Annotated in this window: 76 protein-coding genes and 1 pseudogene; 39 read left to right on the top strand and 38 right to left on the bottom strand. The window is 65.0% G+C overall.

The window, feature by feature from the left end; translation table 11 throughout:
* The coding region (locus tag QTI24_RS25450) for a DUF5666 domain-containing protein (protein WP_286604171.1) at positions 1 to 714 on the top strand (714 nt) is incomplete at its 5' end.
* 146 nt (positions 715 to 860) lie between these two features.
* Here the strand turns inward: QTI24_RS25450 and QTI24_RS25445 are convergent.
* Together QTI24_RS25445 and QTI24_RS25440 are read right to left on the bottom strand one after the other, a co-directional pair.
* Positions 861 to 1115, bottom strand: a complete 255-nt coding sequence (locus QTI24_RS25445) for a DUF3606 domain-containing protein (RefSeq protein ID WP_286604170.1) — start codon at positions 1113 to 1115, stop codon at positions 861 to 863.
* Between the two features lie 5 nt (positions 1116 to 1120).
* On the bottom strand, positions 1121 to 2038 hold the full coding sequence (locus tag QTI24_RS25440) for a DUF6502 family protein (protein ID WP_353506113.1): 918 nt from the start codon (positions 2036 to 2038) through the stop codon (positions 1121 to 1123).
* A 575-nt stretch (positions 2039 to 2613) separates the two neighbouring features.
* Between QTI24_RS25440 and QTI24_RS25435 the strand changes: the two genes are divergently transcribed.
* Entirely contained in the window at positions 2614 to 2952 is a 339-nt protein-coding gene (locus tag QTI24_RS25435; protein WP_286604169.1) for a hypothetical protein, read from the top strand.
* On the opposite strand, the gene QTI24_RS25430 is transcribed toward QTI24_RS25435, so the two are convergent.
* Positions 2927 to 3442, bottom strand: coding sequence for a hypothetical protein (locus tag QTI24_RS25430; protein WP_286604168.1), 516 nt, complete (start codon positions 3440 to 3442; stop codon positions 2927 to 2929). The genes QTI24_RS25435 and QTI24_RS25430 overlap by 26 nt on opposite strands.
* Positions 3443 to 4158: 716 nt before the next feature.
* On the opposite strand from QTI24_RS25430, the gene QTI24_RS25425 reads away from it, so the two are divergent.
* Both QTI24_RS25425 and QTI24_RS25420 read left to right on the top strand, forming a co-directional pair.
* The gene (locus QTI24_RS25425; RefSeq protein WP_286604167.1) at positions 4159 to 4362 is read left to right on the top strand and encodes a hypothetical protein; all 204 of its coding nucleotides are present in this window, start codon (positions 4159 to 4161) and stop codon (positions 4360 to 4362) included.
* Positions 4363 to 4364: 2 nt separating this feature from the next.
* The gene (locus QTI24_RS25420) at positions 4365 to 5081 is read left to right on the top strand and encodes a sugar transferase (RefSeq protein WP_503011308.1); all 717 of its coding nucleotides are present in this window, start codon (positions 4365 to 4367) and stop codon (positions 5079 to 5081) included.
* Positions 5082 to 6026: 945 nt separating this feature from the next.
* On the opposite strand, the gene QTI24_RS25415 is transcribed toward QTI24_RS25420, so the two are convergent.
* The 3 genes from QTI24_RS25415 to QTI24_RS25405 all read right to left on the bottom strand — a co-directional run bounded on the left by QTI24_RS25415 (position 6027) and on the right by QTI24_RS25405 (position 9176).
* On the bottom strand, positions 6027 to 6563 hold the full coding sequence (locus QTI24_RS25415) for a hypothetical protein (protein WP_286604164.1): 537 nt from the start codon (positions 6561 to 6563) through the stop codon (positions 6027 to 6029).
* A 785-nt stretch (positions 6564 to 7348) separates the two neighbouring features.
* A complete protein-coding gene (locus tag QTI24_RS25410) occupies positions 7349 to 8605 on the bottom strand; it encodes an MFS transporter (protein WP_286604162.1) in 1257 nt (418 codons plus the stop codon).
* Positions 8606 to 8903: 298 nt separating this feature from the next.
* On the bottom strand, positions 8904 to 9176 hold the full coding sequence (locus QTI24_RS25405; RefSeq protein ID WP_286604161.1) for a DUF4242 domain-containing protein: 273 nt from the start codon (positions 9174 to 9176) through the stop codon (positions 8904 to 8906).
* 226 nt (positions 9177 to 9402) lie between these two features.
* Between QTI24_RS25405 and QTI24_RS25400 the strand changes: the two genes are divergently transcribed.
* Entirely contained in the window at positions 9403 to 10299 is an 897-nt protein-coding gene (locus QTI24_RS25400) for a LysR substrate-binding domain-containing protein (RefSeq protein WP_286604159.1), read from the top strand.
* A gap of 271 nt (positions 10300 to 10570) precedes the next feature.
* Here QTI24_RS25400 and QTI24_RS25395 read toward each other — a convergent pair whose 3' ends face one another.
* The 3 genes from QTI24_RS25395 to QTI24_RS25385 form a co-directional block, all read right to left on the bottom strand.
* Positions 10571 to 10861, bottom strand: a complete 291-nt coding sequence (locus QTI24_RS25395; protein WP_286604158.1) for a hypothetical protein — start codon at positions 10859 to 10861, stop codon at positions 10571 to 10573.
* A 65-nt stretch (positions 10862 to 10926) separates the two neighbouring features.
* Entirely contained in the window at positions 10927 to 11694 is a 768-nt protein-coding gene (locus QTI24_RS25390; protein WP_286604156.1) for a bestrophin-like domain, read from the bottom strand.
* A gap of 45 nt (positions 11695 to 11739) precedes the next feature.
* Entirely contained in the window at positions 11740 to 12039 is a 300-nt protein-coding gene (locus tag QTI24_RS25385; protein WP_286604155.1) for a hypothetical protein, read from the bottom strand.
* A gap of 612 nt (positions 12040 to 12651) precedes the next feature.
* Between QTI24_RS25385 and QTI24_RS25380 the strand changes: the two genes are divergently transcribed.
* Positions 12652 to 17481 (top strand): NAD-glutamate dehydrogenase, encoded by a 4830-nt coding sequence (locus QTI24_RS25380; protein WP_286604154.1) that lies wholly within the window; start codon positions 12652 to 12654, stop codon positions 17479 to 17481.
* A 700-nt stretch (positions 17482 to 18181) separates the two neighbouring features.
* Here the strand turns inward: QTI24_RS25380 and QTI24_RS25375 are convergent.
* A complete protein-coding gene (locus QTI24_RS25375) occupies positions 18182 to 18463 on the bottom strand; it encodes a DUF1161 domain-containing protein (protein WP_286604153.1) in 282 nt (93 codons plus the stop codon).
* A gap of 118 nt (positions 18464 to 18581) precedes the next feature.
* Between QTI24_RS25375 and QTI24_RS25370 the strand changes: the two genes are divergently transcribed.
* Positions 18582 to 18872, top strand: a complete 291-nt coding sequence (locus QTI24_RS25370; RefSeq protein WP_503011307.1) for a DNA-3-methyladenine glycosylase I — start codon at positions 18582 to 18584, stop codon at positions 18870 to 18872.
* 39 nt (positions 18873 to 18911) lie between these two features.
* Here the strand turns inward: QTI24_RS25370 and QTI24_RS25365 are convergent, their stop codons facing one another.
* From QTI24_RS25365 to QTI24_RS25355, 3 genes are all read right to left on the bottom strand, one after another.
* Positions 18912 to 20243, bottom strand: coding sequence for an MFS transporter (locus QTI24_RS25365; protein WP_286604152.1), 1332 nt, complete (start codon positions 20241 to 20243; stop codon positions 18912 to 18914).
* Between the two features lie 62 nt (positions 20244 to 20305).
* Complete coding sequence (locus QTI24_RS25360; RefSeq protein ID WP_503011309.1) at positions 20306 to 21403, bottom strand: M14 family metallopeptidase; 1098 nt, start codon at positions 21401 to 21403, stop codon at positions 20306 to 20308.
* Between the two features lie 108 nt (positions 21404 to 21511).
* Positions 21512 to 22294: a gamma-glutamyl-gamma-aminobutyrate hydrolase family protein gene (locus tag QTI24_RS25355; RefSeq protein ID WP_286604149.1), complete on the bottom strand. Its 783-nt coding sequence runs from the start codon at positions 22292 to 22294 to the stop codon at positions 21512 to 21514.
* Between the two features lie 138 nt (positions 22295 to 22432).
* On the opposite strand from QTI24_RS25355, the gene QTI24_RS25350 reads away from it, so the two are divergent.
* The 3 genes from QTI24_RS25350 to QTI24_RS25340 all read left to right on the top strand — a co-directional run bounded on the left by QTI24_RS25350 (position 22433) and on the right by QTI24_RS25340 (position 26124).
* Positions 22433 to 23374 carry a LysR family transcriptional regulator gene (locus tag QTI24_RS25350; RefSeq protein WP_286604148.1) on the top strand — a complete coding sequence of 314 codons (942 nt, stop codon included), beginning with the start codon at positions 22433 to 22435 and terminating at the stop codon, positions 23372 to 23374.
* A gap of 782 nt (positions 23375 to 24156) precedes the next feature.
* A complete protein-coding gene (locus QTI24_RS25345) occupies positions 24157 to 24462 on the top strand; it encodes a DUF1330 domain-containing protein (protein ID WP_286604147.1) in 306 nt (101 codons plus the stop codon).
* Positions 24463 to 24723: 261 nt separating this feature from the next.
* Entirely contained in the window at positions 24724 to 26124 is a 1401-nt protein-coding gene (locus QTI24_RS25340; RefSeq protein ID WP_286604146.1) for a carotenoid oxygenase family protein, read from the top strand.
* Between the two features lie 31 nt (positions 26125 to 26155).
* On the opposite strand, the gene QTI24_RS25335 is transcribed toward QTI24_RS25340, so the two are convergent.
* A complete protein-coding gene (locus QTI24_RS25335; RefSeq protein ID WP_286604145.1) occupies positions 26156 to 26875 on the bottom strand; it encodes a TetR/AcrR family transcriptional regulator in 720 nt (239 codons plus the stop codon).
* A 344-nt stretch (positions 26876 to 27219) separates the two neighbouring features.
* On the opposite strand from QTI24_RS25335, the gene QTI24_RS25330 reads away from it, so the two are divergent.
* Positions 27220 to 27396: a hypothetical protein gene (locus QTI24_RS25330; RefSeq protein ID WP_286604144.1), complete on the top strand. Its 177-nt coding sequence runs from the start codon at positions 27220 to 27222 to the stop codon at positions 27394 to 27396.
* A 62-nt stretch (positions 27397 to 27458) separates the two neighbouring features.
* Here the strand turns inward: QTI24_RS25330 and QTI24_RS25325 are convergent, their stop codons facing one another.
* The 5 genes from QTI24_RS25325 to QTI24_RS25305 form a co-directional block, all read right to left on the bottom strand.
* On the bottom strand, positions 27459 to 28517 hold the full coding sequence (locus QTI24_RS25325) for a beta-keto acid cleavage family enzyme (protein ID WP_286604143.1): 1059 nt from the start codon (positions 28515 to 28517) through the stop codon (positions 27459 to 27461).
* 51 nt (positions 28518 to 28568) lie between these two features.
* On the bottom strand, positions 28569 to 29537 hold the full coding sequence (locus QTI24_RS25320; RefSeq protein ID WP_286604141.1) for a Bug family tripartite tricarboxylate transporter substrate binding protein: 969 nt from the start codon (positions 29535 to 29537) through the stop codon (positions 28569 to 28571).
* 3 nt (positions 29538 to 29540) lie between these two features.
* The gene (locus QTI24_RS25315; RefSeq protein WP_286604140.1) at positions 29541 to 30614 is read right to left on the bottom strand and encodes a beta-keto acid cleavage family enzyme; all 1074 of its coding nucleotides are present in this window, start codon (positions 30612 to 30614) and stop codon (positions 29541 to 29543) included.
* Positions 30615 to 30682: 68 nt separating this feature from the next.
* Positions 30683 to 31525: a TauD/TfdA dioxygenase family protein gene (locus QTI24_RS25310; RefSeq protein WP_286604139.1), complete on the bottom strand. Its 843-nt coding sequence runs from the start codon at positions 31523 to 31525 to the stop codon at positions 30683 to 30685.
* A 32-nt stretch (positions 31526 to 31557) separates the two neighbouring features.
* The gene (locus QTI24_RS25305) at positions 31558 to 32529 is read right to left on the bottom strand and encodes a tripartite tricarboxylate transporter substrate binding protein (protein ID WP_286604138.1); all 972 of its coding nucleotides are present in this window, start codon (positions 32527 to 32529) and stop codon (positions 31558 to 31560) included.
* 195 nt (positions 32530 to 32724) lie between these two features.
* Between QTI24_RS25305 and QTI24_RS25300 the strand changes: the two genes are divergently transcribed.
* From QTI24_RS25300 to QTI24_RS25275, 6 genes are all read left to right on the top strand, one after another.
* The gene (locus tag QTI24_RS25300) at positions 32725 to 33696 is read left to right on the top strand and encodes a quinone oxidoreductase family protein (RefSeq protein WP_286604136.1); all 972 of its coding nucleotides are present in this window, start codon (positions 32725 to 32727) and stop codon (positions 33694 to 33696) included.
* 51 nt (positions 33697 to 33747) lie between these two features.
* The gene (locus tag QTI24_RS25295; RefSeq protein WP_286604175.1) at positions 33748 to 34788 is read left to right on the top strand and encodes an AraC family transcriptional regulator; all 1041 of its coding nucleotides are present in this window, start codon (positions 33748 to 33750) and stop codon (positions 34786 to 34788) included.
* A 189-nt stretch (positions 34789 to 34977) separates the two neighbouring features.
* On the top strand, positions 34978 to 35913 hold the full coding sequence (gene kce / locus QTI24_RS25290) for a 3,5-dioxohexanoate:acetyl-CoA acetone transferase (protein WP_286604135.1): 936 nt from the start codon (positions 34978 to 34980) through the stop codon (positions 35911 to 35913).
* A 3-nt stretch (positions 35914 to 35916) separates the two neighbouring features.
* Positions 35917 to 36705: an SDR family NAD(P)-dependent oxidoreductase gene (locus QTI24_RS25285; protein WP_286604133.1), complete on the top strand. Its 789-nt coding sequence runs from the start codon at positions 35917 to 35919 to the stop codon at positions 36703 to 36705.
* A 12-nt stretch (positions 36706 to 36717) separates the two neighbouring features.
* On the top strand, positions 36718 to 37944 hold the full coding sequence (locus tag QTI24_RS25280; RefSeq protein ID WP_286604131.1) for a porin: 1227 nt from the start codon (positions 36718 to 36720) through the stop codon (positions 37942 to 37944).
* A 33-nt stretch (positions 37945 to 37977) separates the two neighbouring features.
* The gene (locus QTI24_RS25275; protein ID WP_286604130.1) at positions 37978 to 39003 is read left to right on the top strand and encodes a YeiH family protein; all 1026 of its coding nucleotides are present in this window, start codon (positions 37978 to 37980) and stop codon (positions 39001 to 39003) included.
* Between the two features lie 429 nt (positions 39004 to 39432).
* Here QTI24_RS25275 and QTI24_RS25270 read toward each other — a convergent pair whose 3' ends face one another.
* Together QTI24_RS25270 and QTI24_RS25265 are read right to left on the bottom strand one after the other, a co-directional pair.
* Complete coding sequence (locus QTI24_RS25270; protein WP_286604129.1) at positions 39433 to 40389, bottom strand: aldose 1-epimerase family protein; 957 nt, start codon at positions 40387 to 40389, stop codon at positions 39433 to 39435.
* Complete coding sequence (locus QTI24_RS25265) at positions 40386 to 42182, bottom strand: glycoside hydrolase family 15 protein (RefSeq protein WP_286604127.1); 1797 nt, start codon at positions 42180 to 42182, stop codon at positions 40386 to 40388. Before QTI24_RS25265 ends, QTI24_RS25270 begins: the two co-directional genes overlap by 4 nt.
* 238 nt (positions 42183 to 42420) lie before the next feature.
* Between QTI24_RS25265 and QTI24_RS25260 the strand changes: the two genes are divergently transcribed.
* From QTI24_RS25260 to QTI24_RS25240, 5 genes are all read left to right on the top strand, one after another.
* The gene (locus tag QTI24_RS25260; protein ID WP_286604126.1) at positions 42421 to 43968 is read left to right on the top strand and encodes a GMC oxidoreductase; all 1548 of its coding nucleotides are present in this window, start codon (positions 42421 to 42423) and stop codon (positions 43966 to 43968) included.
* Entirely contained in the window at positions 43965 to 45242 is a 1278-nt protein-coding gene (locus QTI24_RS25255) for an MFS transporter (protein ID WP_286604125.1), read from the top strand. Before QTI24_RS25260 ends, QTI24_RS25255 begins: the two co-directional genes overlap by 4 nt.
* On the top strand, positions 45239 to 46006 hold the full coding sequence (locus QTI24_RS25250; RefSeq protein WP_286604124.1) for an SDR family NAD(P)-dependent oxidoreductase: 768 nt from the start codon (positions 45239 to 45241) through the stop codon (positions 46004 to 46006). Before QTI24_RS25255 ends, QTI24_RS25250 begins: the two co-directional genes overlap by 4 nt.
* Before the next feature lie 527 nt (positions 46007 to 46533).
* Positions 46534 to 47178, top strand: a complete 645-nt coding sequence (locus QTI24_RS25245; protein ID WP_286604123.1) for a DUF938 domain-containing protein — start codon at positions 46534 to 46536, stop codon at positions 47176 to 47178.
* 173 nt (positions 47179 to 47351) lie between these two features.
* Complete coding sequence (locus QTI24_RS25240) at positions 47352 to 47747, top strand: tautomerase family protein (protein ID WP_286604122.1); 396 nt, start codon at positions 47352 to 47354, stop codon at positions 47745 to 47747.
* A 170-nt stretch (positions 47748 to 47917) separates the two neighbouring features.
* On the opposite strand, the gene QTI24_RS25235 is transcribed toward QTI24_RS25240, so the two are convergent.
* Positions 47918 to 48427, bottom strand: coding sequence for a methyltransferase family protein (locus QTI24_RS25235; RefSeq protein WP_286604121.1), 510 nt, complete (start codon positions 48425 to 48427; stop codon positions 47918 to 47920).
* A 222-nt stretch (positions 48428 to 48649) separates the two neighbouring features.
* On the opposite strand from QTI24_RS25235, the gene QTI24_RS25230 reads away from it, so the two are divergent.
* Positions 48650 to 48919: a hypothetical protein gene (locus QTI24_RS25230; RefSeq protein WP_286604120.1), complete on the top strand. Its 270-nt coding sequence runs from the start codon at positions 48650 to 48652 to the stop codon at positions 48917 to 48919.
* Positions 48920 to 49447: 528 nt separating this feature from the next.
* Here QTI24_RS25230 and QTI24_RS25220 read toward each other — a convergent pair.
* Together QTI24_RS25220 and QTI24_RS25215 are read right to left on the bottom strand one after the other, a co-directional pair.
* Positions 49448 to 50464, bottom strand: a complete 1017-nt coding sequence (locus QTI24_RS25220) for a Bug family tripartite tricarboxylate transporter substrate binding protein (RefSeq protein ID WP_286604119.1) — start codon at positions 50462 to 50464, stop codon at positions 49448 to 49450.
* An 8-nt stretch (positions 50465 to 50472) separates the two neighbouring features.
* The gene (locus QTI24_RS25215; RefSeq protein ID WP_286604118.1) at positions 50473 to 52434 is read right to left on the bottom strand and encodes an aconitase family protein; all 1962 of its coding nucleotides are present in this window, start codon (positions 52432 to 52434) and stop codon (positions 50473 to 50475) included.
* Positions 52435 to 52561: 127 nt separating this feature from the next.
* On the opposite strand from QTI24_RS25215, the gene QTI24_RS25210 reads away from it, so the two are divergent.
* Positions 52562 to 53434, top strand: a complete 873-nt coding sequence (locus tag QTI24_RS25210; RefSeq protein WP_286604117.1) for a LysR substrate-binding domain-containing protein — start codon at positions 52562 to 52564, stop codon at positions 53432 to 53434.
* A 447-nt stretch (positions 53435 to 53881) separates the two neighbouring features.
* Positions 53882 to 54157, top strand: coding sequence for a hypothetical protein (locus QTI24_RS25205; protein WP_286604116.1), 276 nt, complete (start codon positions 53882 to 53884; stop codon positions 54155 to 54157).
* Positions 54158 to 54378: 221 nt separating this feature from the next.
* On the opposite strand, the gene pdxR is transcribed toward QTI24_RS25205, so the two are convergent.
* Positions 54379 to 55821, bottom strand: coding sequence for a MocR-like pyridoxine biosynthesis transcription factor PdxR (gene pdxR, locus QTI24_RS25200; RefSeq protein WP_286604115.1), 1443 nt, complete (start codon positions 55819 to 55821; stop codon positions 54379 to 54381).
* Positions 55822 to 56027: 206 nt separating this feature from the next.
* Between pdxR and QTI24_RS25195 the strand changes: the two genes are divergently transcribed.
* Both QTI24_RS25195 and QTI24_RS31535 read left to right on the top strand, forming a co-directional pair.
* Positions 56028 to 56477: a VOC family protein gene (locus QTI24_RS25195; protein ID WP_286604114.1), complete on the top strand. Its 450-nt coding sequence runs from the start codon at positions 56028 to 56030 to the stop codon at positions 56475 to 56477.
* 62 nt (positions 56478 to 56539) lie between these two features.
* Positions 56540 to 56746 (top strand): annotated as a pseudogene (locus tag QTI24_RS31535) (DUF4287 domain-containing protein); the annotation flags it as partial.
* 232 nt (positions 56747 to 56978) lie between these two features.
* Here the strand turns inward: QTI24_RS31535 and QTI24_RS25190 are convergent.
* The 3 genes from QTI24_RS25190 to QTI24_RS25180 form a co-directional block, all read right to left on the bottom strand.
* Positions 56979 to 59444 carry a DUF6351 family protein gene (locus QTI24_RS25190; RefSeq protein WP_286604113.1) on the bottom strand — a complete coding sequence of 822 codons (2466 nt, stop codon included), beginning with the start codon at positions 59442 to 59444 and terminating at the stop codon, positions 56979 to 56981.
* A gap of 771 nt (positions 59445 to 60215) precedes the next feature.
* Positions 60216 to 60425, bottom strand: coding sequence for a hypothetical protein (locus QTI24_RS25185; protein ID WP_286604112.1), 210 nt, complete (start codon positions 60423 to 60425; stop codon positions 60216 to 60218).
* Complete coding sequence (locus tag QTI24_RS25180) at positions 60422 to 60688, bottom strand: 4Fe-4S binding protein (RefSeq protein ID WP_286604111.1); 267 nt, start codon at positions 60686 to 60688, stop codon at positions 60422 to 60424. The genes QTI24_RS25185 and QTI24_RS25180 overlap by 4 nt, the downstream gene beginning before the upstream one ends.
* A gap of 80 nt (positions 60689 to 60768) precedes the next feature.
* Here QTI24_RS25180 and QTI24_RS25175 point away from each other — a divergent pair, with 80 nt between their 5' ends.
* Positions 60769 to 61479 (top strand): YebC/PmpR family DNA-binding transcriptional regulator, encoded by a 711-nt coding sequence (locus QTI24_RS25175; RefSeq protein WP_286604110.1) that lies wholly within the window; start codon positions 60769 to 60771, stop codon positions 61477 to 61479.
* A gap of 272 nt (positions 61480 to 61751) precedes the next feature.
* On the opposite strand, the gene QTI24_RS25170 is transcribed toward QTI24_RS25175, so the two are convergent.
* From QTI24_RS25170 to QTI24_RS25160, 3 genes are all read right to left on the bottom strand, one after another.
* A complete protein-coding gene (locus QTI24_RS25170; RefSeq protein ID WP_286604109.1) occupies positions 61752 to 62318 on the bottom strand; it encodes a methyltransferase family protein in 567 nt (188 codons plus the stop codon).
* A gap of 207 nt (positions 62319 to 62525) precedes the next feature.
* On the bottom strand, positions 62526 to 64928 hold the full coding sequence (locus QTI24_RS25165) for an arylsulfatase (RefSeq protein WP_286604108.1): 2403 nt from the start codon (positions 64926 to 64928) through the stop codon (positions 62526 to 62528).
* A gap of 228 nt (positions 64929 to 65156) precedes the next feature.
* Positions 65157 to 65687 carry a hypothetical protein gene (locus QTI24_RS25160; RefSeq protein ID WP_286604107.1) on the bottom strand — a complete coding sequence of 177 codons (531 nt, stop codon included), beginning with the start codon at positions 65685 to 65687 and terminating at the stop codon, positions 65157 to 65159.
* Between the two features lie 252 nt (positions 65688 to 65939).
* On the opposite strand from QTI24_RS25160, the gene QTI24_RS25155 reads away from it, so the two are divergent.
* The 4 genes from QTI24_RS25155 to QTI24_RS25140 are packed head-to-tail and all read left to right on the top strand — an operon-like array spanning position 65940 to position 69455.
* Positions 65940 to 67121, top strand: coding sequence for a sensor histidine kinase (locus QTI24_RS25155; RefSeq protein WP_286604106.1), 1182 nt, complete (start codon positions 65940 to 65942; stop codon positions 67119 to 67121).
* 10 nt (positions 67122 to 67131) lie between these two features.
* On the top strand, positions 67132 to 68217 hold the full coding sequence (locus tag QTI24_RS25150; RefSeq protein ID WP_286604105.1) for a sensor histidine kinase: 1086 nt from the start codon (positions 67132 to 67134) through the stop codon (positions 68215 to 68217).
* Entirely contained in the window at positions 68204 to 69010 is an 807-nt protein-coding gene (locus tag QTI24_RS25145; RefSeq protein WP_286604104.1) for a LytR/AlgR family response regulator transcription factor, read from the top strand. The genes QTI24_RS25150 and QTI24_RS25145 overlap by 14 nt, the downstream gene beginning before the upstream one ends.
* Positions 69011 to 69035: 25 nt before the next feature.
* On the top strand, positions 69036 to 69455 hold the full coding sequence (locus QTI24_RS25140) for a hypothetical protein (RefSeq protein ID WP_286604103.1): 420 nt from the start codon (positions 69036 to 69038) through the stop codon (positions 69453 to 69455).
* 308 nt (positions 69456 to 69763) lie between these two features.
* Here QTI24_RS25140 and QTI24_RS25135 read toward each other — a convergent pair whose 3' ends face one another.
* The 3 genes from QTI24_RS25135 to QTI24_RS25125 all read right to left on the bottom strand — a co-directional run bounded on the left by QTI24_RS25135 (position 69764) and on the right by QTI24_RS25125 (position 78926).
* Positions 69764 to 76279 carry a non-ribosomal peptide synthetase gene (locus QTI24_RS25135; protein ID WP_286604102.1) on the bottom strand — a complete coding sequence of 2172 codons (6516 nt, stop codon included), beginning with the start codon at positions 76277 to 76279 and terminating at the stop codon, positions 69764 to 69766.
* A gap of 49 nt (positions 76280 to 76328) precedes the next feature.
* Positions 76329 to 78203 (bottom strand): non-ribosomal peptide synthetase, encoded by a 1875-nt coding sequence (locus QTI24_RS25130; protein WP_286604101.1) that lies wholly within the window; start codon positions 78201 to 78203, stop codon positions 76329 to 76331.
* Between the two features lie 453 nt (positions 78204 to 78656).
* Positions 78657 to 78926, bottom strand: a complete 270-nt coding sequence (locus QTI24_RS25125; protein ID WP_286604100.1) for a hypothetical protein — start codon at positions 78924 to 78926, stop codon at positions 78657 to 78659.
* Between the two features lie 1073 nt (positions 78927 to 79999).
* On the opposite strand from QTI24_RS25125, the gene QTI24_RS25120 reads away from it, so the two are divergent.
* The 4 genes from QTI24_RS25120 (at position 80000) to QTI24_RS25105 (ending at position 84590) form a co-directional block, all read left to right on the top strand.
* Positions 80000 to 80983, top strand: a complete 984-nt coding sequence (locus QTI24_RS25120) for an ABC transporter substrate-binding protein (RefSeq protein ID WP_286604099.1) — start codon at positions 80000 to 80002, stop codon at positions 80981 to 80983.
* Between the two features lie 24 nt (positions 80984 to 81007).
* Positions 81008 to 81967 carry a TauD/TfdA dioxygenase family protein gene (locus QTI24_RS25115; RefSeq protein ID WP_286604098.1) on the top strand — a complete coding sequence of 320 codons (960 nt, stop codon included), beginning with the start codon at positions 81008 to 81010 and terminating at the stop codon, positions 81965 to 81967.
* Positions 81968 to 82183: 216 nt separating this feature from the next.
* Positions 82184 to 83182, top strand: a complete 999-nt coding sequence (locus QTI24_RS25110; RefSeq protein WP_503011306.1) for a sulfonate ABC transporter substrate-binding protein — start codon at positions 82184 to 82186, stop codon at positions 83180 to 83182.
* A 52-nt stretch (positions 83183 to 83234) separates the two neighbouring features.
* Entirely contained in the window at positions 83235 to 84590 is a 1356-nt protein-coding gene (locus tag QTI24_RS25105) for an LLM class flavin-dependent oxidoreductase (RefSeq protein ID WP_286604097.1), read from the top strand.
* A 38-nt stretch (positions 84591 to 84628) separates the two neighbouring features.
* Here the strand turns inward: QTI24_RS25105 and QTI24_RS25100 are convergent, their stop codons facing one another.
* The 3 genes from QTI24_RS25100 to modA are packed head-to-tail and all read right to left on the bottom strand — an operon-like array spanning position 84629 to position 86763.
* Positions 84629 to 85324, bottom strand: a complete 696-nt coding sequence (locus QTI24_RS25100) for an ATP-binding cassette domain-containing protein (protein WP_286604096.1) — start codon at positions 85322 to 85324, stop codon at positions 84629 to 84631.
* Position 85325: 1 nt separating this feature from the next.
* Positions 85326 to 85979 (bottom strand): molybdate ABC transporter permease subunit, encoded by a 654-nt coding sequence (gene modB, locus QTI24_RS25095; protein ID WP_503011305.1) that lies wholly within the window; start codon positions 85977 to 85979, stop codon positions 85326 to 85328.
* A 28-nt stretch (positions 85980 to 86007) separates the two neighbouring features.
* Complete coding sequence (modA, locus tag QTI24_RS25090) at positions 86008 to 86763, bottom strand: molybdate ABC transporter substrate-binding protein (RefSeq protein ID WP_286604094.1); 756 nt, start codon at positions 86761 to 86763, stop codon at positions 86008 to 86010.
* Between the two features lie 113 nt (positions 86764 to 86876).
* Between modA and QTI24_RS25085 the strand changes: the two genes are divergently transcribed.
* Complete coding sequence (locus tag QTI24_RS25085) at positions 86877 to 87647, top strand: TOBE domain-containing protein (RefSeq protein WP_286604093.1); 771 nt, start codon at positions 86877 to 86879, stop codon at positions 87645 to 87647.
* Positions 87648 to 87649: 2 nt separating this feature from the next.
* Here QTI24_RS25085 and QTI24_RS25080 read toward each other — a convergent pair whose 3' ends face one another.
* On the bottom strand, positions 87650 to 88666 hold the full coding sequence (locus tag QTI24_RS25080) for a 1-aminocyclopropane-1-carboxylate deaminase (RefSeq protein ID WP_286604091.1): 1017 nt from the start codon (positions 88664 to 88666) through the stop codon (positions 87650 to 87652).
* 139 nt (positions 88667 to 88805) lie between these two features.
* Between QTI24_RS25080 and QTI24_RS25075 the strand changes: the two genes are divergently transcribed.
* Together QTI24_RS25075 and QTI24_RS25070 are read left to right on the top strand one after the other, a co-directional pair.
* Positions 88806 to 89297, top strand: coding sequence for an Lrp/AsnC family transcriptional regulator (locus tag QTI24_RS25075; protein WP_286604090.1), 492 nt, complete (start codon positions 88806 to 88808; stop codon positions 89295 to 89297).
* A gap of 132 nt (positions 89298 to 89429) precedes the next feature.
* Entirely contained in the window at positions 89430 to 90302 is an 873-nt protein-coding gene (locus QTI24_RS25070) for a hypothetical protein (protein ID WP_286604088.1), read from the top strand.
* Positions 90303 to 90526: the final 224 nt, after the last annotated feature.

Raw genomic sequence — 90526 nt, 5'->3', positions numbered from 1 at the left:
GGCGTCGCTGTGAAGGTCTGGGGTCTGCCAGCAGGGCTGGGTGTGCTGCGTGCGACACGCGTGGAGCAACACTCCCTCGAAACGCCAATCCTTTCCGGCACGGTGCAAAACGTGGCGCCCGGGAGATTCACGATCGGGGGACTGACCATCGACACCAGGGCAGCGACAACCGAAGCGGGCGCTCTGACCTCGGGTGTCAATGTGCGAGTTCGCGCAGACTCGCAGCCTTCGTCTGGGCTGCTAAAAGCCAAGTTGGTTGAGCTTTGGTACCCGTTGTCGCTCACCAACGGCGCGCGACGGCAACTCGGCGGGGTGGTGACGGACTATGCGGGGGCAAACTTCTTCCGCGTCCTCGGCATTCCGGTGGATGCTTCTTCGGCCAAGGTCTCGGGTGGAGCGTTGTCCTCGCTTGGCAATGGTGTGGAGGTTGACGTTGCGGGGACCGTTTCCAACGGAATCCTGCTGGTCACCAAGATCAAGGTCAAGAAGGCACCGGGGAGCGGCGGCAACAGCGACGCGTTCCAGGTGATCGGTTCCATTGGCGCATTCAAGTCGTCTTCGGACTTCAAGGTGAAGGGACAGGCCGTGGACGCAACTCAGGCAGAGTTCACCAATGGGACCGAAGCGAACCTGCGCAACGGAACTAAGGTGACGATCACAGGCGCTCGAATCGCCAACGATGTCTTGGCGGCGACGCACGTCGTCTTCGATTGAGGGGCATCGTCGCTTGGGTGTCGGCCATGACGGGCGCTGCCGCATTCAGGAGGCTGTGCCGCCCATAGGCGTCCGAAACGACTCTTCGCCGATTAGCAGTTCATTTGTGGCGAACGGGTTTTGCGCCGCGCCCGGAGCGTGCCGTGTCATAGCTTTCGAAGGTACTCTCGCACCTTCTCCGCCGAGTCGCCCACCGCGGCCACAGCCTCCTTCAACTGCTGTTCGGCCACGTCTGCCATCGTTCTCGCCACGAGAGATTGGCTGACGCGGCTGATCCAGCCCAGGGCCTGAAGATGCTCAACCCATGGCAGACGATTCGCATAAGGCACATCGGCGCGACACAGGGCCGCTTCGTCAAGCTCGGTACGACCGTGGACATTTCGAAGCAGTCGTCTGGTCATGCCTTCTATCCCGATGATTTGGAGGGTGCTGCTGGCGGGGCCGCGTTCTCGACCGCGGCGTCTTCGAAGTAGGTGTAGATCCCGACCCGGATGCGCCCCGAAGCCGTCTTGTCCGCGGCCTCGTACGCGCGTCTCATCTCGCGCGTGAGCTCGTCATGAAGGCCGCCCCAGCGTTCGCGAGCGAGTTGATGAATGCGCTCGCATTCCTCGAGCGAGATGCCGGCCGCGAACACCGATCGCTCGAGCAGGGGAGGCCTCTCGCCAATGGTGTTCGCCACGCCCGCCAACAGGTGATCACGCGAGTTGTCGCCGAGGAACGAGAGCATCCCTTTCAGGTCGCTCGCCGGCACGAAGCCGGCGACGGCGAGTTGGGTCGTGCCATTGCGCTCTGTCGCCATGTGGAGACGCACCAGTTCATCAAGAATGACCCGGTGGTGCACGTTGCCTCGGCTGGCGCGCCGCGCGACGCTCTCGAAGGACGGCACCGATTCGTCCTCGGACACGATGGGCAGCGAGCGGTGGGCTGGGTTGTCCGAGAACATCTGAAGCCACAACGTCAAGGTTTTGGCCTCCGCCGACATCTCCGTTTGGGGCAATGAAGCCACCTCTTCACGCACCATCGTCGTCACGGCCTTGCGGTTCAGGCCGGTGGTCACCGACAACTGGCTGATATTGGGCGCGGTGCCTTTGTCGACCCACGCGCGACGTGCTTCGTCGACCAGGATGTCGCGGAGCACTTCCTCCAGCTGCGCATGCTTGACGCCAAAGGCAAGGGCGAGCCGGACCAATGGACGCAGCACGCGCGCGCAGGCCTCGGTGACCCACGCGAGCTGCCCTTCTCTGCCCCGCGCCATGCGTTGCCGCACTGCGCCGAGGGCCGGATCATGCTTGGCGTTCTTCGATCCAGTGTGTTTCGGGGCCATGGAGTCTGTTGGCGAACTCTGTGGCCTGGGCCAGCTTCGCGCGGTTGTGTGGAAGGTCCGGAATCCACAAGCTGAGTCGATCGTCCGATGTTGAATCATGAACGATTTCTGAACGGCGCAACCGGATCTCGATAAGTACTCGCAAGGCCTTGCTCACCGCGAAGCTCCTGACTTGATGGCGGCGATGTTAACCACCGGTTACCAGTGGGACAGCCACATCAGACGCTGTCTTACATCCCGTTGGCGATCACTATAAGACAAGAGTACTACCGATGTGAAAGTTTCACATTTATCTTCTCTTGGGAGACTTCGATGGCAATACCCGCGCTGCAGAGCACGAACGCAGTTATTCGACGAGCGAGGTCTTTTGGGATTCTCGGACTCCGGCGGAGGTACACGGCGCCGCGAGTGCCGCTTCCCCCGCGGTCAATGAGCGCCCGAAACGCTTGGGTTGCAGCAGTGCATGCGAGATGTGTGAACACGCGGGCCGTCGGCAGGGCTCGGGTCCTGTGGCCTTGCATCGGCGTGCCGACTTCGTTGAATCGTACGGCTCTGCTCATTCAGGCAGAGCGTCTATGAACGCCGCCATCCGCGAAGCCGGGGGCACGCAGCGGGCTGTCGCTTTCGGAAGCCTCGTCGATCTGGCGAGGCTGCAGGTGGGTAGACCTTCCGCGCAAATCTGCGATGCCTGCAACACCATCAACATGGGGTCGGCGCACTCTTGCAAGTGCTGCTCGTACAAGCTGCCGGCGTTCTGTGCGCCCACCAAGGACAACACGAAAGGCGAGCGCGGCACGCTGCTGCCCTGGCACTCGCTGGTCAAGCCGGACCGGGCGTCCGCGATGGACTTCGTGGCCTTCGCGGTGGTGATCAATTTGCTGGTGCTGATCACCGCATCCATACCGATCCACTGAGTTGCCGCCCGCGGGGAATCGCCATGACGAAGTTCTGCGAGTCATGCCACACAGCCAACAGGGACCGAGCACGGTACTGCCGGGGCTGCGCAGGCAGGTTCAGTGGAATTCGCACGGCAGCGAATGTCCCCGCGGGGTCCTTTTCTGAAGAAAGGGCACCGAGAGCCGCCGCGAGGGTGCCCAGGGTTGCGCTGCCCGTTGCGTTGGCGGCGGCCGCGCACATGCCGGCGCCGGTGGCGAACAATCTGTTCGTCGTATCGCGCAGCACCGAGAGGGGGGAGCTCGCCAGGCAGCAGGTCTTCCCTGGCGGCCTCGACGTGCCGGTCGTGCTGTTGCTGATGGCCGTCTTCCTGTCGATTGCCGCCTTCGTGTTCTGGTACTGGAACCGCACGGTCGAGCGCAGCCCGGCTCCAACTCGCGAGGCGGCAGCGATCCATTGGCGACAGGCTGATTCGCCGGGGGCGTCGCGTCCGGAGCCGGTGCCGGACACACGGCCACCGGTCGCCTCAGTCGCGCCAGTCGCGGTCGCACCGATCGTCAAACAGCCCGTGGAGCCGGCATCTCCGCCGCAGGAGCCGCGGCCTCAAGCGCAGGCCGTAGCGTCTTCGCCCGCCGATCCGGCGGTCGCGGCGTCGGAAACGAAAGCCCCCCAGGCCGAACAGCTGTTGAATGCACCACAAGCCGAGGCGTCACGAATTCCGGATGCACAGCCTCCGCAAGCACCGACCCGGCAAGCGATGGCAGAACCCCATCGGGCTCGCGCCGCGACGCGTGACAGGATCGCGGCGAGGACCGTCGCCGTGCCACGCGCCATCTCGCTCAGCCGCCAAAAGGCAATGCAGCCCGTCGTCGCCGATGTCCGGTCCGCCATCCGGACGGAACAGCCGCGCGTCGAGAGCTCTGCACCGGTAGTGCGCTCGACCGCGCCGGTCCAGCGCGGCGCAACTCGCACGGCGGCCAGTATGACGCGCTGTGATCGGGACAACCCCTTCGGCGAAGCGATCTGTGTCAGTGCTCCGGTGGCCGGGCCACAAGCGGCGAATCCGTCTACCGCTGCAGTTTCGAGTGCACCCAGCCGAGCCGTGAGTGGAAGTGCGGCGTCCAAGGGCTCGATCCCGGTCGGCGCGTTCGCATTTGCCAACAGCGCAGCCGATCCAGGCGGTAGCGGCTCCGGCGCCGGGTCGAGCGGCGGTGCAGGCGTAGTCGGTGCTAGTGCTAGTGGCGCTGCTGGAGCTGGAGCTGGTGCTGGTGCCGGTGCCGGTGGTGGTGCCGGCGGGGGCGGTGGACCTGGTGGTGGCCCAGGAGGTGGCCCAGGAGGTGGTGGTCCCGGCGGTGGTGGGCCTGGCGGTGGGCCCGGCCGTTGAGGCCGTGCGATTTCTTTGCCTCCTCTGCGATCTCTTCAAGGGCTGATCATGCTGCATCCACTTCAACCCGACACGCGAGGCGATGGGCCAAGCAGGGTGTATCTACTCGGCTTTCACGCGGAAACCCTCCCTGAGCCTTTTTGTCTGACAGCTTCACAACGCGCGTTCAAACGCTGCGTGGACATCGTCGGAGCGTTGAGCTTCTTCGTGTTCCTTGGGCCGCTCTACCTGCTCGTTGGCGCCGCTGTGCTCGTTGGAACGGGTGGGCAAGTGCACTATTGGCAGACCCGCCTGGGTCAGGGCGGCCGCCCCTTTCGTTGCTACAAGTTTCGGTCGATGGTGAAGGGAGCGGACCAAGTCCTCGAGCGTCATTTGGAGAATGACCCGGCGGCGCGAGTTCGGTGGGACAAGTTCCAAAAGTTGGACAACGATCCACGCATCACGCGTGTCGGCCGCGTGATCAGAAGATTGAGCCTCGATGAACTGCCGCAGTTCTTCAACGTACTGAAGGGCGACATGAGCCTGGTCGGTCCTCGTCCTTGCATGGTCCGCCAGCGCAACCTTTACGGTCGCGGTTGGAGCTACTACTGCCACATGCGACCGGGCATCACCGGCCTGTGGCAGGTTAGCGGCCGCAATCGCCTCTCCTACGCTGATCGCGTTGCCCTCGACACTCTTTATGTGGCGGAGTGGTCATTGCGATTAGACGCAGAAATTCTCGCGCGCACTCTCTGGGTGGTCCTGAGCGGCGATGGGTCGTCCTGACTCAAATAGTCAAAGAGTCGTCTTTCGTCTCCAAAGGGCAGTAGGTAGTCTCAGCGGCTCGCCTGGATTCTTGAAAGGCCGGGCTCGAGCCGCTGTTCAAGACCCTTCGAGATCGCTCTCTGGTGTCGGCGTATTCAACAAAGCGCGCAGGCTTCAGGCGCCGTGAACCCTTCGCCGATGCCAATCAGATGATGGAGGCAAAAGAATAAATTAGCGCCGCCCATCCTAGGCCGGCGAGGCAGCACAACACGCAGATTGCTGTGTCGAGACTTTTCATAGCCGCTACAGGATACTGCCGCGTCCCATGGGGCGTCCCAAGCCGCACTACGGGCATAAGCCAGGCCCAAGGACCGGCGTTGCCCGACATCGGCGGTCAGAGCAGCTTTCGCCAGGTTCGACCAACAGAGAGATCCCATCGCGATGACGTTGACGCCACGATGCGTCGCAGACGCCGATGCCGCCTCGGCTCAGGTGCCGACTTTCGCCCGCACGTCGATGACAACCTGATGCATAGGTATTTGGAGTCTTGAAACACCGACGCCTGCACCGGCCCTGTTGGTTCGTAGATTGCACGGCAATAGTTGCGGGACGCTGAGGCCGTTCAGAAAATCGAGACCGGGTCTGGCCTGGGCCAAGGCATCGACCGACGAGCACTAGTACCGAGCAATCGGAGGAAGAGGTGAATCTCGACAAGGCCAGTGCTGCCTTGAGTGTGGCACCGCTCGCACCGCCGGATTGGAGGATGGTGGTGCAATTGGAAGGTGGCCAGTTCACATCTGTGGTGAAACGGTCTGGAACGGTCATGTGCAGGCTGTCCGTGGTGCGTCCCGACGGCGACGCGAACGCCTGGGATGTCCAAGACTTGCAGAAGGAGAGAGGCCAGGCATCACATAGCCCCACGACACTTCCCTCTTAGATCTTGGTCTTCGTGCGCGAGGAAGCCCACTAGTTCAACGTGACCATGACGTGAGTTTCCGGTCCGCCGCGCATGACGTAGTTGACCGGATGCAGCGCCTCGCCTGGACCGCATGCGACTACTGAGTTCAACACGGGCGCGAGCGTTCCTGGCACCTTCTTCTCGAATGGCCCGACAGGCATGCACGCCGTGACGTTGACCACTCCGGAGTTCATCTCGTTTCTGTCTGTGTAGAACCGGTTGTGGACTGGGAAGGTTTCTGGCTTGTACGGGCCGTCCGCCGTGTCCTTGACGAAGATCGACAGATAGGATTCCCATCGATTTCCCACGTCGACGTTCATGCAGGCTCCCGGTCTCATGGTGTACCAGCCCTGGAGCTTCACATAGCACTGCGATCGCTGAAGCTCGCATCTCGCATCCGAATCGTCCGAATGCTCGTGGATTACGGCAAAGACGACGTCGGTCTGTCTTCCGTTGCATAGCTTGTTCGTTCCCGTTGCGCCAGCGTGCAACGCGACAGCAGAAAGCAGCAGGATGCCGAACGCGAGATGCACGATCGATTTCATTTTTCCCCCCTATAGGATGTTTGCGCGGATGACCTCAGAGGAAGTCGCTCTTCGCTGGTTGGCGAGGCTGTCCCATTTGACTAGAGCAACTCTGTGAGGCCACCAGCAGAGGATTCCAGAGCATCCGTCAACTGGCTTCACGCAGGCGTAGGAGGGCTCCGCGTCCTCACACCAGAGAAGATGCCCGCCAGCCGGGATGCTCCTGCCGTGAAGGTGACAAGCAGGTCCAATGCGTGAGAACTTCGTTGCCCTTAGGAATTTCAGGGCGCCCGGTAGTACTGTGTACGGCCAAAGAACGCTGCGTCCGAAGCGCGCGCGCACTGAACGCACGACGAGCAAAACTCGGCAGTTCACATCAGACCGTCCGGCATTTCGCGGCCATTGAATGGGAGCTTGGATGTTGCGCCTGCTCTCGATGGTTACCCAGTTCTTCATGCTTAGGCTTCCTTTGAAACCTCGCCGCGGTGATGAGTAGCCGTACCACGTGCCGCGAATCGCCGTCCATCTGTACGTCAGCCTGAAAAAGCACGGCACCCCCCCTGAATGGCGCTAGCCACCGACGGTCGAACGCAGCCCCATGCGGAAAGGAGATGCCAGAGGAATCTGGCCATACCTTGAGCAGGCCGATCTTGGCGTCTGGTTTGTTTGCCAGTCTTGCATCGCCGAGGAAGAGGGGCCTCCTTGGCGGAGGCTCTGCTCGGAAAAGCCTCGTGGTCGCCAGCAAGCCGGCTGCGACGGCGCGACTACATTTCGGGCGAAGGGCCGCTCAATGGATCGGCGGTCGCCTAAGCCCGTTGGGGGAGCGCATGTTGCCGTACCCTGCGCCGTGCCCGCACCAGCAGCGTGGCTGCGATGGTCATGTTGAGCAGGTTCCACGCAATGCCATTGACGAAGGCGGCGTGATAGCTGCCGGTGAGGTCGAAGACCTTGCCGGACATCCACCCTCCCAGCGCCATGCCCAGCAGCGTGCAGCCGATGATCGTGCCCACGCGGGCGCTGGCCTCGGCCGGCGGGAAATGCTCGCGCACAATGATGGCGTACGAGGGCACGATGCCGCCCTGGAAAAGCCCAAACATCGCCGACACCACGAACAGCGGCACCATCCCGTCGAAGGGCAGGAACAGGAAGAGCGCGACGCACTGCAGCACGGATCCGAGCAGCAGCGTGCGCAATCCGCCGATGCGGTCACAGATCGCGCCCGAGACCAGGCGGCTCAGGATCCCGCAGGCCAGCATCAACGACAGCATCTGCGCACCGCGCGCGGCGCCATAACCAAGGTCCGTGCAATACGCGACGATGTGCACCTGCGGCATCGCCATCGCCACGCAGCAGGCCACTCCCGCCACGCACAACATGCCCTGTGCGGCGCCGAGGTTCAGGCCGAAGGGCCGCAGGGTCGACATCGCAACCGGACCGCCTGCCGCGGCATGAGGCGCTGCGGCCATGACCGCTGCCGGCGGTCGTGCCCGCATGAAGAGCGCGAGCCCGGCCATCGCCAAGCCACAGAAAAGGCCCAGGCCCAGATAGGTCGCACGCCAGCCGGCCTGTTCCACGAACGTCTGGACGATCGGCGGCCAGACCGCGCCCGCCACGTAATTGCCGCTGGCGCACACTGCCACAGCCATGCCACGGCGCTTGACGAACCACAGCGAGGTATCGGCCACCAGCGGCGCAAAGACGGCTCCGCTGCCCAGCCCGACGAGCGCGCCCTGAACCAGCGAGAACGTCAGGATGCCGGTGGCGAAACTCGACGCGATGTAGCCGAGCCCCACGCACACGGCGCCGGCCAGCAGCGGCCACATCACGCCATATCTGTCCGCCAGCTTGCCCATGATCACGCCGCCCAAGCCGAAGCCGATCATCAGCAGCGTGTAAGGCAGGGAGGCCTCAGCCCGCGCCACGCCGAAGTCGGCCTGCACGGCAGAGAGCACCACCGACACCACGTACATGCCGCTGCTGCCCACCGTCATGATCAGAATGGTGACTGCCAGGCGCCACATCGCATAGCGCGAGTCGACCTGGTGCTGCAACGCAACTTTCATGACCACAACCCGCGCAAGTCGATCGGCAACATCGTCCCAGTATATGAACCCTGTGTGTGCGTCGGCGTATCCCGATTTCCACGACCATGGCGTCTGCGTTCGCGCGTCAGGCAAAGCGAGGCATAGCACCGGCAACTGGCTGCTGACGGCGCCGCGCATGGGCTGGTTTGCGAGTCTGCGTATGTACGGGCCGGCTGACGCGTGACTCAGCCAGACCCGGCGGCCGGCGTTACCGCCATGTGAACGCCCGCGATCCAGCTTCGACTCGTGTCGCCTGCGTGCTCGCGGTTGGGCAGCCTCACGCGGCGGTCATCGGCTCAATGACGGCCCGCACCTCGGTGACCTTGCTCGCCGGAAAGCCGCTCAACTCAGCATGTTCGTAGACTGACGACTCGTGATCGGCAAGGTAGACGCAGAAGGTCTTGTCTTCGACGACATAAGACTGAACCCACTGCACCTTGCCCGCCAGCTTCGCCAGGGCCGCATTGGAGGTTGTCGACGCCTCTTTGAGTTGCTGCCCATTCAACTGCCCCACGCCGGGCAGGTCGCGTTCGATCAGAAAGCGCTTCATGAGAACTCCTTGAAGAATGACCCACGGCAATGAAAGACCTCGCAGTCGCGCCGTGGGGGAGGCGACCGGCGGCATGCGTTGACGTCCAGCAGAACTACGTCTTCGCCGCTGTCAAATTCGTCTTGGGCAAGGGCGTTTCGATTGAGTGATCTTCATTGATCGCTACACAAGCTTCAAACGTTTTGTGTTGCGTTCACTTGAGCCACGCTCAAGCTAAGATGCAGCGATGACCGTCTCGGCCACTCTGCTCAATCAGCTACGCGCGTTCGAGGCCGTCGGGCGGCACGGCAGCTTCAAGCGCGCAGCGGATGAACTGAGCGTCACGCAGTCGGCCCTGAGCCATCAGGTCCGACATCTCGAGCAACACCTTGGCGTCGCGTTGCTGCTGCGACTGCACCGACGCATCGAGATGACCGAGGAGGGGCGACGGCTGTGCGCGGATTGCACCGCGGGGCTCCAGACTCTCGAGCGCGCAGTGCGGCAACTCACGCACACCGACGCAGAAAGTACGCTGACCGTCGGCGTGGCTCCATATTTTTCGGCTCGGTGGCTCACGCCCAGGCTGGGTCGCTGGTGGGCACGGCATCCGAACATCGACCTGCAGCTCCGTCACGCCTACCAGCCAGCAGATTTCCTGCACGACAAGGTCGACGCTGGCATCAGCTGGGGCCACGGCGACTGGGACGAAGCTGAAGTAAGGCCAGTGCTGACGGGTGAACTCGTCGCCGTATGCAGCCCCGCCTTGACGGGCTTGGACGCAATCGCCAAGGACATTGGGACATTGACCCGGCAACGGCTGATGTGCGAGTTCGATCGGCGCCATTGGGAACTCTGGTTCCGCAATGCTGGCCTCGTCATCACACGAAAGCTTGATGTCGTCGTGTTCGACGATTCTCACGCGTTGCGTCGCGCAGCGTTGGAGTGCCACGGCGTAGCTCTTTTCTTCCGCGGTCTGATCCAGGAGGATCTCGAGTCAGGGCAACTCGTTCAGATTCTCGATGTGAAGGTCGACCCTGGAAGCGCGTACTACTTTGTGCGTCCGAAGGGAAAGCCGGTCGGCCCCAAGCTTGCCGCGTTCCAGCGCTGGTTGATGGACGAAGTGAGGCGTGCGCCGTTCGCATAGCTGCGTAAGTCACTGCATTGGCGAGCCACCGCGGACCCGTCGCTTTCCCTGCAGGCGCCGCCTGTGCGTTACTTAGGGCACAGCCTGTGGTCCGGCGGCGCGATCGCGCTTTCCGTTGCGCTTGACGTAGGCCTTGTGGGTTTTGCTGAGCAGTGCCTTGACCGCGCCGCTTGGTCACGCCGTAGCCGATCTCCGAGCAGGTCACGGCCGAGATGGGGTCGAATTGTTGTCAGAACAGACGGATCGAGTCCGCAGCAGTAACGACGCGGCCTCAAGCCAGGTCGCAGCCCAGCGCGGCGGCGAACATCTTCCGGAGACCCTGTCGACCGGATTCGGCCACCGTCACGGCGCCGACGAAGCTCAGCGCCATGGACGGGCCCAAGTGCATCTCCGAGACGCGGTCCACCGGACTCAGCATCGGCTCGCGCGTCGCCTTGGCGTCAACGTCCCGTTCGCGAGGAAAGGCTCCTTGGGCCGGATCGTGGCCGCACTTGCGAGCCAGATGCCCCAACGTCACGAGACGCTTTTCCAGGACGCCCCGGGTTCTCCTTCTGGCGATCATCGCCGTTTCCCTGAGCGCGTAGCAAAACACCATTCGCTGCTCCCCAAGCGGCGCGCCGTCTCTCGTCAACGCGGGCGCACCAACTCCGCGACGCTCAGCAGGTTGACCGGCTGCACGAGAATGGCGCCGCTGCGGGGGCTGTCGATGTCGGCGATGAGCATGAACGCGATCGACATGACCAGCGGCAGTACGAGCAGCAGGGCGCGCTCCTCCTTCGGATCCTTCACGCCGTAGCCGACCAGCACATGGCAGAAGATCCCGATCGTCAGCATGAGGATCCACGCCGCGCTGGGAATCCGGTTCCACCAGGCGGCCTGGGTGTAGCCCTGCGCGTTCAGAACGTCGTTCATGCCCATCGCCACCAGGGCCATCGTCGGCGAGGGCGCCGCTGCGGCCGGCGCGGCGACCGCGGACCACAATGCCGCCTGCAACTGCGCGGTGCGGACGTTGATTTTCTTGAGTTCCTGCTCGTCGCGGGTCGTGTAGTACAGCAAGCGCTGATCGAAGTAGTCGGCCAGCAGGGCCCGAACCTTGGCGGCATCGGACCCGGGCAGCAGATCGGCCCGCAGGAATTCGGTGGCGATCGCGTTGGCCTCGGCCTCCTCGAGGCTCTTGCGCTGGTCGTAGCGGCTGACGGCCATCGAGAACGAGAACGCGATGATGAGCCCCAGCAGCGTCAGAGTGGCGGTCTGAATGACGCCGAAGTCGTCCCGGATGCTGTCCTTGGGCGGCCACCATCTCCTGAACAGCAGCGCGCCCGTCCAAACCGAGATCAGCAGAAGCAGGAAGGACAGCCCGAACACGGCCAGCGGGTAGTCCGTCACGCTGAGCATGGGCCCTCCATCGGGATCCGATCCCTCGCGGCCGCGGGCTCGTCGTCAGCCATGCGATTCGGCATAGGCGATCCCGTTGGCGTCTGCGGCAGCGGCCGTTCTCGCGTCGCCGGCGATGATGCGGCCGAGACCTGAAAGCACGCCGATGGCGGCGCACTCGCCGGTCGCGCACGAAGCGGCGGGCGCCCTGGACCTTGGGACGATCGAGCCGGCGGCCGAGCGCAGCCCCGCCAAGGCCTTGCGGACCAAGGCCGGCGGTTCGCCCACCGGGTCGGCGCGCTCCAGTCGATGCAGACGACGTCGGCGTCCGCGGGATTCAATCGTCGTTCCGTACGCACGGTCCATCGAGTTCGTTCAAACCACGAGGCAGCCATTCACAGGATCGGCGGCATCTGTGCCGCGGCAGCATAGAAAGTTGCGAGCGCTTGGACCATCCAACCAAAGTTGGATACATGGTTGGTCGCAGAGGCAGGGCGATCGCGCGCGTTCCTACGCCGATCGACGCCTTGGTGTTTGGCGACATCACCCAGGTCGTCGTGATGTGGTTGACTACCGAAAACGGAGAGCATCCAGTAGTTGGGGGTGTGCACTGCAAGAGGGCGCGCGAGAGCTTCTTGAGCATGATCGAGGATGGCCGCTTCGCTTGCCGATCCTGATCACGCTCGTCGTCGATCTCACCCGTGAGCTTGCAGCGCGCCGTCGGCAAGAATCACGTTGCCATGCCAGAGGAACTAGGCTCTGGAGAGCCGCCGACCGTTATCGGATCGACGTACTTGCAAGCTTCCTTCATTGGAGTGCGATGCAGGGCGATGGACCTCGTGTCGATTCGCGCGCAAGCCGGGGAGCGGACCTCGCCCAGACGCAGTGCGGATTCAAGCCTTCGCGTGAAGCTGGTCCCTTGCTTTTCCGCCCGGGCGCTTCCACAGTGGCGGGACACACGCCGATCAGGAGGCAAGCATGGAAACCGATGCACCCGAGGCTGGGCGCCCAGGCGAACGCCTGGACGAGGTCGTTGACCTGATTCGCGCCAAGGTCACCACGGACCAGGCGGATCTGCTCGCTGCGTTCGTTCGGCAGTACTTTGGCCAGGTGGACCCCGAAGACCTGGCCGACCGCCAGATCGCCGACCTGTATGGCGCCGCGCTGTCGCATTGGGGCTTCGCGCGCAAACGCGTGCCAGGACGCGCCCGGCTGCGCGTGTTCAACCCGACGATCGCGGAGCATGGCTGGCAATCGACGCACACCATCATCGAGATCGTCAATGACGACATGCCGTTCCTTGTCGATTCGGTGACGATGGAAGTCAATCGCCATGGACTCACCTTGCACCTGATCATCCATCCGCTGGTGGCAGTGATCCGCGACGGCCAAGGCACGCTGCGCGGTTTGGCGACTGAAACGCCCTCGCCCGACGCGCGCCGGGAATCGTTCATCCATGTCGAGGTGGACCGCGTGGCCGAAGCGGCTCGGCTCGAGACGCTGGCCGCCGACCTGACACGCGTGCTCGGCGACGTGCGGCTGGCCGTGGCCGACTGGAAGGCGATGAAGGAGCGCGTCCTGGACATCGTGCGAGCCCTCGACGAGCGCGCTCCGCCGCTCCCGCCGCAGGAACTCGCCGAGGGCCAGGCTTTCCTGCGCTGGCTGGCTGATGATCACTTCACATTCCTTGGGCACCGCAGCCACGAACTGGTGAAGGTCGACGGCGACGACGCGCTCAAGGTTGTGCCGGATTCGAGCCTCGGCATCCTGCGCGAGATGATCAAGGATCCGACCGCCGCCTTCGCGGCGCTGCCACCGGAGGTGCGCGCCAACGCACGCCGGCCCGAATTGCTCGTGGTCACCAAGTCGACCTCGCGCTCCACCGTGCACCGCCCCGGCTACCTCGACTACATCGCCGTCAAGCGCTTCGATGCCGACGGCCAGGTCTGCGGCGAAGACCGCTTCCTCGGCCTCTTCACCTCCACGGCGTACAGCGCCCGCTCGGCCGACATTCCCCTGCTGCGGCGCAAGGTGGCCGAAGTGATCGCGCGCGCCGGCCTCGCGAGCGGTAGCCACTCGGGCAAGGCGCTGGTCAACATTCTCGAGACCTATCCGCGCGACGAGCTGTTCCAGACCGGCACCAACGAGCTGCTGTCCACCTCCATGGGCATCCTCCACCTGGGAGAGCGCCAGCGCTTCCGCCTGTTCGTGCGGCGCGATCCGTTCGAGCGCTTCCTGGCGTGCATGCTCTACGCGCCCCGCGAGAACTACACGACCGAACTGCGCGAAAAGTGGCAGGCGATCCTGGTGCAGGCGTTCAACGGCACCAGTTCCGAGTTCAACGTGCACCTGTCGGAATCGGTCCTGGCCTTGATCCAGATCACTGTGCGCACCCGGCCCGGCAATATTCCGCCCTTCGACGTGCGCGAACTCGAGCAGCGCCTGGTTACCGCCGCCCGCCGCTGGGACGACGACCTGAAGTCGGCGCTGATCGAGGCAACCGGCGAAGCGCGCGGCAACGAGCTGCTGCGCCAACTCGGCGGTGCGTTCCCGGCCGGTTACCGTGACGAGTTCGCGGCGCGCGCCGCCGTGCACGACATCGAGCTGATGGAGCGGCTGAGCGACGTGAAACCGCTCGGCATGAACCTCTACCGGCCGCTCGAGGCGGCGCCGGGGACGCTGCGCTTCAAGGTGCTGCGGCGCGGCGAACCGCTCATCCTGTCGACCAGCCTGCCGATGCTGGAACACCTCGGCATGAAGGTGCTCGACGAGCACCCGTACCGGCTCGCACCACGAGGCGCGTCGCCGGTCTGGGTCCATGATTTCGGATTGCGCAGCGCTCTGGGCGATGCCGAGATCGAGATCGACGCGCTGCGCCCGGTGTTCGAGGAAGCGTTCGCCGCTGTCCTCGGCGGCCAAGTCGAGAACGACGACTTCAACCGCCTGGTGCCCGCAGCACGCCTGCCCGCGCACGAGATCGTCGTGCTTCGCGCTTACGCGAAGTACATGCGGCAGATCGGCTTCGCGTTGTCGCAGCCGTTCATGGAGAGCACGCTCGTGACGAACGCGTCCATTGCGCGCGCGCTGGTCGAGCTGTTCAAGCTGCGCTTCGATCCGGCGCAGGCCGCCGGCGCCGACACGCTGGCCAGCGAGAAGGTGCGCGAGATCGAAGCCGCGCTCGAGAACGTGGCCAACCTGTCGGAAGACCGAGTGCTGCGCCAATACCTCGCCCTGATCCTGGCCACCACGCGCACCAACTACTGGCGTCGCGATGCGGCGGGCCGGCAACGCGAATTCCTGTCGTTCAAGTTCGATTCCTCGAAGGTGCCCGATTTGCCGGCGCCGAAGCCGATGTTCGAGATCTTCGTGTACTCGACGCGCTTCGAGGGCGTGCATCTGCGCGGCGGCCGCGTCGCGCGCGGGGGACTGCGTTGGTCGGACCGGCCGGAAGACTTCCGCACCGAGGTGCTGGGCCTCGTGAAGGCGCAGATGGTCAAGAACACCGTGATCGTCCCGGTGGGCTCCAAAGGTGGCTTCGTGCTCAAGCGCGCACCTGCGGCGAGCGACCGCGACGCCTACCTGCGCGAAGGCGTGGCCTGCTACCAGGACTACCTGCGCGGCCTGCTCGACATCACGGACAACCGTGTCGGCGACACGCTCGTGCCGCCGCCGCAGGTAAAGCGCCACGATGACGACGATCCCTACCTCGTGGTCGCGGCCGACAAGGGCACTGCCACCTTCAGCGACTACGCCAACGGCATCAGCAAGGAATACGGCTTCTGGCTCGGCGACGCGTTTGCCTCCGGCGGCTCGGTAGGCTACGACCACAAGGCCATGGGCATCACGGCACGCGGCGCCTGGGAATCGGTGAAGCGCCACTTCCGCGAGATGGGCATCAACACGCAGACAACGGATTTCACGGTCGCCGGCATCGGCGACATGTCGGGCGACGTGTTCGGCAACGGCATGCTGCTATCGCCGCACATCCGGCTGCTTGCAGCATTCGACCATCGGCACATCTTTCTCGACCCGGATCCCGACGTGCCGAAGAGCTTTGCCGAGCGTGAGCGCCTGTTCAGGCTGCCGCGTTCATCATGGGCCGACTACGACGCGTCGCTGATCTCCGAGGGAGGCGGGATCCATGCACGCAGCGCCAAGTCGATCCCGATCACGCCGCAGGTGAAGCAGGCGCTCGACATCTCCGCCGATGCGCTCACGCCCACCGAGCTGGTCAACGCCATCCTCAAGGCCCCGGTCGACCTGATCTACAACGGCGGCATCGGCACCTACGTGAAGGCCGCGAGCGAGAGCCACGCGCAGGTGGGCGACCGTGCCAACGACGCCCTGCGCGTCAACGGCGGGGAGTTGCGCTGCAAGGTCCTCGCCGAGGGCGGCAACCTCGGCTGCACGCAATTGGGCCGGATCGAATTCGCGCGGGCGGGTGGGCGCATCAACACCGATGCGATCGACAACTCGGCCGGCGTGGACACTTCGGATCACGAGGTCAACATCAAGATCCTGGTCGGCCTGCCCATCACCGAAGGCGAGCTCACCGAGAAGCAACGCAATGCGCTGCTGCCGGAGATGACCGACGACGTGGCCGCGCTGGTGCTGCGCGACAACATCTTCCAGACGCAGGTGCTGTCGGTCACAGGGCGCATCGCGCCACAACTGCTCGATGCGCAGACCCGGTTCATGCAGTACCTCGAGAAGGCCGGGCGGTTGAATCGTGCGATCGAGTACCTGCCGTCCGACGAAGAACTGGCCGAGCGCCGCGCCCAAAGTCAGGGTCTGACCAGTCCCGAGCGCGCGGTGCTGCTGGCCTACAGCAAGATCTGGATCTACGACGAACTGCTGGCCTCGCCGCTGCCCGACGACCGCTGGGTCGCGACGGCGCTGGAGCGCTACTTCCCGAAGCTGCTGAGCGAGAAGTTCGCGGCCTACATGCCCAGGCATCCGCTGCGGCGCGAGATCATTGCCACGCACGTCACCAACAGCACCATCAACCGCGTCGGCAGCACCTTCGTGCATCGCCTGGTCGAGACCACTGGCGCCCGTGCGTTCGAGGTCGTGCGTGCCTACCTGATGAGCCGCGAGATCTTCGGCATGGTGCCGCTGTGGCTGTCCATCGAGGCGCTCGACAACCGCGTTGACGACGCCGTGCAATCGAGCCTGCTGATCGACACCAGCCGGCAACTGGAGCGCGGCACCAAGTGGTTCCTGCGCTCGCGGCGCCTGAACGAGGACATGGAATCGACCATCGCGCACTTCACGCCGAACGTCGAGGCGCTGTCGGCACGGCTGGCAGAACTGCTGGCCCCCGACGAGCGTGCCCGCGTCGACACCGCAGTCTCGCACTATGTGGCCGGCGGCGTGCCGCGCGAACTGGCCGAGCGCATCGTCACTTTCGACTCGTTGTACGCGACGCTCGACATCGCCGAGATCGCCGGCAGCGCCAGGTGGCCGGTGGCGCTCGTGGCGGCGATCTACTTCGACCTCGCGAACCGCCTCGGCATGCCGTGGCTGCGCGAGCGCATCGCGGCACTGCCCGGGGACCAGCACTGGCAGATGCTTGCGAAAGGCGCGATGCTCGACGACCTGTCGAGCCTGCAGCGTTCGATCACTGGCGCGGTGCTTGCCGGGGGCGGCGAAATCGAGTCGCCGGCGGCACTCGTCGAGGCATGGCACGCCACGAATGGCCGGGCGCTCGAACGCGCGGCAGAGTTGATGGGAGAGCTACGTGCGGTGCCGGCGCCTGATGCCTCGATGTTGTCTGTTGCATTGCGCGAACTGCGGGCATTGGCATAGTGTGCTCATGGCCGCACAGGCGCCACATGGGCGGGTGACAGCGGCCAGACGCCCCCTGAGAGCGATGCCATGAGCACTGCCCTCACCTCCCTTTCGCCGTCCGGCGCCGCAATCGCAGAGCGTCGCCTGCCGCGGAGCCGATGCCGGCGCCGCGGCGATACGAAAGGGACTGACGTCAGCGGTCATGCTCAACCTCAAATATTCAACGACGGAAAGAGGAGCGCTGGCGCCTGCGGGTGGCTGTGAAGGGCCAAATGCCAGTGAAGCCGCCTTTGCGGTTGCCGTCCCTCTCGGTCGCTGGCCGAACTTACGCTGTCAGGCCGTGCGACCAGTGAGTTCACGCGTTTCTCGCTCTGCCAGGAGCCCAGCACGGTCAGCATATTTCCTCGTTCTTTCAACGAGCCGCAATGTGCTCGTCGGACCGCTTGATTGGGTCGTCGAGTTTCCGCCAATACTCAGCTGCCCACTGAAGCTCAAGACCCGCCACGCCCGCGACCGCGTTGGTCCCATCCTCGATGGCTTCTCTGGCTCCTGCGCGTGCCGAAATGATGCGTGCATCCGGTCGCGATGGATCAGACGTAGCTTGCATGGAACTCGGAGTTGACGCGCTGGGCCTTCACACACCCCGACGCTCGGCGGCGCCCGGGCGCTCACTTCCTGCAGTCCCCGCCGACCGATACCGAACCGTCCTTGCATTCGGTCAAGATGCCGTCATTGCTGCGCCGGCGGCGGGGGATGAGGCGGGCGAGGGGGAAGTGGCCTCCGCTTCGTAGACGATCTTCCTGCTGCCACGTTCGCAGGTGCCGACGACCTTGCCGCTGACCGTGGCATCGGCCGTGAGGGTGGTGAGCGTGAAGCGCATCACGCCCGCGCCGCGAATCTTCGCGTCGATCTGGGCCATGAGGTCGTCGCAGTTGCTGGCGGCGTTCGCGGAACCCGTGCAGACCCATACGACGATAGAGAGCAGGGATGGCTTCAGCATCGGATGCTTGCCTCGAAGGAGCTGCTTGACTAGGACGGGCAGTGTAGCGCGGCGACCCCCTTCGCCACGTTTTGCGAGGATCTCCATTTCGTGATGTTGTCGTTCTTCGCGGCCGCGGTTGGCAGCTGACCTTCGGCGTGATCGCACAGTCGGGCGGGCTGCCAAGGCGAGTTTGGCGAACAGGCAGTCCCGGCGACGTTGCGATGCCCACCAGGCGAACGCCGCGCCGCAGACCATCTCCACCTCCGCCGAATCGATCGCGCTGTTGAAGGACCAGAAGAAGCGCGGCGGGGCCTTCGTCAGCCCGTTCATGCAGGCGATGGGCCTCGTCAAAGACCACGTGCCGAGCTGCGTGATCGCCGCCCGCGTCAAGCAGGCGCGCCAGGCGTTTGACAGCCCGGCGTCCTGAGGCCGAAGACCGCCGGTTGCAGGCGGCCGGCGTGCCGCGTCACTTTGTTACGTCGACGTCGCGCGTCTCGGGCAGCAGCGCCATCGCGATCAGGCTGATCACGCTGGTAGCGACGATGTACCAGGCCGGCGAAACCGGGTCGCCGGTGGCCGCCATCAGCCAGGTGACGACCAGTTGCGTCGTGCCGCCGAACACCGTGGCCGCGATCGCGTAGACCAGCGACAGCGTCGTGCTGCGGATGGCGATCGGGATCAGTTCCGGCACGACGACCAGGCTGGCGGCACCGCTCATCGCGGTCAGCAGGGCCAGAACGCCGACGACGACGAACAGCGTGCCGGCGGTGGGCGCGCTATGCAGCCAGACGAGCATCGGCACGATCGCGACCGCCAGCGCCACGCGCGGCAACAGCATCAGCGCCTTGCGGCCGTGGCGGTCGCACAGCCAGCCCGCGAGCAGCGAGCCACCGAAGGTCAGCAGGCCGGCCAGCAGCACCGAGCTCTGCGCGACCGCTGGCGGCAGCTTCAGCGCCTTGATCGCGTAGGTGGCCATGAAGTTGCCGATCTGGCTGGACACCACGGTGGCCATCATCATCAGCACGCCCAGCACGACCCAGCGCCGCTGTTGGCCGAAGACCTTGCCCACGATCTGCGCGGTGGACGCGCCTTCCTGATGGCCCAGCGTCTCGGGCAGGCTGCGGCGGATGTAGACCGCGATCGGCACCAGCACCAGGCTGAACAGGAACGGCAGCCGCCAGCCCCACGAGGCCAGATCCTGCGGCGACAGCGTGCTGGAGACGATCACGCCGAACAGCCCGCCGACCGCAACTGCCAGGCCCTGGCTGGCAAGTTGCCAGCTGGTATAGAAGGCGCGCTTTCCGGGTGGCGCCATCTCCAGCAGCAGCGCGGTCGCCGGGCCGACCTCGCCGCCCAGCGCCAGCCCCTGCAGCAGACGGCAGACGACCACGATGATCGGCGCGGCGATGCCGATCGTCGCGTAGCCGGGCGTTGCCGCGATGCCGAGCGTGCCCAGCGTGATCAGCACGACGGTCAGGATCAGCGCCGGTTTGCGCCCGACGCGGTCGGCGAAGGCGCCGATCAGCACGCTGCCCAGCGGGCGGGTGAAGAAGCCGACGCCGAAGGTGGCCACCGATGCCAGCAGCGAGCCGAACTCGCCGGCGACCGGGAAGAAGGTCTGGCCGATGTAGATCGCGAAATACGCGTACAGCACGAAGTCGTAGAACTCCAGCGCGTTGCCGGCGATCGCGGCGGCGACCGCCTTGCGCGAGATCGTGGGCTGCATCGGCGTAGTGTCGGCGCGCGGCGGCGCCGGGGGAACGAAACTGCCGGCCGAGCCGGCGGTCGAGGTGGTCATAACGGGGGCTCCGGTAAGTGAGTGGTCGGGTCGAGGGAACAAAGGGACGCCGTGCGGTGGCGTCAGACCGGCACGCGCTGCAGGCCGGCCAGCGCCTGGACGAAGGCCTCGCGGCCCTGGCGCCAGATGGCTGCCTTCCAGTCGGCGGCATCGGGATAGAACGCGGCCTTCAGCGCGGCGCGCGCGGCGGTGGTGCGGTTGGCGTCGGCTCCGCGCCTCCAGGTCCAGTGCTCGGCGCGCAGCGCCTGCTGCACCTGCTCGGCTGGCCAGGTGCCAAACTCCAGGCAGATATTGGTGTGCTGCGCCTGCGGGCATTCGTCGAACTGCGCGAACTGCACCGGCCCGGTCATCGGCACGCTGGACGAAGTGCCGGTGTGCACCGAGGTCAGTTCACCCCACCAGCGCTGCGCGCGCTCGAGGATGGGCGCGCCCTGATCGGGCGACGCGAAGATGCGCTCGCCGTGGCCGTACGGGCCCAGCCCGGTGTGGATGTCGATCGAGCCGATCTGCCGGCACTCGCGGCCGTGGCGGCGCAGGATCGCGCGCAGCGCGCGGTTGCTCCAGGTCGGCGCCTGGCCGCCGAAGAACATGCCGTCGGCATACGTGTACTGGCCCAGCGACACCGCGCGCTGCATGCCCTTGGGCCCGACGCGCTCGGCGTATGCCGCCAGCGCCGCCGCGTCGGCCGGCGTCGGCGGCCAGCCCTCGGGCAGCAGCAGGTCGTGAATCTCGCCGTACGCGGCGTTGACGGGCAGCGGCGCGTCGAAGTCGATGCAGTTGCGGTTGAGATCCACGTTCTCCTGGGTCACGCGGCGCGAGTGCGAGAAGCCCCAGGGGTTGACCGCGTGGATGTACAGGACCGCTGTGTCGCGCACCCGCTTGCCGGCGGCGCGCTCGGGCGAGCCCAGTTCCAGCAGGCCGGTCTGCACCGCGGAGCCGCAGTAGCCCTCCACGCCGTGCACGCCGCTGGTCACGATCAGCAGCCGTGCGGCATCGGCAGGGCCGTCGCGCACGACATCGATCGCGAGTTCCTCGCCGTCGGCACCGGCCAGGTCCAGCACGGTCGATTCGACGACCAGGTCGCGCCGGCAGGCGGCATCTCGGAATCGCTGCCGCGCCTGCGCGTAGCTGGAGGAGAACAGCGCGGCTGCATCGGCGATGTCGGCCGGCGCGTGGGACTCGGGGGTCGGGCGGCTGGGCGTTAGCGTGGCGAATGCGTTCATGGTGATGAGGAGGGGATTGGGAGTCGGTAGATCAGGAGGCAGGAATCAGGCGGCCAGCCGCCGCGCACGACGCGCGTGGCAGGCCTCGCCGAAGGCGGCGAAGATCGCGTGCGCCAATGGGCTGTTGCCGACTCGCATCTCTGGGTGCCACTGCACCGCGAGCGTGAAGCCGGGGGCGTCGGCGACCGTGAAGGCCTCGACCAAGCCGTCCGGCGCCACCGCCTCGATGCGCAGGCCCGGTGCCAGCCGGTCCACGCCCTGGTGATGCAGCGAGTTCACCGTCGCGCGCGTCGCACCGGCCAGGTTCGCCAGCAGGCCGCCGGGCGTGAGCGCGACCTCGTGCGCATCGTCGTACCAGCGCTCGACCGGGCGATCGTGGTCGCCTTCGCGATGGTCCAGCCGGCCTTCTTGCGCGTGGACCGCGCGCTCCAGCGTGCCGCCGAACGCGACGTTGAATTCCTGGAAGCCGCGGCACACCGCGAGCACCGGCACGCCGGCGGCCACCAGCGCCGGCAACAGCGGCAGCACGGTGTCGTCTCGGTCGGGGTCGGTCAGCGTGGCCGGCGGCAGCGGTTCGGCGCCGTAGCGCTCGGCCTGCACGTTGGTCGGTCCGCCTGTCAGCACCACGCCGTCGACCGCGGCGATCAGCGAGGCGGCGTCGATCGCCGCGCCGGCGGCCGGCAGCAGCAGCGGCAGGGCGCCGGCGGCCTGGTGCACCGCGCGCAGGTAGCTGTCGAACGCCTGGTGGATCGCGTGGCCGTGGAATTCACCCCGGTCGGAAGTGATCGCGACGACGGGGCGGACGGCGGTGGGTACGTGCAAGTTCATCGAACGGCCTTGTTGGGTTCCGGCATCTCCGTGATGCCACTGCCGCCAATGTAGGGAGCGGGATTAAATGCGTAAAGTGCATTTAAGTTGTCTAGATCCTGCAGTTAATGCATGATGGCGGACCTTCAGGCATATTCGATGAACACCCGCCAGTTGCGCCATTTGCTCGCAGTCATCGAGACGGGCTCGGTCAGCGCGGCCGCGGACCGGGTCCACCTGAGCCAGCCGGCGCTGTCGCGCAGCCTGCGGGCATTGGAGGACGAGTTGCGCGCGCCGCTGTTCGACCGCCTCGAGCGCCGCCTGGTGCCCACGCCGTTCGCGCAGGCCTACCTCGCCCGCGCGCGCCGCATCGTGTTCGAGGAGGCCGAGGGCGCGCGCGAACTGTCACTGATGCACTCCGGCCGCGCCGGCTCGCTGGCGCTGGGCATGGGTTCGGCGCTGGCGCGTGGCCTGCTCGGACGGCTGCTGGTCGAGCTGATGGCGGGTGCGCCGGGGCTGAGGCTGCGCACGCTGATCGAGACCACCGACCGCCTGCTCGACGCGCTACGCAACGAGACACTGGACTTCTTCGTCGGCGACGTGCGTGCCGCTGACACCGACAGCGAGCTGCAGGTCGAGCCGCTGTACGCCTGCCGCTTCGGCTGGTTCGCTCGCCAGGGCCATCCGCTGCAGGGGCGGCGCGCACTGGCGATTGCCGACGTGCTGCGCCATCCGTTGATCGCACCCGGCTTCATCGGGCCGGAGGACGAGCGCCGCTTCCTGCGCCGCTACGGCTTGACCGGCTCGATGCTCGACCGCTTCACGCTGCAGTGCGCCGATGGCAGCACGGTGAGCCAGGTCATGTTGGCGACCGACGCCGTGATGCCGGCGATCGAGCTGACGATGCTGGAGGAACTGCGCGCCGGCAGCGTGATTGCGCTGGATGTGCAGCCGGCGCTCGATGCTGAACTGATGCTGGGCATCGTGCAGCGCGCCGGCCGAACGCTCGCGCCAGCGGCGGCGCGGGCGTTCGATTTCGTGCGGCAATATCTGGTCGGGCTGGAGGCCGAGGCGACGCCGGCTGACGGGGCTGCCCGCTGAACAAGCGTGGCCGCGCCCGGCCATGAAGGGCCCGACCAGGTTGCAGCGGATTGAGGCGATGACGGTCAACGTCAGGAATGCCCTGACCGCCTTTTCGCGGCATTCGGAGGCGCCGTTGACACGCGGCACCGTCCTAGCCCCCGTTGCCAACAGCGATCCGACCACTGCGCGTATCCCAGATTTCCTTAACGATGTCGGCGAAGGTCAAGCTCCGAGGTGGAGCAGCCTGTCGTCAGGAAAAGCACGAGCGTCAGCTTTGAGCGGTCGCCGACGTTCGCCCAAATTCGATCGACGGCAACCAGTTTGGCTGCGACGGGCCGGCCCGAGCCCCCATATCGATGGCTAGCAGAGCAACGTTCGAACTTCGAGGGCACGGTCGCCGGTGGGCAAGCAGGAGCGATGACCGCAGTGCCTTGGGACCGGCAGTTGATACCAGTGTGCTTCGCTGTTGAGCGACCGGAGTCGCCCTCGCAGCGCGAATCACCCTGCGGCCGGGAAGGACGGCAAGCGCCGCGCAGCAGCCGTACGAAGGTCGCCGACGACAGGCAGGGGAGGGGCCCATCCTTGCCGATCGCGCTCGATGCGTGAGGGCCGCAATCAGTCTTGAAGCGGACTGCAACCGTCGAGCGGCCATCGGCCCAGGCCAAAGCTCTCGACCCGACAAATTCCAGACTCGAATCGAACGCGCCGCCCGCAATCGATTCCTGCCCTCGCATAAACGATCTGCCGGCGGCCATCTCGCATAGTTAGGATCACTCTCCACCCCACCTTAGGAGCGGCAGATGCCCAAAGGCTATTGGATCGCCCGCGTGGACGTCAGCGACCCCGAGCAATACAAGAGGTACGTGGCGGCCAACGCCGAACCGCTCAGGAAGTACGGCGCACATTTCCTGGTTCGCGCCGGACGCTCGGAGAGCCCCGAAGGCATCAGCCGCTCTCGGAACGTGGTGATCGAGTTCCCGAGCTACGAGGCGGCGCTCGAATGCTGGAAGTCGCCTGAATACCAGGCGGCCATCAAGCTGCGGACCTCGATCTCGACGGCCGACCTGCTGATCATCGAAGGCTACGACGCACCGCAGCCGGGCTGATCCAAGCAGCGGCCCTGCCAACGTCAGCAACTGCTTTGCGAACCTGCCGTACGGGCGAGCAGGACCGGAGTTCGAGCAACCACTCGATCCGACTTCACCTCCAGATCGACTGCACCAGGCGACTCATCTCGCGATCCCGCGGACATTGTGGTCTTTCGATTCTCAATCTTGTCAATGACAAGATGTCGTCGTAATATTGGCACCGTCAAGTTGGCAACGGATGCCACTTGCGAGCCTATCCACCACATCCTGGAGATTCCCATGAACACCGATGTCACCGTGACTCAGTCCAAGAAAGCGTCAGCCGAGTCGCCAGCTTCGACCCAAGCGACGACCGAGGTCGCCTACCTCAGTGGCAACTTCGCCCCGATGACGCGGGAGACCACCGCCTTCGACCTCCCGGTCCGCGGTCGCATTCCGGAGGAGTTGGATGGCCGCCTCCTGCGCATCGGACCAAGCCCGGTCGGCCCGGTTGATCCGGCTGGCTACCATTGGTTCACGGGGACCGGTCTTGTGCACAGCCTGCGCCTGCGCGGCGGCCGCGCGGAGTGGTATCGCAGTCGCTTCGCACTGAGCGCCGACGCGGCCGCGGCTTTGGGCAAGGCTCCGATTCCGGGCCCGGGTGACGGCCAACGTCCGGTGAACACCAATGTGACGCTCATCGGCGGCCGCGTCCATGCCATCGTGGAAGCCGGTGCGTTGCCGATCGAACTGGACGCCGATCTGGAGAGCGTCGCGCACTCGGACTTCGGTGGCACGCTGGAAGGCGGGTTCACCGCCCATCCGAAGCGTGACCCGATCACGGGAGAACTCGTCGCCATCACCTATGAGCCGGGTCGTCCGTCACTGCGCTATGTGGTGGTCGACGCGGAAGGGCGCGCCCAGACCCGTGCCGAGATCGTTACGCCGCACGAACCGATGGTGCATGACGTGGGCTTCACGCATAACTTCATCGTCGTTCTCGACCTGCCTGTCACCTTTCAGCCCCAATCGGCGCCGACGCATCTCTTTCCCTATTTCTGGAACGATCGGCAGGCACCGCGCGTGGGCCTCCTTCGGCGCGACGGCAATGTCGCCGGCATGATCTGGTTCGACGCGCCGTCCTGCTATGTTTTCCATATCGTGAACGCCTTCGAGGCCGAATCCGGCGACGTGGTGGTGGACGTGGTGCGCCATCCGCGCATGTTCGAACGTGATACGCAGGGACCGAACGAGGGCACGCCTGTCTTGGCGCGGTGGACCCTGGATCGCGCCGGCGGCCGGCTGTCGGAGCGCGTTCTCGACGATCACGGCGGCGAATTTCCGCGCATCGACGATCGACTTGGTGGGCAGGACTATCAATTTGCGTACACGGCCCACTGGTGGGGAGACCAGGTGAGTTCTGGGCCTGTGTACAAGCACGATGTGCGCAGCGGACACACCGAGGTGCACGATTTTGGCCCCGGGCATGCGTCGCTGGAGCCGGTGTTCGTACCGCGCAGCGGGGCAACCGATGAAGACGATGGTTATCTCATGTGCTACGTCTTCAACGCCGAGCGCAATGCCAGCGATGTTGTGATCCTGTCGGCCCGGGACTTCACCGGTCCGCCGTTGGCGGTCGTCGAACTTCCCGTGCGCGTGCCCTTTGGCTTCCACGGCGATTGGATCCCGGACCGCACGTAAGCGGTCGCGCGGCGCGGCTGCTGTGCATTCTTCACGATGTCGGCCGTCGCGCTCGAACGCCATCCAGAAGGAGTTGCATCACGCCATCCACGACTTTGTGAACGGGGAGGGCAGCATTGACCTTCGAGTCGATGATCAGATTCGCCAGGCCGTGGACGGTCGACCAGCATGAGAGCGTGGCAACGCCAAGTGCGACCGCATCGTCGGGCTTCGGCGTGAAGATGCCGGATCTCGCGCCCCTCAGAACAAGGTCCTCAAGAACAGCCTTGGCCTCTGCGCCGATCTCGGAGGCGGCAGGACTTGTCGCTGCGCCATCCGCAAGCGCGGGGCCGAACATCAATCGATACAACGCCGGGTTCTCCGCGGCGAATGCAATGTAGGCCTGCGCGGCGGCGGTCAGTGCCTTGTCCGCTTTCTTGAGCCTCGAGACGGCATCAAGCATGCAATCGCGCAGTCTCGCGAACCCGACTTCCGCGACCGCAATCAGCAGATCGCGCTTCTCCGCGAAATGACTGTGCGGCGCGGCGTGGGAGACACCTGCGCGGCGTGCGAGCTCCCGAAGCGAAAAGCTCCAGTCCTGCTCTTCAGTGACGATCGACAGCGCCGAGTCGATCAGGGCGCGGCGCAAGTCTCCGTGGTGGTAGGCGCGGGTGTCGGGGGAATCCTTCTTCATGGGGTCGATGGTAGCGCCGAAAGGCCGTAGATATAGGCATCGACAAGATTGAGAGATCCGTACCTGGTCAGCGATCACCGTGCCGACGATTTTCGTTGCCGGACCGCTGGCACGGCGTGCATCTTGGCGATGCCAATAGCCTTGTGAATTCGGATTGAGACTGTCTGCTGTCCTTCGAATTTGGCTGCCGATGACAGCGGTCGCCGAGACCAGACATTGGCACTTTTCTTGACGAACGGCCGGTCTACTCTGGAACTTGACCGTCGCCGATGTCGCCAGTTCGGATCGCGGGCGGCAACGGACGACGACGACGAAGTCGCGCGTGAGCGACTGCTTCTGAATGTCGCGAAATGGCGGTCAGTGGCTCTGCGAGATGTGATGGCCGAACGTTCCGCAGCGTGCTCGAGCAGGTGTGCTCAGACATGAGCAAACGCCATCTGCGCGACAGCAACCTGCCGCATGGTGTGGACGGATTGCTGGGCTTCGCGCGCCCGAGCAGTTTCAGCCACTGGTCTCCCAGCCAGTTCGGCTGCTGTGCCTCGCAGCGGAACACGCAGGCCGCCGCCGCGGAGGATCATGGAGATGGCGGGGTGTCCTGAGCCGGGCAGGACAGGCCGAGTACTTCAAAACGCAGGGCACGCGACATGCCCTCGATGAGGAGTCATGCGGCCTTGCGCAGGAATCCCTGGTTGGCCCCGTTGCGATTGGGCGCGAAGCCATTCGCCAGAAGCGATTCCTCCGCCGTGTCGTAGAAGACACCGATCTTCGAGATTTCGCGCGCCTGTTGGGCGGTCGCGATGGGGCGACCGAACTGGCGCGAGATCTGCACCAGTTGCTCGATCTGTGCCACGGTGCCGATCTTGGCCGTGCGCGTCTGGTTCCAAAGCACGTCCTCGGTACCGCAGCGCACGTGCAGGCCCATGGCGATACCCATCATGTTCACGGGCAGCACGTTGCGGACTGAACTTTCCACCGTGAGCACCGCGCCATCGGGAACGGCACGCAGGAAGTTGGCGAGGTTGTAGATGTTCGGTGCGTCCATGCCACCGCTGATCGCCACCCAGTTCATCACCAGCGGGCCCTTGTAGACGCCGCGGCGCATCAGTCGCTCGACCGACTCGAAGCTGTTGATGTTGTAGCACTGGAAGGCGCTCTGGATGCCGGCGGCCGTGAGGCGGCGGATGTGTTCCTCCACCCAGCCGGGCTGGGCCGGCACCGTCATCTCCTTGTAGGCCTCGAAGATGGCGGGGATTTCCCGCGAAGTGCCCTTGAAGTCTGCCAGTTCGGCGTGCTCCGTGACGTTCATCTGCGAGGTGTTGACGGTCACGGTCACCTGGTCCGGCTTCGGATCGAGTTCGGCCAGCATGTGGCGCGTGTCGTCGGACAGCCACTTGGCCGCCGCGCCTTCGGACTCTGGCGCGAAGCTGATCGAGCCGCCCACCTGGATGATCATCTCGGGCACGCGCGCACGCACGCCGGCGATGAGTTCGTTGAACTTGGACAGGCGCTTGCTGCCCCTGCCATCGAGTTCGCGAACATGAAGGTGCAAAACCGTTGCGCCGGCGTTGTAGCAATCCACCGCCTTCTGGATCTGAGCCTCCATCGTGACAGGGATTTCTTCCGGGAAGTCGGACGGAAGCCAGCCCGGCGCATAAGGAGCGGCCGTGATGATCAGCGGCTGCTGGTTTTCGGGAAACAGGTGGCCATCTAGGAAGTTCATGTCGTTTCGTCTCGGGTTGCAATGCGGATGTCGGAAGGATGCCGGCTCGGGTCAGTTCGCCTGAATGCCGAACTTCTTGACGATGGCGGCGTTGCGTTCGGACAGCGCCCTGGTCTCGCCGAGCAGCGCCGGCGTGTCGACGCTCAGTTCGGGTTCGAGGCCCACGTCCATCAGCTTTTGCTGCACGGCGGGTGCCTGCGCTGCCTTTTCGATGGTTGCGTGAAGCTTCGCCAGCACGTCGGCCGGCAGCTTGCTGGAGCCTATGAAACCGACCCATCCCTGGAACTGCAGTTCCGGATAGCCGAGCTCGGCGGTGGTTGGCACATCAGGGAGGAATCTGGAGCGGCGTTTGCCGGAGAAGGCGTAGGGGCGCAGCTTGCCGCCTTTGATCAGCGGCATGGAGGTCACCATGCCGTCGAACATGATGTCGACCTGGCCGCCGAGCAGGTCCTGGAGCGCGAGCGGCGATCCGGGATAGCCCACGTGCTGCATGTCCAGCCCGGCCCGATCGCTGAGGATCAGTCCCGCGTACTGCGACACGGTGCCCGGGCTGTAGCTGGCGAAGCTGGCCTTGCCTTGGCGCGTCTTCAATTGCGCGACCAGACCCTGGAAGTCCTTGGCGGGGTAGCCTGACGTGGTCACGAGCACGACGCCCGACCTGGCTACCGACGCGATCGGGACCACGTCCTTGAGCGGGTCGAAGGGCATCTTCATCACCTGCGGCGTCTCGGCCAGCACGTTGCTTGCCGCCACCACGATCGTGGTGCCGTCCGGCGCGGCCTGCAGCATGGCCTGGAGGCCGATCGAGCCGCCTGCTCCGGGGCGGTTCTCAACGATCACCGGTCGACCGATGTCGACAGCCATCTGCTGCCCGAGCACGCGGGCGACGATGTCCATCGTTCCGCCCGGGGGCGCCGGGACGATGAGCCGCACCGGCCGATCGCCCAAGGCCCAGGCGCCGAGCGCCAGCGAGCATCCGACCAGCGCCATGGAGGCGCGTGCAAGTTGCAGAAGTTTCATATTTCAAGCCACCAGTTCGCTGTCCGGCTTGCGCAGGAACCCCTGGTTGCCCCCGTTGCGATTGGGCGCGAAGCCATTGGCCTGAAGCGTCTCTTCCGTCGTCTCGTAGAAGACCCCGATCTTCATGATCTCTCGTGCCTGTTTCGCTGTCGCGATGGGACGGCCAAATTCGCCAGAGATACGAACCAACTGCTTGATCTGCTCAACGGAGCTCATCTTTCCCGTGCGGGTCTGGTTCCAAAGCACATCCTCGATGCCGCACCGCACATGCAGGCCCAAGGCAATGCCGATCATGTTCACGGGCAGCACGTTCAGTACCGAACTCTCCACCGTGATCACCGCGCCGTCGGGTGCAGCACGCAGGAAGTTGGCGAGGTTGTAGATGTTCGCCTGATCCATGCCGCCGCTGATGGCCACCCAGTTCATCACCAGTGGGCCCTTGTAGACGCCGCGGCGAATCATCCGCTCGATCGTCTCGAAGCTGTTGATGTTGTAGCACTGAAACTCACTCTGGATTCCGGCGGCTGTCAGGCGACGGATGTGCTCCTCGGCCCAGCTGGGATTCGAGGGAACGATCATGTCCTTGTAGGTTGCATAGAGGTGCGGGAAGCCGCGCGAAACTCCCTTGAAGTCATCTATACCTGCATGCTCCGTCACATTCATCTGCGTCGTGTTGACGGTGACAGTCACCTGGTCGGGCTTCGGAGTGAGTTCGGCCAGCATGTGCCGCGTGTCATCGCTCAACCACTTGGCGGCCGAGCCATCATCTTCCGGCGCGAAGCTGATGGAGCCTCCCACCTGGATGATCATTTCCGGCACGCGGGCGCGCACGCCGGCGATCAGCTCATTGAACATGGACAGGCGCTTGCTACCCTTGCCATTGGCTTCACGCACATGCAGATGCAGCACGGTGGCACCGGCTTCGTAGCAGTCCACAGCCTTCTGGATCTGCTCCTCCATCGTGACTGGGATGTCTTCCGGAAAGTCCGAGGGGATCCAACCCGGCGCATAGGGCGCGGCCGTGATGATCAGGGGCTGCTGGTTCTCAGGGTACAGGTGGCCGTCGAGGAAGTTCATGGGGATGGGTCTCCGAGTTGAAATGTGACGTCGGGAATATTGAACGAGGATGACAAGACTTCGGGTACTCAGTACGGCACGTCGCCCACGATGCCGGCGCGCTCCATCTTGCGAGGTGCGGGCCAGTAGTCGTTGACCGCGTAGTGCTGCGTGCTGCGGTTGTCCCAGACGGCCACGTCCCCGGGCTGCCAGGACCAGCGCACCTGGTACTCGGGAATGGTGGCCCGGCTCGTCAGGTAGTTCAGCAGCAGTGATGCGCCGGGCAGCTTGTCGATGCCGTGGCGGATGTTCTCCGGCGTGTTGTAGTTGACGAAGTGCGTGGTGAAGCCACCTACGTACAGGATCTTCTCGCCGGTTTCGGGATGCGTGCGCACGACGGGATGTTCGACCGGCGGGTTGTCCCGGTCCAGCTTCCTGCGCGCTTCCTCCGGCATGACGGCGCCGAAAGAAGGCTCGATGCTGGCCTTGGCGCGAAGCTTCAGGATCTTCTGCTTGATCTCCTCCGGCAGTTCCTCGTACGCCTGAACCATGTTGACCCAGATGGTGTCGCCGCCGATCTCCGGGCATTCGATGCAGCGCAGGACGGCACCCATGGCAGGGCTCTGGCGCCACAGCCCGTCGGAGTGATAGGAGTTCTCGTAGCTGTGCCTGGAGTCGCTGCGATAGATGAGCACCAGGCCGGGGTGCTTGGGATCACTGTTGACCACGGGGTGGTCTTCCAGCTTGCCGAAGCAACTTGCGAAGGCCACGTGGTCGGCGCGCGTGATGTCCTGGTTGCGAAAGAAAAGCACTTTGTGCTTGAGCAGCGCGGATCTGACCTGTGCGAAGAGTTCGGGGTTGCGCGCTGCTTCGCCGAGATGGACGTCGCTGACTTCGGCGCCAATGGCCGGCGTGACTTGCTTGATCTTCATGTCTTGCTCTCTGGAGGAATGGCGGCGCTGGGTCAGTTCGCCTGGATGTTGAACTTCTTGACGATGGCGGCGTTGCGCTGGGACAGCAACTTGTTCTCGGCCAGCAGCGCAGCCGTATCGATGCTCACATCGGGCTCCACGCCCACGTCGATCAGCTTCTGTTGCACCGCGGGCGCATCGGCGGCCCTCTTGATGAGAGCCTGGAGCTTCGCCAGGACGTCGGCCGGCAGCTTGCTGGAGCCGTAGAAGCAGACCTGTCCCTGGAACTGGATGTCCCGGTAGCCGAGCTCGGTCATGGTCGGCACGTCGGGGAAGTACCTGGACCGGTTCTTCCCGGAGACCGCATAGGGACGCAGCATGCCGCTCTTGATCAGGGGCAACGAAGTCACCACGCCGTCGAACATGATGTCGACCTGGCCGCCGATCAGGTCCTGAAGCGCGGGCGGCGATCCGGCGTAGCCGACGTGCTGCATGTCCAGGTCAGCCTGGCTGCTGAGAATCAGTCCCGAGTATTGCGACACCGTCCCCATGCCGTAGCTGGCGAAGCTGGATTTGCCCTTGCGCGTTTTCAACTGCGCGACAAGGCCCTGGAAGTCCTTGGCCGGGTAGCTGGCACCGGTCACGAGGACGTAGCTCGAGGACGCCACCCTGGCGATGGTGACGATGTCCTTCAGTGGGTCGTACGGTACCTTCATCACCTGCGGCGCTTCCACCAGCAGGTTGCTCGCGCCCAGCAGGATCGTGTTGCCGTCCGGGGCCGCCTGCAGCATGGCGCTGAGCCCGATCGAGCCCGTTGCGCCGGGGCGGTTCTCGACGATCACCGGTCGGCCGGTGTCCGCGGAAATCTGTTGCCCGACGACGCGTGCGGCGGTGTCCATCGTTCCGCCCGCCGGTGCCGGAACGATGACCCTCAGGGGCTTGTCGCCTGATGCGGCCCAGACGTTGAGCGCCAGCGAACATGTGATCAACGCCATCGCAGGGCGAGCAAACTGATGCAGTTTCATTTCCAGTCTCCATTTCCTGTTCGTTTCGGACAGACCTGTCAGCGGGTCCAGTATCTGGCGCACCGGCAACCGGCACTTGCTTATCGGGGACATGGATTTGTCGAATTGGGGCATAACGGACGGCGAGCTTCCAGTCCTGTATCCGACCCTCAAGAATTGCATCTCCACATGCATTCACAGACAAGGACACGAACCATGACCAAAGCCATCCGCCTTCATGAAACCGGAGGCGCAGACGTCCTCAGATTCGAAAACGTCGAGGTCGGCGAACCGGGCGCAGGCGAGGCCCGCGTGCGCCACAGCTTCATCGCCGTCAATTTCGCCGACGTCTACTTTCGCACCGGCCTCTATCCCATGGCTCTGCCCAACGGCCTCGGTACCGATGCGGTGGGCGTGGTCGAAGCCCTTGGGCCCGGCGTGACGGATATCCGCGTGGGCGACAGGGTGGGCTACCTGGTCGGACCACCGGGCGCCTACGCGCAAGCGCGCGTGATGCCTGCCGAGGTGCTGATTCCCCTGCCCGACGGCATCACGGATCGCACTGCCGCGTCGCTCATCATGAAGGGCATGACCACGCAATATCTGTTTCGCCAGGTCTATCCGCTGAAGGGAGGCGAGACCATCCTGTACCACGCGGCGGCGGGCGGCGTCGGACTGATCGCCTGCCAGTGGGCGCGCGCCATGGGCGTGACCATGATCGGCACCGTCAGCACCGACGAAAAGGCCGCCATCGCGAAGGCCAACGGCTGCGCGCACACCATCGTGACCTCGCGCGAGAACATCGCCGAGCGTGTGAAGGAGATCACCGGAGGGAAGGGCGTTCCCGTCGTCTACGACTCGGTAGGCAAGGACACGCTGGAAGCTTCGCTCGACTGCCTGCAGCCTCGCGGAACGCTGGTAAGCAATGGCACTTCGTCGGGCCCGGTGATCCTGAACACCAGGCTGCTGGCGACCAAGGGTTCCATCTGGCTCACCCGGCCGGCGATGAGGCATTACATCGAGCCGCGTGCGCACATGCTCGACATGGCGCGGGAGCTGTTCGACCATGTGCTCGCCGGGCACATCGTCAGCGAGCCGAAGCAAAGCTTCGCCCTGGCCGACGCGGCAGAAGCGCACCGCGCGCTCGAAGGACGCAAGACGATCGGCTCCACCGTCCTCGTTCCCTGAGCGACGTTCGGGCGCGAGGTCGGTACCATAATGGCGCTCCAGCACCGACCCATGAGACACATTGCACGACTCATGCGTAGCGCCAGCTTGAGCGGTTACGTCGAGTTGGTGAAGTCGCTCGGTCGCGACCCGCATACCTTCATGCGAACCGTGGGGCTGCAGCCGAAGGTCCTCGAGGATCCCGAGACGCTGATCCCGAGAGATGCCGTGCGCGAATTGCTGGAGATCACCGCGCGTGCCACGCGGACTGAAGATCTTGCGCTGCGTCTTGCGGCCCAGCGCAAACTCTCCGCCCTCGGGCCCATCAGCCTCGTGCTGAGGGAGGAGGCCACGCCGAGGGACGCCCTCGACACGCTGTGCCGCTACCTGAAGCTGGTCAATGCCTCACTCACCATCCATGTCGAAGACACCGACAGTGTGGTGGTTATCCGGGAAGACCTGATGCCAAGCCCCGGGCTGCCGATGCGACAGTCGGTGGAACTCGCCGTGGGCACCGTGTTTCGCATGTTGAGCGATTTGATCGGCCCGCATTGGCGACCGCTCGAAGTCTGCTTCACGCATCGCCCACCCAGTGACGTCTCCACCCATCGCGCTTTCTTCGGACGGCGCGTCAAGTTCAACCAGGAATTCAATGGCCTGGTCTGTCTTGCGATCGACCTGTCCAAGCCGCGCGAGCCGGGAGACCAGGTGGCGGCGGGCTACGCGCGCAAATATCTGGAAGCGGCCCTCAGGGATCGCAGTGAAAGCGTGCATGACAGCTGTCGCCAGCTCATCCTCGCGCTGCTGCCTGGTGGCGCCTGCAGCGCACAGGAGGTTGCTCGGCACCTGCGCGTCGATCGCCGCACGCTGCACCGCCGGCTCGCTGCGGAGGGTCTCACCTTCAGTAGCTTGCTCGATCAGGTGCGCTCGGACCTGGTCAAACGTCATCTGCGCGAGAGCGACCTGCCGCTGAGCGAGGTGGCCGAGCTACTGGGCTTCGCAACGCCTAGCAGCTTCAGTCATTGGTTCCAGGGTCAGTTCGGCTGCAGCGCCTCGCAATGGATCAAGCAAGCGACGGACATGGCAGCAGCAAAAGAGTACGTGACGTCCTGATCGATCGGCGCTTTTCGGCCCGCGGCGTCTTGCCTGCATCGATCCAGAGCTGTCTCAGATCGGCAAGTTCGCGTCCCAAAAGAGCAAGCTGCATGGGTCGCGTCGCCAGATACTGGATCCAGGAAATCAGGCGCTGCCATCGCCTGATTCATTCCAATTGAATCAAGACATCGAACGGAGACATCTGCCATGGCAGCACCCCAAAGCAAGGTCATCGTGACGTGTGCGGTGACCGGAGCGATCCACACGCCGACCATGTCGCCCCACCTGCCAATCACCGCGCACGAGATCGCCTGCGAGGCGGTTGCGGCCGCGGAAGCAGGCGCGGCCATCGTCCATCTGCATGCGCGCAACCCCGAGAACGGCCAGCCCTCGCAGGACCCGGCACTGTTCCGGGCCTTTCTTCCGGCCATCGCGCAGCACTCGGACGTGGTGATCAATCTCACGACAGGCGGCGCTCCGAACATGCTGGTGGAGGAGCGCCTGCAGCCTGCATTGCAGCTCAAGCCCGAGGTGGCGTCGCTGAACATGGGATCGATGAACTTCGGCCTCTATCCCATGCTGGGCCGGCACAAGGAATTCAAGTACGAGTGGGAACGGCCCTACCTCGAAGGCTCGGAGGACCGGGTGTTCCGCAATACCTTCAAGGAGATCCGCTACATCCTCGAATCCTGCGCCGAGAGTGGCACCCGGTTCGAGATCGAGTGCTACGACACCAGCCACCTTTACACGGCGGCGCATTTCATCGACCGCGGCATCCTCAAGCCGCCATTCTTCATTCAGTCCGTCTTCGGACTGCTGGGCGGAATCGGCACACACCCCGACGACGTCATGCACATGCGCAGGACTGCCGAGCGCCTGTTCGGCCAGGACTACTACTGGTCGGTCCTCGGAGCCGGCCGCAGCCAGGTCCCGCTGGCCTCCATGGCGGCTTCGCTGGGAGGGAACGTTCGCGTGGGGCTCGAGGACTCGCTGTGGGATGGGCCGGGGCGGCTCGCGAGGAGCAACGCCCAGCAAGTGCAGCGCATCGTCTCGATGCTGAAATCGATGAACCTGGAAGTTGCAACCCCTGCGCAAGCGCGCGAGATGCTGCAACTCAAAGGCAAACACGCGGTGGCGTTCTGATCCATGACTGAAACTGTTGTTCTTGTGACCGGCGCCACGGCCGGGATTGGCCGCGCGACCGCTCGCGCATTCGCGCTCGAAGGCGCCCGGTTGATGTGTTCCGGCCGCAATGCCACGGCCGGAGCCGCGCTCGTTGCCGAACTCCGCGAACTGGGCGCCCAGGCGGAGTTCGTGGCTGCCGACGTCAGCCGTGAGGAGGATGTGCGCCAACTCGTCGAACGCACCGTGGCGAGCTATGGCCGGCTCGATGTCGCCGTGAACAGTGCAGGGACCGAGGGAACGCCCGGGTCGATCGTCGACCAGACCGTCGAATCCTATTCGGCGACCTTCGACGCGAATGTTCTGGGGACCTTTCTCAGCATGAAGCACGAGCTGCGCGTGATGCTCTGGCAGAAGCAGGGCGTCGTGGTCAACCTTTCCTCCACGATGGGAAGCCGCGGTAACGCACAGAACCCGATGTACGTGGCGAGCAAGCACGCGATCGAGGGCCTGACCAAGTCAGCGGCATTGGAGGCAGGCCGGTCGAACGTGCGAGTCAACGCGGTGGCTCCTGGTCCCATCGATACCGGGATGCTGGAACGCATCGCGGGAGGGGTCGAAAAGATCGCGGCGGTCGCCGCAACGATTCCCGCCGGCCGCATCGGCACCCCGGAGGAGGTCGCCGATGCCATCGTCTTCCTGGCGTCCGATCGTTCCAGGTACATCTCGGGACAGATCCTCGCAGTCAATGGCGGCAAGACCGCCATGTTGGTCGGGGCGAGAGCCGCCCGTGCGTCAGTCATCTTTCAATAACGAAGAGAGCCCATGAGAAAACCCCTGATCGCCTTGACCGTACTCGTCGCCGGTGGCGCTGCGGCCCAGTCCTCCATCACGATGTTCGGCGTCGTCGACGCCACAGTCAGCGGCTATTCGAACAAGGCCGAGACTCCGTTCGGCATCGGCGTCACGACCAGCAGCACCGTACAGAACAGCGGAGGTTACGCTAGCAGCCGCCTGGGCTTCCGCGGCACGGAGGATCTCGGTGGCGGTGCGGCTGCCAGCTTTTGGCTCGAAGCCGGAATACTCAACGACACCGGCGCCGGCTTCGCGCCTGGCGGGGGTCTTGCCTTCAACCGTCGATCGACTGTCAGCCTGTCAGGGGTCCTGGGCGAAATCCGCCTCGGCAGGGACTACACGCCCACGTTCTGGAACGACGCCATCGCCGATCCGTTCACCTCCAACGGCGTGGGCATCAACCTGATCGCCACCGCGAGCGGCTTCAACACGCCCGGACAAGCGGCCAACGGGTTCCAGGCCAACCCCAACTACATTCGTGCCTCCAACTCGGTGGGCTACTTCCTGCCACCGAATCTGGGAGGTTTCTACGGCCAAGTCATGTACGCCTTCAACGAGGCGAACAAGGTCGACCCGGGCGTTTTGACACCGAACACACCGAACAGCCAGCGAGCCGGACGCTACGCAGGCGGCCGCTTCGGCTACACGAAGGGCCCCTTGGATGTCGCAGTGGCACTCGGCCGAAGCACGGTTGGAGACCAGTTTTTCCTGGGCACGACGACCAACCTCGACATCTGGAACGTCGCCGCCACGTACGACTTCGGCGTCATCAAGCTGTTCGGCGAGTACTCGAACAACAAGCTGAAGACGGACTTCTCCGGCATCCCGCCGGTCGCGAACGCTTTTGGTTTCACGAACCCGGGAGCCAACGGCGCGCTGATCGGCCTGAACGCACCGATCGGACCCGGGTTGATTCGTGCCGTCTATACCCAGGTGAAGTACAACAACATCACTGCTATAAATCAGATCGCTCCTGGCCTGGCTCCGGACCCGAAGTCCGAGAAGTTCGCCCTCGGCTACGTTTACAACCTGTCGAAGCGTACGGCTGTCTACGCGACGGCTGCACGGATCGACAACAAGAATGGTGCCGACCTGACCGTTGGCGGGCCCGCCTACTTCACGAAGGCAATCAACGGCGCAGTGCCGACGCCACAGTCTTCGACTGGCTACGACGTCGGCATTCGACACGTCTTCTGATTGAACCCTTCGCCCAATTGCAAGCGCATCACAATGACCGCATTGACCTTGACTGGTTGGCCCACGCTCGGACGCCAATTGTTCCCAGGCGTCCTCGCCAGTGCCGTCGTGGCTGCAGCGGCCACGTTTCTGGCGCAGCACTATGGTGCGCCTGTCATGCTCTTCGCGCTGCTCCTCGGCATGGCAATGAACTTCCTGTCCACCGACGGCCCCTGCACCGCCGGCATCGAGTGGACAGCACGCCAGGTACTGCGCCTGGGCGTGGCGCTGCTGGGCTTGCGCATCACCACGGGCCAGATCGCCGCCATGGGCTGGCATCCGGTGTTGATGGTGATGGCGTCGGTAGCGCTCACCATCAGCCTGGGTATCGCGTTGGCCAGGCTGATGGGGTATCGAAGCTTCTTCGGCTTGCTCACGGGCGGCGCAGTCGCGATCTGCGGAGCGTCGGCAGCCATGGCGCTTTCTGCGGCCATGCCGAACCATCCCATGCGGGAGCGCGCCACGCTGTTCACCGTGATCAGCGTCAGCGCGCTGTCGACGTTGGCGATGATCATCTATCCGATGATCGTGCGCGCGCTGGGCCTCGATCCGGTACAGGCCGGCATCTTCCTCGGCGGCACCATCCATGACGTGGCGCAGGTCGTCGGTGCCGGCTATGGCATATCGATCGCCACCGGTGATGCCGCCACCTTTGTGAAGCTGCTGCGCGTCGCGATGCTCCTGCCTGTGATTGCGTTCGCGGGATTCCTGACGCGAGCCGATCAAGGCAAGGCCGCCGATGGCAAGCGTCCGCCGCTATTGCCCCTGTTCGCGATTGCCTTTGCGGCACTGGTCGCGATCAACAGCACGAGTTGGGTGCCCAAGGCTGTCACTCAAGCGGGTGTCGATCTTTCGCAATGGTGCCTGGTGGCCGCAATCGCCGCGATCGGCATGAAGACCCAGCTGAAAGAACTTGCAACGGTGGGATGGAGGCCAATCGCTCTGATGGTCGGCGAGACAATATTCCTCGCCGGGTTCGTGGTAGCGTGGCTGCACTGGGGCGGCGCGGCACTCGGCTGAGCAATTCAGGCCTGGGCCCACTCTGAGTGAGGCGGTTCGCATCTCACACCTCAACGTCAAGCATGCATGCATCCTGTTTGTGGCCGCATTCAAGCCCGCTCTCGATCGGATCGCGAATGGGCCGGAGGGTCGGGGGTCCATGAAAATGTCCGCCGTCTCCTTGCGCGCCAGTCGGATCGTCGAGTGCAACTACTGGATGTCCGCAACCTCGTCGAACCGGTCGTAGCGTTCGGCTCGACGACCGACTACTCATGGCCGGGACTGCCTGTTCACCAAACTCGCTTATAGCGGTCGTTGGCCAACCGGGCGATCACGCCGAAGGTCAGCTGTCAGGCACGGCCGCGAACTGGCGCCATTTGCAGTCCTTCACCAGGGTCTGCGATCGGGCGGCCCTTGCCTCGTCGACCTCCTGCCGCGTGGTGCCCGATACTACGGCGTCAATGTGCCAATTTCGGCCCAATCCGGCACCACCCCCCAGCGGCCCTCGACGTGTTGCCCGGGCTCCAACTTCAAGAGGCCGATCTCTGAACGAAGAGCATTCGGCGGGCACGTCATTGGCTCGATCGCAATGGCGCGGCGTCGACGCGACACATTCTCGATTGTGTCGCCCGTGTACACCATGAGGTATCGGAACGACGAATCGGCCCAGAGGCTGACACGTCGGCCCTTGTCGGGCCGCGCCACGGATGCACGCGCGAGGCCGTCGGCCCCTCGCACGAGGTCCGTGTAGCCAGTATCCAGCCGCACCGAGCCGACCGACCTCGGCTCGGTGAAATCCCGGTCCGATCCGGCGACCGGCTCGTGTCCGACCGGAAGCCCGCGGTCGTCCATCACCAGGCATCGGTTCGCCGGGACCTGCAGCACCGCGTCGTCGATGGCGGCGCCCACCGTCAGGTAGGGATGGAAACCGATCCCGAAGGGCGCGGGGACGTTCGAGGCATTTCGCGCCCGGAAGGAGACCGTCAGGCCTGTCACATCGAGCCGATACCGGACTTCCAGGTCGAGCCGCCACGGATACCCCGGCTGCGGATGGAGCGCGCAGGTCAACGCAACCTCATCGGCTGACTTCGATGCAGTCTTCCACGGGAGCCATCGCACCAGCCCATGGATCGCGTTCTGCAACTCGGGCTCGTCGAGCGCCGCTTGGCCGGCCCGATCTTCGAACCGGTACTGCCCGCGGTCGAGGCGGTTCGGCCAGGGAGCCAGCACCTGACCGCGGCCGCTGGGCGACCACTCCTCCACCCCGAATCCATCGATGATGTCCGCGTCTTCCACCGAGTAGTGGCGCAGCGTCGCGCCCACTTCGGTCACGATGGCGCGCTGCGAGCCGTGACGGATCTCGTATTGCGCACCCGAGAGTGGCGAGACCGCGTTGACCGAGCTCATCGATCCCGGGCGGGGGACCCCCGCGCATTGGCAGCTTCCGAGAGAGCCATGGCGCTGGCGATGAACGTCAGGTGAGTGAACGCCTGAGGGAAGTTGCCGATCAGTCGCTGGTGCGCTTGGTCGTATTCCTCGGCGAAGAGTCCGAGATCGTTTCGGAGCGAGAGCAGCCGGTCGAAAAGCGCCTGGGCCTCCTCGAGTCGCCCGAGCATGGCCAAGTCGTTGACGAGCCAGAAGCTGCAGGCGAGGAACGCGCCTTCGCCCGGGGGCAATCCGTCGGCCGCGTCCTTGTCCGGGATGTACCGCATCACGAACCCGTCATGCACAAGCTCACGTTGGATCGCCTCGACCGTGCCGGCCACGCGCGGATCGGTCGCCGGCAGAAATCCAACCTGCGGGATCAGCAGTAGCGCCGCATCGAGCTGCGTGGATCCGTAGTACTGGGTGAACGTGTTCCTCTCGGCGTCGAAGCCGTTGCGGCACACCTCCTCGTGGATGTCGTCCCGCATCCGTAGCAGTTCGTCCATCGCGCCCTTGTAGCCCGACCCTTGCAACATCTTCACGACGCGATCGGCGGCGACCCAGGCCATCACCTTCGAGTGGACGAACTGACGTCGGGGCCCCCGAACCTCCCAAATGCCATCGTCGGGTTCGCGCCAATGGCGCTCAAGCCACAGAACGAAGCTTTGGGTGGGATCCAGCGCTGCGGCGACGGCAGTCATGCCGAGCCGCCGCGCGCGACAGATCGCATCGGCCAACTCGCCATAGACGTCCAGCTGCAGTTGCCCCGAGGCAGCGTTTCCGACCCGCACAGGGGCGGACCCCTCGTAGCCTGCCAGCCAGCCGAGTTCGTACTCGTCGAGGCGGCGCTCTCCTGCGATTCCGTACATGATCTGCAGGTCTTCGGGGTCGCCCGCAACGGCACGGATCACCCAGTCGCGCCATTGCGTCGCTTCCTCGACATAGCCAGCAGACATGAGCGCGTCCAGCGCGAGCGCTGCGTCTCGGATCCAACAGTACCGGTAGTCCCAGTTGCGCACACCGCCGAGAAACTCGGGCAGCGACGTGGTGGGCGCGGCCACCAGCCCGCCAGTGGGTGCGTAGGTGAGCGCCTTGAGCGTGATGAGGGAGCGTTCGACCTCATCCTTCCACGCACCTTTGTACGTCGAACGACCCGACCAGGCGCGCCACCAGGCCTCAGTCTCGGCCACGGCATCGAGCGCATCGATCGGTGGCGGCGCGTCTTCCCAGGAGAGGTACCCTGTGAGAACAAAGCAAACGCGCTCGCCCGCGTTCACCGAGAAGTCGGCTTCGAGACAACGGTCCTGCGACGTGATCGGTACGTCGGCCCGCAACTCCACCGCCTCGGGTCCCGCGCCGGCACTCACCGCCTGATCCTTGGCGAGGATCCACGGGGCGGTCTTGCCGTAATCGAACCGCGGGTTGAGCCGAACGGACATCGGTACGGTGCCGCGCACGCCCTCGACGATCCGCACGATCCGTGGGTTCGACGCGCGCAAGGCCATGCAGTCGATGAGCCGAACCACGCCGTCGGCCGTCTCGAACTCGGTTTCGAGAACGAGCGTCGATGGCCGATACCGTCGCGTCGCGGCGACGGCGTCTCCGGTCGGAGCGATGCGCCATCGACCGTTTTCCTCGGTGCCGAGCAGGTTCGCGAAACATGCGGAAGAGTCGAAGCGCGGCAGGCACATCCAGTCGATCGACCCATCGATCCCGACCAATGCTGCAGTGTGCATGTCGCCGATGAGTCCGTAGTCCTCGATGCGAAGAGCCATTCGACCTCCCGTGGGGCAGTCGGCGCCGAGGCGGATTCAGACTTGAAACTGCGGTGGCGTTACTGGGTCCGTCTAGCCGGGTGAGCAGCGAGCTGGAGCTGGTCCTGATTTTGGAGGCGATTGCCCGCGCCTGTGCTGCGTTGACATTGTCCCGTTACCAACGTAACGATTTCCGACCATATCGGCCGCGGAAGAGGTGCCCACTCCTGCAGTCAAGGCCTTACCCACGGGAAACCTCATGCGCAGCGATGATCACTACGATTTCATCATCATCGGCAGCGGGGCCGGCGGCGGCACGCTCGCCCTCAAGCTGGCCCCTTCCGGCAAGCGAATTCTCATCCTCGAACGCGGCGACTATCTGCCGCGCGAAAAGCAGAACTGGGATCCGACCGAAGTCTTCGTGAAGAGCCGCTACGTGTCGAAGGACACGTGGTACGACTCGGACGGCAAGCCGTTCCAGCCGGGCGTCCATTACTTCGTCGGCGGCGCGACCAAGATGTTCGGCGCTGCGATGTTTCGCTTGCGCGAGAGGGATTTCACGGCGCACCGCACTGCCGACGGCTCGACGCCCGACTGGCCGATTCGGTACGACGATTTCGAGCCGTACTACACGCAGGCAGAAGCGCTTTACCACGTCCATGGTCAGCGCGGCGATGACCCCACCGATCCACCGGCCAGCGCACCCTACGCATTTCCCCCCGTGAGCCACGAGCCGCGTGTGCAGGAGATCGCCGATGGCTTGAAGCGTGCGGGTTATCGGCCGGCGTACGCGCCGACGGGCATCCTGCTCGACGAGGCGGACCGTCCCCACAGCCAGTGCATACGCTGCAATTCCTGCGACGGCTACCCCTGCCTCGTCCACGCGAAAGCGGACGCTGAAGTCATCGCCGTGCGGCCCGCGTTGCAGTACCCGAACGTGACGCTGAAGAGAGACGCTCATGTCCAGCGCCTCGAAACGGACGCCAGCGGACGCACGGTTACCAAGGTGATCGTGCATCGCGATGGGCAGCGCGAGGAGTACACCGGAAGCCTCATTGTCGTGTCCTGCGGTGCGGCCAATTCCGCACGGCTGTTGCTCATGTCGGCGAATCAAAAACATCCGCGCGGGCTGGCGAACGGTTCGGACATGGTGGGTCGCCACTTCATGTTTCACAACGCGGTCGCGCTGGTCGCCCTTTCCCGGCACGAGAACCCGACCGAGTTCCAGAAGACGCTCACGATCAACGATTTCTATTTCGGTGCGACGGACTACGAGTATCCGCTCGGCAATATCCAGATGCTCGGCAAGTCCCAGGGACCGATGTTCAAGGAAGACGCGCCACGGTTCGTGCCCGGCTTCACGTTGGATCAGATGGCCCGACACGCGGTGGATTTCTGGCTCACGAGCGAAGACTTGCCGCTTCCGCAGAATCGCGTGTCCGTGAATTCTGGAGGTGAAATCCAACTCCACTACGAGTTCACAAACGTGGAGCCGATCAATCGCCTACAAAGGAAATTGCAGTCGATGCTGGAGCACATGGACATGCATCCTCACCTCATCCCGAACAACCTCTACATGGGAAAGCACATTCCCATCGCCGGCGTCGCTCACCAGGCCGGCACCTGCCGGTTCGGCATCGACCCGGCAACTTCCGTCCTCGACGTCAACTGCAAGGCGCACGAGCTCGACAACCTGTACGTCGTGGACACGAGCTTTTTCCCAAGCATCGGGGCGGTGAATCCGTCGTTGACCGCCATCGCGAACGCCTTGCGCGTCGGCGAGCATCTGCTGCACCGCATCCAATGACAAATTACCCGCTCGCACGGCGCAGAGAAATCGCGGCCGTGTACGGTGCCGGCTTGATTCAGGGCGTGGCATTGGTCACGTTTCCGGCGGCGAGCGTCGTCTTCACCAGCGCCACGGGCTACGGTTTGTCGAGGACGGAATACGGTGGCATGTTCGTGCCCCAGGCGGTGACGGCCATCGGATCCTCCCTGCTGGGCGCCGGCTTGGCACGCCGCCTCGGCGCCAAGCGCATCTTCTTGATCGGACTCGTTGCGAATCTGGCGTCGATGGCGCTGCTCGTTCTGAGCCGGTTCGCGATGAGCGAGCACGCGGTTGCTTACGCGGTCCTGCTCGTCGCCACCGGCTGCCTCGGCGTCGGTTTCGGTTTCACGGTGCCGACGCTCAACACGCTCGCCGCCGCCTTCTTTCCAACGAAGGTGGACAAGGCCGTGTTGGCGCTGAACGCCCTGCTGGGGTCAGGCACTGCGCTGGCGCCGATGCTTGTCGCGGTGTTCGTCGGTCTGGGCATCTGGTGGGGACTGCCGGTGCTGGCTGGCGCGCTGATCCTGGGGTTGCTCCTGTTCAGTGCGCGCTTGCCGCTCAGTCCGGATGCGCAGGCGGACGGCGCCGGGGTCATGGGCGGGCCGACGAAGCTTCCTTTTCGGTTCTGGGTGTTCGCCGGATTCGCGCTCTTGTACGGTGTCTGCGAAACGATGAACGGCAACTGGGCTTCGCTCTACATGACGAAGGAACTGGGCGCAAATGCGACGCAGGCCTCGCTCGCCCTCACCGTGTTCTGGGGCATGGTGACGGCAGGGCGCGTCCTCTTTGCCCTCGTCGGGAAATGGTTGCCCGAGCGCGCCGTCTTCCAGGTCCTGCCGTTGCTCGTGGCCGCGGGCTTTGCCGTCCTTGCCTTCCTGCAGCCGAGCCAGCCGCTCTTCGGCATCCCGGCCTTTGCGCTCGCAGGCTTCGGTTGTTCGGCGTTGCTGCCGCTGGTCATCAGCTTCGGTCAGGCGGAACTCAAGGCCATCGCCGCATCGATGGCCGGGGGATTGATCGCGTCCTACCAGATCGGGTACGGGATCGCGGCCTTTGGCGTCGGCCCTCTGGAGTCACGGTTGGGATTGAGTCTGGGCACGATCTATGGAGCGACCACCGGCGTCGCGCTGGCGCTCGTCGTGCTTGCCGCGCTCATCGCCCGCCACCCAGCGCGACTGGTCACGGAAGTAGCGCGCGCGCCGATTCAAAGTCCGACCCAGCCCTCAACCATCACTCATCCAGGAGATCAACCATGAACCTGAAAGACAAAGTCGCCATCGTCACCGGCGGCAACAGCGGCATCGGTCTCGCCATCGTGCTGGAGCTCGCCAAGCAAGGGGCCAACGTAGTCATCGACTACGTCGTGCATCCCGAAGCGACCGAAGCGACGGAGAGGCAAGTCCTCGCCTTGGGAGACCAAGCGATCGGAGTGCAAGCCGACGTGAGCAAGGTCGCCGACCTGCAAAGGCTGATCGCTACTGCCGTCAAGAGGTTCCGCCGAGTCGACGTCATGGTCAACAACGCAGGGGTCGAGACTCGCACCTCCGTGCTCGACACGAGCGAGGCGGACTACGACAAGGTGCTCGCCATCAATCTCAAGAGCGCGTTCTTCGGCACCCAGTTCGCCGCGCAGCAGATGATCAAGCAGGGGGGCGGAGGGCGCATCATCAACGTCAGTTCCGTGCACGAGGACTGGCCGATGCCGGGCAACGCCGCCTACTGCCTTTCGAAGGGCGGCATTCGCATGCTCACGCGCACGGCGGGCGTCGAGCTGGCGTCGCACAACATCCTCGTCGTCGGCGTCGGTCCTGGCGCCGTGGCCACGCCGATCAACCTCTCGACCATGAACGATCCGGTGCTGCTGAAGAAACTCAACTCGGCCATTCCGTTGGGCCGCATGGCTCGTTCGGAGGAAATCGCGAGCGTCGTGGCGTTCCTCGCGAGCGACGGTGCGAGCTATCTGACGGCCACCACGATCTTCGTGGACGGCGGGATCATGCAAAGCAGTCCTGGACTGTGATGAGTCGCTCCGAAGAACTCCAGATGACGCCGGGAACTGGCCCGATTTGCACTCACGTAGTCTCGTCGCCAACGGCAGCTTTCAGGCCTCGAATCCAACGGGCCCGGAGGCTGGCTTCGGGCCCGGACTGACACTCCGACTGTTTGGATAGCGGCCACTCGGTTGCCTTCGACATCGGAATCGCGCTGGCCGCGTGACGTCAGCGATCGGCTATGTCTGCACACCTTGGGACCGGTCGTTGATACCGGGATCTCCTTGGCAACTGGATGACCGAAATCGGCATCACAGTGTGAGTTCGCCCAGCAGGGAGGACCGCAATCGCTGCACTTCGGTCGGACATCGGGCGCTGGTGGAAGGCAGGGAGGGCTGAAGAGACATTCACTTTCCTGATCTCGTTGCCGCAAAGCTGCCGGCCGAGCCCGTCCACAGGGACCTCAAGGAAGTCCCCGCAGCGGAGGGCACACATCGGCAGACAGCAGACGGAGCGGTTGAGGCGCCGAGCACGACGTGAGGCTTACCATCGCTGCATGGACTCACGCGAGACCGCCCCCTCCCCCGAGCGCAACAAGCAGCCGATCCTCGAGGTACTTGCGCGCGTATTGCCGCCACGCGGCCTCGTGCTCGAGATCGGCAGCGGCACCGGGCAGCACGTGGCGCACTTCGCCAGGGCTTTGCCCGCCCTCACTTTCCAGCCCAGCGAGATGGACGTGGAGCGTCATGCTTCTATCGAGGCGTGGGTCAGCGAAGGCAACCTGTCGAACGTAAAGCCGCCCCTCGCCATCGATATCACGAAGCATCCCTGGCCCGTATCCGCGGCCGATGCGGTCGTGTGCATCAACGTGATTCACATCTCCCCGTGGGAGGCCACGCTCGCGTTGATGGCGGGCGTCGGCAGGATCCTGCCCGCCGGTGGCGTGTTGGTGACCTACGGCCCGTACATGCGCGGCGGCGCGCATACGTCGCAGAGCAATGAAGCGTTCGACGCGAGCCTGCGCGCAAGGAATCCTCTCTGGGGCGTGCGCGACATCGACAAGGTGGTGGAAGTGGCGGGCAATGAAGGCCTTGCGCTGGAGGAGGCCGTACCAATGCCGGCAAACAACTTCACTCTGGTCTGGCGGAAATCAAACGACGCACCCCCCGGCGCGCGGGCCCTCATCGACGGGTTTGCTTGAGCACCAAAGCTGTCGGCCACGAATGGCGGGAACTGGCCGACTTTAGCCCGTCGGCACCCGGCACTCGAGGCTTTCTGCAGACGCCTCGGTCCGGTCACAGCATCGAATGCGAGGGCTCCATCTCTGCTGGTCCTATGGCGGAATGCGAGCGTTAGATTCTTCAAGGAGGTTCCGTGCCCTACCTGCAACTCGACGTAAATGACAGCTATCCCAAGGACTTGAAGCAGCGCCTCGCGGCTCGGATGTGCGAGACCTACTCCTCGATGATGAGCGTTGACATTCGGCGAATATCCGTAGCGATTCGAGAATTGGGTGCGGGCGGAATTTGGCGCATCGCCGAGGTGGGCGAGGTTCCCGTTCCAGTCTCCTTGCTGATGTTGGACATCCGCCGGGGCCGGCCGGCCGAACTTCGGATGGAGGTGGCCAGAGCGTTGTGCGCTCACTGCATCGAACTGCTCGGTCTCACTGGGGACCGCTTGAATGTGGAATTCACTCAGCATGATGGCGACGAGATGTACCATCCCACGCTGGGTGGCTTCAGCCCAGACTGGAAGCAGGGAGAAGCCTAATTCCGACAGCAGTTCGGATGGCTGCTCCTGGCCCGAGTCCTGCTTATCGGGCAGCGCAGGGGCTACTACCGGTTCTGCCTGTGAGCCGCCGATCGAATTTCTGCGCCGAAAGACGGTGACCGTTGCGGAGAACGGTCATGCACTTCTTCGCGACGCGGCGTTCTTACCACCTACCCGCGCCATGGGGTGATGCGCGGTAACCATCGCCTCACGTTCGCCCGATAGCGCTTGTACTCGTCGCCGAACTGCTCGCCCAGCGCAGGCTCTTCGTAGGCGACAACGAACAAGAAGAATCCGGCCCACACGATCGCGCCGTACCCCAGCGCCGCGACGCTCCCGAACAGGAGGCCCTGGCCGGCGATCAACGCCGTGACTGCCACGTACATCGGATTGCGGACGTAGCGATAGAGCCCGGTGACGACGAGGCGCTTGGGAGGCATCACGGGCGCCGGTGTGCCGAGGCCCTGCAACGCGAAGCGAGCGAACGAATCGAGCAAGATGGGCAACCCGGCGACGATCAGGGCGGCGCCGAGCACGCGCGCGATCGGGAATAGCGGAGGCGCAAAGTGCCAGTGCGTGAGGTACCAAGGGACGTACACGGCGAGCGTGCCCGGAGCAATGACCAGGAAGATCGCGGAACCGATGATCGCGGCGGCGCGCTGCACGATAGGAGCATACAACGCCGCCGCGAATCGTGCGGATGGGCGAGCGCTGGCGTCACGTCGACGCCGCAAGCTCTAACCGCTTTCGCCTGGGTGCCCGTCCAGCGTCCCATGAGCGTGATCCCCAGCACGATGTTTACCGCCACGGCGCGCTGTCCTTCAACAAGGGCCTGTGCGCGCCTGCACAACCGTGCCGCCAACTTTGCGCACCATCGAGGACGTCCTTAAGAGGCCAGAACCATGCCAACAGACACCAGTACTCCGATTTCCGATGGCCACTCGCTCGAATATCGCGGTTTCCGCTTTGAGCTACGAGCAGAGCCGGCGCGCGGCGCATATCAACCCATCGTCGTTCTTGTTCGAACTCCTGCGGATGAGGAAGAGACGCAACTGCCCAACGACACCGAGGAAATTGTGTATGGCACGGAGGCGGAAGCGATCCGTCACGCAGAGCAACAGGCGATGCGTTGGGTTCATGACCGCACCGGCGATGGGCAGGCGCAATTCTGAGCAGCGCTCGCCGGTAGGCGCGCCGGGAGGAGATGTGCGAGGCGTACTGCTCGACCCACCCAGACCCACCGGCTTGGGCGGCCCAGCTTTCGGCGCCGTTGATGTGCTCTCAGAAACATTGCGGGCCGATTTTGCGCAAATGGGCACCAGTCAGCGCCCCGCCAGGCGTGAGAGCTGACTAGATGGCAACGCCGTAGGGCGGCCGCGTGACGCCTGCCGGCCATCACCGGTCTTCCGCGTGCGCCAAGCGGCAGCTCAAGGCCTGCAGCTGCATCGAGAGGCGGAGCAGCGAGCCGAATTGCACAGCAACCACTTGGCCCCGACGAGAACGAGCAACGTTGTCGCCGGCTTGGCGCTCTTGCTGCGCCAGGCGTTTTGCCCTCAACGCACACGCCCTCAAAGGCCTGATGGACGCAGTCAGCCTCGACAAGGTGCACATCATCGGCAACTCGATGGGTAGGTACATCGCCATGGCGGTTGCGCTCGCCAACCCGGCCGCGTGGGCATGCGAATTCGTGGTTGGAAGCGTTAATCCAGCGTCACGCCGGCCTTGCGGACCACGTCCGCATAACGCGCTTGTTCGCGGCTGAAGGTCGACACGGCGGCTTCTGGCGTGGTGGGATTGATGATGTTCTCCTGTTCTGCCATCGCCTTCTTCACCTCGGGCGAAGTCCACGCGGTTACGATGGCCTCGTTCAGGCGTTTCACATCTGGCGGAGCGAGCTTGGCCGGTCCGATTGCGGCGAGCCAGCCGCCCACAGTGACGTTGATTCCTTGCTCCTGTAGCGTCGGAATATTCGCGAAGGAAGGCACCCTTATTGCGCCAGTCGCCGCCACCGCCCGCAAGGTCCCGGCCTTGAGGTGCGCCTGTACAGCAGGAACCGCGAGCACCCCGAAATCGACCTGGCCACCTATCAAGTCGGTGATCATCTGTCCGGCGCCCTTGTAAGGGATGTGGCGAGCCTTCACCCCCGCCCCGTCGACGAACATCTCGGCGGCAAGGTGAAGAATGGTGCCGTTGCCGGATGAACCGAAGTTGTATTGGTCCGGCTTGGCCTTGAGCAGCGCAACCATCTCCTTGGCGCTATTGACCGGCAGCCTTTGCGGATTGACCACGAGCAAGAACGGCGTCTCCCCGACGATCGTGATCGGCGTGATGTCTTTCAGGCTGTCGTACGGCATCTTCTTGTAGACGGCCGGGTTGACGGTGTGGTTGTTGGAGACGAACGCAATCGTGTTGCCGTCCGGCGCGGCCTTGACGAGCTGCTGCGTGCCGATGATCCCACCGGAGCCGGGCAGGTTCTCCACGATGACAGGGCGGTCCAGCGCCTTGCTCATTGCGTTCTGAGCGGACCGAACCATGACATCCTGGCCGGAGCCGGCGCTCGCGGGAACGATGATCCGCAAGGGACTGTTGGCCCCCTGAGCGGTGACCATGATGGGGTGCGTGATCAGGATCGCAGTGGCAGCGAGTCCACCGATGAATGCGCGACGATTCGTAGATTGCATGCTTGTCTCCTTAGGTTTTAGGGTTTCGGGTGCCATGGAAGGCGTCATTCGCCAAACAGGGCACGCAATTGATCGAAGCTCACGATGCGGCCGGCGATGGCGCTCGCTGCCACCGTGCTGGGGCTCGCCAGCCAGAGCCTCCCCGGACCGGACCGGCCCGGGAAGTTCCTGTTGATGGAGCTGACTGTCACTTGGTCCGTCCGGTCTGATACGCCGGGGCCGGCGTTGACGCAGGCGCCGCAGCCCGGTTCGATCAGCTCGACGCCGGCGCGGCTGAACACCTCGAACATGCCCTCGCGCAAGCAGAAATCGCGGACGTCCTGGCTACCGAACTGGACGATGAAGCGGGTCCCTGAATGCACCTTCAAGTTGTGTCCCACTGCCCACTCCAGGACCTCATGGCAGTGGCGCAGGTCTTCGCGCTTGCCGCCTGTGCACGAACCGCCATATGCGATGTCAATGGGAACTTGTCCCCTCAATTCGAAGACGGTCACGCCACTGCCCGGGTCGCCGGGCCTTGCCAGCATCGGCTCCAGCCGTGAGCAATCGATCTCGATCGTGTGCGCGACCGCGGCGCCGTGGTCGCTGCACATCCAGGGCTCGATGCGAAAATCAATCCCGCGGCGCTCGCGCAAGAAGCGGCGCGTCTCCTCGTCGGGCGCGACGATCCCGGTGAAGCCGCCCATTTCAGCGACCATGTTGGTCAAGGTGGCCCGCTCGTCGGTAGGCAATACGGCCAGTGCTTCACCCGTGTACTCGAATACTTGCCCGATGGCGTGGCCCTCGCGCACATGAGGGGTGCGCAAGATGTGCAGCGCGATGTCCTTGGCCTCCACGCCCGGGCGCAGGCGGCCCTTGAGCAGCACCTTGCAGACACGGGGCACTTCGAGGCGCACCTCGCCAGTGACCCATGAATTGGCGATCTCCGTCGCGCCCACACCGAAAGCCAGTGCGCCGAGCGCGCCGCAATGCGTCGTGTGCGAATCGGTGCCCGCCGCCACTTGGCCGGGAAGCACGTATCGCTCGGCCATGATCGAATGGCTGATGCCTTCTGAGCCTTCGCGATCGCGCAGCAGTCCATGCAGCCGGAGGCCGTGCTTCTCGCAGAACAGCTGCTGCACGCGCTGCAGGTTCTGCGCGGCATCGAGAAGCCCGATGGCCTTGCGCTCCGCGGGCATGCTGTGATGTACGAAGGTGAGATGGTCGGAGAAGCAGAGGATGCCCTGCGGATCCTTGAGCCGGAAGTCTCCGCCGGTGGCGCGTTCCAGGACCGTGACCGACATGGGGGTCACGTACTCGTGGGAATAGCGCCAATCCGCCCTGACGAACAGCGATTCGCCTGGCCGTACAGGCTGCTCGCCTCCTCGCGCCCGCGAGATGATCTTTTCCGCGTAGGTCATCGGGCGCGGCGCAACGGCGTGCATCTGCGGAGCCCAGCCCGCGCGTCGCGCCTGCGATAGTTTGAAGAGCCCGCCGCGCCGGATCAGTTCGGCCGTGAGCTCCTCCTCCCCTCGTGTGAACTCATCGATCGGAATGCTTTCGCCGCAGCGGATGCGCTCGATGAGCCCGAAATCGGTGGAGGTGAGGAGGCCGAGATTGCGGCAGTTCTGCCGATAGATCCGCTCAAAGCTCTCCGCAATGACCAGGCGAATTCCCGCGCACAGCTCCGCAAACGGGCTGGCCTCGCGCGACGATCCCTTGCCGTAGCGGCGGCCCGCAACGGTCACCTGGAACCCACCGGCCTTGACACTGCCGGCCTTCATGGGCGTCCGGTCGCCGCACTTGAGCCCGAGGTAGGGGAACTCGCCGAGCTTCTCGTCGTAGTAGTAGCAAATGTTCGCGGGCGTGATCTCATCGGTCGAAACGTCCGTGCGCAACGGCAACGCCATGTCGAGCGACAGGTCCTCGCCAGCGAGCTGGCGATCGATGATCTGCGGGTCCTGGGACAGAAACAGGATGCGCCCGTCGAACCGAAGACTTGGCGCTGTTGCGGAAGCGGTGGACAAGAATAGTCTCCTTGTATAAGTTCAATTGCTGCGTCAACCTGAATTCTGCTCAGTTGCCACCGAAGGACAAGTTAGACTTCCTGAGTTCATATAAGCTGAACTAATGTCAAATCTACCGCTCACGGCGTTGCGCGCGTTCGAGAAGGTCGCTGAGCAACTCAGCTACACCCGAGCCGCGGAGGCGCTCCATGTCACTCAGAGCGCGGTGAGCCAGCAGGTGGCCCAGTTGGAGGAGCGCGTGGGCAAGCGTCTGGTCGAGCGCAGCGGACGGTCGCTGCGCCTCACAGGGCACGGTGAATTGCTGGCTGCCGCTTGCCAGCGGAGCTTCGGCGCGTTGGAGCGCACGCTGCAGCGGGTCTCACGCGGCGGGGACGGGCAGGCGCTGCAATTCAAGCTGCCGCCAACCTTCGCCATGAAGTGGTTGATGCCGCGGCTGCCGGGCTTTCAGGTCCTGCATCCGCAGTTGGAACTGCACATCAACACCAGCGTGCAGGCCGTGGACTTCGAATCGGAGGATGTCGATGTCGGCATGCAACGAGCATCCGAGCCGGATCCAGGATTGCATGGCATTTCCGTCATGGACGAAGCCGGGATCCTTGTGTGTTCACCGCGCCTGTGGGGCAGGCGAAAGTCGCGGGTTTCCGAACTGGCCACAATGACCTTGCTTCACAGCGCCAATCGTCCCGACGATTGGCCCCTGTGGTTCCGCCTCATGGGCGCGCCCCAACTCAAGCCGGCCAATCAAATTGAGTTCAGTTTTTCTCTGCTGATGTACCAGGCTGCGATCGAGGGGCTGGGTGTCGGCATCGCGCAGCCTGAGTTCGTGGAAGAGGATCTGGCATCAGGCCGTCTTGTCGCGCCTTTCAAGCAGGTCGTGTCGACCGGAAGGAAACACTTCCTCGTTTGTCCGGCCCGGGGTCGGCACGACCCTGCAGTCGCGCGGTTTTTCTCCTGGGTGCAGTCAGGTGCCAAGGCGCAGCGAGCAACCCAGGAGCATTGAGGACTTTTCAGCGCAGGTTGTGCCGTCAATCTCAATGCCCGCTGCCGTGCGCATTCCTGACATACATCACGACGTCTCGTAAGGCAGCAGGGGGCCCGGACTAGCACTCCGGCGACGTGAAGGGGCGCCTCTCGATCAGGCTTCGAACCGGGTGACGCAGCGTGATTTCCCTCGGTGGCAGGGAGGGGCAGCAACCGCTGCGTCGCCGCAGCACGACGTGGTGCTCGTTAAGGAAAGGAAAGGAAAGGAAAGGAAAGGGAAGGGAAGGGAAGGGAAGGGAAGGGTACCCTTCGTCGCCGGCCATTAAGGTCAAGGAGGCGCGCCCTTCCGAAGCGCCAATGACTGCCTCCGCTTTGCAGAAGACGGCGCAGTGGCTCGCCAGCGGCGGTCGAGTGTCGTGGTCGGCAACTGAGACTAGCGGACCGCCATCCCATACACTTCTCGCCCATGTTCGCGTTCGCTTCGCAAGACAAGTTCGCCGCTGCCGGTCCCGCGGCCACCGCCGTCCTTCGGCACCGCGCAACCGACCCTGAGATCAAGGACGGCGCCTGGAGCTTCGACCGGGGCACCGCGTCCAGCGACGGCCGGTCCAGCGCCTGGGGCAAGTTCTCACATGTCAGCGAAGAGGGGTGGCACCGCGACATGCTCTCGATAATGGCGAACGAGAACGGTGAGGGCAAGTGGACCGTCACGCACACCATCGTGCGCGCCAAGAACGCGTAGGCTCCGGTCAGGTCCCCGACCGGGCCATCATCGACGCCGCCAGGATCAAGCGAGCGAACTTGGTCAGGTCGCGCTGGCCGCCGCTCGTCTGCATCGCGGGGGTGTGGACATTGGAGTCGTCAAGATGAAGATTTGCGGCCGGTGGCAAGTTTTGAGCCTTACCCACTTCGCCGTCTTGTCGCCCTACATCATGTCCAAGGGCTCAAGCAACGTGAGTGCCGCTATGCTGTTTGGTCGGCAATCTTGCCCAGGCACTCCCCCAGCAGTGCCGTCGCTGCACGCAACTGTTTGGCGGACAGTGCGGCGTACCCCAGGAGCAGGCCCTGCGGTGCGGGCTGACGCCGGTAGTGTGGTGCGATCGGATGCAGCCCCAAACCGCGCTCCGCTGCGTGCGCGGCCAGCGCTTCGACCTGGCGCGAAGTCCAGCCCGGCAGCCAACCAACCACATGCATGCCGGCGCGTGAGTCGTTGACCACCAGATGCGTGCTGCAATGCTCGCGCAGACCGTCCAGCAACGTCGCGCGGCGGCGGCGCAATTCCGCTGAAGCATGGCGCAAATGACGATCGAACGCGCCGCTTTGCATCAGCTCGGCCAGTGCTGTCTGCTCGATGCTGCCGCAACCCAGGTCGTCGTGCAGCTTGGCGGCGATGAGATCATCGCGCACGCCCCTTGGGCAGACCACATAGCCAAGGCGCAGCCCCGGGAAAAGCACCTTCGAGAAGCTGCCGACGTAGATCACCCGGTCGTGGACATCGAGCGATCGAAGTGCCGGGATGGCGACACCGTCGTAGCGGAACTCGCCGTCGTAGTCGTCTTCGACCACCCAGCAGCCGCGTAGAGCAGCGTATTCGAGCAAGGTTGTTCGCCGCGCCAGTGACATCACGGCGCCGGATGGGAATTGGTGCGACGGCGTAACCAGGACCATGCGGACGCCGCTTCCCCGTGGTAGGACCTCAACCCGCAAACCCTCGGCGTCGACCTTTACCGGCAGCAGGCGCGCGCCATGAGCCTGCAACGCGCGCGATGCGAATTCGTACCCGGGATCCTCAATCGCGACGAGCGACCCTTCGTCGATCAACACCCGAGCGAGCAGAGAGACTGCCTGCTGCGTCCCGCTGACGACCACCACGTCATCGGCGTCGCACACGACGCCGCGCCGCCGTGCGAGATACTCGCTGATGGCCTGACGCAGCACACGCAGGCCAACGCTTGGCGGGTAACCCCAATCCCTTGCGCCCACCGCCTGTGACAGCTCGCGCCGCCATGCGTTGACCAGTGGCGGGTCGACCAAGGGCTCGCCGTAGTGCAGGTCGTAACGCAGGCGCTGAGCGACGCGGCGAAGCGTCAGTGCCGGCAAGCCCCGTAAGCGGGCGGCGTAGCGTGTCTGGGCCGGAACCTGCGCCTTGATCGACGGCCTGTCACCCAAAACCGCCGAGGTCGCCACAAAGGTGCCGGAGCCGACTCTGGCCACCGCCAACTGCTCAGCACACAGCATCTCGTAGGCTGTGATCACGGTATTGCGCGACAGCCCCAACTCCGCGGCCAGCACGCGCGTCGCAGGCAGGGCTGCACCAGCCTTCAGCTGGCCATGAAGGATTGCACGCTTGAGTGCCCGCGCCAGCTGCGCGTAGAGCACGCCATTTCCATCAAACTGCAAGAACATGGTCCGAGACGCTGTCCGAACTGGTGCCGACCAGCATACCGATGTGGCAGGCCAATGGGGCCACTTCAGCGGAAGTCGGGCCCGGCCGTTCGGGCCCACCAATTGGCACCGGAGTGTCGGCGTGGATTGGTACTTTATTCATCGGCCTGAATGCGTAATCTTGGTGCCACTCGACGGGCCATGTCGGCCCATCCCGGGAGCACACCATGTCCACGACCCTGACCCCCTACTTGAGCTTTGGAGGCAACACCCGCGAGGTCTTCGCCTTCTACGAGAAGGCGCTCGGCGCCAAGATCGAATCGATGATGAGTTACGACGACATGCCCGCATCACCCGCGGGCGCCGACGGTTGCGGCGACGGCCCGCGCCCCACCGGCAACAGCATCATGCATGCGTGCTTGGCGCTGCCCGGTGGCGCGAAGCTGTTCGCCGGCGATGTGCCACCAGGCATGCCGTACGAGGGCGTGAAGGGCGCAATGCTGGCCATCCAGTACGACACCGTCGACCAGGCGCACGGCGCCTTCCACGCGCTGTCGCAGGGCGGTCAGGTGACGATGCCGCTGGCGCCGGCGTTCTGGGCCAAAACCTTCGGCATGCTCACTGATCGCTTCGGCGTGTGCTGGGGTGTCAATGGGGAGTCCATTGCGTTCGGATGAGCACATGACGCTCGAGGGGTACATCACCAACATCCGGGCCAAGACCGGCAAGGACCCCCAAGGACTTCTTCGACGAGGCCGTGCGCAGCGGCGTTCTGCATCCCGAGACGAAGACGATGCAGTTCATCGCGTGGCTGAAATCCACGTCGGGGCTCGGTCATGGGCACGCGATGGCGGTCTGGGAAGCCTGTCAGCGCAACGGCTGGGTTCCGCTCGCGCAAAGAGCAACGCCGGCGCCCCGAGCCCCCAGCAGGAAGCGCACCTCATGATCGTAGCGAATCCGAAATGACGGGCGCACCTGGCGCCTTCCCACAGATCCGGAGCTTCATGCGGTGGTCCAGGGAAGCCCCAGCGATGGCACGGCGCACAACGCACCGGGCATCTCCAAGTGGCTGACCGGGCGCACCGCTGCCCGCCAGGCGGGACACGGTGCTGGAGCATCGCATTGCGTCAGAGCCCGCCGAGATGCCCTGAAGCGGCGCTCTGTTGAGCGCCGCCTCCTCACCCGGCAGCCGGCCGCGCCCGGTCTGGTTGCGTGTAGTCGCACACCCCCTCCGGGAAGATGCGCTTGAGTTGCTCCACCTGCTGGGCACTGGGCGCCGAATTGCCATAGGTGCCGTCAGTCAGAGCCTTGTCCACCGGCTTGAGCGCGCAGCGGTAGATGCCGCCCTCGATCGGCGCACCGGCCACCGTGCGCGACGTGCCGTAAAGCGGGAAGCTTTGCGTGCATGCGCCTGCGGGCTGACTGTCCAAGATGCCGGTCCAGACGCCGCCGCCCGCGCTCATGCGCTGGCCTTGCAGGTTGAAACAGGCGTCCACGGCATCGGTCGGCTTGTTGCCCACGATGCCACCCGCAGGATTCGTGCGCATGTTCGCGAGCCACTGGTCCATGACGTCGAGCGCCTGCATCGACTGGCTTGCCTTGGGCGTGCCGGGCGTGGTGTCGGTGAACCACACGACCAGGTTGTCGCTGTGACCCATCTTCTGCAGCACGCGCTGCCGCACGGCGAAGGACTGGTGGCTGTTGTGCATGTCCAGTTCGCGTTCCATGTACTGGCGATGATCGATGGCCGGTACGTCCAGACGCCCGGTGAACACATGCCCCGAGGTGTAGGCCGCCCGCATCGCGAGCGGATCACCCGCTGTGCGCGGCGCCGGCGCATCGGCCGCGGTCAACCGCATGTTGCGACGACTCCAGGGGTCGAAGTAACCGGGTTGCGACAGCGCTTTGTTGATCTCCGACTGCGTCGTGCCGAAGAAGGGAAAGCCTTCCTGCACCATGTCACTCGGATGCTTCCAGCCGCCCACGTGCCAGTTCAGGTGCACGAACTCGTCCATCGTGATGTGGCCCGCTCGCAGGGACTTGAGGCCGTATTGCACGCCCACGTTGTCCCAGGTCGTGCGGGCCGCGCCGCTGGCGTCCACGCCGTAGACATTGCGCAGGTCGTCGTAGTGGGTCCAGCGGATGGCCGCAATGTCGCTTTGCGGCTCGTACAACTGCTGGTTGGGCGCCTGGCCGTACCAGGGGTTCATCGACAACGGCGTGAGGCCGCGCCACGCCGGCACGCATTCGGTGCTGCCCTTTGCGGTGCTGTAGCCCAGCGCGATCTTCAGCGGCGCGAGCGCATCGTTCACGCGCGCGTTCGGCCCGCCGTCGGGGTTCTCCTCCGCATTCATGCCCACCAGCCACGTGCGGTTCTTGGTCACGCCCCACTTGCCGTTGGCACGGTCGGTCGCGTCCATGTAGTGCTCCAGCAATTCGCAGTCGCCGACGTGGATGGTCTGCGTGACCATGTCGGGGTAGCTCTGAACGGGCAGCAGGCCGTCGAGCACGCCGGGGTTGTTCTGCGCGATCATGTACTGCTGGATCGCGCCGCCCGAGCCGCCCAGGCCGACGGTGTAGACGGGCGCGCCATAGCGCTCAATGAAGCGCTCCTTGGTCATCATCGCGGTTTCGCCGGCGAGGTTCATGTTGTAGTGCGTGCCGGTGTTGTTGCCGCTCGAATGGACGATGGCCCAGCCGCGGCCGAGCACGTCGAGGTTCATCGAGCCGCCATGCACCGTCCCCTGGCTGTGGCCGATCGCCACGCCGCCCTGGAACCAGTAAAGCAGCTTGCCGTTCCACAGCGAAGTGTCGGCCTGCGCGACGTTGTCCGCCGCCGGCATGGGCGCGAGCATCGCGATGCTGTAGAGGAAGCGGTTGATGCTGCCGATCTCGCGCCGCACGACGAAGTCCACCGTCCGGCCGTCTGCCAGGGTTGCCTGGCCCATGTCGGAGGGCCGCGTGCCGTCGGCCGGCAGCGGCTTGAGCGCGCCTGCCGTGCTGCGGTACTGGTAGCTGACGAAGGTGTCGATAGAGCAGTCCTGGCTGTAGCCCAGCAAGGTGCCCTGCGCATCGCGCACCGGGTAGCCCGGCGGCACAGCGCTGTCCACCCGCGGCTGCTTGCCCACGGCCCCCTGGATCGTGGTGCAGACGAAGGGCGTCTGCTGCGGCCCGGTGAACATCGGGCCCGTGATCGGGTAGTTGGTCAGCGTGAGCTGGTCGCGCCCCTGCCCATTGCCGTTCCGATGGCGGACCTCCAGCGTGTTCGCCCCCAGCTTCAGGCCGCTGATCAAGCCTTCGAGGCCGACCGCGGTTTCGGCGAGCTTCACATCCAGGCGCGTGCCGTTGAGCCACAGCTCCAGCTTGTCGCGCAGGCCCGGCGCGGTGCGGACCTCGATGCGCGCATCGCCGCCCGAGACAAACTCGGGCGCGCTCGACAACACGCGCAGACGCACGCTATTGCCGTTCTCCTTGTCGTTCTGCGCTTTCGCCTGCTGCGCGGCGTCGACGTCGGCGCTGCTCTTCGAACTACTTGTGCCGGTGCCGCCGCCTGATCCGGAGCCTCCGCCACTGCTGCCTCCGCCGCAGGAAGCCAACAGCACTACACACACGGCCGATGCGGCCGTCAGACCTTTGGATGTCATCGTGTCTCCTCGGGCACGCAGGCCCTTGTTGTCGTTGCCAGAGCCGGGTGGCCGGCCGTTGGCTGCGGATTGCTCGCGTACAGGACGCGGCCGCGCAAAGGCTAGACGTTTTTGCGTCACCTGAACATAGGTTCCGAATCTGATGCGCAACCGAGGCAGCTCCGTCATCCGTGCGCGTCATCGCGCGCGATGCAGGCCCCCTCGACCACCGCTTCCAGCGAACTGCTCCTGCGCGCGACGTTGAGATCGCGGCGCGAGACTTCGGTTCGTGGCTGTCGCTTTCAGGTGAAACGGAATGTAAGAAGGCGATCTGCTCAGCGTTCGAACGACGCATTTGAACGCGTAATTCGCGGGATGGCGGATAGGACCTAACCAGCCCGCCCAGCTGCGACTCGGTTGCCGTTGTAGTCCTTTCGTCGTCCGCGTCGGTGACGGACTCTATGTCTGCACCTCCTTGTGACCGGTCGTGGACCTCGAGGGCCGCGTGGCGTTTGAATGACCGGAATCGACCTCATCAAAGGCGCTCGCCAAGCGGCAGCGAAGGACCGAAGCCGCTGCGAAGCGGGCGGTCCATGCGGTCCATGCGGTCTAAATGCAGCCGGGGCGGCCTTCGATTGCGTGTGATTGGCCACACGTATCTGGTTCGGGCCACGGCGCCAGCCAGTGGCGTTTGCAGTCCGTCGCGAACGATCTTCACCCTCGAGCTAATCGGTCCGTTCGAGGCGTCTCCGGCCTTGTGGATCCAGTACTGATGACTGCCGCTTTTCTCCCTCAGCGTGCAGCAGCGCTCTTGCGTCTGGCGAGGTGGTGTTGATGCACAGCCCCCCGAGCTTCAGCGCGCCAGCGGTCGTCCGGACTTTCTTCGGGGTCTCGACGGCCTCGCGAGTCCATGAACACGTAGCGGCCATCGGCGCGGAAGTACTCGAAGGTGATCAAAGCGATCCGGGCAGCCAGCACGGTCAAGGTCTTCCGGGCGTTCATGCGGCGGTCTTGAACGTGCTCGTGGCAGCTGCGCTGGCGGGGGAGACGTCACATCCCAATCCAATGCCTGATGGCTCAACCCTGCGCATCGAGATGGCATGAAAGGGGCACTTCACGGCGCAGTCGCTGCAGCCCGTGCACAGATCCGCAGCGCCCAAGGTCGAATACTTCTTCCAAACGACCACTTCGAGGCAGAGCAGGTCAAGGTCGCACGCGGCGCGTCGATGTGTCCCCGCTCCCTTGGCGGAGTTGCTGCGCAGCATGGTTTCTCTCACCGCGGTCCTTCGAGCCTGCGGCAGAATCCTTTACCGGCGGCAAAGCCGAGACTCAAGGAACATCACAGATGGGTGCGCAATGGAAAGCCAAGCACAAGGATCTGGCGGCTAACGCCAAGGGACGCTTGTTCGGCAAGCTCGCGAAGGAAATCATGATCGCCGCCCGCAGCGGGGCCGATCCGGCATCGAATGCGCGCCTGCGGCTGGTGGTGGAGCAGGCGCGCAAGGTCTCGATGCCCAAGGACACGCTGGAGCGGGCCATCAAGAAGGGCGCCGGCCTGACCGGTGAGTCGGTGCATTTCGACCGCGTGATCTACGAGGGCTTTGCGCCGCACCGGGTGCCGGTGATGGTCGAATGCCTGACCGACAACGTGAACCGCACCGCGCCGGAGATGCGGGTGCTGTTCCGCAAGGGCCAACTGGGCGCCTCAGGGTCGGTCGCCTGGGATTTCGACCACCTCGGCATGATCGAGGCCGAACCGCAGCAGGTTGGAGCCGATCCCGAACTGGCCGCCATCGAGGCCGGCGCGCAGGACTTCGAGCACGGCGAGGAGGGGATCACGGTATTCCTGACCGACCCCGCCGATCTCGACTTGGTCAGCCGGGCGCTGCCGGCGCAGGGTTTTTCTGTGCTGTCGGCGAAGCTCGGCTACAAGGCCAAGAACCCGATCGATCCGGCCAGCCTGAGCGCCGAGGCATTGGAGGAGGTCGAGACCTTCCTGGCCGCCATCGATGCGAACGACGACGTGCAGAACGTGTTCGTGGGACTCGCGGGGTAACTGCCCACGTTTCCATCGGGCCTGCTGCACCTGCGCGCTGGCTCATCCGCGGCCTGAGCCAAGGACTCCTTGGGGTGGTGCGGCTCGATCAGCGCACAACTGCGCCCACGGCACCACGCGCCATCTCGACCAGAAAGGCCGCACGCTTGGTCGTCTTGCCCTACTGATCGAACCCGCCGCGAGCGATCTGCTTCATCCGCCCTTTCCCGTTGCCTGAGACGACAACGAACCAAACCAAGCAGCGGTGGACTGGATCAGAGGCTCCATAGCCACTAGAGCAGGTAGGGTACGAAGCGTTGTGTGCGGCGCATGTAGTCGCGGTAGGCATCGCCGAAATGCTCGATGCACTCTGTCTCCTCGCGCTTGGCGGTGACGAAGATCAGCGCAGTCGATGCCAACACCAGCATCAAGCCCAGCCAGCTGAAGCGCTGCAGGAAGACCCCCCAGGCAAGGCAGATCAGTGCCGTGTACATCGGATGGCGGATGTATTTGAATGCTCCCGTCGTCACCAGTCGAGTGGTCTTCTCGAATCCGATCAGTGCCTCGTCCTTGCGGGCGCTGCTCGGCTGGCCCAGCCGTCTCAAGCGGCGTGCCGCATGCAGCGGCAGCCAGGCCGACGTGGCGAGGAACAACTGCGCCAGCAACTGGCTCGGTGACAGCAGAGGATCGTCGCCCCAAACCGGCAGATTGATCCAGATCAGGCCGAGGATGCACTCCACCGCGAAGAAGCGATAGAAGCCGTGCGAGCGCGGCCGGGTGATCGCTCCCCGCGAGATGTACAGCAAGACCGAACTGACGATGACGAAAGTTGCGGGGTAGGCCTGCAGGGGCAGAAGCATTTGCGAAATTTACATGCAGCGCGCTGTGGTGGAAAAGGCCAGGCGGCATCGAAATCGGCCCGGCGCTGGTGGGGAGCAAGGGAGAGGCCCAAATGCGGTCTCCCTCTGCCCGCTCGAGTACGACCGCATTGCGAGCGCGAATACAAGCACCCTCTCCAGCAGCCAGGCCGTTGGTCGGCCCCGCCATGGGTTTAGGGATCTATTCGTCTACTGCCGCGCCATCGCAATGCGCATGGCATCTTCCGGCAAGACCAGGTGATCGACGCTCTCTGCAGCGTCGGATATGGCAAGTTGCACGCCTTTGACGCGCCCGTTGAACACGTTGTCCTTGGCTCCGTAGTCCGGGGAAACCGGCGCGCCGGTGTCTTCGCCCACATCGCAGCCGTCGTCCGCGGAGAAGACCATGGCCTGGGTCATCGGAACAGAACCCTCGCCGGCCTTCTTGCCGTCGATGAACAACGTCACTTGGCCGCCCTTGCCGAGCCCGCCGCCCGCATAGGCGAACTCCATACGCACCTGGTGCTCGCCGGTCGGCAGCGGATCCGCTGATTCGACGTAATAGTGGTTCACGCCTGCCACGTTGTAGCAGTACTTGAGCTTGCCCTGGTGCGCGTAGAGGGTCCAACCGCCGATGTTCGCCCCCTGCGCGATGATGACGCCCCGCGCGCCGGCGCCCGGGACCTCGATCTGGGCAGTGACGGAGTGCGACTTGTTCTTGAGGTTGAGCACGCAGTTCTCCGACAGCCGGCTCATGCCGCCGAACAGCAACTGCGTCTTTCCCCTGATCAGCACGGGCCGGCCTGCGGTGTCGGGGTTCATCTTTTCGACCACCCGGTCGTCAATGGGCAGCACCTTGTAGCGCGTGGCCTCGATCAGCCACAGGCGCTGCAAATCGTGCAGCTTCTCGGGCATCTGCTTCGACAGGTCACGGGCCTGGCTCCAGTCCTTGGTCGTGTCGTAGAGCTCCCAGACGTCGTCGTCGAGCGGCACGGTCTTGCGACCCACGAGGACCCACGGTGTTCCATGCTTGGTGACAGCGGTCCAGCCCTTGTGATAGATGCCACGGTTGCCGAACATCTCGAAGTACTGCGTCTCGTGCCGCTCTGCCGCATTCGCGTCGTTGAACGTGTACAGCATGCTGACGCCCTCGAGCGGGTCTTGCGCCACGCCGTTGACTTCGACCGGCTCGGGCAAGCCCGCCGCCTCGAGAATCGTCGGCGCGATGTCGATCACGTGATGGAACTGCGAACGCATCTCGCCCTTGGCCTGGATCCCCTTCGGCCAATGGACGATCGTCCCGTTGCGTGTGCCGCCCCAGTGGGAAGCCACCTGCTTGGTCCATTGGTAGGGCGTATTCATTGCGTGGGCCCAACCCACGGCGTAGTGGTTGTACGACTCCGGGCCGCCGAGCTTGTCGTAGCGTGCCATCAGGAACTCGGGCGTTTCAAGTGCAGCAAGTCCGTTGAAATTCGCCATCTCGTTGTAGGCACCGTTCAGCGTGCCCTCCGCAGAGGCCCCGTTGTCGCCGACGATGTAGTAGACGAGCGTGTCGTCGAGAATGCCGAGCTTCTCCAGGCTGTCGAGCAGGCGGCCCACATGATGGTCGGTGAACTCCATGAAGCCGGCGTAGACCTCCATCTGCCGACGCAGGATCGGCTTGAGCGCTTCCGGCATCGCGTCCCATGCGGGGATTTCCTCGTGGCGCGCGGTCAGTTCGCAATCGGCCGGGATCACGCCCAGCGCCTTCTGCCGGGCAATGGTCTCCTCGCGCAGCTTGTCCCATCCCTGGTCGAACTTGCCCTTGTACTTGTCGGCCCACTCCTTGGGGACGTGATGGGGCGCGTGGGTGGCACCGGGCGCGAAGTAGGCGAAGAACGGCTTGTCGGGTGCGAGGACCTTCTGCTGCCCGATCCATGACATGGCCTTGTCGGTCATGTCCTCCATCAGGTGATAGCCCTCCTCGGGCGTCTTCTTCGGTTCGACCGGGTTGGTGCCTTCATAGAGGCTCGGATACCACTGGTTGGCTTCGCCGCCGATGAAACCGTAGAAATACTCGAAGCCGCCGCCGCCCGTCGGCCACGCGTCGAAAGGTCCGACCGAACTCGTCTCCCACACCGGCACCTCGTGGCACTTGCCGAATTGCGCGGTGGAGTAGCCGTTGAGCTTCAGCGTGCGGGCCAAGGGGGACATGGAGTTCGGCAGCACCGAGCTGTAGCCCGGGGCCCCCGTGGCGATCTCGGTGATGCCGCCCATGCCGCAGGAGTGGTGGTTGCGGCCGGTCAACAGGGCCTGGCGCGTCGGCGAGCACAGCGCGGTGGTATGGAAGCGATTGAATTTCAGCCCGCCAGCCGCCAGCTTCTCCGCGTTCGGCGTCTGGCAGGGGCCGCCGAAGGCACTGGACGATCCGAAGCCGGCATCGTCGATGAGGACGATCAACACGTTGGGCGCTCCCTTGGGTGGACGCAATTGGTCGATCGGTGGAAAGTGGGTGTCGGGGTCCCGCGCGTCGTAGGTGATGAGGCCGGGCCTCGACGTGTTGCGCATCGGGAGATGCGTACGAATCTTCCCGTGCTCCGAATCCTGGCTGTTCGGCTTGGCTGGATTGCTCACGACTTTCTCCTCGGTGGACTCGATGGAGCGGTTCACACAACGGACGCGCCCGCCCCTTTGGAGCGTCCGCTTTCAGGTGGAGGCAGCGAGCGTACCCGCAACACGTCTTGCCGGCCACCGGAAGTTACAAAGTCAGCTCGCATCGAAAGCGGGCGTCGGGGCATCGGGATCAACGCCTGCAAGTGGCCGACAGGCCCAGTTCGAGATCCGAGCTCGAACGCGTGGGCTTCAGACTGGCTGCCGTCGTCCAAGTTCGACGGCCGAATGACCGCGGTGGCTGAGACCGGACATTGAGAGCAGGTCGGCTCCACTCAGGTCCAGGCTTTCGCCCGTTGTTGAGAAGATGACAGCCATGCTCTGAGGGCGCGAAAGTTCAGGTTTCGCATACGGCGAACTTGCTGATGCTTCAGCCGTGCGCATGAGGCGGTGACCGATCTGGGCCGAGCCGAACCCGGCCACAAGGTGCTCGAGATGGGCGCGGGTTCGGGTCATCTGGTGGCGCATCAGCCCGAGGCCCTCCAAACCGTCGAGATCGTCGAGCCACCGGGGCCGCAGACTGCGCAACGCCTCGAGGGGCCGGGTTGCGATCTCGTCCAGGTGGCAGTATTCGATTGCTTCAGCGCCCGCTCCCAACGCCACCAGGACGAACGCTGCAATGCACGCAGACCCGAGCGTCAGGGCAAAGGTCGCGATCGAGAACACCTCGGAGTGGGAGGCCATCTCGGTGCGCAGCGCGCAGCCGGCGAGTGACTTGTTCATGATCGATTCCTTGGTGGAGGGCACAGGCGAAGAATCGGCGCTGCGCACTCAGCCGACAAAGGGCATGCGACGAAGACGAGGAAGTGCCGGGTCAAAGGCGCCGGACGCGTCGCAAACCGCGAGCATCGACGTGGTGGCCGACGAATGCGCTGGTCACCGCCCTGCGGGCTCATCCGCGCCCGGCCGGACTCATCCCGGGAAACGGCGGTTTCGTCGGTTCGCACCTGTTTCGCAGGCGGCGTGAGGCGCACAATGATCGCGTTCTTCCCCTCGGAGGCCGCGATGTTCGGGTTCAGTCGCCTTGCACCCTTGCACAGCGGCGACAGCTATGTCGCGCGTGTGGTGCGTGCTCTCGGTTGGCAACGGCTTGCGGTCGTTGCGCTGGTGACGATCCTTGTGTCGACACGGCCGTTGCTCGAAGCCGACGTGGTCGGGTTCTTCACTTCGGTCGAGATCGCGATCCTGTGGATCGAGCTTTTCGCCGAGATGGCGCTGATCGCTGCCGTGCTGGCGCTCGGCTATACGTTGCTCGACGAAGCCCTGCCACCTCGCATGCCACTGCGGTTGGTCATCGTGTGCGCAATGCTGCTGGGGCTGTCCATCGTGATGACGGTCCTGCTGTACGCCCACTACGCGGACGGCTTCGACCACTTGCCCCCGCCGCTGCGCCTGGTGGCCGACTCGCTACGCTGGGGTCTGCCGGCCATCGTCCTGGCGGTGATCGCCGATATGCACCATCGCGCGTTGCAGACCGATGCTGCCGCGCACGCGGTGGAGCGATCGCACGAACAACTGGGGCGGGACGAGACCGAACAGCAACTGGCGCTGTTGCAGGCCCAGATCGAGCCGCACTTCCTGTTCAACGTGCTGGGCAACGTGCGGCGTCTGTATCGCACGCAGCCGCAGGCCGGTGCAGGCGCAATCGCCAACCTGATGTGCTACCTGCGTGCCGCGTTGCCGCAACTGCGCAGCGAGCACGCGCGACTCGGCGACGAACTCGAGCTGGTGCGTGCGTACCTCGGTCTGTTTCAGGTCCGCATGGGCGCGCGCTTGAGCTTTTCGATTCAAACAGACCAGGCTTTGCACGGCATCGAGTTCCCGCCGATGCTGCTCATCACGCTGGTCGAAAACGCCATCAAGCACGGACTGGAGCCGAACGGCCGCGGTGGCGAGGTACTCGTGCGTGCGAAGCGCACGGGGCAGTTGCTCGAAGTTGCCGTTCTCGACGATGGCCTCGGATTCGCTTCCGCGGCGAGCGACGGTACCGGCGTGGGGCTCGCCAACGTACGCCGCCAGCTTGCAGCGCGTTATGGCAGTCAGGCGCGGTTGGCTCTCGAATCCCGCTCGCCGCGGGGCGCCTGCGCGACGATCGTGATCCCTCTGCGCACCTTGCCGGATGTCGGCCCAGGGCGACTTGAGACGGCCAGCGCCTGAGGAGTGAACGATGGCCGTTGCCGTTCTTCGTGCGCAACTCGATCTGCAATCGACGACCTCCCATGCCGTCGACTTCGCGCACTGGCTGCGAACGCATCGCGGCGCGGTTGTGCTGGCAGGTCTACTTGCGTTCGCACATTCGCTGATTTCACTCGTCGGCGCGCTCAGCGTGTTGCCGCAGGTGACGCTCCCTCTCGCGCTCACGGGGACCTTCAAAACGGTCACGCTCGGTATCGTGGACTGGCCCGCGCTTTTGGTGACGGGCTATGTGTTTCAGCGGCTGAGCCTGACCGGCTGGCGGGCGGGCGTTGCCACGTGCGGCCTGGCCGCGTGCGTGGCAATCGCCTACGCGTCGCTGCCCTACCTGTCCTCATGGGGAGACATGTTGGAGGCGACGACATCCGGTTGGGGCTTCGCGGTCACCTCCGCCTTGAACGGGTTCATGTCGGCGCTGCTCTTTTTCGCCCACCTTCAGCGCAGCCACGTGCACGAGGAAGCTGCCAAGCGTCTTGCTGCTGCGCAGCGGGCTCAGCGCGAAGCGCGGCGCCGGTTGGCTCAAGGGCGTTTGCAGGCGGTGCAGGCGCGGATCGACCCGCAACTGTTGTTCGACATGCTCGATGCCGTGCGGCGAGCCTATGAGAGCGAGCCGCCGCGCGCCGAGCAACTGCTCGACGAACTGGTCGCCTTCCTTCGCGCAGCGCTCCCGCGGCTGCAGCACGCTTCGTCGAGCGTGCCGCGCGAGGCCGAGATGGCGTGCACGTGCGCGCGTCTGCACGCGCTGGCAGCCCCGCCCGGTGCCAGCATGGCCCTCGCCGTCTCGGCCGAGGTGATGGACGCTCGCTTCCCGCCCGGCGTGCTGCTGCCGCTGCTCAACGATGCGCTGCAAGTGCGTGCAGGCGCCTGCGAGTTGAGAGCGGCGCGGCGTGCAGGTGCGTGCCGGCTGGTGCTGACGCTGCCGGCCCGGCCGTCGGATGCCACCGCCCGGCGGGTGCGCGGCCTGCTGAACGATCTCTACGGAACGGCCGCCGAACTGGCGCTGGCCGACACCGGCGGCGTGAGCCGCGCAACGATCGAGGTGCCGTATGAACATGCGTGACTCGAGTGCGGGTGACTCGATGCTGGGCAACCCGGAGGTCCTGCTGGGGCCGACTGCGATCCTCGCCGAGGATGAGCCGCTGCTCGCCGACGAACTGGCCGAGCGCTTGCATCTGTTGTGGCCACAACTGCGGATCGTCGCGCGCGCGGGCGACGGAGTCGAGGCGCTGAACGCCATCGAGACGCATGCGCCGGACCTGGCGTTGCTCGACATCCACATGCCGCTGCTCACCGGCATCGAGGTCGCACGCCAGATCGCCGGGCGCTGCCACGTCGCGTTCATCACTTCGCACGACGAGCATGCGCTCGAGGCCTTCGAGGCCGGTGCGATCGACTACGTGCTGAAGCCGCCGACCACCGCGCGCCTGGTGACGACCGTGCAGCGCTTGAAGGCGCGCTTGCAGCAATCGCCGGCCGACCTGCGCCGCGCGCTGAAGGGCGTCGGCGCTGCCCCGCCCGCCGCGCCGCGCTATCTGCAATGGATCAACGCCTCGCGCGGTGCCGCCGTGCGATTGATCACCGTCGAGGAGATCGTGTACTTCAAGTCCGACCAGAAGTACACGCTCGTGATCACGAACGACGCCGAAGCGGTGATCAGGAAAACGATCAAGGAGCTCACCGATGAACTCGACCCGACCATGTTCTGGCAGGTGCATCGCTCGACGGTGGTCAACGTGCACGCGATCGACAGCGTCATTCGCGACGATCGCGGCAGCCTCACGCTGCGGCTCAAGCAGCGCCAAGAAACCCTGACGGTTAGCGAAGCCTACAACCACCTGTTCCGCCAGATGTGAAACAGTTTGATGAAGGAGAGTCCCCATGAAGACGCTCGACTGCAATTGCAGGGGTCCGATGAGCCGGCGCCAGGCTTTCGCATTGCTCGCGGCCTTCGGTGTCACGGGTGACGCACTTGCGCAGGACGCACCGACGGTCAACCCGCGCTCTTACCGCGTGCTGCTGGAGAACGACTCGGTGCGCGTGATCGAATACAAGAGCCGGCCAGGCCTCGGCGTGTGCGGTGAGGGCATCCACTCCCACCCGGCCCACCTGGCGATCACGCTCACCCCAGCCAAAGTCCGGGTGGTTCAGGACGGCAAGACGACATTTGGCGACCTCCCGCAGGGCAAAGTGATGTACTTCGAGGCTGAAGTTCATTCGGCGGAGAACGTCGGCGGCGCCGGCACCCGCATCTACCTGGTCGAGATGAAGGGCAAGGACTGGAAGCCGAGCACCGGTTGAGTCCGCGGGGGCTGCTCTTGCCCCTTGCAGGGGGTGAGCATCTTCATCAGGAAGTGCGTCGAGCCCATCCTGTGCTTCAGTGTTCTGAAGACATGCTTCAACAGTTCGTCTGCGGATCTGCATGTCGTCGGGGTTGATCAAGCCTGCGCCGCCGAGTGACCGGAAAGGGCCGCGGCCGTGAGTTCGGAGGTCGAGCTCGACCGACCGGACACTGCGTACTGGACGGGGTGCGCTGGCGCAAGGCAGGGTAGAGCTCCACTGCGCCCGGCCAAGCGATGGCGATCTGCCGGCGAAAGCGCCGCCGGGCATCACGACCTGAACAGGCGCCTGAACCATCCCTTGGACTGCTTTGTCGGTTCTTCCTCCGGAGCCACGTCGTGCGCGCGCAACTCGACGCCGCCGGCAAGCTGGCCCAGCGTTTCGAAGATCATGCGTCGGGCTTCCAGCCGGACGCCGCCGGTGCGATGGAATGCTATGACGACGCGGCTGACCTGAAGCGAGTCGCCGCCCAGGTCGAAGAAGTTGTCGCGACGTGCGATCGTGCCGCTGTCCATGCCGAGAATCTCGCCCCAGATCCCGGCCAGGGCCATCTCTGCGGGTGTGGACGGGGCGTCGCCGGCGCTCAGGCTTGCGCGGGATTCGATGCGCGGCGCAGGCAACGCGTGCCGGTTGATCTTTCCGTTGGGCAGCAGCGGCAGCGCATCCAGCACCACGTAGTGCTGGGGCAGCATGTAATCGGGCAGGCTGACGCGCAGGTGGTCCTTGAACTCGGCCCCGCCGGCCGCGCCTTCGCGCAGCACCAGGTAGGCCACCAGGCGGACATCGCCGGGGCGATCCTCGCGCGCGACGACCAGGCTCTGGGACACATCGGGGTGCGCCTGCAGCGACGATTCGATTTCACCCAGTTCGATGCGATGGCCACGCACCTTCACCTGGAAGTCGAGCCGCCCCTGATGCTCGAGCAGGCCATCGTGGCGCCAACGCCCGCGGTCTCCCGTCCGGTAGAGCCGCGCATGCGGGTCGGCGCTGAACGGATCGGGGATGAAGCGCTCAGCGGTCAGTTCGAGGCGGTTCAGATAGCCCGATGTGACGCCGTCACCGCCGATGAAGATCTCGCCGGACACGCCTGCGGGGCAACGTCTCCCCTGGGCATCGAGCACGTAGATGCGGGTGTTCGCGATCGGGCGGCCGATCGAGATGGTCTGCGGTTCCGGCGGGACCTTCCAGCAGGTCGACCAGACGGTCGTTTCCGTGGGGCCGTAGAGGTTCCATACTTCACCGGTTCGCGCCGAAAGCTGCTGGGCCATGGCGGGGCTGAGACTCTCGCCGCCGACCAACGCCTTGAAGGACGCAGAACCCGTCCAGCCGGCGTCGATCAGCATGCGCCACGTTGCAGGCGTTGCCTGCATGACCGTCGCGCCCGCCTGGTCGATCAGGGACCGGAGTGCCTCGCCATCGACCGTCTGCTCGCGAGTCGCGAGCACCACGGTCGCGCCGGCCAGCAACGGCAGCAGCAGTTCGAGCACCGCGATGTCGAAGCTCAGCGTGGTCACTGCCACCAGCACATCCCCCGGTCCGAGCCCGGGTTCGCGCTGCATCGAGAGCAGGAAGTTCACCACCGCCTGATGCGGCACCACGACGCCCTTGGGCTTGCCGGTGGAGCCCGAGGTGTAGATGACGTAGGCCGGGTCGGCGGGCCGCGCATCGCATTCGGCATCCGGCGGCAGCGCGGTCGCGGGCTGGGCCATCAGCTCCGCCTGGGCCTGATCCAGCAGCAGGGTCGGCATGGCGAGGTCCTGCCACAGGCTTGCAAGCCCCTGCTCGGTCACCATCAGCGTCAGCGCCGCGTCGACTGCCATGTCGTGCAGACGTTGCAGCGGGTAAGCCGGATCCAGGGGCACGTAGGCGCCGCCTGCACGCAGGATGGCCAGCTGCGCAACCACCATCGCCGGCGTGCGCTGCACGCAGAGGCCGACCAGGCACCCTCGCCGCACTCCGGCGCCGCGCAGCAGATGGGCCAACCGGTCCACGCGCGACCAGAGTTCGCGGTAGTCCAGCGTTTCGCCCGGCACCTGCACGAGGGCCGTGCCCGACGCCCCGCGCTGCGCATCCAGAAGACCATGGACCGTGAGATCGCGTGGATACCCGATGTCGGTCCGGTTCCAGGTGGCTAAGCGTGCGAGCTCTTCCGGACTGGCGGCCGCATGTTCATGCAGGGGCCGTTCCGGCTGCTGGATGAAGCGCTCGAGCAGATGCATGAAGTTGTCCAGCATCGCCTGCGCGGTCGCGGGCGCGAAGAGCTCGGTCGAATAGCCCAGCGACATTGCAAGCTCGACTTCGGTGTCGATCGTCAACGAGAGGTCGAACTGCGTGGCGTGCAGGTTCAAGGGCACGAAGTCCACGTCGAGGCCGTCGAACTGCGGGAGCTTCCGGGGCGTGTTCACCACATTGAACATCACGCGCACTTCAGGTGCCCTGGCACCTGATTCCTGCTGGCGCAGCCGGTCCATCAGATAGTCGAACGGGATGTCCTGATGGGTGAAGGCCGACAGGCAGGTTTCACGCACCTGCTGCGTCAATTCGGTGAAGCTCTGCGCCGGCCGGACCTGGCTGCGCAACGCCAGCGTGTTGACCAGCGAACCGACCACCTCCTCGGACTCGATGCGCATGCGCCCTGCGATGGGCGTCCCGACCACGATGTCCTCCTGGCCGCAATAGCGGGCCAGCAGGGCCTGGAATGCAGCCAGCAAGGTCATGAAGGGGGTCAGGCCGAGACCGCCGCTGAAGCGCTGGATGCCGGCGAGCCATCCCTCGGGAAACTGCCGTCGGATGCGGTCGCCCCGGCTGCTGAGCCGCTGCGCCACCGCGGTGTCCGAGCTCAGGTTCAGGGGGCTCATGCCGGCGAGTTGCCCGAGCCAGTAGTGCGTCTGGCGCGCGAGCATCTGGTCGTCGATGTGCTGTCGCTGCCAGCTTGCATAGTCGGCGAAATCGAGCGCGCGAGGCGGCGTCGGTGCTGCGTGTCCTCGCAGCAGTGCCGCGTACAGATCCTGCAGCTCGCGCAGGAGGATGCCCCACGACCAGTCGTCGCCGATGATGTGATGCATCACGAGCGCGAGGACATGGTCCTGCGCATCGAGCCGCAGCAGGATGAAGCGATGCAGGGGGCCGGCGGCCAGGTCGAAGGGTTCCGCTGCGATGTGCGCCGCCTGCCGGTGGAATTCACTCTCTCGCTCGGCCGCAGGTGTACGTGACAGGTCGATCTCGACCAGATTCGCCCCATGGATCTCACCGAGGAGGACTCGGGGCTCGGTGTCTCCGAACTCGAAGGTCGAGCGAAACGCCTCGTGCCTTGCAACCAGGTGGTCCAGCGCACCGCGCAGCGCGGCCGTGTCCAGCGGCCCGCGCAGACGCATCGTGTCGCGCATGTTGTAGGCGGCGCCCTTGGGGTCCATCTGGTTCAGCACCCACATGCGCCGCTGCGAGAACGACACCGGCAACGGCCCTGTTCGCGGTACCGCCTCGATGCGTGCCATCTGCGCCGCTTCATCGCCGTCCGGATCCGACCCCAGGGCGCCGACCTGCTGGGCCAGTTCCTCGATCGTCGGGTGCTCGAAGATCTGTCGCAAGGGCAGCTCGACCCGGACGGTCGAGCGGATGCGCGACACGATCTGCGTGGCCAGCAGTGAATGGCCGCCGAGGTCAAAGAAGTTCGCGCGCACGCCGAAGCCCGACTTGCCCAGCACCGCGCTCCAGATGTCCAGCAGCGTCGATTCGATCGGTGATCGCGGAGCGAGCTGATGGGGCGCCGAGGCGTCGCTGTCCGGGCCCGGGAGCCGCCCGCGATCGAGTTTTCCGTTGGCCAGTCGCGGCAGTTCCGGCAGGAACACGAAGGCACCCGGGATCATGTAGTCGGGCAGTCGCTTCTTCAGGGCCGAGCGCAGGAATGCGGCATCGGCCGGCCTCTTCAGGACCACGTACGCGACCAGTTCCTTGTGGTCCGGACCGAGGTCGCGCAACAGCACCGCACTCATCTGCACCGGGTCGCAGGCGGCGAGTGCGGACTCGATCTCCCCGAGCTCGATGCGAAAGCCTCGCAGCTTGACCTGGTCGTCGTTGCGCCCGATGAACTCCACCACCCCGTCGTGCAGCCAGCGCGCCGAGTCGCCTGTGCGATACAGGGTCTCGCCGGGACGGAAAGGATTGGGCAGGAAGCGTTCGGCGCTGAGCGCCGGTCGGTTCTGGTAGCCGCGGGCCACGCCGATCCCGCCGACGTAAAGCTCGCCGGCGACGTTGACGGGCTGTGGCTCTAGCCGCGCGTCGAGCACGTAGAGCTGCGTGTTGGCGATCGGACGGCCGATGGGCACGATGGGGCGATCGGGCAGCTGTGTGCCGATTTCGTACCACGCGCTGTCCACGGTCGCTTCCGTGGGCCCGTAGAAGTTGCCGAGCCTGACGCCCGGCAGCCTTTGCCGGAACGACAGTGCGAGCGCTCGGTCCATTGCCTCGCCACCACTCAACACGTAGCGAAGGCTCGGGCAGTCCGGCGAAGCCAACCCGTCGAGCATCACGCGCAACTCGGACGGGACGAACTGGACGACGCTGATGGCGTTGTCGCGAATTGCAGCGGCCAGCAGGTGCATGTCCTCATGCACATCGGGCTGCGCGATGACGAGCGTCGCGCCACGACACAGCGGCGAAAGAAACTCCCAGAGCGACGCATCGAAGCTGATCGACGTCTTCTGCAGCACGCGATCGCTGGCGCTCAGCCCCAGTGCATCGGTCATCCACAGCACGTGATTGCTCAGGCCGCGGTGCATCAGTTGCGCGGCCTTGGGCGTGCCGGTCGAGCCCGAGGTGTAGATCAGGTAGGCCAGATGGTCCTGGCGTATCGGGTCTGGCAGATCGGCCATGGGGTCGACCGGGACAGGTCCACCGTCATCCGCAAGCACGTGGTACTTCGTCGCCGGTGAAGTACCGATCTCCCTCAAGCGATCCACGAGCGTCGACTGAGCGAGGACCACGGCCGGCCTCGAGTCTTCCAGCATCGCGCGCAGCCGCTGCACCGGGTGCCCGGGGTCCAGCGGGAGCAAGACTCCTCCCGCCTTGAAGATGCCCAGCAGCGCGACCGCCAGCCCTGTGCAGCGCTTCATGCAGAGGCCGACGACCATCTCGGGCCCGACGCCCAAGGTGCGCAACTCGTGCGCAAGGCGGTCCGACAAGAGGTCGAGTTCGCGATAGCTCGTGTTGTGAGGCCCGAATCGCAGCGCAATCGCTTCGGGTGTCGCTCGCGCCTGTGCGCGAAAGAGGGCATGCACCGGCAACTCGCGCGCAACCGCGGGGACTTGCTGGTTCCACTCGACCAGCACCCGGTGCCGCTCCTTGGCATCCATCAGCGGCAGGCGATCCAGCGCCTTGCCGGGATCGTCAACGATCTCCCTCAGGAGCGCGATGAAGTGCGCGGCCATCTGCGCGATCGTGCGAACCTCGAACAGGTCGGTGCGGTATTCGAACAGCGCCTCGAATCCGCCGTCGGACTCGACGATGACCAGGGAGAGGTCGAACTTGGAAGTCTCGGCACGAATCGCCAGCTGCTCGCTGGCCAGGCCAGCCAGCTCGAGCTTGCGATGAGGAAAGTTCTCCAGCGCGAACGACACCTGGTAGAGCGGATTGCGGCTGGCGTCGCGTTCCGGATTCAGCTCGGCCACCAGACGATCGAAAGGCAGGTCCTGGTGGGCCAGCGCCGCAAGCGTGGTCTGGCGCACGCCCTTGAGCAACGCGATGAATCCCGACTGGCCTTCCAGATGGTTGCGCATGACCACCGTGTTGGCGAAGTAACCCACCATGTCGCGCAGGCGGACGTCGTGGCGTGCCGCCAGGGGGACGCCGACAGCGATGTCGGTCTGGCCCGTGTAGCGCATCAAGAGCACGTTGAAGGCCGCGAGAAGGCCCATGAAAGGCGTGGCATCGTGCCGCGCCACCAGTGTCCTCAGCGCCGCGACGAGTGCCGGCTCGATGCGCAGCTCCAGCGTGCGTCCGGCATGGGACGTCTGCGACGGCCGGGGCCGATCCGTCGGGAGGTGCAGGGTCTCAAGTTCGCGCAGGTGCTCGCGCCAGTAGGCGGCCTGTGTCTGAAGACCGTCGCGTTCGAAGCGCTGACGTTGCCAGCTGACGTAGTCGGCGAAGGCCAACGGTGGTGCGGCCATGTCGGCGTCTTCCGCGCCTCGCGCATAGCACTGGGCAAGTTCGCGCCTGATGACACTCATCGACCAGCCATCGGCCACGATGTGATGCACCACCAGCACCAGCACGTGATCGTCCGGCGCGATGCAAAACAGCTCGGCACGCAGCAAGGGCGCGCTCGACAGATCGAAAGGGCGGGCAATGCTGAGTCCGATGCGCTCTCGAAGTGCACCTTCCGTGGCCGCCTCGAGTTGCACGCGCTGCAGCTGGAACCGTTGCAGTGCCACCGGCACCGGAATGACCTTCTGCACGGGCGCCTGCTCCGCAGCGTGAAACTCGGTACGCAGGCTGTCGTGGCGCGCAAGCAACCGCTGCAGGCTGCGCTCCAGCAGTTCGACGTTCAACGCGCCGCGATAGCGCGTCGCCGAATGGATGTTGTACGCGGCGCCCCCTGCGGCCATCTGGTCCAGGAACCACAGTCCCTCCTGTGGAAAGGACAGAGGCGCGCCCTCGGCGGCGTCGAGGGTCGTGGGCGAGCCCGCTTGCGCGCGTTGTTGGAGCTTGCGAGCCAGAATGCGTCGTCGTGCTCCGGGGCTGGTCGGAATGGAGGGCTCTGGAGAGGTCACGTTCGGGGCTGCGTCCATCGTTGGTGTCGTTCTGTTCGCTATGTCTCTTGGGGTGCAGACGGCCAGTTCAAGCGCCGTTTCGGCCGCCAAATGTGTCGCCTCCGAGCAGGTGCGCGACCTCGTCGTCGCTGAGGGCACCCAGTTCGGACTCGAACGATGTACTGAGTGCATCGGCTTCTTCGATGGCGGCTTGCAATTCAGCCGTAAAAGTCGTGACTGTCGGATGCGCCAGGAGGGCCGATGCGGGCAGATCGACGCCCCAGGTTTCATTGACCTCGAGCACCAGCCGCGCCGCTGACAGGGAGTCACCCCCGATCGCGAGGAAGTTGGCGTCGAAGGCGACGCGCGGTTGATCCAGGACGCGCGCGAACAGGGCGGCGATCTGCGACTGCAGCGGCGTCAATGGCACATCGCTGGGCACGGCGGCGAGAAGCGCCGCCACCTGATGCTCCAGGTTTCGGCGCTGGACCTTGCCACCGGCGCCTTGGGGGATGCGGTCGATGACGTGGATGCACGCCGGTATCTTGAAGTCCGCAATGACGCCGAAAAGGCTGGAGCGAAGGAACGGCCCATCCGCTGCGCTGTCCGGCGAGCGCACGATGGCGGCGTGCACGTTCTCGCCCAGCGTCGGATGCGCCACCGGATAGGCCACCGCTTGCGCGACGCCTGGCAGGCGCATGAGCGCCTGCTCGACTTCGAACGGCGAAATCTTCTCGCCGCCTCGATTGATCATCTCCCTGCTGCGCCCGGCCAGGAACAAGTAGCCGTCATGGTCGAACCAGCCCAGGTCGCCGGTGAGAAACCAGCCGTGAAGGAATGCCTCGGCGTTGGTTTCGGGCGCGTCTTCGTAACCGGCGAACACGGCGGGTCCGCGCGCGATGACCGAACCGGTCTGTCCGACTGACAGCGCATGGCCTTCGTCATCGATCACGCGCAGTTCGGCTCCGACGGGGCGGCCGACGGAACCAGCCTTTCGCACACCTGGCGGCAATGGATTGCTCGCCAGTTGGGTGGCCGTTTCGGTCATGCCATAGGTCTGGATGACGGGCACGCCCCACAGATCCTCCATGCGGCGCTGCAGCTCCGCGGGCAGCATCGACGAGGCTGTGCGAATCAGCCGAAAGCCGTGTGCCGGCGGCGCCGCGTGGTCGTGGGTCAGCTGCTCGACAACGGCATGATGGATGGTGGGAGAGGCGGTGTACCAGGTGGGGCGAAAATCGCGGATCCAACGCGGGAACTCTGCGGCATCGAACGCCGGCGCGCACACCACTGACGAGCCGGCGGCGAGGGGCGCCAGCAGTCCGCCGATCAAGCCATGGCTGTGATAGGCAGGCATCACACACAGCGCACGGTCTTCGGAACTCAGGTCGAGGTGTTGCGCGATGTGGTGCGCGGAACACACGACCTGCCGCTGGCCGAGCGGCACGCGCTTGGGCTTTCCGGTCGTGCCCGACGTGAACAGGACGAAAGCCGTATCGGTGGAGTCGGGCCAGGGCGCATCGACATCCGGCGCGCCTCTGGAGGGGCCTTCGAGCCACTGTTGCATGTCGAAAGCCAGAGTGGCCAGTCCAAGCTTCTGCGCGAGCGTCACGGGAAGGGGGTCGCCCGGCAGGCCCATGACGGCATCGGCCCGGGCGTCCCCGAGCAGGTTCAGCAGTTCAAGCTCGGCAAGCCCTGCGTGCAGGGGAATACAGACGGCCCCGCACGCGATCACCACGCAGGAGATGGCCAGTCCCAGGCCTGATGGCATGAGCACGGCAACGCGAGCGGCGGGCGCAAGCCCGCGGGAGGCCAGCCAAGGTCGCGCGCTCTGCGCCATTGCGAACAATTGCGCGTAGCTGACCGGCTGCGCTCCCGGCGCCAGCAGGGCGATCGCCGCAGGCCGCAGACCCGCGTGGCGTGCGAGCAGTTGCGCGAGGGTCGAGGCTTCGAAGTCGGACAAGACATTCCCTTTTCTGCACGGGTGCGAAGCCGATGCCGTCAGTGGTGTGATGACAGGGCTTGTTCGATTTGTTATCAATGCTTGTGGATCGCGCGCCGCCAGGATTTCGCGCGAAGTGTAGCGTTCGAGGATTGCTGTTAAGTACCGTTGACGTGACATTGCGAGGGCTTTCCGCAATGCAGGGCGTGGCAATTCAAGGTGCACGCGGTGCATCCTGGAAAACCCATCCGGTGTGCCTTCAGATCGCTTCCACTGCAGTGCAGCCGTCGCGGGTTCAGGGCTGGTGTGCGACGGCGTTTCGTTCCTGACAGGAGCCGGCGGCGTTTCGATCGCAGCAGCGATGGATGTGCAGTACCGATGCGTTGCCGACACCCGATGCGCGCGGCGTCGTGGAGTACCGAGAAGGTCAAGCCCACGATGTGATCCGGCAAGTCCAGAGCCCGAGGGCCTCGGTTACTTGTCCTTGGCCGGAGTGACCGAAACCTTCGGTACTTCGATCACCTTTTCCTCGCTCTTCACCGTCGGGACCGTGATGGTTTTCTCTTCCTTCGTGACCTTCACGTCAGGCGGGGTCACGTCGTACTTCGGAAGTGTCACGTCCCCTTCCTTTGTCTTCTCGTACTTGGGCACCGTGATATTTCCTTCGGCCGTCTTCTTCACGTCGCACGCCGCAAGCGTGACGATGCTACTGACGGCGATAGCGATGGCTGCGATGGCTTTCATGGAATGTCCTTGTAGATTGTTCGAGCCATTTTCGAAGGCAGGGGAGGGCGGCCTGTAAGACCGCACCGCGTCAGCCCGGAGGCGCGGCGGCTCACGTGGTGTCGTCCATCGGACCCGATGGCGGCAGTGGGCGCTCTCCTTCAGGAGAGACGATTTGGGAGGGGCGCAGACTGCAGTTCCGATGGCTACCTTCTCGGCTCATACCGCATCGCCACCGCCCCCGTGCCGAACTCTCGGCTCACGAGCTTCAAGTAGACACGCTTCGATAGCCCCGCGAACAACGACGGCCCGTGGCCAACCAGCCTGGGCTGCACCACCAACTCGTACCCGTCGATCAATCCCCGCTCCGCCCAACGTCAGCGGGAGCTTCACGCCTCCCACGAACAGTCCCTTGCCCGAGTCCCCTTGAGCTGCTGAACGGCCGGGCCCAGTTCCCCGCGCACGAGTTCCGCATTCCAATCAACCCACTCCAGGGTGCTCGACATGACGTACTTCTTTGCCGCGTCGATCGTCCGGGCGAAGGGTTCCATCCGATCAGGCCTCGCTCCTGTGCGCGCCGGCGGCCGGAACGCTGCCTTCATCATTTCGTAAGTCGCCCGCCAATGAGGAGGGCATCGGCTTGGTCGAGGTTCTCGCCCGCGTGACGATGCAACCCTTCGTCCGCGGGAATCGCACGATGATCGCAGCACCCGTCCAAAGCGACGTTGATGGAATACCTGAGGGGGCGCATTGCGTTCTCCTGAAGCGTGCCAACTGGTTGTGCGCGTTGGAGTGCTGCCTGTCACGACACCCCGCCGTCACAGCCGTGACGAGTGAGCTGCAAGACCTTGATGGCTCAGCGTTTCTCCAACTTCGTCGCGCTTTCAAGGCCTGCGTCGCAACCCTTGCCGAGCCCAGGGCAGATCCTCGAAAACCGAGGATTCACATGCGCACTTCTTCTTTGGCGTGGTCGCGCGTCGCTCCTACGATTGCGGGTTGATCCACTGTTGGCTCCCCCCATGGTCACGGCCTGCGCATCTCCTTCTCGTGTTGAAAGTCCCGCCGGTCCGGTGCTGCGCTTGCTGCGTCGTGGCTTGACGCTTTGGGCTGCGGCCTTGGTGCCACTGCTGGCGGCCAACCCTGCGGCCGCAGAAGGCAACGTACGCATCGTCGACCAGTTCGGCTTGACATCGCTGCTATGGCATGTGGCGCGTGCCGAGGGCTTCATTCAGAAACAGGGCCGCGCGCAGGGGCTGGAGATCGCCGTCGAATGGTCGCGGCTGTCGGGTGGCAGTGCGGTCAACGAGGCGTTGCTGTCGGGCGCGGTCGACGTGGCGCACATCGGCGTCGGCCCCACCCTGCTGCTGTGGGACCGCACGCTGGGCAAGCAAAACTTCAAGGCCTTCGCCGCGGTCGGCACGATGCCGCAGTACTTGCTGAGCAACCGTGCCGATGTCAAGAGCATCCGCGATCTCGGCGGAAAGGACCGCATCGCCGTGGTGTCCACTTCTTCGCAACAGGCGCGCACGCTGCAGATGGCTGCCGCACAGACCTTTGGCTTCGAGCAGTTTGCGCGCTTCGATAACTTGCTGGTGACGCTGCCGCACACCGAAGCCATGGCAGTGCTGGCCTCCGGCAAGGGCGGCGTGACCGCACATTTCTCGAACGCACCCTTCCAGTATCAACAGCGCAAGACCCCGGGCCTACACGTGATCCTCAGCTCCTATGACGTGATGGGGGGACCATCGTCGTCCGTGTTGGCAGTGACGTCGGAGAAGTTCCGGCGTGACAACCCCAAGACCTACGCCGCGGTGAAGGCCGCGCTGGCCGACGCGGCCCAGCTCGTGCGCGTGAACAAGCGCCGTGCAGCTGAAATCTACCTGGAGGCGGAGGATTCCAAAGTGCCACTGGCCGACATCCTGGCCTTCCTGGACGATCCCGAAATCGGCTACGACGTCGTGCCCCAGAACACCGAGCGGCTCGCGCGCTTCCTGCACAAGGCCAAGGTGCTGAAGAACGATCCTGCGACATGGAAGAGCTACTTCTTCGATGACGTGCACCAGGTCCCTGGCGGTTGAAGCCGGCAAGTTGAAAGACGAGTCATGAACGCAATCCTCTCGGCGCGCCCTGCGGTGTCGCCCTCCCAACAACTGCAGGACGACATCGATCTGCGCCCGCTCACCGGCCACATCGGAGCTGAGATCCACGGGCTCGATCTGCGCCGCGCGCTGGGCGCGCCTGCCGTTGCCGCCATCCGCGCCGCGCTGCGCCAGTGGAAGGTGGTGTTCTTTCGTGACCAGGTGCTGACGCATGCCGAGCATGTGGCCTTCGCACGGCAGTTCGGCGAGCCCACCATCGGCCATCCGGTGTACGGCTATGTCGAGGGTCATCCGCAGGTGTATTCAGTCGGCCGCAACCGCTTCCAGTCGCGCCACGAGGGCGAGCAGCTGATCCGGCCGTGGACGGGCTGGCACACGGACGTCACGGCAGCCGTGAACCCACCCGCCGCGTCGATCCTGCGCGCAGTGGTGATTCCGCCCTATGGTGGAGACACGCAATGGACCAACCTTGTGCAGGCCTACGCCGGCTTGTCGCCCACCCTGCGCGCCTTTGTCGACGGTTTGCGCGGCATTCACCGCTTTGCACCACCTGAAGGCCAGAATGCGACCGACGAGTTCTTGCGCAAGAACCGGTCCCGCCCCTTGGTCAGCGAACATCCCCTGGTGCGCGTGCATCCGGAGAGTGGTGAGCGGGCGCTGTACGTGAGTCCGCTGTTCTTGCAAACCGTCACCGGCTTGACGCCGCGCGAAAGCCGCCAACTGCTCGACCTGCTGTTCGAGCATGTGGTGCGGCCCGAGTACACGGTGCGATTTCGCTGGCAGGAGGGCAGCATCGCATTCTGGGACAACAACAGCACGGCCCACTTGGCGCCCCGCGACATTGACGACCTGGAGTTCGACCGCCAGCTTTACCGCGTGACGCTCAAGGGTGAGATTCCATTCGGTGTAGACGGTTCTCGCTCCAGCGCGATCGAAGGCGAGCCGCTGGAGGCCTACGAGTAGAGGCTCAAGCCACCCGGCGCGTGGCTGACGGCCGACTGGCGTGGACGCGAGTTGCAGCAGGCTGAAGTCGTCGACTGTCGGCGCCACCGCGTTCGGTCAGGCGCGGCGCGCTTGTCGGTTGATTTGGCTATATGCACCTGACATAACGGTCGTTCCACTTCCACGCGGCGCTGCCGACAATCGCGGCCGTCTCCGTTGACGCTTTCAGGATCTCCCATGTTTTCTGTGTCGAACACCATCCGCCGATCGTTGCGCGACCTCGCGCTCAGTGCCTTGCTCGTTGCCGCTGCCATGCTGCTGGCGGGCATGTTCGCCTCGGCCTCCGCGCATGCCCAAGCTGGCAAGGGCGAGCTTCGCATCGGCTATCAGAAGTCGGCCAGCCTGTTCGTGCTGCAGAAGGCGCAAGGCACGCTGGAGAAGAAGCTCGCACCGCTGGGCTTCGGCGTGAAGTGGGTGGAATTCCCGGCCGGCCCGCAGTTGCTCGAAGGCCTCAACGTCGGCGCAGTCGACGTCGGTTACGTGGGTGAGGCGCCACCCATCTTCGCGCAGGCCGCGGGCGCGCGCTTCGTCTACTTCGGCTACGACCCGGCGGCGCCGCGCGCCGAGGCGATCCTCGTCACGAAGGACTCGCCGATCAAGTCGGTCGCGGACCTCAAGGGCAAGAAGGTGGCCCTCAACAAGGGCAGCAACGTGCACTACCTGCTGGTGAAGCAGCTCGAGAAGAACGGCTTGAAGCTCAGCGACATCCAGCCCGTGTACCTGGCCCCGGCCGACGGCCGTGCCGCCTTCGAGAGCAAGAACGTCGATGCCTGGGTCATCTGGGATCCGTTCCAGGCGGCCGCCGAAAAGGCCACCGGCGCCCGCGTGCTCGCCGACGGCGCGCCCGACGTGGTCAACAACTACCAGTTCTACCTGGGCGAGCGCGGCTTCGTGACGAAGAACCCGAAGGTCATCGATGCGCTGTTCGAGGACTCCGTCGCGCAGGGCATCTGGCTCAAGAAGAACCTGCGGCAGGCGGCCGAACTCATCGCACCGCTGCAGGGGCTGCCGGTCGACGTGGTCGAGCTTGCGCTGCGCCGCTACGAGTTCAACGTGAAGCCGATCACGTCGCAGGTGGCAGCCGACCAGCAGAAGATCGCCGACACCTTCTTCGACTTGAAGCTGATCCCGAAGGCCATCCGGATCAGCGACGCCGTGGTGGTGGACAAGCCGTGAGCGTGTCATCCCCAATCAAGGAGCCTGGTCCGACCTGTGTGCGTCACGGTCGATGAGCACACCCCGCAGGCACTTGCACCTCGGCGCCTTCTTTTTCGGCGTCGGCCATCACCTCGCTGCGTGGCGTCACCCGGATGTGGATCCGGGCGCGGCCAGCCGCATCGAGTCGCTGAAGGAGTGGACGCGCATCGCGGAAGAGGCCAAGTTCGACGCGATCTTCTTCGCCGACAACGTGGGCCTGCCCGGGCCGCCCGATGCGGTGGTCGCGAAGAATGCGCTCTGGTATCCGCTCGATCCGCTGATCACGCTGGCCGCGCTGTCGCAGGCCACCACGCACATCGGGCTGGTGGCGACCGTGTCGTCGACCTACCTGCCGCCCTATCACCTGGCGCGCAAGTATGCGTCGCTCGACCAGGTCAGCCATGGCCGCAGCGGCTGGAACCTGGTGACCTCGGGCAGCGACTTCGAGGCTCGCAGCTTCGGTCTCGACCAGCAGCTCGGCCATGCGCACCGTTATGCGCGCGCCCACGAGTACGCGAGGATCGTCAAGGGGCTGTGGGACAGCTGGGAAGACGATGCCTTCGTCCATGACAAGGCGGCCAACCGCTTCTTCGACACGGTCAAGCTGCATCGCGTCGCGCACGAAGGCGAGCACTACAAGGTGCATGGCGCCTTGCAGACGCCGCGTGCGCCTCAGGGCCACCCGGTGCTGGTGCAGGCGGGCTCCTCCGGCGACGGACAGGATCTGGCTGCCGCGACCGCCGAGGTGGTGTTCACCGCCCAGCAGAGCGCGCAGGAGGCGAGGGCCTTCTACAGCGGCCTCAAGGGACGCCTCGCCGCCCACGGCCGCACGCCCGGGCAGCTCAAGATTCTGCCGGGCATCTCGCCCTTCGTGGGGCGCAGCCAGCAGGAGGCGCAGGACAAGTTCGACCAGCTCCAGGGGCTGATCGACCCGGTGCTGGGCGTCGGCCTGCTGTCGACCTTCCTCGGCAATGTCGACCTCACTGGCTATGACATCGACGGTCCGTTCCCGCAGGACCTGCCGGTGACCGAAGGCTGGAAGAGCCGGCAGGAACTCTTCGCGGGAATGGCGAAGCGCGACCACCTGTCGATCCGCCAGCTCTACGAGAAGGTCGCGGGGGCGCGCGGTCATTGGACCCTCGTCGGCACCGCGGAGTCGATCGCCGACGAGCTGGAGCAATGGTTCACCACCGGCGCTGCGGATGGCTTCAACGTGCTGGCGCCCACGCTGCCGCACGGCCTCAGGGATTTCGCCGAGCTCGTGATTCCCGAACTCCGGCGGCGGGGACTGTTCCGCACGGAGTACGAAGGCACGACGCTGCGCGAGCACCTGGGGCTGGCGCGTCCTTCGCATCGCGCGGCATCGCCTCGGACGACTGGCTCGTAGGCAGTCACCACCAAGCCATGGGGTGACGCAGGCGCATGTCAGAGCGCCTTGGGAGTTCTGACGTGATCCACGACGCGCCCGTTGTCGAGCTGGATCACCTCGCGCGCCAGCGCTTCCACGTCCTGTGGATCGTGGGTCACGAGCAAGGTCGGAACGTGCACCCGCTCGAGCATCTCGGCCAGTTCGAGCCGAAGCCGCGCCCGCAGCGGCGCGTCCAGCGCGGACAGCGGCTCGTCGAGCAGGAGCAGCAGCGGCTCGTTGGCCAGGGCACGCGCCAGGGCGACGCGCTGGCGCTGGCCGCCCGAGAGGTTGCGCGGAAGGCTGCTGCGCAACGCCTGCAGATCGAATTGCCGGATCAGGGCCTCGACCCGCTCCATGTCGCGCGGATCGACGGGCCGGCCGAGCCGGCGAATGCCGAACTGCAGGTTGTGCTCCACCGTCATGTGCGGGAACAGCGCGTAGTCCTGGAACACCACCCCGACTCGCCGCTTTCGCGCTGGCAGGTTGATGCCGCGCGCCGTGTCGAGCAGGGTCTGGCCGCCGGTGCGCACATGGCCGTGCGCCGCGTGCGCCAGCCCGGCGATGGCCATCAGGACGGTCGACTTGCCGGAGCCGGATGGACCCATCAGCGCACAACGGTGCGAGCGGGCGTCAAAAGTCACGTCCAGGTCGAAGGTGCGATCGGATGAGCGCAAGGTGAGCTGCAGGCGAACGTCGATTGCGGTCGCGGCCATTTCAGTGCTTCGCCTGGAGCAACCTGCCGGACACCACGAGCACGACCATGCAGACGAGCGAAATGATCAGCGTGAGCCACAGGGCCCGCGTGTCGTCGCCGGCCTGCACCGCCTCGTACACGGCAATCGAGAGGGTCTGTGTCCTGCCGGGCAAGTTGCCGGCGATCATCAGCGTGGCGCCGAACTCCCCCATGGCGCGAGCGAAGGACAGCATCAGCCCGGCGGTGATGCCGCGAATGGCCAAGGGCAGCGCGATGCGGAGGAACACCTCGAACTCGCCGGCACCCAGGGTGCGCGCCGCGTTGGCGAAGCGCGCATCGACCTCTTCGAACGCCGCGCGTGCACCCTTGTAGACCAGCGGCAAGGAGACGACCGACGCCGCGATGACGGCGCCTTGCCAGGTGAACATGAGGTTGATGCCCAGCCAGTCGTTCAGATAGCGGCCCAGCACGCCGTTGCGCCCGATGAGCACGATCAGGTAGTAGCCGATCACGGTGGGCGGCAGCACCATGGGCAGCACCAGGATCGAGTCGAGGAGGCCCTTTCCGGGAAACTGGCTGCGCGAAAGCCACCAGGCAAGGCCAATCCCGGCCAGGCCCGCGATCAACGTGGCCAGCAGAGCGACCTTGAGCGTGAGCCAGAGAGGAATCAGCACCAGGACACTCACGCAGCAAAGGGACGCGTTAGGGCTTGGAGAAGCCGAAGCGCTGCAGGATCTCCTGGCCGGACGCGCCGCGCACGAAGGCGATGAACTCGTTGGCCAGCGCGGGATGCCTGCTCGCCGCAACCTGCGCGATCGGATAGGTCACGGGCGTGGTGGTGGGCACCGTGAACGCGATGCGCGTCTTGTCGCGCTCGATCAGGGCGTCGGTACGGTAGACGAAGCCGGCATCGACCTCGCCACGCGCCACGTAGTTCAGGACCTGGCGCACGCTTTCGCCGAAGATCCACTTGGGCTGCAATGCGGCCGTGAGGCCGGCCCTTTCGACCGCCTCCATCGTGTAGCGGCCGACCGGGACGGTGACCGGCGTGCCGGTCGATATCCGCTGGAAGGACGCATTCGCCAGGTCGCCCAGCGCTTTGGGTGCCTGGGAGGAAGCCGACGGCAGGATCAGCACCAGGGTGTTGGCGGCGAAGTCGGCGCGCGTCGGCGCCGCGACGAGGGCCGCCGCCTTGTTCATCGTCTCCTGGTCGGCCGAGGCAAGGACGTCGACCGGCGCGCCCTGCTGGATCTGGGCCAGCAACGGGCCCGAAGCGGCGAAGTTGAAGGTCACCTTGGCGCCTGGCTTGGACTGCTCGAAGGCCCGGCCGACGGCCTGGAAGGCATTGGTCAGGCTGGCGGCGGCCGATACGACCAATTCCTGTGCCTGGACGGCTGCGCCGGTGAAGACCAGCGTGGCCGCCAGCACCGCGCCGCGAAGCCGGGTCGAGAGGGTCATCGTTCGTTTCTTGTTTGCGCTATTCAAGCCAGGAATAGCGATGATAGCAACGACCTGGCCGCGCTATGCAACGCTGGAATAGCGCAGGGTCGATTGGTTGCACAATCCGCGCGATGAAGAACCCTCGATTCACCGATGCGCTCGGCCACGGCTTGAGCGACAAGCGCATCGACATCCTGCGCGGTATCAAGCGAAGCGGCAGCATCTCTCAGGCAGCGCGCGAGGCTGGCGTCAGCTACAAGGCGGCTTGGCAAGCCATCGACACGCTCACCAACCTGGCTGGCGTTTCACTGGTCCATCGCGCCGTCGGAGGCGCGGGGGGCGGGGGCGCAACGTTGTCGGCGCATGGCGCCGAGTTGCTGGAACTCGCCGGGGAGTTGGACGCGGCGAAAGCGTTGATCCAGCAACGTTGGCTGGCCGCTGCCGGCGCGGCGGCCGAAGCCGGTGCAACGCCCTTCGCATTGCGAACCAGCATGCGCAATCAGTTGCCGGCTGCCGTGGTCGGTGTGGAAACGGTGGGGCCGTTGTCACGCGTGCAGCTTCGGATCGGCGAAGGTGCGGTCCTTTGCGCGCGCCTGACGCGCGAGAGCGTGGAACTGCTCGGACTGCGCAGCGGCCTGCGGGTGATTGCGCTGTGCAAGGCGACCTCGGTGCGCGTCACGCGCATGGCATCTGCGCGAGCAGCCGCCCAGATGCAGATCAATCAGCTCGGCGGCAAGGTCGCTGGGCTCCAGCGGGGCCCCCAGGGCGACGAAGTAACGCTCGAATTGCCAGCGGGCGGTCGCCTCGTCGGCTTCGCGGACGCCAGCAGCGGCCTGCGTGCCCGGCAGCAGGTCGTTGCCGAGGTCGATGAATCAGCGGTCGTGGTCGCATTGGCCGGCTGACCTCACCCGTTGCGAAAGAGGAAGCTGTAGGCGTTGAGTGCCGGCACGCCGCCGAGATGCGCGTACAGCACCTTCGAGCCTGCGGGAAATTCGCCGAGCCTCACCTTCTCGATCATCCCGTGCATCGATTTGCCCTCGTACACCGGGTCGGTGAGCATGGCCTCCATGCGGGCGCTCAGGCGAATCGCTTCGAGCGTTCCTTCGTTCGGCAGTCCGTACTCCGGCCCGCCGAAGCGCGTGTCGAGCACCACGTCCTGGTCCGTGATCTCGCGGCCGAGTTCGACCAACTCGGCCGTCTGCCTCGAGATGCGCAGAATCTGATCGAAGGTCTGTTGTGGCTTGGCCGATGCGTCGATACCGATCACGCGGTCGGCGCGCCCGTCGGCCGCAAAGCCCACCACCATGCCGGCCTGCGTGCTGCCGGTGACGGAGCAGGTGACGATGTAGTCGAACTTGAAGCCGAGCTCGGCCTCTTGCTGTCGCACTTCTTGCGCAAAGCCCACGAAGCCAAGCCCGCCCTTCGGATGCTCGGAGCATCCCGCGGGAATCGGGAACGGCTTGCCGCCGGCCCGCCGCACGCTGTCCATCGCGTCTTCCCAACTCTTGCGGATGCCGATGTCGAAGCCGGCGGCATCCAGCCGCACGTCCGCGCCCATGATGCGTGACATCTCGATGTTGCCCACGCGGTCGTACACCGCATCGGAATAGTTGACCCAGTTCTCCTGCACCAGCACGCACTTCATGCCGAGGTGGGCGGCCACCGCCGCGACCTGCCGCGTCTGGTTCGACTGGATGCCGCCGATGGACACGAGCGTGTCGTAGCCGCCTTCGATGGCTTCGGGAATCAGGTACTCGAGCTTGCGCGTCTTGTTGCCGCCGAAAGCCAGGCCACTGTTGCAGTCCTCGCGCTTGGCATAGAGCTCGACCTTGCCGCCCAGATGCGCGCTGAGCCGACGCAACGGCTGGATGGGCGTAGGCCCGAAAGTGAGCGGGTAGCGCGGGAATTTTTGCAGGTTCATGACGCGATTCCTTGTTCAAGAGGGATGAAGTGAATCGTAGGAAGAATCGCCTGTTCGAGGGTTGCAAAATCAGAGCGATTTGCGACACTAAGCATTACGCCTTGACTGAAAAGGCGGGATTAGTTTTGTCCAAGGCACCATGAGCACAACAAAATTGCCAGGCAAGGATGGACTGGATCGAACCGATCGCGCCATCCTGCGTGCGCTGCAACGCGATGCCTCGGTGTCGAACGTGGCGCTTGCTGCCAAGGTCAACCTGAGCGCGCCGGCTTGTCTGCGGCGGGTCGAGCGACTCAAGTCGATGGGGCTGATCAAGAAGGTGGTGGCGCTGCTCGATCCGGCGGCGTTGGATTTCGGCACGCTGGTGATGATCGGCGTGGTGCTCGACCGCTCCACGCCCGAGTCGTTCGCCAGTTTCGAAAAAGCCGTGCAGAAAGTGTCGGGTTGCCTGGAGTGCCACGTGGTCACCGGCGAGTTCGACTACTTCATGCTGGTGCGCACGCGCGACAACGAGAGCTACAACCGCCTGCACGCCGAGCAGCTGCTGTACCTGCCCGGTGTGCGGCAGATACGGACCTTCATGGTGCTCAAGCAGGTGATGTCGACGACGCAGTTGCCACTGCCGGCATGAACCGCCTCGGCGATGAACGGGATCGGAGCAGTGCCGTGCAGCAACGCGAGCGCTCGAGCGACGCGCTGTCGGGTGTACGGTCGCGACTCGTGGCGCGGGGCCGGCTCTCGCCGTGATTTGGAGGTTTTCGCCATGTCCAGTCGAAGTCTTGTGTCCACCCTCATGGCAGTCCTTGCAGCCGCCTGCTGCGCATGGACGCCCTCGGCCGCCGCGCAGTCGGGCGCCACGGCCTTGCGTGCCTCCTACGAAAAGCTCGCTCCAGGCTTGGCGACCAGCCCCCTCGGGCGGCCGATGGTTCTGACTTCCGCCGAGACACAACGCAGCCTGAAAGGCGAGGTGTACGGCGTGCTGGACCGCCCGCTGGCCAAGGTCAGTGCCGCCTTGGACAAGCCGGCGCATTGGTGCGAGATGATGATGCTGCACCTCAACAATCGTGCCTGCCGTCTCGACGCGGCCAACAAGACCCTGACACTGAGCGTGGTGCGCAAGTACGACATCCCCGTCGACAAGGCGGTCGAGTTGAGCTTTCGCGGTCGTCTCGTCAGTGCCACCCCCGACTATTTCGAAGCAAGGTTGAACTCCGGCAAGGGACCGTTCGGCACCAGCAACTATCGCATTGCACTCGAGGGCATCCCGCTGGAGAACGGCAAGTCATTCGTCCACTTCAGCTATGCCTACGACCAGAGTGCCGCGACCGCCGCGGCGTCCAGGAGCTACTTGGCCACCTTCGGACGCGGCAAGGTGGGCTTCACGGTCGTGGGCCAGCAGTCCTCGGGCGAGCCCGAACTGGTCGGAGGGATGTTGGGCCTGATCGAGCGCAACGCGATGCGCTACTTCCTGGCGGTGGATGCCTACTCGGAGGCGCCGGACGCCTTCGAGAGGCGACTGACGCTTTGGTACTCAGGGACGCAAAAGTACCCACGCCAATTGGATGACCTCAGCGAAGCCGAGTACCTCAAGCTCAAGCAATCGGACCGGCAGCGCCAGAGCGCGGCACGCCCCTGAAGGGACACGGGCTTGACTGACCCCGGCGATCTCCACGGGATCTGCCGTCCGTCCGCTACCGACCCTGACTCAACCGGCGCGCGCCCTGGTCAGTCAGGTATTCGCAGCCTTTTCGGTCCGCTGCCACCAGGCCGTTGGACCGCAGGCGATGTGAGACGCCAGACGCTTGATCGAGAGCGCTCTTGCCATCGTCGTTTGCCAGCCTCTGCAACCTGTTCCACTGC

The organism is Variovorax sp. J22P240 (genome assembly GCF_030316855.1).
Taxonomy (GTDB): domain Bacteria; phylum Pseudomonadota; class Gammaproteobacteria; order Burkholderiales; family Burkholderiaceae_C; genus Variovorax.
Note: the sequence above shows the minus strand (reverse complement) of the source record. Positions and strands in the feature narration are given on the sequence as shown.

Bases quoted from the DNA above. Each gene is read 5' to 3' on its own strand.
- QTI24_RS25445 (WP_286604170.1), bottom strand. From the start codon at position 1,115: ATGACCAGACGACTGCTTCGAAATGTCCACGGTCGTACCGAGCTTGAC.
- QTI24_RS25440 (WP_353506113.1), bottom strand. From the start codon at position 2,038: ATGGCCCCGAAACACACTGGATCGAAGAACGCCAAGCATGATCCGGCC.
- QTI24_RS25435 (WP_286604169.1), top strand. From the start codon at position 2,614: ATGAACGCCGCCATCCGCGAAGCCGGGGGCACGCAGCGGGCTGTCGCT.
- QTI24_RS25420 (WP_503011308.1), top strand. From the start codon at position 4,365: ATGCTGCATCCACTTCAACCCGACACGCGAGGCGATGGGCCAAGCAGG.
- QTI24_RS25415 (WP_286604164.1), bottom strand. From the start codon at position 6,563: ATGAAATCGATCGTGCATCTCGCGTTCGGCATCCTGCTGCTTTCTGCT.
- QTI24_RS25410 (WP_286604162.1), bottom strand. From the start codon at position 8,605: ATGAAAGTTGCGTTGCAGCACCAGGTCGACTCGCGCTATGCGATGTGG.
- QTI24_RS25405 (WP_286604161.1), bottom strand. From the start codon at position 9,176: ATGAAGCGCTTTCTGATCGAACGCGACCTGCCCGGCGTGGGGCAGTTG.
- QTI24_RS25400 (WP_286604159.1), top strand. From the start codon at position 9,403: ATGACCGTCTCGGCCACTCTGCTCAATCAGCTACGCGCGTTCGAGGCC.
- QTI24_RS25395 (WP_286604158.1), bottom strand. From the start codon at position 10,861: ATGATCGCCAGAAGGAGAACCCGGGGCGTCCTGGAAAAGCGTCTCGTG.
- QTI24_RS25390 (WP_286604156.1), bottom strand. From the start codon at position 11,694: ATGCTCAGCGTGACGGACTACCCGCTGGCCGTGTTCGGGCTGTCCTTC.
- QTI24_RS25385 (WP_286604155.1), bottom strand. From the start codon at position 12,039: ATGGACCGTGCGTACGGAACGACGATTGAATCCCGCGGACGCCGACGT.
- QTI24_RS25380 (WP_286604154.1), top strand. From the start codon at position 12,652: ATGGAAACCGATGCACCCGAGGCTGGGCGCCCAGGCGAACGCCTGGAC.
- QTI24_RS25375 (WP_286604153.1), bottom strand. From the start codon at position 18,463: ATGCTGAAGCCATCCCTGCTCTCTATCGTCGTATGGGTCTGCACGGGT.
- QTI24_RS25365 (WP_286604152.1), bottom strand. From the start codon at position 20,243: ATGACCACCTCGACCGCCGGCTCGGCCGGCAGTTTCGTTCCCCCGGCG.
- QTI24_RS25355 (WP_286604149.1), bottom strand. From the start codon at position 22,294: ATGAACTTGCACGTACCCACCGCCGTCCGCCCCGTCGTCGCGATCACT.
- QTI24_RS25350 (WP_286604148.1), top strand. From the start codon at position 22,433: ATGAACACCCGCCAGTTGCGCCATTTGCTCGCAGTCATCGAGACGGGC.
- QTI24_RS25345 (WP_286604147.1), top strand. From the start codon at position 24,157: ATGCCCAAAGGCTATTGGATCGCCCGCGTGGACGTCAGCGACCCCGAG.
- QTI24_RS25340 (WP_286604146.1), top strand. From the start codon at position 24,724: ATGAACACCGATGTCACCGTGACTCAGTCCAAGAAAGCGTCAGCCGAG.
- QTI24_RS25330 (WP_286604144.1), top strand. From the start codon at position 27,220: ATGAGCAAACGCCATCTGCGCGACAGCAACCTGCCGCATGGTGTGGAC.
- QTI24_RS25325 (WP_286604143.1), bottom strand. From the start codon at position 28,517: ATGAACTTCCTAGATGGCCACCTGTTTCCCGAAAACCAGCAGCCGCTG.
- QTI24_RS25320 (WP_286604141.1), bottom strand. From the start codon at position 29,537: ATGAAACTTCTGCAACTTGCACGCGCCTCCATGGCGCTGGTCGGATGC.
- QTI24_RS25315 (WP_286604140.1), bottom strand. From the start codon at position 30,614: ATGAACTTCCTCGACGGCCACCTGTACCCTGAGAACCAGCAGCCCCTG.
- QTI24_RS25310 (WP_286604139.1), bottom strand. From the start codon at position 31,525: ATGAAGATCAAGCAAGTCACGCCGGCCATTGGCGCCGAAGTCAGCGAC.
- QTI24_RS25305 (WP_286604138.1), bottom strand. From the start codon at position 32,529: ATGAAACTGCATCAGTTTGCTCGCCCTGCGATGGCGTTGATCACATGT.
- QTI24_RS25300 (WP_286604136.1), top strand. From the start codon at position 32,725: ATGACCAAAGCCATCCGCCTTCATGAAACCGGAGGCGCAGACGTCCTC.
- QTI24_RS25295 (WP_286604175.1), top strand. From the start codon at position 33,748: ATGAGACACATTGCACGACTCATGCGTAGCGCCAGCTTGAGCGGTTAC.
- kce (WP_286604135.1), top strand. From the start codon at position 34,978: ATGGCAGCACCCCAAAGCAAGGTCATCGTGACGTGTGCGGTGACCGGA.
- QTI24_RS25285 (WP_286604133.1), top strand. From the start codon at position 35,917: ATGACTGAAACTGTTGTTCTTGTGACCGGCGCCACGGCCGGGATTGGC.
- QTI24_RS25280 (WP_286604131.1), top strand. From the start codon at position 36,718: ATGAGAAAACCCCTGATCGCCTTGACCGTACTCGTCGCCGGTGGCGCT.
- QTI24_RS25275 (WP_286604130.1), top strand. From the start codon at position 37,978: ATGACCGCATTGACCTTGACTGGTTGGCCCACGCTCGGACGCCAATTG.
- QTI24_RS25270 (WP_286604129.1), bottom strand. From the start codon at position 40,389: ATGAGCTCGGTCAACGCGGTCTCGCCACTCTCGGGTGCGCAATACGAG.
- QTI24_RS25265 (WP_286604127.1), bottom strand. From the start codon at position 42,182: ATGGCTCTTCGCATCGAGGACTACGGACTCATCGGCGACATGCACACT.
- QTI24_RS25260 (WP_286604126.1), top strand. From the start codon at position 42,421: ATGCGCAGCGATGATCACTACGATTTCATCATCATCGGCAGCGGGGCC.
- QTI24_RS25255 (WP_286604125.1), top strand. From the start codon at position 43,965: ATGACAAATTACCCGCTCGCACGGCGCAGAGAAATCGCGGCCGTGTAC.
- QTI24_RS25250 (WP_286604124.1), top strand. From the start codon at position 45,239: ATGAACCTGAAAGACAAAGTCGCCATCGTCACCGGCGGCAACAGCGGC.
- QTI24_RS25245 (WP_286604123.1), top strand. From the start codon at position 46,534: ATGGACTCACGCGAGACCGCCCCCTCCCCCGAGCGCAACAAGCAGCCG.
- QTI24_RS25230 (WP_286604120.1), top strand. From the start codon at position 48,650: ATGCCAACAGACACCAGTACTCCGATTTCCGATGGCCACTCGCTCGAA.
- QTI24_RS25220 (WP_286604119.1), bottom strand. From the start codon at position 50,464: ATGGCACCCGAAACCCTAAAACCTAAGGAGACAAGCATGCAATCTACG.
- QTI24_RS25205 (WP_286604116.1), top strand. From the start codon at position 53,882: ATGTTCGCGTTCGCTTCGCAAGACAAGTTCGCCGCTGCCGGTCCCGCG.
- pdxR (WP_286604115.1), bottom strand. From the start codon at position 55,821: ATGTTCTTGCAGTTTGATGGAAATGGCGTGCTCTACGCGCAGCTGGCG.
- QTI24_RS25195 (WP_286604114.1), top strand. From the start codon at position 56,028: ATGTCCACGACCCTGACCCCCTACTTGAGCTTTGGAGGCAACACCCGC.
- QTI24_RS25190 (WP_286604113.1), bottom strand. From the start codon at position 59,444: ATGACATCCAAAGGTCTGACGGCCGCATCGGCCGTGTGTGTAGTGCTG.
- QTI24_RS25185 (WP_286604112.1), bottom strand. From the start codon at position 60,425: ATGAACGCCCGGAAGACCTTGACCGTGCTGGCTGCCCGGATCGCTTTG.
- QTI24_RS25180 (WP_286604111.1), bottom strand. From the start codon at position 60,688: ATGCTGCGCAGCAACTCCGCCAAGGGAGCGGGGACACATCGACGCGCC.
- QTI24_RS25175 (WP_286604110.1), top strand. From the start codon at position 60,769: ATGGGTGCGCAATGGAAAGCCAAGCACAAGGATCTGGCGGCTAACGCC.
- QTI24_RS25170 (WP_286604109.1), bottom strand. From the start codon at position 62,318: ATGCTTCTGCCCCTGCAGGCCTACCCCGCAACTTTCGTCATCGTCAGT.
- QTI24_RS25160 (WP_286604107.1), bottom strand. From the start codon at position 65,687: ATGAACAAGTCACTCGCCGGCTGCGCGCTGCGCACCGAGATGGCCTCC.
- QTI24_RS25155 (WP_286604106.1), top strand. From the start codon at position 65,940: ATGATCGCGTTCTTCCCCTCGGAGGCCGCGATGTTCGGGTTCAGTCGC.
- QTI24_RS25150 (WP_286604105.1), top strand. From the start codon at position 67,132: ATGGCCGTTGCCGTTCTTCGTGCGCAACTCGATCTGCAATCGACGACC.
- QTI24_RS25145 (WP_286604104.1), top strand. From the start codon at position 68,204: ATGAACATGCGTGACTCGAGTGCGGGTGACTCGATGCTGGGCAACCCG.
- QTI24_RS25140 (WP_286604103.1), top strand. From the start codon at position 69,036: ATGAAGACGCTCGACTGCAATTGCAGGGGTCCGATGAGCCGGCGCCAG.
- QTI24_RS25135 (WP_286604102.1), bottom strand. From the start codon at position 76,279: ATGGACGCAGCCCCGAACGTGACCTCTCCAGAGCCCTCCATTCCGACC.
- QTI24_RS25125 (WP_286604100.1), bottom strand. From the start codon at position 78,926: ATGAAAGCCATCGCAGCCATCGCTATCGCCGTCAGTAGCATCGTCACG.
- QTI24_RS25115 (WP_286604098.1), top strand. From the start codon at position 81,008: ATGAACGCAATCCTCTCGGCGCGCCCTGCGGTGTCGCCCTCCCAACAA.
- QTI24_RS25110 (WP_503011306.1), top strand. From the start codon at position 82,184: ATGTTTTCTGTGTCGAACACCATCCGCCGATCGTTGCGCGACCTCGCG.
- QTI24_RS25105 (WP_286604097.1), top strand. From the start codon at position 83,235: ATGAGCACACCCCGCAGGCACTTGCACCTCGGCGCCTTCTTTTTCGGC.
- QTI24_RS25100 (WP_286604096.1), bottom strand. From the start codon at position 85,324: ATGGCCGCGACCGCAATCGACGTTCGCCTGCAGCTCACCTTGCGCTCA.
- modA (WP_286604094.1), bottom strand. From the start codon at position 86,763: ATGACCCTCTCGACCCGGCTTCGCGGCGCGGTGCTGGCGGCCACGCTG.
- QTI24_RS25085 (WP_286604093.1), top strand. From the start codon at position 86,877: ATGAAGAACCCTCGATTCACCGATGCGCTCGGCCACGGCTTGAGCGAC.
- QTI24_RS25080 (WP_286604091.1), bottom strand. From the start codon at position 88,666: ATGAACCTGCAAAAATTCCCGCGCTACCCGCTCACTTTCGGGCCTACG.
- QTI24_RS25075 (WP_286604090.1), top strand. From the start codon at position 88,806: ATGAGCACAACAAAATTGCCAGGCAAGGATGGACTGGATCGAACCGAT.
- QTI24_RS25070 (WP_286604088.1), top strand. From the start codon at position 89,430: ATGTCCAGTCGAAGTCTTGTGTCCACCCTCATGGCAGTCCTTGCAGCC.